Genomic DNA, 113,252 nt, shown 5'->3' with positions numbered 1-113,252 from the left:
GCTGACGCCGGACGAGTGGGGCTCCCTCGTCGCCGAGTTGCCGCACCTGCGCAAGCTGACGCTCTCCCCGCAGCAGCTGAGCATGCTGCTGTTCGCCCCTCGCACCGAGATTCCCCAGGTCACCCATCTGGACGTGTGGGCCAGGGCGGGGGCCGCGGTGCCGCTGCGGCGGATCGCCCGGCGCCTTCCGGGCCTTGAGGAGATCCATCTGTCGCAGGTCGCGGAGCTGGATCTCGCCTCCCTCGCCGGGCTGCGGCAGCTGCGCCGGGTACGGCTCGTCTACCCCGGCGAGATCCGCGGGGCGGACTCGCTACCCGACAGTGTCGAACTGGATGTCTACCCGCGCCCCTGAACATCCGACGCCGCCCCGCATCCGTGTTCGACGCCAGGCCCCCGCTGGTCACTACCCGGTACCGATCCCGCGTTCACCTGGTGTGACGCTTCCGCGACGGGTAAATTCTCTGTTTACAGGCGTAGTTGGTACGGATGTCAGCGGCTGATGTCTCGGGGGAGCGGTGCCGCCCGCCTCCTGAGTCGTTGCCGTCGGCAGCTCGAGCGACGGAGGCGGGACGCAACCAGATGCGCGTATCGGAAGGGTCACCGCTCTACGGCCGGGACCCTCTGCTGCGCTCGCTCGTTCCCCGGCTCACGGGCCTGACCCTCGACGAACGGTCCCGTACGCCCCGGGAACACCAGGGCGATCTGCCCGTGGTGCTGGTCACCGGATACCACGGCATCGGGCGCAGCGCCGTCCTCGGGGAGCTGGCCGCGCGCTACCGGGAGCGGCTGCCGCTCGCCCATGTCCGGGTCGTCGCCACCGAAACCGCGGGCTTCCCGGCCGCCGTCGCCTTCCCGGCTGCCCCGGCCGACGGCGGGACTCCCCTCGCCTCCACCCTGGTCGAGATCCTGGCGGAGCTGGTGTGCGGGCTCGCACCCGGGCTGCGCCGCCGCTTCCCCGTCCTGGCGCCGGGCCTGTTCGCCGTCTCCGGCTGGCACCGGGGGAACGCCGAGCAGCGGGACGCGGCGTGTCTCCGGTTCGCCCGGCTGCTGCTCGCCTGCCGCCTCAGCATCGGGGACGAGAACACGCTGCGGCAGGCGTGGGCCACTGCCGTCGAAGGCCGCCTGGAGGTCACGGACACGGAGGCCACCGGCACGGACGGCGCCCTCGACACGGCCGTGGACCCGGAGTCGGACCGGGACGCGGTCACGGCCGCCGTGGTCGCCGAGTACACCGACCGGTACCACCCCGACGCGGCCCAGGAGTGGTACCGGCGGCGCTTTCCCCGGGGCGCGGAGGGCCAGGATCCGCTGGTGCTGCTCGGGCAGTGGTTCCACCAGGGCGGCGACTACCGCCACGCGGCGGAGCAGAGCCTGATGGCGGCCTTCCTGCACGATGTGGCCGCCTCCTACGGCAGGCTCCAGCGGTGGAACCGGGAGCCGTGGCCACTCATCCTGCTCGACGACGCACACCACGCGCCCGGGCAGGACTTCCTCGATCTGCTCCTCGAACACCGGGCCATGCCCGAGAGACCCGATCACGAGGAGCTGGTCGTCGTGGCCACCCGGCTCGGCGGTCTGCCGGAGGACGCCACCGCCGCGGTCCGCCGCAACCTCCCCGACCTGGTGAAGTCCTCCGGCTGGGAGCGCAAGGGCCTCAGCCCCTCCGCCGGGCTGCTCGCCGTCCCGCTCACCCCGCTGAGCCGGGACGACATCCTGCCCCTCCTGGTACCGGACCGGCCCGCCCGGCCGCTCCACCCCTATCTGGCCTCCGCCGTGCACTCCCTCACCGGCGGCCATCCCGCGGTGACCACCGTGCTGTGCGCGGCGGTGCTGGACGCCACCGCGCGGGGGCGCACCGTAGGCCCGCGGGACCTGCTCCAGCTGCACGCCGAGGACGGGCGCCCGGTCACCGAAGCGCTCCTGGAGCGGCTGCTGCCGGACCGGCGCCAGCGCGACCGGCTGACGCTCCTCTCGCTCGCCCGCGACAGCACCGCGGCCGAGGCGCTGGCCGACCATCTGCGTCTCCAGGGCCCCGACCAGCTGCCCGCCAACTCCGCCACCGACTACCTCGAAGAGCAGCAGTGGCAGCGGCTCACCCCACCGGACGAGCCGCTGGTCACCGATCCCCTGCTGCGCACCCTGCTGGTGCACGAGGCGCGCCGCACCTCGCGGGCGGGCGACGACGGCCGCGGCTGGCAGGACATCCACCGCTTTCTGCGGATGCACCACGCGCAGCGCGGCGAGAGCGGCGAGCCGGACGCCCTGCGGCACACCCTCGCCTCCGGGAACGCCGAGGCGGTGGTGGCCATGCTGGCGGAGGAGTTCCAGTCGGAGCAGGACGAACACGCCGCCGCGCACTGGCTGCGGTGCCTCCAGTACGCCGCCACCGCGCCGACCCCGCCCGCCGGGGAGTGGACCGACGACCGCATGCAGGTCGCCCTCGGCGTGCACGACAGCCGCCATGCGGGGCTGCACGAGATCGAACGCTGCGTCAACCGGCTGCTGCACGCCCTGTGGCATGTGTCCGAACCGCACGCCGAACCGGACCCCGACATGTGCAAGGCCGTCGGCGAAGAGCTGGCCTATCTCTCACCGCGGCACCCGTCCTGGCACGCCGTCCTGGGCCAGGCCGCCCGCAGCTGGCCCGCGGCCGCGCGGAAGAAGCGCCCCTTGCCCATCACCGGTAGTTGAGTGAGTCAGTGAGGAAACATGCTGCTGCGCCTGTTCCGTCGTCATCCCCGCGAGTGGGGGCCGGTCGAATGGCTGGCCGTCTGCGGACTCGGCGCACTGGCCGCCGCCGCGATCACCGTCATCATCGGCATGGCCCGGGGCCCCGGCAGATGCGGTGACGACCTGCGCGACATCGACGGGGACTGCGTAGGTGTCACCGCGAACGCCTTCGAGGCGGACCCGGGCATCAAGAGCCTCGTCCAGGCGGTGGCCGACGAGAACGCCCGGGTGCGGCGGGACGCGGAGTCCCCGTCGAGCGGACCTGAGATCCCGTACGTGCGCATCGCGCTGATGATGCCCTTCACCGCGGACGACCACAGTGCCATGACCACGGACATGATCCGCCGCGGCCTCGCCGGTGCCCTCGCCGCGCAGCGGCAGGCCAACCGCTACGGCGGCCCGCACTACCAGCTGCTGCTCGCCCCCGACGGCCGCAACCTCGACCAGTGGGAGCCCGTCGTCAGCCGCCTCGCCGAGCTGTCCAAGGACACCCGCGCGCCCCTGGTCGGCGTGACCGGCATCCCCAGCAGCACGCCGGAGACGCGCAGGGCGATAGCCGCGCTGAGCAAGCACAGCATCCCGACGGTCGGCCCCGTCATCACGGCGGCCAACATGAACTCCCCGTACTTCTTCAAGACCTCGGCCAACAACGACCAGTTCGCCCGCGCCCTGGCGCAGTACCTGGCCGAGAAGCCGGGGAAGCACCGGGGCTTCCTGGTCTGGGACAACCGCACCGAGGACGTCTACTCGCAGAACCTGCGCGCCGTCTTCGACAAACACTTCGGCAAGGCGTACGGCCTCTCCCGCCACAACTCCAACTTCACCGGCACCTCCGGAACCGACAAGGGCATCCCCCAGCGGTTCACCGACGCCGTGCAGAAGATCTGCAACGAGAAGTCCGACACCGTCTTCTTCGCCGGACGCGACCAGGACCTGCCCGCGTTCATCGAGCGCCTGGCCCAGGAGGGCGACTGCGGGCGCACCACGAAGCTGCGCATCCTCAAGGTGGGCATCGGCCTGGAACCCACCCTCACCGCCCCCGCGCCCACCCAGCGGCTGGACGACGCCCGCGCCACCATAGTGGACGCGTCCTGCGTCGACCCCGCCTGGTGGAACGGCGAGAACAAGCCCAAGAAGGCACTCGGCCAGTTCCTCGGCTACTTCCACGAGCTGCCGGACCAGCACCGGCTCGGCGCCAAGCCCCTCGACGACGGCTACGCCGTCATGTACCACGACGCCTTCACCCTCCTCGCCAACGCCGTGGACCGCACCTACACCGAGATCAACGAGGGCGGCTCCCAGGTCCCGAAGTCCCCGCGCATCCCCATGAAGGAGGACATCTACAACACCCTCAACCTGACCAGCATCTCCGGAGACTCCTGTACGTCCTGCCTGATCGGCGCGGGAGGCACCTACGGCTTCGAAGGCCCGGGCAAGAACGACCAGTGGGCCGTCTGCAAGCCGGTCCCGGTCGTCGAATACCCACCCCGCCCCACCCCCCAGCCCGCCTCCAGCACGTACCGCACCTACCGCAGCGGCCCGGACAGCGCCTGCCCGTCCTGACGGAATCAGCTTCGGTAATCTCGAGCCATGTCCGAGACATCGGTGACGCACTTCTACGACGAACTGACCGATGACTACCACCTGATCTACGCAGACTGGGACGTGAGCGTCCACCGGCAGGGGCAAGTCCTGGACTCCCTGACCGGCCAGGAGCACGCGGCGGTGCTCGACTGCTCCTGCGGCATCGGAACGCAGGCCATCGGCCTGGCGCAGCACGGGCACCGCGCCACCGGCACCGACCTCAGCCGTCGCGCCCTCGCCCGCGCCGCCGGTGAAGCCGCCGCAAGTCCACCGGGTCGCCGACCGCTCCGACACCGGGGAACGAACGGTCACCTTCCAGCTCTGGCACTGGCACGACGACGGCGAGCACTACGACATGGAGCACTTCCAGCTCCTCCCGGCAGGCGGAGAATGGCGAGTCCGGGTCCGCCGAACCACTTACTGGGCCCTCGGCCGGGCCCGGCTGGCCGACCTTGCGTCCGAGGCCGGGTTCGTGGACCCCACATGGCGGCTGCCGCAGGAGACAGGCTTCTTCCGCCGCTGCTGGTGGCCCGCGGGTGATCAGGCGGGGGCTTCGTGGCCGCCGGCGATCGCCTCACGCAGCCGCTTCGTCAGACGTGGGCCTCGTCCTCGTACAGCGTCGCGTGCCGGTAGTCCGGGTCCCCGGCCAGATACGCGCACACGAAACACGGGCCGTTCCTGGCCCGTTCCGTGTACGCGTCGAGGTCCATCGCCTGCCGTTCCACCCGCGCATCCCCCCCTTCGGGGCGTCCCTCGCGTGCGCGATCAGGCGCAGGACGGGCACAGGCCGCGGTAGGTGACCTGGGCCTCGGAGACCGTGAAGCCGAACCGTTCCTCCGTGGGCAGGGCGGCCAGGGGGTCACCGGTGGGGTGGACGTCGCGGATGGTGCCGCAGCTGGAGCACACCAGGTGCTGATGGGGCTGGTGCGCGTTGGGGTCGTAGCGCTTGGCGCGGCCGTCGGTGGAGACCTCCGTGACCTCACGGAGGGTGACCAGCTCGCCCAGGGTGTTGTAGACGGTCGCCCGGGAGATCTCGGGCAGCCGCTCCGCCGCGCGGGCGTGCACCTCGTCGGCGGTGAGGTGTACATGGTCACCGTCGAGGACCTCCGCGACGACACGCCGCTGGGAAGTCATCCGCCAGCCACGCCCTCGCAGCCGCCGCAGCAGGTCACTCATACAGGCTCACCTATTCACGTTCCGTGGGACACCCCGATGCTGCCCAGGGGCGTCCGGGACTCTGATGGGATCTGGGTTTGGCGTGCTTATTGACTTAGATTGTGTCCATCGTAGGATCGGTTCCGGCGATAGCCAAGGGACAGGCAGACTCCAATTCGGCAGAGACGGAGACGCGGGGCCCGCCCCGACTGTTCCACCGCCCGCAGTTCCTGGGGCACCTGATCCGCCCGTCCGGAAGGATTCCCATGTCTGAGAACCATGAAGCAATCGTCGTAGACGACAAGACGGAGGGCGAGGGCGCAGGTGGCTGCCCGGTGGCGCACGAGCGCGCCCCGCATCCGACGCAGGGCGGCGGAAACCGCCAGTGGTGGCCCGAGCGGCTCAATCTGAAGATCCTTGCCAAGAACCCCGCGGTGGCCGACCCCCTGGGCGAGGACTTCGACTACGCCGAGGCGTTCAACGGCCTCGACCTCGCGGCCGTGAAGCAGGACATCGCCGAGGTGCTGACCACCTCGCAGGACTGGTGGCCGGCCGACTTCGGCCACTACGGCCCGTTCATGATCCGGATGGCCTGGCACAGCGCGGGCACCTACCGGATCAGCGACGGCCGCGGCGGTGGCGGCACCGGCCAGCAGCGCTTCGCGCCGCTGAACAGCTGGCCGGACAACGGGAACCTGGACAAGGCCCGCCGTCTGCTGTGGCCGGTCAAGAAGAAGTACGGCCAGAGCCTCTCCTGGGCCGACCTCATGATCCTCACCGGCAACGTCGCGCTGGAGCAGATGGGCTTCGAGACCTTCGGCTTCGGCGGCGGCCGCAAGGACGTCTGGGAGCCCGAGGACGACGTGTACTGGGGCCCCGAGACCACCTGGCTCGACGACCAGCGCTACTCCGGTGACCGGGAGCTGGAGAACCCGCTCGGCGCGGTGCAGATGGGCCTGATCTACGTCAACCCGGAGGGCCCCAACGGCAACCCGGACCCGATCGCCGCGGCCCGCGACATCCGTGAGACGTTCCGCCGGATGGCGATGAACGACGAGGAGACGGTCGCCCTGATCGCGGGCGGTCACACCTTCGGCAAGACCCATGGCGCGGGCCCGGCGGACGCCGTCGGCGCCGACCCCGAGGCCGCCACCATGGAGGAGCAGGGCCTGGGCTGGAAGAGCACCTACCGCACCGGCAAGGGCGGGGACGCGATCACCTCCGGCCTGGAGGTCACCTGGACCACCACGCCCACCCAGTGGAGCAACGGGTTCTTCAAGAACCTCTTCGAGTACGAGTACGAGCTCACCCAGAGCCCGGCCGGCGCCAACCAGTGGGTGGCCAAGGACGCCCCGGAGATCGTCCCGGACGCGCACGACTCGTCGAAGAAGCACCGTCCGCAGATGCTCACCACCGACCTGGCGCTGCGCTTCGACCCGATCTACGAGCCGATCTCGCGCCGCTTCTACGAGAACCCCCAGGAGTTCGCGGACGCGTTCGCCCGGGCCTGGTACAAGCTGACCCACCGCGACATGGGCCCGAAGTCGCTCTTCCTCGGCCCGGAGGTCCCGGAGGAGACCCTGCTGTGGCAGGACCCGCTGCCGGAGGCCGAGGGCGAGGTCATCGGCGCCGATGACGTCGCGGCCCTCAAGGCCAAGCTCCTCGACTCGGGCCTGACCGTCTCGCAGCTCGTCGGCACGGCGTGGGCGTCCGCCTCGACGTACCGCGGCAGCGACAAGCGCGGCGGTGCCAACGGCGCGCGCATCCGCCTGGAGCCGCAGCGCGGGTGGGAGGTCAACAACCCCGACGAGCTCGCGACGGTGCTGAGCACCCTGGAGAGCATCCAGCGGGAGTTCAACGCCGGTGGCAAGAAGGTGTCCCTGGCCGACCTGATCGTGCTGGGCGGCTCCGCGGCCGTGGAGAAGGCGGCCAAGGACGCGGGCCACGCCGTCGAGGTGCCGTTCGCCCCGGGCCGGGTCGACGCGACCGACGAGCACACCGACGCCGAGTCGTTCGCCGCGCTGGAGCCGACCTCGGACGGGTTCCGCAACTACGTCGGCAAGGGCAACCGGCTCCCGGCCGAGTACCTGCTGATCGACCGGGCGAACCTGCTCACCCTGAGCGCCCCGGAGCTGACGGTCCTCGTCGGTGGCCTGCGCGTGCTGGGCGCCAACCACGCCCAGTCCTCGCACGGCGTCCTCACCGACAAGCCGGGCACGCTGACCAACGACTTCTTCGTCAACCTGCTCGACCTGGGCACGGAGTGGAAGTCGACGTCCGAGGCCCAGGACACGTTCGAGGGCCGCGACCGGGCCACGGGCGCGGTCAAGTGGACGGGCACCCGCGCCGACCTCGTCTTCGGGTCGAACTCCGAGCTGCGCGCGCTCGCGGAGGTCTACGCGAGCGATGACGCCAAGGAGAAGTTCGTGAAGGACTTCGTCGAGGCGTGGACCAAGGTGATGAACCTGGACCGGATCGACCTCGTCTGATCCTCTCCTCAGCAGTGGCGTCCAGGCCGGCCCGCACGGGTCGGCCTGGACGTTTCTCACGGCATGTCGGCACCTCTCATGGCATGTTGTAGGGCGTGACCACCTGGATCGCCGAGGGCAGGGCGGGCCCGTCGTCGGGCAGGGCCTTGTGGGCGCGCATGACGGTCTGGCACGCGCGGCGCATGTCCTGGCGCAGATCGTGGTGGAGGACGGCGGAGAGGCGGCGTTCGCGCAGGAGCCGGGTGTTGTCGTGGTCCAGGTCGTGGGCGATGAACACCGCGCACTCGCGTCCGAGGGTGTCGAAGGCGTCGAGGGTGGCGGCGTTGCCGCCGCCGATGGAGTAGACGCCGATGATGTCCTGATCGCGCTCCAGCGCCGCAAGGACGAGGTCGCGCTGCGTGGCGTCGAGGCCGTCGCTGTCGGTGACCTCCACCAGGGACCGCCCGGGGCGGGCGTTCCGCATCGCACCGCGGAAGCCCATCTCGCGCTCCTCCTCGCCCCGGAAGGAGCCCCGGCTGATGGTGACGAGCACATGGCCGGGACGGCCGCCGAGCCACTGCCCGACCAGATAGGCGGCGGTGGCCCCGGCGGCGCGGTTGTCGATGCCGACATACGCCCTGCGCGCGCTGCCGGGCAGGTCGGTCACCAGGGTGACGACGGGGATGCCCGCGGCGGCCAGCCTGCCGACGGCGGCCCCGACCTCGGGCAGGTCCGGGGCCTTGAGGAGCACACCCTGGGAACCGCGCTTGGCGATCTTGTCCAGGGTGGCGATCAGTTCCGAGGCGGGGCCGGTCTCCCGGAAGTGGAAGCGGGAGCGCACCACGGCGGGGTGGAGGGACGGCAGCTCGGCTTCGAGCGCGTCGCGTACGGCGGTGGAGAACCGGTCCGGCGCCTGCATCACGATATCGATCATGAAGGTGCGTCCCCCGATACGGACCTGGGTCCGCTGCCGGTCCAGGTCCTTGACCGCCTGGTGCACCTCCATGACGGTGCTCTCCCGCACGCCGCCCCGGTCGTTGAGGACCCGGTCGACTGTGGCCTCGCTGAGCCCGGCCTGCCGGGCGATCTCCTTGATCGTGAAGGGGTGCGGCATGACTCGTTTCCCGGGATGTCGATGATGGGTTTTTGATGGGCTGCTGCGGATTGATTGATGGGAGGGGGTTCATAAGACTGGCAGAAACGCAGGCACGGCGAAAGGACTTAAGGATGTCCCCCACCGACGCGGCCACCGCCCCCGCCGACGCGGCCACTCGGACGTGGCTGACCGAGGACGACTGCGACCTCGGCGCGTTCCGCGCGCTGGTCGAGCAGGGCACCGAGCCGCGGCACCACCCCTCGGCCGAGTGCGTCGAGCAGGGTGTCCCGCTGTACGACAGCGACCGGCTCCGCGGCCTCGCGGCCACCGGGGACGGGCGCCGGGCCATCCTGGACGAGTTGGTGCGGGCCCTGCTGGACGGGCCCGGCGTGGTGGTGCTGCGGCGCGCCTACCCGGACCCCGCCGTCGTGGACCGCGCGTCCGGCGCGTTCAACGACCTGATCGAGGAGGAGCGCGCGCAGGGCGGCGCCCGCGGCGACCACTTCGCCAAGCCGGGCGCCAACGACCGGGTGTGGAGCGCGCTGGACAAGATGGCCGTGCGCGCCCCGGAGGCGTTCGCCGACTACTACGCCAACGACATGCTGGCGCTGGTGTCCGAGGCGTGGCTCGGCCCCGCGTACCAGGTCACCTCGCAGGTCAACGTGGTCAACCCGGGCGGCGCAGCGCAGCGTGTGCACCGCGACTACCACCTGGGCTTCCTCCCCCAGGAGCGGGCGGCCGCTTACCCGGCGCACGTCCACCGGCTGTCGCCCGTCCTCACCCTTCAGGGCGCGGTGGCGCACTGCGACATGCCGGTCGAGTCGGGGCCGACGCTGTACCTGCCGCATTCGCAGAAGTACGAGCCCGGCTATCTGGCCTGGCGGCTGCCGGAGTTCATCGACTACTTCGAGAGCCACCACGTCCAGCTCCCGCTGGAGAAGGGCGACGCGGTGTTCTTCAACCCCGCGCTGTTCCACGCCGCCGGGCACAACCGCTCGGCCGACATCAAGCGCATGGCCAATCTGCTCCAGATCTCCTCCGCCTTCGGACGCGCGATGGAGAGCGTGGACCGCCGGGCGATGGCGAACGCGGTCTTCCCGGTGCTGCTGCGCCGCAAGGCCGAGGGCATGTCCGAGGAGTGGCTGCACCGGGTGGTCGCCGCCACGGCCGAGGGCTACGCCTTCCCCACCAACCTGGACCTCGATCCCCCGGTCGACGGGCTCGCGCCGCCCTCCCAGGCGGACACCCTCCGGCGGGCCGTGGCCGAGGGCTGGGACCCGGAGCGGCTGGATCAGGAACTGCACGCGGGCGCGCTGCGCCGCCAGAGCTGAAGGAAGGCACAGCACCTCATGGGACTCCTCGACGACAAGGTCGTCCTTGTCAACGGCGGCAGCCAGGGCGTGGGCGCGGGGATCGTGCGGGCGGCCGTGCGCGAGGGCGCGGCCGTGGTCCTCACCGGCCGCCGGGCCGAGGTCGGCGAGAAGGTGGCCACGGATACCGGCGCCCGCTTCGTCGCTGCGGACCTGGCGGACCCGGAGCAGGCGCGCGCGAGCGTCGTACGGACCGTGGAGGCGTACGGGCGCGTCGACTGCCTGGTCAACGCGGCCGGGTTGACCTCGCGCGGCTCGCTGCTGGACACCACGCCCGAGTTGTTCGACGCGCATGTGGCGATCAACCTGCGGGCGCCGTTCTTCGCGATGCAGGCCGCGGTGGCCGACATGACGGCCCGCGAGGCGGCGGGCACCATCGTCAACATCGGCTCCAACTGCGCGCACGGCGGCCCGCCCCATCTGGCGCCGTACTCCGCCGCGAAGGCGGGTCTCGCGGGGCTGACCCGCAACGCGGCCTACGCCCACCGCTGGGACCGCGTCCGCGTCAACACCCTCAACATCGGCTGGACGGACACCGAGGGCGAGGACGCGACACAGCGCGCCTTCCACGGCGCGGGCGACGACTGGCGGGAGAAGGCCGCCGCGGCACAGCCGATGGGAAAGCTGGGCCAGGCCGACGAGATCGCGGACTTCGTGGTCTTCCTGCTCTCCGACCGCAGCGGTGTGGTCACGGGGTCGGTCATCGACTGGGATCAGAACGTCATCGGCGGATTCGAGTGAACTGCCCACCCCTGACGCCGACCCCGGGGGTCGGCGTCAGGGGTGGTGACCGCCGTGGCATCGTGAGGCCCATGGCAACCGTCGAAACCTCGGTGCGCGAGGGAGTGGCCCATCTGGTCCTCGACCGCGCGTCCGCGCTCAACGCACTCGACACCGACACCGTGCTGGCCATGCGCAGCGCACTGGACCGGTGGCGCGGCGATCCCGGTGTCCGCGCGGTCGTCGTCCGCAGCGGCACCCCACGGGCGTTCTGCGCGGGCGGCGACATCCGGGCGATCCGGGAGGCGGCGCTGCGTGGCGACGTCGCCGCCACGGCGCGCTTCTTCCGCGAGGAGTACGCCCTGAACCAGGAGATCGCCGAGTACCCCAAGCCGTACATCGCCCTCATCGACGGGGTCGCCATGGGCGGCGGCCTCGGCATCTCGGTGCACGGCGCGGTGCGCGTGGCCACCGAGCGGTCGGTGTTCGCGATGCCGGAAACCCTCATCGGTTTCTTTCCCGATGTCGGCGCCTCTTCCTTCCTGCCCCCGCTCGGCGGTGCGCTCGGCCGCTACCTCGCGCTGACCGGCGCGCGGCTGAGCGGGGCCGACGCGGTCAAGGCCGGGCTGGCGACCCACTTCGTGTCCTCCGCCGAGCTGCCCGAGTTCATCGCCGCGCTGGACACGGCCGAACCGGCCGACGCGCTCGCCAAGTACGCCCGTACCGCGCCACCGTCCGATCTGGACGACACCGGCGACCGCATCGCCGCGGCGTTCGCGCCCGGCACCCTGTCCGATGTGGTCGGCCACCTCCGGGCGGACGGTTCGGCGTGGGCACGGACGGCGCTCGACTCGCTCGCGGCCGCGTCACCGCTGAGCCTCCGGCTGACCGACGAGATGCTGCGGCTGGGCGAACGCGACACCCTCGCCGGATGCCTCCGGCGGGACCTGGTGGTGGCGTCCCGGCTGGTCCGTGAGCCCGACTTCGCCGAGGGGGTCCGCGCGAAGCTGGTGGACAAGACCGGGGACGCACGCTGGTCGTTCGACGCGGTCGAGGCCGTTCCCGAGGAGCGGATCACCGAACTGCTCGGCGGCTAGCGCCATGACACGCTGAGCACCTACCACCGTAGAGGGAGTGATGTGCCGTGCCGGGTCCTCAGGGCAGGGGCGTACTGGTCACCGGGGCGTCCCGGGGCATCGGACGGGCGGTCGCGCGGGCGTTCGCGGAGCGGGGCGACCGGGTGGCCGTGCACTACGGGGCGCGGGCGGCGGACGCCGAGGAGACCCTTGCGGCGCTGCCGGGTGAGGGGCATGTGGTCCTCGGTGGCGACCTCGGTGATCCGGCCGTGGCGCAGCGGATCGCGGACACCGCCGAGGAGGCGCTGGGCGGGGTCGATGTGCTGGTCAACAACGCCGCCGTGGCCACGTCGAAGGACAACGCGCACCGAGTGGCCGAGGTGTCGTACGAGGAGTGGCAGCGGGTCTGGCAGCAGATGGTGGAGGTGAATCTGCTCGGCGCGGCGAACCTGAGCTACTGCGTGGCGCGGCACCTCATCGACCGCGGTGCGCCCGGCCGGATCGTGCACATCGGCTCGCGCGGGGCGTTCCGTGGCGAGCCGGACCATCCTGCCTACGGGGCGAGCAAGGCGGCGCTGCACGCGCTCGGCCAGTCGCTGGCGGTGGCGCTGGCGCCGCATGGGATCGCGGTCACCTCGGTGGCGCCGGGGTTCACCGCCACCGAGCGGGTGGCGGGGCGGCTGACCGGGGAGTCGGGGGACGCGCTGCGGGGGCAGAGTCCGTTCGGCAGGGTCGGCACGCCGGAGGAAGTGGCGGCCGCGGTGGTGTATCTGGCGTCGGCGGAGGCCACGTGGGCGTCGGGGACGGTCCTGGACCTCAACGGGGCGTCGCATCTGCGGCTGTGAGCTGTGAAGGGAAGCGGGTGCACGATGGACGAGGGCGAGCTGCGCCGGGCCGTGGAGGTGGCCGGTGAACTCGCGCGGTGGGCGGCGGAGGCCATGCGCCGTCCCCGTACCGGCGAGGTGCGCACCAAGGCGAACGCGGCCGATCTGGTCACCGACACCGACGAGCTGATCGAGCGCCACGTCCGCTCCGTGCTGCTGCGCGCGTTCCCCGGCCACCGGGTGGAGGGCGAGGAGTACGGGGTGCGCGAGGGCGCGGCGGGGGCGCCGAGCTGGGTGGTCGACCCGGTCGACGGCACGACCAACTACGCGCACGGGGTGGGCTGGAGTTCGTTCTCCCTCGGGCTGTCCGACGCGTCCGGGCCGCTGCTGGGCCTGGTGGCGGATCCCTGGCGGGGCGAGGTCTTCACGGCGGTACGGGGCGAGGGCGCCCGCCTGGACGGGGAGCCGATCCGGGTCACCGGAGCCATGGGGGTGCGGGGGCAGGTGGTGATGACGGAGTGGGCCGCCCACGCCCCGTGGCGCGGCATGGACCGGGTGCTCGCTGAGTTGTCCGGCCGGCTGTGCACCGTACGGATCATGGGTTCGACGGCGCTGTCGCTGGCCCAGGTGGCGGCGGGCCGGGCCGCCGCGGGCGCGATCGGCAGGTTCCAGGCGGTGGACGGCGTGCCCGCGCTGCTGATCTGCCGGGAGGCGGGCGCGCTCGCGTTCGACGACACCGGGCCGACCGCGGGCACGCCCTCGGGCGGGCTGCTGGTCGCGGCGCCCGGGGCGGCGGACGAGATGCACGGGATCTGGCGCGCCGCCCGGGCGGATGACGGCCGCTAGCGGCCACCGTCCAGATGGGCGAGGAAGTCCCGCAGGGCGGCGTTGACTTCGTCGGGCCGCTCCTGCTGGGTCCAGTGGCCGCAGCCGTGCAGGGTCACCTCGTCGTGCAGCCGGGGCACGATCCGGCGCAGCGAGGCGCGCAGGGTGTCCACGCCGCGGAACGAGGTGACCAGGTCGCGGTCGCCCACCATGTACAGCGCGGGCACCTCGATGCCACGGCCCCGGAAGGCGGCCAGCAGCTCCTGGTTGCGTTCGATGTTGCGGTACCAGTTGAGGGGGCCGGTGAAGGCCCGGGTGCCGTGTTCGGCGTAGTCCCGGGCGAACACCTCGATGTCCGCTTCGGTCAGCCACCCGGGCAGCTGCTCCGGTTCGGGCACGGTGTCCAGCAGGGCCTTGCCCTCGGGGACGACCCAGGGCCGGGGCCGCTCGTTCTTCGGGTTGTCCCCGGAGCCGCTGTACAGGATGCGGCGCAGGGACGAGGCGATATCCTCCCCCAACTCGGCGTCGGCGACGCCCGGTTGCTGGAAGTAGTTCTGGTAGAAGCCCTCGCCGTAGTACCTCCGGGTGGCCGACGGCGGGGCCATTCCGGCGGGCAGCGCCGGCGGAACGCTCAGCCCGGCCACGGCCCGTACGACGTCGGGGCGCAGCATCGCCGTGGTCCAGGCGACCGGCGCGCCCCAGTCGTGCCCGACGACCACCGCCTGCTCCTCGCCGAGCGCGCGGATCAGCCCGATCACATCACCGGCCAGATGGAGCAGGGTGTAGGAGGCGATGTCCTCGGGCTGCTCACTGCGGGCGTAGCCGCGCTGGTCGGGAGCGACGACGCGGTATCCGGCCTCGGCCAGCGGCCCGAACTGGTGGCGCCAGGAGTACCAGCTCTCCGGAAACCCGTGCAGCAGCAGGACCAGCGGCCCCTCCCCCTGCTCCGCGATGTGCAGACGGACTCCGTTCACCTCGACGACGTCATGCTTGACCGGGCTGTGCACTGTGTTTCCTCTTCCGCGTGGGGCGCTCTACTGCTCAGTAACGATGCTATATGCAGGTGTCCGCCGGGCCGTTGAAGAGGGGGTCGACGCCGGTCAGGGTGCGGCTGATGTCCCACAGCCGCGCGGCGACGGCGGTGTCCGAGAGGTTGGTCCACACCGGTTCGGGCCGGGGTCTGCCGCGGAGGCCGAAGACGCGCGGTCCCCACAGCTGCCCGCCGCGTACGGCGGGGTCGAGCACCGCTCGCACCGCGGGCCACGCACCGGCGTGTTTGCCCTGGAGGACCACCCCCGCGGGGGCCGTGCCCAACCGGGTGGCGGTGGTGCGCAGGTGTACGGGCGGCCGGGCGGGGGTGAGGGAGTCGAGGGCCCCGCCGGGGTGCACCACCACGCTTGCCACCGGGCTCCCGGCGGCGCGCAGGCGGCGGTCGAGTTCGAGGCCGAAGTGCATCTGTGCCAGCTTGGACCGGCCGTAGGTGCGCTTGGCCCGATAGTCCTGCCGGGACTGCGGGTCGTCCAGGTCGAGCCGTTCGGTCTTCGCCGCGAAGCTGCCCATGGTCACGACGCGGCCCGCCGGTGCGGCCGACAGCAGCGGCATCAGCCAGCGGGTCAGCGCGAAGTGCCCGAGGTGGTTCGTGCCGAACATCAGCTCGTGGCCGTCCACGGTCGTACGGCGCGGCGGGTCGTCGAGGGCGACCCCGGCGTTGTGGACCACCGCGTCGAGGTGCGCCGACTCCAGCGCGTCCACCGCGGTTTCGAGCGATCCGAGGTCGGCGACGTCCAGCCGCAGGACGCGCAGCCGCGCGCCGGGGACACGCTCGCGGATGGCGGCCATCGCCGCTTCGGCCCTCACCGGACTGCGGCTGCCCAGCACGACGGTGGCCCCGGTCGCTGACAGCTGCTCAGCGATGAAGTACCCGATCCCCGCGTTGCCGCCGGTGACCAGGAAGACCCGGTCATCGGCGCGCGGCAGCCGGTGGACATCCCAGGGCGGGGTGGACGGCACGGACGGCATGGTGGCAAGCTCCCTTGCGGCAGAAGGCCCGTACGGCCCGGCGGCCGTACGGGTGGAACGCCCGGAGTGGGCGCCCTGCCGTCGAAGATCCCAGCGGCCACCGACACATCGGCGACGAACCGGCGGCGGATCGCCGACAGCCCGCTCAGTCGAGGACCGCGGTGGCTTCGATCTCGACCAGGTGGTCGGGTACGTCCAGTGCCACGACACCCAGCAACGAGGCCGGTGGGACGGGGGTGACCCCGAGCTTCGCGGCCGCCCGGGACATCCCCTCCAGGAGGGTGGGCATCTTGTCGGGGGTCCAGTCGACGACGTAGACGGTCAGTTTCGCCACGTTGTCGAAGGAACCGCCGGCCGCGGCGAGGGCAGTGGCGACGTTGACGTAGCACTGCTCGACCTGCGCGGCGAGGTCACCCTCGCCGACCGTCTTCCCCTCGGCGTCCCAGGCGACCTGCCCGGCGATGAAGACCAGCTTCGACCCGGATGCGATCGACACCTGCCGGTAGACGTCGATGACGGGCAATCCGGTGGGGTTCACCAGGGTGATGGGCATGCTGCCGACTCTCCTTGCCATGGGACTGTGCGGTCTCTGCTGGTTACTCGGGAACCGTAGGAGAGTGGCCGCTGACATGGAAGAACGCACTTTTTAGTGACTCAGGAACCTTTTGGTGACCCAGTGCCCAGCGTGTCCGCCGCGGCCTGAACGACGTGGGGCTGGTAGAGCAGGTCGGTGCTGTCCGCCCACTGGTCCACGCTTCCCACCAGCGGCAATGTGCGCAGGTCCGGGTCCGTGACGGTTCGCGCGAGCGCCTGTGCGAAGCGCTCGGCGTGCAGGACCAGGAAGGGACGCCCATGGTAGGGACGAGGTTTGGGGTCCACCGGTGAGATGAGTCCGGACGCGTTCTGCCGGGCGGCGACGGCTTCGTAGGCATCGCACAGGTGCGCCTCCCGGGACGGATGGTCCGTCGCCGTCAGTACGCCGCGCAGCACCGGGCTGAGCGTTTCGGCCATCGGCAGTCGGCCGAACGCGCTGCCGAGCCACTTGCTGTAGGGGGCGTACCGGCGCTCCAGCAGCAGGCACAGACGCATCAGGTCGCGCACCAGACGGGCGGCCACGACGGCCGAGCCGATGTCGTCGCCGACTTCCGCGCAGCGCCCCACGAACGCCTCTTCCCGGGAGATGCGCTGCCACTGGCACGCCAGCAGGTACCGCCACACCTCCTCCGGGTACCGCTCCAGCCCGCGCCGCACATCGGTGAGCGTGCCCGGGCCGTCGTGGAACACCGCGCCACCGGTGATCTCGGCAAGCCGCTGCTGCGGCATGGCCAGCCAGTCACGAGCGGTGAGCCGCATGTCGGCCGCGGCTGGTCCGAGCTGTTCGGTCAGCCATCCGTGCACGTCGTGGACGTCGACGCGGTGGTTGACCGGCCCGTCCGTCAGCTTCATACGGCCGACCGGATCGAGCGGATCGTCGCTCTCCTGGAAGTGGGTGGGCCAGCCCCGCACCTCCTTGGGCAGCCGCTCGGCCAGGGTCCGGGAGATGTCCGCACCGTGCCGGGCCCGGTCCTCGGCGGTCAGGAAGATCTCCAGCCGCGGACCCCACTCGTGATCCGCCGACCGCGCTGTGTCGAAGCCCAGTACCTCGGAGCCGGAACCGACCCGGGCAGCCGCGTACCGCAGCCCGGGGAAGGCCTCTTCGAGGAGCGGTCGCACCGCCTCCTGGTACAAGATCTCGGACAGCTCGATGCCGGGCATGAAACCGGCGCCAGAATTCGTCATGGCCCAAGTGTCGGCGCTCTGTGTCATTATTCGGACGCGTGTCCAGGGGAGTGGGCAGCGGTCTGCTGATTGCCAGGGGGTTGGGGATGGGTGCGGGTACGGAGCCGAACGGCTCGTCCAGATCCGATGAGGAGTGGGAGCGGTTTCTGCGCGACTCGGTGGCGGGTGCCGCCGACGCGCCCAAGGAGCCGTCGGCGCGGGCCCGCGACGTGGCGAAGCGGCTGCGCGCGGAGCCCGACCGCGCCCCGGAGGGCTGGCGCGGCTATACGCCCGCGCGGCCCAAGCGGCGCACCGGCTGGTACGTGGTCGGGCTGCTGGCCTCGCTGGTGTTGCTGGTGGTGGCGCTCGCGCCGGGGTGGGTGGTGGACCTGTTCGCCGGCTCCGACTCCCAGCCGCTGGCGGCCGAGACCGCCCGCCCGACCCAGGCACCCCCGGCGGAGGCGGCTCAACGCCCCACCATGAAGGAGCCGTTCCGCGGCTCGCCGGCGGCGAACTGGGCGAGCGGAGCGGCGGGGATCACGGTGCCGAAGGCCAGTGCGGTCGGCTGGATGAGCTCGGCCGAGGTCGAGCGGGCCCTCACCCGCAGCCGGGATTTCCTCGTCGCGTCCGGCCTGGACCGCGGGGTACTGCGGGGCGAGCGCCCCGAGAAGGCGATCGCGCTGATCAACCCGCACCAGAAGGACGTCCAGGACCTGCTGAAAACCGCCTTCCGAACCCCGGGCGAGAAGAGCGATCCGCTCCTCCTCTTCAGCCGCTTCCAGCCCTCCCGCACCCAACTGGTCGGCGACGTCGTGAAGACCCGGGGCCGCCTCACCTACCGGGAGGGCGAGCGCGGCGCGCTCCAGGTGACCGCCGACGTCACCTTCGTCTACCCGGTCACCCGCGCGGACGCGGGCGGCGACGACGAGATCGTGCGCACGATAGTCCGGCGCGAGCTGGTCCTGAGCTGGGACGACCCCGACAAGGTGATCACCGAGCCGGGCACGTTCTCGATCGTCTCGTACAAGTACGACATGACCAACGGCGGCTGCGGCGCCCCCACGGGCTACTTCGTCCCGCCCTTCGGCACGGACCGCCGGGCGGACGGGGACGGTACGGAGGTCGACCCGTACGACCGCAGCACGCCGGTCGGGCGCGGCGAGTCCTCCGGGGACGAGTGCCAGAGGGCGACGCGGTCCTAGCGGGCGTTACTGGCGACGTGGACGAAACCGCGCACCAGTGGGCCGCAGGCCGTCCTCGGCCAGGCCACGACGAGATCACTGGGCGGGCGGTCGCTCAGCGGGACGACGACCAGTCCCGCGGGCAACGGCTGATCGACGGGGGCGAGGGCCGATGTGCCGTTCCACAGGACCGCTTGCAGGCACTCCTGGATCGTTCGCATGACCGGCGACGCGCCGTCGTCCCCACCGCCGGTCCAGTACGCCGTCCACGCCGGATCGGCGCCGTCCGGCAGCCGGACCCAGCGGCGGCCGACGAGGTCGGTCGACGCGACCGAGGCGTGACCGGCGAGCGGATCGTCCTCGCGCATCACCACGCCGACGGGTACGGAGCGCAGGACGCGCGTGCTGATGCCGGTGTCGTCGAAGGGAGTGCGGGTGATCGCCACGTCGACCAGCCCGGCGCGGAGTCCGGCCGTCGGGTCGCCGAGGTCGGATTCGTGGAGGGTGACGTGGACGTGCGGATGGCGGGCCCGGAAGAGCGGGACCAGTCGGCCGCCGACGTGTTCGGCCGCGTCCGCCAGGGTCCCGACGACGAGGGGCGCCGTACCCGCCGCTGCGGCCACGCGCCTGCGGATCCGGTCGGCCCGCCCCAGCAGCGCGCCCGTTTCCTCGTACAGCACCTGTCCGGCGGGCGTGAGGGTGACGCCCTTGGGGGTGCGTTCGAACAGGAGGGCTCCGAGGTCGCCCTCGAGCTGCCGGATCGCGCGGCTCAGCGGCGGCTGCGTCATGTGAAGGCGGTTCGCCGCCCGGCCGATGTGGCGCTCCTCGGCGACGGCGAGGAAATACCGGAGCGAGCGAAGGTCCACCTCACGCACGATACTCGCGCGGTATCGGAGGTTCCCAACAGGTCTTGGACGGCGGACACCGCGACGGCCAACGATGGGAACAGCAGAGCCGACGAGGAGGAGTATTCATGGCCGCCCCTGCTCTCACGGTCGGGTGCTTCCCGTACGACACGACGCGGGCGCTGTTCGACGGGACCGTGAGCACCGACGGTATCGACGTCACGATGAAGACCGCGGCGACCCTGCCGGAACTCTTCGACCGGCTGATCCGCGGGACCGAGTTCGACGTCGCCGAGCTCGGTCTCACCTTCTACCTGCGGTTGCTGAAGACCGGACTGCCGTACGTGGCGTTGCCGGTCTTCCCGAACCGCGTGTTCCGCCACTCCTGCGTCTTCGTGAACGTCCACAGCGGGATCACGGAACCGGGCGATCTCGCGGGCAGGACCATCGGCGAATTCGGCGTCTACGGTCAGGACTCCGGTGTGTGGGCCAAGGGCATCCTGATGGACGAGTACGGATTCAGGCCCGAGGAGAGCCGTTGGGTGATCGGCGGCCTCGAGCGCCCCGCACCGCCCTTCGACTTCATCCCCCATCCGCACCCGGCCGACGTCGACGTGCGCGTCGCGCCCGAGGGAAAGACCCTGAACGCGATGCTCGACGCCGGTGAGATCGACGCGCTGTTCTCGGCGAACGTCCCGCAGTGCGTGCTCGACGGATCCCCGGACGTCACCCGGCTGTTCTCCGACTTCGAGCCGCTGGAACGCGACTACTACCGGCGCACCGGCATCTTCCCGATGATGCACACCATCGTCATCCGGCGGGAACTGCTACGGGACCGTCCCGGACTCGCGCACGGCGTCTACCGTGCCTTCTCCCGGGCGAAGGACACCGCCGCCGAGAGCTACCGCGAAAGCCGCAGGCTCTACCAGGTCCAGACCATGATTCCGTGGATGAACGCCCTGGTGGACCGCAACGGTGAAGAGTTCCCCGAGGACTGGTGGCCCTACGGCATCGCGGCCAACCGCACCGCCCTCGACACCTGCCTGCGCTATCACCACGAGCAGGGCCTGACGAGCGAGCAGTGGAGGATCGAAGACGTCTTCGCCACGGAACTGCTCGACACATAGCCGCCGTCCGCAGGAGATCGACACTCGTCAGAAGTCCATTTCCACGTAGTCGATGTCGGTGAACTCCACCAGGAGGCCATCGGCGCGGCGGCCGCTGTCCTTGAAGTAGATCTCCTGGAGCCCTTCGGCGGCGATGTCCCGGAGCTGCTGTTCGGTGGCGCCGGTGGACTGGGCATCGAAGAGGCGGGCCGCGTAGGCCGGGCATCTTGCGGTGCATGTTCACCCGGGCGGTGGCGATGACGGCGGCGCGGATGTCGGGGCGCCACGTGGGGCGTTCCAGGGCGGGCCAGCGTTCGCCGGGGCGGTAGCGGACGCCCTGGGGCCGTTCGCGCAGCTTGCCGATGCCGCCCTTGACGGTGGCCTTGACGGCGGACAGGACGGCGGCCTGCCCGGGGTCGGCCTCCTTGTGCCGCTCCATGGCGGCGAGGAAGTCCGGCGGGCTCATCCCGGACACCACGCCGAGCCGCTCCATGGTGGCCATGTAGGCGTCGCGCAGCCGGGTGTACCAGGCGTCCAGATACGGGCCGGTCTCGGGGCGGACCCACGCCTCGGCGGGCCGTACCTCGTGGCCGAGTTCCACGGCGTACGCGACGGTCGGCGTGGCGTACCAGGCGAGGCCCTCGGGGCGGTTGCCGTGCGGGGTGAAGGGGTTCGGGAGGCGCGGGTCGAGGTCGATGTGGGACAGGTCGACCAGCCAGCTGCCGGGCAGCGCCTTGTCGAAGGCGGGCGCCGTGCGGTGCTCCGCCGCCCCGCGGGTGGCGCGACCACCAGTGGCGCGGGGGGCGTGGGAGGCGTGGGCTCCGGCACCTCGGGGGCGGGAGCGGGAGCCGGGTCCGGGTAGAGCTTGGCCAGTTCGCTCAGGAAGTGGGCGTACGCCTCGCGTTGCGGCGGCCTGGGGTCGGTCTTCCCGTTCTCCCAGTTGACCACCGTCGCACGGCGCACCTTCAGCGCCTTGGCGACCTACTCCTGACTCAGGCCGTGTGCCTTGCGCAGCCGCTCCCGCTCGGCCGGTGACGGCAGCGGTGACTGGCCCGCGATCAGTGCGTCGATCGCGTCGAACAACTCGGACATGGAACGCCTCCCGCCCCCGTTATACACAGGGGCGGACTTCCGGCGCACATATCGCGGACAGACCGGCGGTGGTGTGCGTGGTCTACCGCTCGGGGACGTAGAAAGCCGTGGTGGCACGGGCAGCGGCGGCCGCCAGGTCGGCCGGTGCGCCGGACGCCTCGTACGCCGCGCCCCACGCCTCGCTGCTGCGGGTCGAGTACTCCCGCGCCTCGTCCGACCCCTCCCACGCGGCCGGGTCGTCGATCGACTCGCCGCGCAGGTGCAGGCCGAGGCCGAGGAGGGCCAGGTCCCAGCCGACTCCGGTGGCGCCGGGGCCGAACCGGTCCCAGAACTCGGCGGGCACGACCGCGACGTGCTCCAGCTCGAACACGGTGCGCTCGGCGCCGTCGGCGGTCAGCCGCAGCTCGACCTGGCTGAAGCCGGGGTTCTCGCCGAACAGCCAGCTGACCGTGAGCAGTCGCGGGGGTTCGCAGCGCAGGATCTCGCCGCCCGCGTTGCCCTTCAGCTGGTAGTGGCCGCCGAGCCGCAGGTCGCCGCTGACCGGCAGGAACCAGCGGGCGATCCGCTCGCGGTCGGTGCACGCCTCCCAGACGTCCTCGATCGCGGCGTCGTAGGTGCGGCGCAGCAGTACGGTGCGGGCGTCGCCTTCGGGGACGGCGCGGCTGCCGACCGCGCGGTGGACGTGGTTGATCTGGTCGACGATGTCACTCATGGCTGCTCATCCCTGTTGGTGCGACTTTCAGTGCGGCTTGTCGGTGCCGCGGTCGGCGTCGGCGTCGCCGCCGCGCTCTTCACGCAGCCGCCGCTCCCGCTTCCCGCGTGCCAGCTCGGTGCCGAGGGCGTCCAGCCGCTGTTCCCAGAAGCCGCGGAACCGGTCCAGCCAGGCGTCGGCCTCGCGCAGGGGCTCGGCCTCGACGGCGTACAGCCGCCGGGTGCCCTCGGCCCGCACCGAGGCGAAGCCGGAATCCCGCAGCACGCGCAGATGCTGTGATACCGCGGGCTGCGAGATGCCGAACTCGGCGCGGATGGTGGAGCTGACGGCGCCCGATGTCTGTTCGCCTTCGGCGAGCAGTTCGAGTATCCGGCGCCGTACGGGATCTCCCAGTACGTCGAATGCGTGCACAGCCAGGACTATTTCAGTCGCGGCTTATATAAGTCAATACTTAAGAAACGGGAGGCTATGTCGAGACGTCGTCCAGGTCGTCCCACTGGGCGAGCAGGTCCTCCTCGGTGGGCTCGGGGCCGGGGACGTCGGCGGTGAGGGGCTGTTCGGCCCAGATGATCTTGCCGGTGAGGGTGTAGCGGGTGCCCCAGCGCTGGGCGAACTGGGCCACCAGGAACAGGCCCCGGCCGCCCTCGTCCGTGGAGGCGGCCCGGCGCAGATGGGGTGAGGTGCTGCTGCCGTCGGAGACCTCGCAGATGAGGCTGCGGTCGCGGACGAGACGGACCTTGATGGGCCCGGAGCCGTAGCGGATGGCGTTGGTGATCAGCTCGCTGAGGATGAGTTCGGTGGTGAAGCCGCTCTCCTCCAGGCCCCATCCGGCCAGCCGCCGGGCAGCCTGGGAGCGGACTCCGGCGACGGCGGCGGGGTCGGAGGGGACCTCCCACTCGGCGACGGAGTCGGGGTCCAGGAGATGGGTGCGGGCGACGAGGAGGGCGACGTCGTCCCGAGGCTGCGCGGAGGTCATCGCCCCGAAGACGGCCCGGCAGATCTCCTCGGGGCCGCGTCCGGGATTGCCCTCGAGGGTGCTGCGCAGAAGCCGGAGACCGGTGTCCCGGTCGCGATCGCGGTCCTCGACCAGACCGTCGGTGTACAGGGCCAGCCGGCTGCCCTCGGGCAGCAGCAGCTCGGTCGTCTCCACGGGCTCGCCGCCGAGGCCGAGCGGCGGGGCGAGCGGGACCTCGGGGAAGGTGACGGTGCCGTCGGGGTAGGTCAGGGCGGGGCCCGGGTGGCCCGCCCGGGCCATGGTGCAGCGGCCGGTGACCGGGTCGTAGATCGCGTACAGACAGGTGGCCCCGCTGATCGGCGCGGCGTCGGTGTCCGCGGCGACCTGGTCCTGGTCGAAGCGGGTGACCAGCTCGTCGAGGTGGGTGAGGATCTCGTCCGGCGGCAGGTCGAGCGCGGAGAAGTTGTGCACGGCGGTGCGCAGCCGCCCCATGGTGGCGGCGGCGTGCAGCCCGTGGCCGACGACGTCGCCGACGACGAGGGCGACCCGGGCGCCGGGCAGCGGGATGACGTCGAACCAGTCGCCGCCGACCCCCGCCTGGGCGGGCAGATAGCGGTGCGCCACCTCCAGGGCGTCCTGTTCGGGCAGCCCCTGCGGCAGCAGGCTGCGCTGGAGGGTGACGGCCATGGAGTGCTCGCGGGTGTAGCGGCGGGCGTTGTCGATGGCGACGGCGGCGCGGGCGACCAACTCCTCGGTGAGGGCCACGTCCTCCTGGTCGAACGGCTCGGACTTCTCCGAGCGCCAGAAGGTGGCGATGCCGAGGGTGACGTCCCGGGCGCGCAGCGGAATGGTGATCATCGAGTGGATGCCGTACTCGACGATCCGCACGGCCTGCTCGGGGTCCTGCTCCTGCCATCCCGCGAAGTCCCGGATGTCGGCGTCGAGCACCGGCCGCCCGGCGCCGAAGCCGAGCGCCTGCGGCGCGCCGCGCACGTACGTCGTCCGCTTGCCGACCCGCCACAGCGGATGGTCGTCGCGGATGCCGAAGGTGGCCGTACGGCACATGGCGTCGCCCACCGGCTCGTCGCCGCGCAGCACCGGGTCCACCAGGTCGACGGTGGCGAAGTCGGCGAACCACGGCACCGCGAACCGGGTCAGTTCCTCGGTGGTGCGGGCGATGTCGAGGGTGGTGCCGATCTTCGCGCCCGAGTCGTACAGCAGCCGCAGCCGCTTCTCCGCCACCTCGGCCTGGCCGGACAGCGCGCGCAGTTCGGTGGTGTCACGGAGGGTGGCGACGCTGCCGGGGAGACCGCCGTTCCACTGGGTGGAGCGCTGGTTGACGGCCAGCAGCCGGTCCCCCGCGAGATGCACCTCGTCGGTGGCCACGCGGCCGGAGGCCAGCAGCTCGGCGGTGCGCGGTTCGAGCCCCAGGGCGCGGACGTGGCGGCCCTCGGCGTCCGGGGGCAGGTCGAGCAGGCGGCTCGCCTCGTCGTTGACGAGGACGAGGCAGCCGTGGCCGTCGACGATGAGCACGCCCTCGCGGACGGAGTGCAGCACCGCGTCGTGATGCTCGTACATGCGGGTCATCTGGGCCGGGCCCAGGCCATGGGTCTGGCGCCGCAGCCGGCGGCCCACCAGGGCGGTACCGGCGGTGGCCAGGGCGAGCGCGCCCCCGGCCGCGCCGAGGACCAGCGGCAGCTGGCGGGTGACCCGGCCGCTGACGTCGTGGGCGGTCATCCCGGCGCAGATCACACCGACGACCTTCCCGTCGGCCCGCCGGATCGGAACCGTGGCCTGCACTTCCTTGCCCAGGGGGCCTTGCACGGTCTCGGTGACGACCTTGCCGCGCAGCGCGGGCTTGTAGTCGGCGACGAGCTGCTTGCCGATCTGCTGCGGCAGCGGATGGGTATAGCGGACGCCCCTGGGGTTCGCCGCGACGACGAAGTCCAGGCCCGCCCGCTTACGGACCTGCTCGGCCCGCGGCTGGAGCACGGTGGTCGGATGGCGGGACGTCATGGCCTCCGCGGTGCCCGGAGACCCGGCGAACGCCTGGGCCACGGCGGTGGACCGGTTGATCGCCTCCTGCTCGCTGTCGTTCCGTGCCTGGAGGACGAGGGCCAGCGTCGCCACGGCGATGAGCATGACGACGACGACCGCCTGTACGGCAAACACCTGCCCGGCGATGCTGCGCACGCCGAGCAGGGCGCGCAGGCGCCCCCGCGACCGGACTGGCGGGGAAGGCTTCGATCGACCGAAAAATCCGATCACCCCCTATTCCTAACACCTCACAGCGCCAGGACGTGAGCGGCTGCGGTGAGACAGTACCCGCCACCGGACGGTTGATACGTTCCAGTCACCTACCGGTGGCCTTCGGTGGCGTTGCGTAGGGGTTCGGAGGGCCGAGTTCAGGAGGCGGGAGAGAGGGGAAGGACCCTGCCGCCGGGCCGTGGTTCCCGTGTCCGTCCGGCATCCGCACCACGTGTTGTCCGATCATGGCCGCCGCCTCCGGGGCGGGGCCCGGTGAGCATGGAGGCGAGTGCCGTTGTCGACACGTCGATACTTACGGGACATACGGACGCACCACCACGGACGGGCGCGGCGTCACAGATCCTCGGCCCGGATGAGGGGAACGGTCGGGGCGGTCGTCCTGGCGGTGCTGGCCCTGCTCGTACCGGCCGCCGCCTCCGGCCCGGCGATGGCCGCCGGGCGCGCCGCGGCCGCTCCCGCCGTGATCCCGGCGCCGGTGCGGTGGACCGGTCAGGAGGGCACGCTGCGGCTGGCCGCCGCGGCGGCGGTCGTCGCGCGGACGCCGGAGCTGCGCGGTGACGCGGCGACGTTCGCCGACGACGTGGCCGACGCGACGGGGCTGCGGCTGTCCGTGGTGACCGGCGGGGACGGCAAGGCGGGCGATGTGGTGCTGGGTGTGGACGCGTCCCGGAAGGATCTGGGCGCCGAGGGGTACGAACTGGTCGTCGGCGACACCGTGCGGATCACCGGGGCCACGGCCGCCGGGGCGTTCCTCGGGACCCGGACCGTCCTCCAGATGCTCGGCGGCGGGCGCGAGCTGCCGCACGGCAGGACCATCGACGTGCCGCGGTACGCCGAGCGCGGGGTGGGGGTGTGCGCCTGCTACATCCACATCTCGCTGGACTGGTTCGAGCGGCTGATGCGCGAGATGGCGTATCTGAAGCTGAACCAGCTGTGGATCGAGGCGAAGGTGGCCAGCGACGACTACCCGAAGACGAAGTTCTGGGGCTACTACACCAAGGACGAGGTACGGCGGCTGTCGGCGATGGCCCGGAAGTACCACATCACCGTCGTACCGGAGATCAACTCCCCCGGGCACATCGACCCGTATCTCCAGAACCACCCCGAACTCCAGCTCACGGACACCAAGGGCACCCGGTCGCCGTCGCGGCTGGACATCACCCGTCCCGAGGCGTTCGCCTTCTACACCGGGCTGCTGGACGAGGCGCTGACCGTGTGGGACACCCCGTACTGGCACATGGGCGCGGACGAGTACATGCTGGGCTCCGACTACGCCGCGTATCCGCAGATCGCCGCGTACGCCAAGGCCAAGTACGGCGCCCGGGCCACCCCGCAGGACGCGTTCGTGGACTTCGTCAACCGGGTCGACGACCATGTGCGCGCCGGAGGGCGGACCCTGCGGATCTGGAACGACGGGCTGACCGGCGACAACACCGTCCCCGTGAACAAGGACATCCGGGTCGAGCACTGGACCGCCGAACCCGAGCAGCCGCCCTCGGCCCTGCTCGCCCAGGGCCATCAGGTGATGAACTCGGCCTACGCGCTCTATCTCATCCGCGGCGGCTCCCCCATGAAGACGCGGGAGCTGTACGAGAGCGACTGGACGCCGCTGCGCTTCGAGGGCGAGACGCTGAGCGGCCCCCAGCCGGGCATCACCGGGGCGAAGATCACCATGTGGCCGGACTCGGCGGCGGCCCAGACCGAGAACGAGGTCGAGTCGGAGGCGTATCTGCCACTGCGCTTCCTCGCCCAGGCCACCTGGGGCAGCCCGAAACCGGCCGCCACGTACGACGCGTTCAGCACGCTCGCCCGCGGCATCGGCCACGCGCCCGGCTGGGAGAACACCGTGCGGCTTCCGGTGAAGGACGGCACGTACGCCCTGACCCAGCCCGGCTCCGCCACCCGGCTGACCACGGTGGGCGGCGGCGAGGGCGCCACCGTACGGTTCGGGGACGACAGCGGCGCCACGTGGCGGCTGTCGGCCACCGCGGACGGCTACTACACGCTCCGCGCCGTGCGCGGGGGTGCGGCCACCGACTACTGCCTGGACATGGTGAAGGGCGCCCGCTACCTCGGCGCCCCGCTGGAGGCGGGCGCCACGGTCACCACGCAGACGTGTTCCGCCACGGCCCGCACCCAGCGGTGGCAGCTGACCGGCACCGGGACGCGGGTGCGGCTGGTCAACGCCATCTCCCAGCTCGGCCTCGCGCAGCGCGCCGCCGACGGCGTGGCGGTGCAGCAGCCACCGGACCAGCAGGCGGCGGCCGAACTGCGCCCGGTGGCCGTCATCTGAGGCGACGTGTCCGAGCGCATGGTGTCGGACCCGTGGTGGTGGGCAGGGGGTCAGTCATATCCTGCGGGCGCGTTGATCGACTTCCTATGGAGGACGCATGACCGTCGGCAGCAGTCCCTCCCGGGCCGTGGTGGTGGGCACCGGATCCCGTGCGCAGATGTTCACCACGGCGCTGGCCCGGCGCCCCGGGCTGCGGGTCGCCGCGCTGTGCGACCCCAACCCGGTGCGCATCGCCCACCACCAGCGGCTGCTGAAGGAGGCGGGCGAGCCGGAGGCGGCCGCGTGGGGGCCGGAGGACTTCGAGCGGCGGCTGCGGGCGGACGACATTCAGGAAGTGGTCGTGACCTGCGTGGACGCGCTGCACGACGCCTACATCGTGCCCGCGCTGCGGGCCGGGTGCCGGGTGGTCACCGAGAAGCCGATGACCACCGACGCCGCCAAAGGCCGCCGCATCCTCGAAACCGTCGAGGAGACCGGCAACCACCTGTCGGTGGCCTTCAACTACCGCTTCAACCCGGTGCACGAGGAAGTCCACCGGCAGCTGTCCGGGGGCGCCATCGGCGAGGTGCTGTCGGTGCACTTCGAATGGCTGCTGGACACCCGGCACGGCGCGGACTACTTCCGCCGCTGGCACCGCGAGAAGCAGCACAGCGGCGGGCTGATGGTCCACAAGTCCAGCCACCACTTCGACCTGGTCAACTGGTGGCTGGGGGCCAGGCCGCAGGAGGTGTTCGGCTACGGCAGGCTCGGCTTCTACGGCCGCGCGGCGGGCGAACGCAGCGGCTACCGCCGCGAGTACGAGCGGGCCCACGGCGCGTCCGCCGCTAGGGACGACCCGTTCGCACTGGAGCTGGCCGACAACGACGCGCTGCGCTCGCTGTACCTCGACGCCGAGGGGGCGGACGGCTACCACCGGGACCGCAATGTGTTCGGCGACGGCATCTCCATCGAGGACGACATGTCGCTGCTGGTGCGCTACGACACCGGCGCCACCATGACGTACCACCTCACCGCGTACTCCCCGTGGGAGGGCTACCGCGTGATGTTCAACGGCACCCGCGGCCGCCTCGAGCTGGAGGTGGAGGAGAGCCGGTGGCAGCCGCCCGTGCTGAACACCGCCTCGGGCCGGGGCACCATCCACGGCGACGAGGCGCTCGCCAACGCGGGCGGGCCGCGGGTGGTACTGCGCCCGCTGTGGGAGCCGCCGCGGGAGGTGGCGCTTCCGGCGTTCGACCACGCGGGACACGGTGGCGGGGACGAGCGCATGCTGACGGCGCTGTACGGCCCTGACCCGGCAAACGCCACCGCGGGGCCCGCCACCGCCGACGCGTCCGACGCGTCGAGGCAGCGGGCCACCGAGGCGGACGGGGCGCTGGCCCTGGTCACCGGTCTGGCGGCGAATGAATCGTTTGTCTCCGGAAAGCCCGTGGCCACGGCGGAGGTGGTGCCGGTATGACCCCGGGCGCACGGCTGGACGGGCGGGTGGCGCTGGTGACCGGGGCGACCGGTGGCATCGGCGACGCCGTCTCGCGACGGCTCGCCGCCGAGGGGGCGCCGGTGGTGGTGACGGACGTGGACCAGCAGCGGTGCGACGCGCTCGCGGCCGAGCTGGCCACTGGCCGGGGCACCGCGCTCGGCCTGGCCCTGCACGTCAGCGACGAGGACGCGTGGCAGGCCGCCGCCGAGCGGGTGGCCGAGGCGCTGGGCGGTCTGTCGGTGCTGGTGAACAACGCGGGCATCGCCGAGCCCCGATGGGGCGGCTGGGCAGGACCGAGGAGGTGGCGGGGGCGGTGGCGTTCCTGGCGTCGGACGACGCGAGCTTCGTCACCGGCTCGGAGCTGTACGTGGACGGCGGCTGGACGGCTCGCTGACCCGCGTGAAGGGCCGCCGTGCCACGGGGCGGCCCTTCACGCAGGCCGGGAACCTAGGCGCTGAGCCGTTCCTGCTGTGCCGTCAGTTCCAGGCCCATGTGCTGGGCGAGGCCGACGGCGAGGGCCGCCACGGTCGGGTGCTGCCAGACGAAGTTCGCGGCGAGCTTGATGTGCAGGCCGGTCTCCAGGCGTACCCGCAGCTCCATGGCGAGCAGCGAGTCGAAGCCCAGGGACCTCAGCGGGGTCTGGGGGTCGAGGGTGGTGCTGCTCAGCCGCAGGACGACCCGGATGTGCTCGGTCAGATACGCCTCCAGGGCGGCGCGGCGGGCGAGTCCGGGCGGGACGGCGGTCAGCCGGGCCCGGATGTCGTCGGTGTCCTCCCGGGCGTCGGCCGGGTGGTCCTCGCCGGGGAGGAGCTGTCCGAACAGGGACGAGTGGCGTCCGGTGGCCGGGATCCAGCTGGTGGGCTCGCCGGGGATGACACCGGTGTGCACCCGCCCGTACGCGAGAAGCGTGCCGAGCGCGCGGAGGCCCTGGTCGGTGGGGATGGTCTGGTAGCCGCGCTCGGCGAAGCCGGTGGCGACGCCGGTCTCGCCCCACGGGCCCCAGCCCACGGCCAGGGTCCGCAGCCCCTGGGCGGAGCGCCAGGCGGCGAAGCCGTCCAGCCAGGCGTTGGCGGCGGCGTAGGCGCCCTGCCCGGGGTTGCCCAGCAGCGAGGCCATGGAGGAGAACACCGCGAACCAGTCGGGCCGCGCCCCGGCGGTGGCCCGGTGCAGCCGCCACGCCCCGGTGACCTTCGGCGTCCACACCCGGTGCAGCTGGTCGTCGCGGATGTTGGTGACCGCCGCGTCGTCGAGGACCATGGCGCAGTGGACGACGCCGTCGAGCCGTGCCCCGTCCGCGGTGGCGGCGGCCACCAGCCGGTCGGCGGTGCCGGGGCGGCCGATGTCGCCGAGGATGACGGTGACCCGGGTGCCATCGGCCGACAGCTCGGCGAGGGTCTGCGCGTCGGTGGCCAGGGGCGCGGTACGTCCGTTGAGCACGAGGTGGCCCGCGCCCTGGGCGGCCAGCCAGCGGGCGGTGGCCAGGCCGAGGCCGCGCAGGCCACCGGTGATCAGATAGGTGCCGCCCTCGCGCACCGGGACGGGCCCGTCGGGCAGCACGGCGCTGATCTCGCCCCGCTGAGGGAGGGTCAGCACCAGTTTGCCGAGGTGGCGGGCGCCCGCCATCTGCCGGAACGCCTCGGTGACATCGGCCAGCGGATAGGTGGTGCAGCGCAGGGGCTTGAGGCGTCCGGCGGCGAACTCGTCCAGCACCTCGTGCAGCATGGCGGCGAACACCCGGGGCCGGGAGGTCTGGAGTTCCACCAGGTCGACCGTGCTGAAGGTGATGTTGTGACGCAGGGGTGAGAGCCCGAGCGGGGCGTCGGAGAGGATGTCGCGGACGCCGAGTTCGATGAAGCGGCCGAAGGGGCGCAGCGACTCCAGACCGGCCCGGATGGCCGCGCCGGACAGGGAGTTGAGGACGACGTCGACGCCCTCGCCGCCGGTGGCTTCCATGATCTCGTCGCGGAAGTCGAGCGAGCGGGAGTCCATGACCTGGGCGATGCCCATGGAGTGCAGATAGCGGCGCTTTTCCTCGCTGCCCGCGGTGGCCAGCACCTCGGCGCCCAGCAGCCGGGCGACGGCGATGGCCGCCAGTCCGGTGCCGCCGGTGGCGGAGTGGATCAGCACCCGCTCGCCTTCGGTGACCCGGGCGATGTGGCGCAGCGCGTACCAGGCGGTGAGGAAGGCGAGCGGCAGTCCGGCGGCGGTGGCCGGGTCGAGGCCATCCGGGATGGGGGCGGTGCAGTCGGCGGGTACGACGGTGAAGGACCCGAAGGCGCCGCCGCGCGCGTCGGCCGCGACGACCCGGTCCCCGACCCGGACGTGGTCGACGCCGGGGCCGACGGCGGTCACCTCACCGGCGCATTCGAAGCCGAGCCGGTAACGCACGTCGCTGTCGCCGGGGAGCAGGCCCATGGCGGTGAGGACGTCGCGGAAGTTCATGCCCGCGGCCAGGACGCGCAGTTCGGCCTCGCCGGGGCCGGGCGGGCGCCGCCCGGCGGTGGCGAGTTCCAGGGTGCCGAGGTCGCCGAGGCGTCCGGCCCGCAGCCGGAAGCCGTCGGTGCCGCAGCGTACGGTGCGGGCGGCGGCCGTGGTGCGTTCGGTGTCGGTCAGGGGCGCGTAGCCGAGCCGGGCGGTGTGGCGTGTTCCGGCGCGCAGCGCGATCTCGTCCTCGGCGGCGTCGGCGAGGAGTTCGGGGACGAGGCCGAGCGACGGTGCGGCCGGGTCGGTGTCGACCAGGGTGGCGCGCAGTTCGGGGTGTTCGAAACCGAGTACCCGCACCAGTCCGCGCAGGGCGCTCTGCGCCGGATCGGGCACGTCCTCGGGCACCACGGCCCGGGCGCCGCGGGTGACGGCGTACAGGCGCGGCCGGTCGGCGGGCCCGGCGGAGCGGGTGGCGAGGGCCTGGGCGGTGGCGAGCAGCCGCCGGGTGCGGCGCAGCGCGTCGGCGGTACGAGCGTCGTCGGTACGGCCGTCCTCGGTGCGGCCGTCCTCGGCGCCCGGCGGGGTGCCGCACAGCAGGACCACGCCGCGCGGCAGGGCGCCGGGGCCGGTGAGCCCGGCGATCAGGTCGTCGCGGAGGTCTTCGAGCGGTGTGTCGTCCAGGGGCGGGTCCCAGACCCGGGCGGTGGCTCCGGCGGCGCGCAGCGCGTCGGCGGTGATGTGCTCGGTGCCGTCGCCCTCGCCGACGACGAGCCAGTGGCCGGGCGGGCGTCCGCCGTCCGGGGCGGGCAGCTCGGCGCGCTTCCAGCCGACCTCCAGGAACCACTGGTCGACTCCGGTGGTCTGCTGGGCGGCGCTGCGGGCGATGCGCAGGCCGTCGATGGCGAGGACCGGGCGGCCGTCGCCGTCGAGCAGCCGGATGTGGCCGACGAGGGCCCCGGCGGTGCTCTCGGCCGTCAGCCGGGCGTGGCAGTAGACGGCGGTGGCGGGGTCGCCGAGGATGCGGGCGGTCTGCATCCGGACGGGCAGCACCAGCCCCTGGTCGGCGTCCTCCAGGAGCCCGGCCGCCACGAGCTGGGCGCACAGGTCGACCAGGACGGGGTGGACGCGCAGGGCGTGTCCGGGGGTGCGGGCGGCGTCGGGGACGCGTACCCGGGCCCAGAAGCTGTTGCCGTGGCGGGAGGTGTGCACCTCGGTGATCCCGACGAACGCCGTGCCGTGTTCGATGCCCCGGGCCCGCAGGTTTGCGTACAGGGCGGCAGGTTCGAGGGGGACGGGGTGGCGCAGGGCCAGGGTGCGTACGGAGGCGGGGCGGGGCCGGGCGGGCGCGGCGAGGCGGCGCAGGACCGCCCCCGCCTGCCTGATCCAGGTGCCGTCGTCGTCACGTCCGAAGATCTCGCAGGTGGCGCGGTCGGGCGCGGCCACGGTGACCGTCGTGCTGAGGTCGGTGTGCTCGGCGACGGTCAGCAGTTCGTGGAAGCGCAGATCGGTGACCTCGACCTCGGTGGGGTCGGCGTCGAAGACCTGGCAGGCGGTGGTGAGCGCCAGCGCGTAGTAGACGGCGCCGGGCAGGACGGGGGTGCCGTGCACCCGGTGGTCGTCCAGCCAGGGCAGGGTGGCGGTGCCGGTGCTGGCGCGCCAGGAGTGGCGGACGGATTCGCCGGGCACTTCGGTGTGGCTGCCGGGCAGTTCACCGGCGGACCGGCCGGTGTCGGCAACGGGGGCGGGGAGGGCGGGGGTGGCCCAGTGGGGGGTGCGGTCGAAGGTGATCGCGGGGACGTCGGCGAGGTCGCCGTCCCCGTACAGGCGGGCCCAGTCGACGGGGACACCCGCACAGTGGAGGGCGGCGAGCTGGGTGCGGAAGGTGGTGGTCTCGTCCTCGCCGCGGCGCAGGGTGGGCAGGACGACCGGGTCCCGGGTCAGGTCGGCGAGAGTACGGGCGACGGGGTGGGTGACCACGGGGTGCGGGGAGATCTCGACGTACACCACGTGGCGGTCGGCCGCGGCGGCGGTGAGGGCGGCGGAGAAGCGCACCGGGCGGCGCAGGTTGGCGCACCAGTAGTCGGCGTCGAAGGCGGGCAGGTCGTGCGGGTCGTCGAGGACGGTGGTGTAGAAGGGGACGTCCGGCCGCCGGGGGGTCAGATCGGCGAGGACGGCGCGCAGTTCGGGGAGCAGCGGGTCGACCTGCGGGGAGTGCGAGGCGACGTCGACGGCGACCAGGGCGGCGGGGACGCCGCGGGCCTCCCAGTCGGCGACGAGGCGTTCCACGCGGGCGGTGTCCCCGGCCACGACGGTGGAGCCAGGCGCGGCCATGACGGCGACGGTGACGGCGCCGGAGGCAGCGCTGTCGAGTGCGGCCTGGACCTCGTCGGCGGGCAGGCCCACGGTGGCCATGGCGCCGCTTCCGGCGATGCGGGTGAGCAGCGCGGAGCGGCGGCAGATGACCCTGACGCCGTCGGCCAGGGAGAGCGCCCCCGCCACCACGGCGGCCGCCACCTCGCCCATGGAGTGGCCGACGACCCCGGCCGGTTCGACGCCGTGGGCGCGCCAGGTGGCGGCGAGGGCGGTCTGGAGGGCGAACAGCACGGGCTGGACGCGGGCGCAGCCGGTCACCGGCTCGCCCGCGCGGACGATGTCGAGCACCGAGAACCCGGCCTCGGCGGCGATGAGTTCGTCGGCCTCGGCGAGGGCCGCGGCGAAGGCGGGTTCGCGCTCCAGCAGTCCGCGTCCCATGCCGGGCCACTGCGAGCCCTGTCCGGAGAACACCCACACCGGCCGCCGGGACACCTCGGCGCCCACGGCGCCGGTCACCACGGCCGGGTGGGCCTGACCGGTGGCGAACACGCGCAGGGCCTCGACGAGTTCGCCGTGGGTGGTGGCGGTGACACCGAGACGGCCGCGGCCCGCGGCACGGCGCAGGGCCAGGGTGTGGGAAATGTCGCGCAGCGGTACGGCCGCGCCGTCGCCCTCCAGCCAGTCGGCCATGCGCCGCGCCGCGACCGGCAGCGCGGCGGGTGACCCGGCGGGGAGGAGGACGATGTGCGGGTCGGGGGCGCCGGTGGTGTGACGTGGCCGCCGCGTGCGGGAGCGGACCGGGGTGGCGGGCGGCTGTTCCAGCACCACATGGGCGTTGGTCCCGGAGAACCCGAAGGAGGAGACGGCCGCGAGGCGGGGCCCGGTGCGCACGGGCCAGGGGGTGAGTTCCCGGGGGATGAAGAAGCGGGTGGCGTTGGCGTCGATGGCCGGGTTCCAGCGGGTGAAGTGCAGATTGGGCGGGATGCGGCCCTCGTTCAGGCAGAGAATCGCCTTGATGAGCCCGGTGACCCCGGCGGCAGGTTCGAGGTGGCCGAGGTTGGTCTTCACGGACGCCAGGGCGCAGCGGTCGCGGCCGGTGCCGTACACCTGGGCGAGGCTGGTGAATTCGACGGGGTCGCCGACCGGGGTGCCGGTGCCATGGGTTTCGATCATTCCGATGTCGCGGGCGTCGATCCCGGCGCGGGCGAGCGCCTCCTCGTACAGGGCGCGCTGCGCGGTGGGCGAGGGTGCGGCGAGCCCGTCGGAGTGGCCGTCCTGGTTGACGGCGGAGCCGCGCAGGACGGCGAGGACGCGGTCGCGGTCGCGGAGGGCGTCGGAGAGGCGCTTGAGGACGACGATGCCGCAGCCCTCGCCGCGTACGAAGCCGTCGGCGGAGGCGTCGAAGGCGTGGCAGTGGCCGGTGTGGGAGAGCATGCCCATCCGGTCGAAGGAGCGGGTGACTCTGGGGTCGAACATCAGGGTGACGCCACCGGCGAGGGCCAGATCGCATTCGCCCGCGCGCAGTGCCTGGGCCGCGAGGTGCACGGCGACCAGGGAGGAGGAGCAGGCGGTGTCCAGGGCGAGGCAGGGTCCGTGGAGGCCGAGGAGGTAGGAGATCCGGCCGGCGGCGACGCAGTGCGCGTTGGACAGGGACGAGCCCTGCTGCTCCGGGGCGTGCCGCTCGAGGCGGTCCGCGTAGTCGTTGTAGCTGAGGCCGGTGAAGACGCCGGTGGCGGTGCCGGTGAGCCGGTCGGGCGATGTTCCGGCGTGTTCCAGGGCCTCCCAGGCCACTTCCAGCAGCAGCCGGTGCTGCGGGTCGAGGACGTCGGCCTCGCGGCCGGAGACGCCGAAGAAGTCGGCGTCGAAGCCGGACACGTCGCGCAGATAGCCGCCGACGGCGGGCAGCCCGGAGCCGTCCGCCGGGCCGGTGGCGGAGGCCGGGCCGGTGGCGGACGGTGGCCCCCACAGGGCGGTGCGCTCGGCGGGGGGCGCGGCGACCGCGTCCCGCCCCTCGGCGAGCAGCTGCCACAGGGCGGCGGGCGAGTCGATGTCACCGGGGAGTCGGCAGCCCATGCCGACCACGGCTATGCGGGCGGGCGGGCGGCCGGAGGCAGGGGTGTTCTGACGCATCGGGGTCTCCGTTGGGGGGTTCGGCCTGTGGGGTGGAGGCCGTGAGGGGGGTGCGGAGTCGCGGACTTACGTGGCGTCCGGACTGCCCAGCAGCATCGCGTGCTTCACTCCACCGATCTGGTAGTTGAAGCTCAGCGCGTAGTCGAAGTCGAGGGGACGGGTGCGGGTGCCGGGGACCGGGTCGAAGGGCAGCCCGTCGGCGGGTTCCTCGCAGTTGGCGGTGGGGCACACCGCGCCCTGTTCCATCATCATCAGGGTCAGGGCGGCGCCGACGCAGCCGATGGGCGAGCCGTGGTGGCCGAAGCAGGCTTCCTGGGTGCTCACCAGGACGGAGCTGTCCGGTCCGTACAGCTCCCGGATGGCCCCCGCCTCGAGGGCGGTGACGGCCGCGCCGCCGTCGCAGGCGCCGTTGATGTACGGGATCTGCTCGATCCGCCACCGGTCGCCGAGGCAGGCGCGGACGGCCCGGACGAGCTGTGCGCCACTGGGGTCGGTGGCGAGGGGGTTGTCGAGGCCGTCGCGGGTCATGGCGGTGGCGAGCACCTGGCCGTAGAGGTGTGCGCCGCGGCGCAGGGCGTGTTCGCGGCTCTCCAGGATCACGGTCGCGGATCCTTCGCCGTGGTTGATGCACTCGGCACGCCGGTCGTAGGGGCGCATGAGGGAGTCGAACGAGGCGACGAGGTCGGGCATGGCGGCGGCGTCCATCGCCTCGTGGGCGCGCTGCGCGCCCACTTGCACCCGCTGGCCGTGCTGGATCAGCCCGACGTCGAAGACGTCGACTCCGGTCACGACGGCCATCTCGATCTCGCCGGTGGCGATCATCCGGCGGGCGTTGCCGATCTGTACGGCGGCGGACGAGCAGCCGCAGGCCACCGTGAAGCAGGGTCCTGTGGAGCGGGCGGCCGCGGCCTGGACGACCACGACGTCGGCGGGTGTCGCGCCCAGTGCCGCCGTGACGAACATCTCCACGCCGTCCAGCGCCGCGGCGTTCTCGGACTGGGTGTTGAGCAGCGAGAGGTACACACCGACGTTGGTGTCCACTCCGCCGCGGCCGACCAGGATCGCCGCCTCGCTCAGATCCCCGGCCCGGAGGTCGAGTTCGGCGTCGGCGCACGCCTCCACCAGGGACACCAGCCCGAAGCGGTGGGCGTCGGTGAAGTGGCCGGAGAAGAACTCGGGGATTTCGGGCAGCCGTTCCCCGAAATGCTCTGGGGTGAGGTTCACCGCACCGTAGGCGATGTCCCGTTGCAGGAGGGCGGAGCGGCCGTGGGAGGCCATATCCCATAGCTGACCCGGAGTGAATACGGGACCGGCGTCGCCCGGCAGGCAGAAACCCAGACCGGTGACGACCGCGTCCCGCGGTCTTTTCATCGGGCTCTCCTGAAGCTGATAATAGTTGTCATGACGACCACCTGACTATCGCTCGGAAACGATATACGGACTAGAAGACGTTACGCCGCGCCAAGGACCCCCGGAAGGTTGTGCCGTATCACCTAGGTGGATACGGCAACGAGGGCGCTCTGATACGTACCCCCGGCGCCCGGGGCACACCACCACTCCGCCATCGGGCCCCGTGTTCCCGCGCACGCCCCCTCTTGCGGAAACTTCCTGAAAACGAACGGAAAACACTGTCATTCGCGGGCGTCTCAGTGGGCATCTCATCGGTACGTCATTTCGACCGTTCATCACCGGCCGCCGAAAGGACCCCACATGGCCAACCAGTCCGCACCGTTCGACGACCTGGACCGCAAGATCGTCGCCGCTCTGGTGACGAATGCCAGGGCGAGCTTCACGGAGATCGGCGCCGCGATCGGGCTGTCGGCGTCCGCGGTCAAGCGGCGGGTCGACCGGATGCGGGAGAACGACGTGATCACCGGCTTCACCACGACCGTGCGCCCGGCCGCCCTGGGCTGGCGGACCGAGGCGTACGTGGAGGTGTACTGCGACAGCGCGGCCCCGCCGCGGCGCCTCGCGGAGGTGGTGCGCAGCTATCCGGAGATCACCGCGGCCATGACGGTGACCGGGGGCGCCGACGCCCTGCTGCACGTCATGGCGATCGACGTGGAGCACTTCGAGGAGGTGCTGGAGCGCATCCGGACCAAGCCCTTCATCCGGAAGACCATCAGCTACATGGTGCTGTCGCACCTGATCGCGGGCAGCCCCGAGGCCGGTGCCAGCCCTGCCGCCGCACCGCCCGGCGTGCTGGACGCAATGAACGATCGCTGAACCGCCTCAATGCGCAACATCACTGCACCATCGCGCAATTTTCCTTTCTTGTGTCCCCTCTCGTCCGCTTTCTACCGTTGAATCATTCCCCGGCCCGCGGAAGCGAGAGGACTGCTCCGTGCCCCAGACCCGTGTGCCGCGCCCCCGGCGCTATCTGACCTGTCCCCCCAGATACTTCGACGTCCGGTATGCCATCAACCCCTGGATGCGCGAGGACACGGTGGTCGACACCGCGCTCGCGCAGCGCCAGTGGGACACGCTGATCCGCACCTATCGCGACCACGGCCACCGGGTGGAGACCATCGAGCCGGTGACGGGCCTCCCGGACATGGTGTTCGCGGCGAATTCGGCCCTGGTCATGGCGGGCCGGGTCTTCGGCTCCCGGTTCCACGCGCCCCAGCGCAGGCCGGAACAGCTCGCCTACACCTCCTGGTTCAAGGCTGCCGGGTTCGAGGTGCATCCGCCGGAGGCGGTGTGCGAGGGCGAGGGCGACCTCGTCCCCGCGGGCCGGTTCGTCCTGGCGGGGACCGGGTTCCGTACGACGCGCGCCGCCCACCAAGAGGTGCAGGAGTTCTTCGGGGTGCCGGTGATCAGCCTGCTGCTGGTGGACCCGTACTTCTACCACCTGGACACCGCGCTGTTCACGCTCGACGACGAGAACATCGCCTACTTCCCGGGGGCGTTCTCCCCCGGCAGCCGTGAGGTGCTGGAGCGCCTGTTCCCGGAGGCGCTGATCGCCACCCGGGACGACGCGATGGCGTTCGGGCTCAACTCCGTCTCCGACGGCCGCCACGTTTTCGTCGCCCCGCGCGCCACCGGCCTCATCGGTCAGCTCACCGACCGCGGTTACGTCCCCGTCCCCGTCGACCTGTCGGAGCTGCACAAGTCCGGCGGGGGCATCAAGTGCTGCACTCAGGAGATCCGCTGATGACCGCACCCGCACGCACCGCCCCGGCCGCCGACGCCTCTCCCGCGCGCTCCTCGGAGGAGCTGATCCACGCCGAGGAGTCCTCGCTCGCCCACAACTACCACCCGCTGCCCGTGGTCGTGTCCCGCGCCGAGGGCGTGTGGGTGTGGGACGTCGAGGGCCGCCGCTACCTCGACATGCTGGCCGGGTACTCGGCCCTCAACTTCGGCCACCGCCACCCGGCGCTCATCGAGGCCGCCCACCGCCAGCTCGACCAGCTCACCCTCACCTCGCGCGCCTTCCACAACGACCGGCTCGCCGGATTCGCCGAGGGCCTCGCCCGGCTCACCGGCCTGGAGATGGTGCTGCCGATGAACACCGGCGCGGAGGCGGTGGAGAGCGGCATCAAGCTGGCCCGTAAATGGGCGTACGAGGTCAAGGGCGTCGCCCCGGACCAGGCGACGATCGTGGTGGCCGACGGCAACTTCCACGGCCGCACGACGACCATCGTGGGATTCTCCAGCGACCCGGTGGCCCGCGAGGGGTTCGGTCCGTTCGCCCCGGGCTTCCGCGTCGTCCCGTACAACGACCTCGCCGCGCTGGAGGCGGCGGTCGACGAGACCACGGCCGCCGTGCTGATCGAGCCCATCCAGGGCGAAGCGGGCGTGCTGATTCCGGACAACGGCTACCTGCGCGGGGTCCGCGACCTCACCCGGCGGGCCGGGGCGCTGTTCATCGCCGACGAGATCCAGTCCGGTCTGGGCCGCACCGGCACCACCCTCGCGGTCGACCACGAGGGAGTGCGGCCGGATGTGCTACTGCTCGGCAAGGCGCTGGGCGGCGGCATCGTGCCCGTGTCCGCCGTGGTCGCCGACCGCGCGGTGATGGGCGTGCTGCGCCCCGGTGAGCACGGCTCCACCTTCGGCGGCAATCCGCTGGCCGCCGCCGTCGGCTCGGCGGTGGTCGAGCTGCTGCGCACCGGGGAGTTCCAGGAGCGCGCCGCGGAGCTGGGCCGGGTGCTGGACGCCAGGCTGAGCGCGCTGCACGGCAAGGGCGTGGCGGGCCACCGCTGCCGCGGTCTGTGGGCCGGGGTCGACGTGGACCCCGCGCTGGGCACCGGCCGCGAGATCGGTGAACGCCTGCTGCGCGAGGGCATCCTGGTCAAGGACACCCACGGTTCGACGATCCGCCTCGCACCGCCGCTGACGATCACCCGCGAGGAACTGGAGGCGTCGCTGGCGTCGCTGGAGAAGGTACTCGCCTGACACACGCCGAAGATTGAAGCGCCGGGCCGCATTACGTTCCATACGGCCCGGCGCTTCGTCTTGTTCAATGCATCTCCGAGATTCTTTTTCGAGGGCCTGAACCAGCGCGCGAACCGCAGATAACGCGCAGGTCACGGCCCTTTTATGTACGTTGTTGAGCATTCGACTGTTGCGGATCTCCCGATGTGGAACACTTCCTGTCAACTCGCTGGGAAGACCCGGCGAAGAGCGTGAAGTCCTTGCAGGTCAGCATGGGTTGAGAAGGCGAGCGTGCAGGGTGCGGGAAGGAGTTGCGGCTGGAGTGGACACGGAGCCGGTCACGGTGACGGCCGCATACCGGGTGGACCCCGGCCGCGAAACCGAGTTCTACGGCTGGGCGATTGAGATGCTCAATGCCGCGGCGAGTCTTCCGGGTTACCTGGGGGGCGGGGTGATGGGCTCCGGTCAGCTCTCCTCGGAGTGGCATGTCATCTACCGATTCGACAGGGAAGTATCCGCACAGGCTTGGGAAACCTCGCTCGAGCGCGCCAGGCTGGCGACTCGGGCCGGGCCCTTCGTACAAGAAAAGGGAACTCAGCGCACCTCAGGACTGCAGAACTGGTTGAAGGGTCCGGTGCGGCCGCTGCCGCCGCCCCCCAAATGGAAACTCTGGCTGGTGAACCTGAGCGCCGTGTTCCCCCCGGTCCTCATGTTCAACCTGCTGGTGATCCCGTTCCTCGACGGCACCAATTTCCTGCTGCGGACCCTGGCTCTGTGTCTTGCCGTGACCGCGATGGTGACCTGGCTCGTCATGCCGCGCCTACAGCGTCTCCTCAAGAAGTGGCTCTACCCGCCGCTCCAGTCGATCCGAGGACGTCACAGGCGCATGGCGATGGACGGCCCGAAGCAAGGAGGCAAATCCGGATGGAATCGCTGAGGACGCTCCTCGTCGATAATTACGACTCGTACACGTACAACCTCTTCCATCTGCTCACCGAGGTCAACGGTGAGGAACCGGAGGTGCTTCTCAACGACGCGCCCGAATGCGCGGACATCGACCTCTCCGAGTTCGACAACATCGTGGTCTCGCCCGGCCCCGGACACCCGGCCGACCATCGCGACTTCGCCGGTGCCGCCCGGCTCATCGAGCGGGCCACGATTCCCGTGCTCGGCGTGTGCCTGGGCCATCAGGGCATCGCGCTCGGCGCCCAGGCGCGGGTGGTGCCCGCCCCCGAGCCGCGGCACGGCCATCTGTCCCGCATCAAACACGGAGGGAAGGGCATCTTCCGCGGCATACCCCAGGACTTCACGGCCGTCCGCTACCACTCGCTGTGCGTGGCCGAGCCGCTGCCGCTCGGCCTCCAGGGCATCGCCTGGTCCGAGGACGGCGTCCTGATGGGGCTGCGGCACCGGGCCCGCCCGCTGTGGGGCGTGCAGTTCCACCCGGAGTCGGTGCTCACCGGATACGGCCACCGGATGTTCACCAACTTCCGCGATCTGACGATCGAGCACGCCAACGGCGATTCCGTGACGTCCACCGCCTCCCCCGGCGAGCCCCGCAGGCCCCGCGCCCCGCGCCCGAAGAAGCAGCCGGCGGCGAGCGCCCCGGTCACGGACGGCGCGAAGGCCCGCTCCTACCGGCTGCACGCCCGCTGGCTGGCCGACGCGACCGACACCGAGGCGGCGTTCACCCGGCTGTACGCGGACGCGCCGCGCGCCTTCTGGCTGGACAGTTCGCGCACCCAGTCCGGCGAGGCCCGCTTCTCCTTCCTCGGCGACGGACAGGGCCCGCTGGCCGAGTTCGTGTCGTACGACACCGCCACGAAGGTATGTGAGATCGAGCGGCCCGGGCAGCCCGCCACCACCTACGAAGGCAGCGTCTTCGACTATCTGAAGACCGAGCTGGCCGCCCGCCCGGTCCACGCGCCGGACCTGCCCTTCGACTTCACCGGCGGCTACGTGGGCTACTTCGGCTACGAGATGAAGGCCGACTGCGGAGCCCCCGGCCGCCACGAGGCCACCACCCCGGACGCCTGCTGGCTGTTCGCCGACCGCTTCGTCGCGGTCGACCACCAGGAGGGCGTCACCTACATCTGCTGCCTGACCGAGGACACCCCCGACGGACACCGCGACGCCAAGGAGTGGCTGGACGCGACCGTGACGGTGCTCAGCGGCGTACCCGCGCAGACCGAGCCGCTGCCCGCGCCGCCGCCGCTGACCACCACGGCCGCCGTGGAACCCTGGCTGGTCAGGGACCGGGAGAAGTACCTGGCCTCGATCGAGGCGAGCCTGCGCGAGCTGCGGGCCGGGGTGAGCTACGAGGTGTGCCTCACCAACTCCGCGTGGCTGCCCGCCCCCAGCGACTCGTACACCTTCTACCGGACGCTGCGCCGCTGCAACCCGGCCCCGTACTCCGCCTATCTGCGGTTCGGCGGCACCGACGTGGCGTGCGCCTCCCCCGAGCGCTTCCTGCGCGTCACCCCGGACGGCATCGCCGAGGCCAAGCCGATCAAGGGCACCGCGCCGCGCTCCGGGGACACCGACAAGGACGCCCGGGCGCTGGCCGCCCTGGCCACCAGCGCCAAGCCCCGGGCCGAGAACCTGATGATCGTGGACCTGCTCCGCAACGACCTGGGGCGGGTGTGCAAGCCGGGCAGCGTGTACGTGCCGCGGCTGATGAACACCGAGTCGTACGCCACCGTGCACCAGCTGGTGTCCACCGTGCGCGGTCGGCTGCGCCAGGACACCACCACCGTCGACTGCGTACGGGCCTGCTTCCCGGGCGGCTCGATGACCGGCGCGCCCAAGCTGCGCACCATGGAGATCATCGACGCGCTGGAGACCGAGGCCCGCGGCGTGTACTCGGGCGCCCTCGGCTTCCTCAGCTGCAACGGCGCGGCCGACCTCAGCGTCGTCATCCGCACCGCGGTGTTCACCGGCGGCCGGATGCACATCGGGGCGGGCGGCGCCATCGTCCTCGACTCCGATCCGGCGGATGAGTACGAGGAGATGCTGCTGAAGACCGCGGCGACGATGCGCGCCTACGACGCCTCGGAGCAGCGGCCCGCCGGTGAGCTGGACGACCTGCTGGTGGCAGCGGCCCCGTCGCTGCCGGACTCCCCCGCGAAGGAGCTGGAACGGTGACCACACTCCCGGATTCCGCCCTCTCCGACCCCTCCCTGCTGGACCCGTCCCTCGCGGTTCCGCTGTCCGGCCCGTCGGTCTTCGTCCCGTCGGTGTCGGCCAACGTGGCCGCGCACCTGGCGGCGCTCGCCGACCGGTGCGGCTGGTCGGCCCGGCCCGCGTTCCTGGAGGCGCACCGGATCTGGACCCACGGCGAGGTCCACGACCGCGCCGCCCGCGCCGCCACCGTGCTGGCGGGGCGCGGGGTGGGGGCCGGGGACCGGGTGCTGATGGCGCTGCCCGACGGCATCATGTGGGTGGCCACGTTCCTGGCCGCCGCCCGGCTGGGCGCGACGGCGGTGCTGGTCAACCCCGGGCTCACCGCCGACGACCACCAGTTCATGGCCGAGGACTCGCGGGCCGCGCTGTGTGTGTCGGGGCCCGACCTCCAGGAGCACTTCGACACGTCGCGCTGGCTCGGCGCCGACCAGCTGTCGGCGCTGACCCACCCGGACGGCATCGACGCGGCGGCCCCGGCGCGGGAGGCCGAACCGGTGACGGCCGACGCCCCGCTGTACATCCAGTACACCTCGGGGACCACCGGCCGCCCGAAGGCGGTGACCCACACCCATGGCCATGTGGCCGCGTACCACGACCTGGTGGGGCGGGACGTGCTGGACATCGGTCCGGAGGACGTGACGTTCTCGGTGTCCAAGCTGTTCTACGCCTACGGGTTCGGCAACGCCTTCGTCTTCCCGCTGTTCTCCGGCTCGTCCGCGGTGCTGAGCGCGCAGCGGCCGGGGCCCGGCCTCACCGACGATCTGGTGGCCCGCCACCGGGTGACCCTGCTGTACTCGGTGCCGTCCGCGTACGCCGCCCTGGTGGACGAGCGCGGCACCGGCCACACGCCCTGTTTCGCCTCGGTGCGGGCCGCCGTCAGCGCGGGCGAGAGCCTGCCGCACGGTCTCGGGGAACGGGTCGCCGAAATGCTGGGCGCGCCGGTGCTGGAGCAGATCGGCTCCACCGAGGCGGGCCACGCGTTCTGCGCGAACACCGTCTGGGAGAACGCCCCCGGCACCCTGGGCCGCCCGGTGCCGCGCTTCGAACTGGAGCTGCGGGACGGCAAGGGCGCCGTGGTGGCGGCCGCCGACGGCGAGGCGGCCGAGGGCGAACTGTGGGTGCGCGGGCCGACGGTGGCCTCCGTACGGCCGGCCGACGACAGCTGGCTCGCCACCCGGGACCGGGCGCGGCGCAACCCGGACGGCACGTACCGGCACCTGGGCCGGGTCGACGACCTGGAGATGGTCGGCGGGATCACCGTGTCCCCGCTGGAGGTCGAGGAGGTGCTGCGGCACCACCCGGCCGTACGGGAGGTGGCGGTGGCCGCCGTCCCCGACAGCCGGGGCGCGACGCGGCTGCACGCCTTCGTGGTGCCGACCGCGCCGGCGGCCGGTGGCCGGACGGTGGACGAGCGGGCACTGTCGGCCGATCTGATCGCGCTGGCCCGCAAGCGGCTCGCCGCGTTCAAGGCGCCGCGCACGGTGCGGGTGGTGGCCTCCCTGCCCCGGACGCAGACCGGCAAGCTGCGCCGCCATGTCGTACGGACGGGCGCCTGGTGACCGGCCCTCGCCCCGCCCGCCGGGCCGCCGCCGCGGGCCCCCTCGTGAACGATTCCGAACGGTAGGTACTGCATATGTTGGAGCGGCTACTCCCCGAGCGCGGGTTCTACCTCGGGCTGATGTTCCAGGAGGCCGCGGCCCGCCACGGCAGGGTCCGGGTGACGCTCGACCGGCCGCTGGACGTCGCGCCCGACGCCGGTACGGACCTCGGGTACACCGATCTGGCCGACCTGGTCGACGATCTGGCCGCCCGGCTGTGGTCGGCGGGGGTGCGGCCGAGCGAGCACGTGGCGATCCACAAGAGCGACAACGTCGACATCGTGCTGCTGGCCTGTGCCGTCTCCCGCATCGGCGCGGTGCCCGCGCTGCTGTCGCCCTCGCTGGACGGCGGGGTGGCCGCGGTGCTCCTGGACCGGCTGCACGCGCCCTGGCTGATCACCGACCGGGCCGCGCTGGAGTCCACCCTGAGCCGTCTGGACACCGGGCTCGCCCGGGGTGTGCTCACCGTGGACGAGGTGCCGGGGAACGGACACGCGGTCCCGCTCGCCAAGTACGCCGGGGTGCCGCGCCGCGCGCCCATCCGGCTCCACCCCCGCGAGCCCTCGCTGATCACGCACAGCTCGGGCACCACCGGCGTCCCCAAGCTGGCGGTGCACTGCGCGCACACCATGTGGAACCGGCTCGTGCCGCAGCAGGCGATGGGGCGGGTCACCCGCGGCGAGTCCGCCGCGCTGCACATGTCGTTCGTGCACTCGCGCTTCTACCATCTGCTGGGCGTGCTGCTGCACTTCGGCAGCCCGCTGCTGCTGCTCCTGGACCCCGATCCGGCCCATGCGGGCCCGCTGCTGGCCGAGCACCGGCCGGGCATCGTGGAGACCCACCCCAACACCTTCGTGCTGTGGGAGGACCTGGCCGACGCGCCCGGGGCGCCGCTGGCCAACGTACGGGCGTACGGCGCCACCTTCGACGCCATCCATCCGCGCACCGTGCAGCGGCTGCTCGGCGCGTCCCGCCGCCGCGACCCGCGGCTGGTGCAGCTGTACGGGCAGAGCGAGACCGGGCCGATCGCCTTCGGCTGGTACACCCGGCGCGGCGCGGACCGGGTGCAGGGGCGGCGCGTGGGCACCAACATCCCCGGGTTCACCCGGATCCGGGTGGTGGACGAGCGCGGCCGGACGTGTCCGCCGGGCAAGCCCGGGGCCATCGAGGCCCGTACCCGCGGCCGGATCCTCACCTATCTCGGCGCCCCCGACCAGTACGCCCGCCAAGTGGACCGCGGCTGGTGGCGGATGGGCGACATGGGTTACCGGGACCGCTGGGGCGCGCTGTATCTGCTGGACCGCGAGGTCGACCAGCACGCCACGGTGGACTCCAATCTGGAGATCGAGGACGAGCTGCTGTCCCGGGTCGCCGAACTCCGCGAGGTGATCATCGTCCACGGTCCCGCCCTGGAGCCGGTGCCGGTGGTGTGCACCCGCGGGAACGAACCGCTGGACGCCGGCCGCTGGCGGCTGGCCACCTCGGATCTGCCGACGCTGGCCGAGCCGGTGCAGTGCCGCTTCGAGGACCTGCCCCGCACGAGCACCTGGAAGATCAAGCGGCTGGAGATCAGCCGGCTGCTGGCCGAGGGCGAACTGCCCACGCTGTCCACGGCCCGGGCCCATGGCTGACCCCGCGGCGATCGCGCGGCCGGTCCTGGTGGTGGGCGCCGGGCCGGTCGGGATGACGGCGGCGCTCGGCTTACGCGCCCGCGGACTGCCGGTCACCGTGCTGGAGTCGGGACCGAAGGACCGGGTGCGGCCCGGCAGCCGCGCGCTGTTCGTGCACCGGCAGTCGCTGCGGCTGCTGGAGCGGGCCCGCCCAGGGCTCGGGCAGCGCGTCGCGGCGTACGGCACGACCTGGCGGACCCGGCGCACCCTCTACCGGGGGCGCCAGGTGTTCGCGCGGACCTATCCGGAGACCTCCGGTCCCGGTGGCGGCGAGAAGCTGCCCGCCTTCGCGAGCCTGCGCCAGGTCGACACCGAGCGGTTCCTGTACGAGGCGTGCCGGGACGCGGGCGTGGACTTCTGCTTCGACGCCGAGGTGACCGGGGTCGAGGCCACCGGCACCGGGGTGACGGTGACCGCGGCGAGCGGCGACAGCTGGACGGCCGGTCATGTGATCGCCGCCGACGGGGCCCGCTCCGGGGTGCGCAAGGCGCTGGACATTCCGCTGGAGGGCACCCGTTCCGAGGGCTATCACGTGGTGGTGGACGTGGCGGATCCGGCGGGCGCGGAGATGTCGGCCGAACGGGTCTTCCACTACGAGCACCCCGCCGCCGGCGGCCGCACCGTGCTGCGGGTGCCGTTCACCGGCGGCTTCCAGATCGACCTCCAGTGCCGGGCGGACGACCCGCCGGGCACGTACGACACCGAGCAGGCGGTGCGCCGCTGGCTGCCCCGGCTGGTGGGCGCGGACTGCGCGCACCATGTGCTGTGGGTGTCCCGGTACCACTTCCTGCGCAAGGTGGCCGCGGCGTTCACCGATCCGAGCGGCCGGGTGCTGCTGGCGGGCGAGGCGGCCCATCTGTTCCCGCCGTTCGGGGCGCGCGGGATGAACAGCGGGATCGCGGACGCGGTCGCGGCGGCCGACGCGATTTCGACGGCATGCTCCGACCCGTCGCGGGCACCCGTGGCCATCGGCGAGTTCGCTTCCACCCGCCGCCGTGCCGCGTTGTTCAACAGCGTGGCCGCGGGGGCGGCCCTGGACCATATGCGGCCCCGCCGCTGGGGGCGGATGACCCAGCGCGCGGCGGCCACGCTGGCCCCGGTGGTCCCCCGGTGCGGTGCGTGGCTGGAGCACGCCCCGTACGGCCCCCGCGGCGGCCCGATGGCCGATGCGGCGCGGAAGTACTGACGGTGGAGGGGAACGAACGCGTGAACACGGACACGGACCAGGACCGGAAAGCCCGGAACACCGGCCCCGGGCAGTCCTCCGAGCAGCACCAGTGGACGCTGATGTGGCGCGAGGACGGCGGTCTGATGCCCTCCCGCCCGGTGCCCGACAGTGCGCTGCTGGCCGCCGACTCCTGGCTGGTCGACGAGGGCCGGGCACGGGCGCTGGACCACCACCACCGGCGGTTCTCCGCCGCGTGCGCCGAGGCGACGGGCGACTCCCCGGCCAGGATCGAGAGCTTCTGGCAGGACGCGGTGGCGGCGCTGCCGCGCACCGGCCGCTGGTTCCCGCGGGTCGAACTGGCCGGTCCCGAACCCGCCCGGCTCTATCTGCGGATACGGCCCGCGCCGCCCCGGACGGCCAACGTGGCGGTCTGTCTGACCGAGGAGTTCGACCCGCGCATCCATCCGCGCCGCAAGGGACCGGATCTGTCCCTGCTGGCGCACCTGCGCCACCGGGCCGCCCAGCGCGGCGCGCAGGAGCTGATGCTGACCACCCCCTCGGGTCTGGTGCTGGAGGGGACGACGTCGAACGTCCTGTGGTGGGAGGACGACGTCCTGTGCCTGCCGCCGCCGGAGCTGCCGCTGCTGGCGGGCGTCACCACGGCGCTGATCCAGGAGCGCGCGGCGGAGCTGGGCGTCCGTACCGAACACCGCCGGTGTCCCGTCCAGGAGCTGGACGGGCGCGAGGTGTGGCTGGTCAACGCGTTGCACGGGATCCGTCCCGTGACCGCGTGGCTCGGCCGTCCGCTGCGCGCGGGACCGGCCCTGCGCGCCGCTTCCTGGCAGAGCTGGCTCGACAGCGCTGCCGATGTCCTCATGCCGACGAACGGAGTTCACCGATGAGCGCGACCGCCCCCGGCCCCCAGGCCACCACCGCCCGGCTGGAGCTGAAGAAACTGGCCCCCAAGGTGTCGGCCGCGATGGGCGCCCTGCACGCGGCGGCCGTCGACGCGGCACAGGACGCGAAGGTCGAGCCCGAGCTGCTCGAACTGGTCAGAATCCGCGCCTCCCAGCTCAACGGCTGCGCCTTCTGCCTGGACATGCACACCAAGGACGCCCGCGCCCAGGGCGAGACCGAGCAGCGGATCTACGCCCTGAGCGCCTGGCGGGAGACCCCGTTCTTCACCGAGCGCGAGCGGGCCGCGCTCGCCCTGACCGAGGCGGTGACCGATGTCCAGGACGGTCACGTTCCGGACGAGGTCTACCGGGCCGCCACCGAGGTGTTCGACGAATCGCAGGTGGCGGCGCTGATCTGGGCCGCCGTCGTGATCAACGCGTACAACCGCACGGCGATCAGCGCCCGGATGGTGCCCGGCGCGTATCAGCCCGCCCCTCGCACCTGACCCACTGCCCGTCGCGTGGCGCGCCGAGCGGCACCCCCGACCCCCGGCGCCCGGCCGCGCCCCGCGACGTTCGTCAGCACTCGCTGGAGGCCACAGACCCATGAACACCCACGGACCGCGGGGCGCTTCCGGGCCCCATCCGCCCCTGCTGGGCCGTCCGGCCCGGGGGCGCAATCCGCTGCGCAGGCGGACCGATCGGGCCCAGTCCTGGTTCACCGCGCTCTTCCTGCTGGTTCTCGTGCTCGGCCTGCCGATGGCCGCGGTCGGCGCGGGGAACGCCGCGTACGCGTCGCAGATGCGCGTCGTGCACCTCCAGGCCGCGGAGCGGCACCAGGTCACCGCGCGGCTCGCCGAGCCCTCCCCCGGCGGACCGGGCCAGTCGGAGGCCACCGAGCTGAGGATGGCGAAGGTCAGCTGGACCGGCGACGACGGCGCCCGGCACACCGGTGTGGCCACGGTGCCCAGCCGCGCGGACGCGGGCACCGAGGTACGGGTGTGGGTGGGCCCGGACGGGGACCTCGCCCAGGAGCCCACCTCCGCCTCGACCGCGCGGACCATGGGCTGGTTCGCGGGCATGCTGACCGCGGCGGCCGCGGCCGGGGCGGCGTTCGCGGGCCGGGCGCGGGTCCGGCAGGTGCTGGACCGCCGCCGGTACGCGCAATGGGAGGCAGAGTGGAAGGTAGTGGAACCCGCGTGGTCCGGCAGGAACCGCCGCTGACCGCTCTCCGGTCGCACCGGTGGCTCCGGTAGCTCCGCCCGCTCCGCCGCGGGTCCGCAGGCGAGGTGATCGGAGCAGACGATGCCGCACACAGTGGAGTGGAAGGTCCACCTCTACCTCTTCGAGGACGAGGGCGAGGGCAGGACGAAGGCACGTGTCGAGCTGGACACCGGTGCCGCGGCGCTGACCGGGCGCGGCACGGCGCGGCGCAACCCGGAGGACCGGGACATCCCGGTGATCGGCGACGAGCTGGCCGCGGGCCGGGCCCTCAGCGATCTCGGGCAGCAGCTGATGCGGGCCGCCGAACACGACATCGAGAGCGAGGAGCCACCCGCGCCGCGCAGGCCCCGGCCGGGATACGGCTGGGTGGTCTGACCCCGGGGAGCGGCCCCGGTCAGCCGGACGGCCGGTGCGCGGCCGCGCCGACGTCCTCGGCCGCCTTGGCGAGCAGGTCGAGCATGGCCAGCTCCGCGCGCGCGGCGTCCCGGTCGCGTACGGCGTCCAGCACCCGGCGGTGGCTGGGCACCGGGTCGTCGGCGTCGCCGCGCGCGTGCACCAGCCGGTCGCGTTCGCGCAGCCCGGGCTCCAGGACCAGATCGAACCGGGCGAGGAGTTCATTGCCGGTGGCGGCGAGCAGCGCCCGGTGGAAGGCGGCGTCGGCGTCCGCCTCGGCGGCCAGGTCGCCCCGGGCGCGTTCCATCGCGGCGAGCGCCGCGTCCAGCGCGGCCAGGTCGGCGTCGGTGCGGCGCAGCGCGGCCCGGTGGGCCGCGGCGGGTTCCACGACGGAGCGCACATCGGTGAGGTCGCGCATCAGCCGCTCGCCGTCGCCGCCCGCCATGCGCCAGCGGATCACATCGGCGTCCAGCAGGTTCCACGCGGAGCGGGGGCGGACGTAGGTGCCGCGCTTCTGCCGGGCGTCGATGAGCCCCTTTCCGGCCAGCACCTTGAGGGATTCGCGCATCACGGTGAGGCTGACGTCCAGTTCGTCGCCGAGGGCCCGTACGTCCAGCACGTCGCCCTCGGCCCAGTGGCCGCCGACGATCCGGGCGCCCAGCCGCTGGACGACCTGGCCGTGCACGCCGCGGCCGGAATAGGACGCCATGGAGTTCTCCTCGTGGGGCAGGGATCGGGGCAGGTCAGACCCGGGCATTATTTATGAATACATCTTGACACCCCCCAGGCCCGCCCGGACGATGAACCGACCTCACCGACGAGCACGCCGACCGCGGGGAGCCCCCTGTGACGCAGTCGCCGCACGCCCATCTCCCGGCCACCCTGACCATCTCCCTGTGGGACTTCAGCTGGTACACCCGTACCGGTCCGGGCGAGCCGTTCGCCGATCTGGACCGCGCCTTCGAGGACGCCGTCGCCCGCGGCTACAACACGGTACGCATCTGCGCGATGCCGTATCTGCTCTTCGGCTCGGGACTCGACACCAGCCGGCTGCGACTGCGCCCGCTGGGCGGCGACTACGGGCAGCGGATGCGCTGGTACGACGTGGGCGCGGTCGCCGAGATCGACGGACGCGCCCATCTGCGGGCGCTGTTCGAGGCGGCCCTGCAGCACGACTGCTACGTCATCCTCTCCAGCTGGGAGTACCAGCAGAGCCCGTCGTTCGCCGAGGACCGCGCCTGGTTCGACGCCCTGATGGCGATCGACCCCGAGCAGCGCGCCGAAGCGCTCGCGGACGCGCTGGCCGATCTGATCGACTTCCTCGTCGTCCACGGGCTCGACGACCGGATCGCCTTCACCGAACTGCACAACGAGGTGCAGGGCACCCGGCTCACCGACGGCCTGCGGGGCGAGGACCGGATCGTCGCGCTGCGCCCGCGTCTCGAACGCGGCCTCGCCCGGTTCAGGGAGCGCCACCCCAACCGGCCGGTCACCGTCAACTACGCGATGGTGCCGGTCGGTTCGCTGCGCGGAGTGCCCCGCGACCTCGATGTCGCCGTGTTCCATCCGTACGTCTACGGGGTGCTCGGCGAGCTGATCGACACCTTCGCGATACGGGACCGCACCCGGCCCTTCCCCCAGCCGCGGGCCCGCAGGGAACTGCTGCGCCCCGGCGCGCCCGATCTGGCGGACTGGGTGCCGCCGGAGCGCGACCGGTGGCGGCTGGCGGCCACCACGGTCGGGCCGCGGGAGATCTACGTCCACGATTGGTGCGATCCGGTCAAGTGGGACGCCTGGCTGTACGAGCGCTACGCCATCCACCGGCTGGCGATGGAGCAGAAGCTGGTCACCTGGATCGAGGCCGCCGCGGACTGGGCGGCGGACACGGGTGTGCCGCTGGTCTTCGGCGAGGGCTGGATCGGCTACACGCCGCTGCACGGCACGTTCGAGGAGGGCCCGGTGGGGGCCGCGTTCTGCCGCCGCGCCGTGGCCGAGGCGGCACGGGTCGGGGCGTGGGGCTCGGTGGTGTGCTCCAACGCCGCGCCGCAGCACCCGATGTGGCAGGACATCGCGCTCCAGCGGGAGTGCAACGCCGTCCTGCGCGGCTGAGTAGTCACCGGATCAGTGCGGGGCGGCGGGGAGGAGCGAGAGCCGGTAAGCGCTCTCATGGGTGACGACGCGACCGGCGGTCGGCGGTGCGAAGTGGGTGCCCAGGACGAGGGTGTCCGTGTCGGCGAGTGAGTCGAACAGGGTGCGGCGCGACGCCTCGGACTGTTCGGGGTCGATGTCGACGCAGGCGCCGATGGCCGGATGGGCGAGCTGGACGGGGTGGTGGACGCAGTCCCCGGTGATCAGGGCCGTCCGGCCGCGGCTGGTCAGCTCGACGGCGACGTGGCCGGGGGTGTGCCCGGGCGTGGAGACCAGACGCAGGCCCGGCACGACCTCGGCGCCCTCGGCGGGGACGTCGACGAGGTCGAGAAGTCCGGCCTGTTCGACCGGGATCACGGAGTCCTGGAACATCTGCCGCCGCGCCTCGTCCATGTCGTACCCGGCCCAGAACTCCCGCTCGGTGCGGGAGGTCAGATAGCGGGCGCGGGGGAAGGTGGGAACCCATTCACCGTCCACCTCCCGCGTGTTCCAGCCGACGTGGTCGGCGTGCAGATGGGTGAGGATCACCAGGTCGACCGAGTCCGGGGGGAATCCGGCGGCGGTGAGGCGCTGGAGGTAGTCGGTGTCCAGGCCGTGCCAGGCGGGGTTGGCCCGTTCCTTGCCGTTGCCGATGCCGGTGTCGACCAGGACGCGCAGGCCGCCGAGGGTGAACGCGAAGCTGTGGCTGTCGAGGTGCAGGGTGCCCTCGTCGTCGGCGAAGTGGGGGTGCAGCCAGTCCTGCGCGGTGACGAGTTCCGGGGTGGCGCCGGGCAGCAGCCACGGTCCGGTGGCGGGCGGCAGGAGGATTTCGTCGATGCGGTGGACGGTGACGTCGCCCACGGCCCAGGAGGGGGTGGCGGTCGGGTCGGTGGCCGGTGCGGTGCTCATGATCGGTCGGTCCTCTGGGTCTCGTGACGGTGGTGTGGCGGTGGACACCGGACTCCCCGGAGCCCTAAACGCAACGGATTGGCTTTAAGTCACCGTAGGCCCTACAGTGCACTAACGCAATTCTTTAGCTTTTGAGCTGAAGGGCGCGCTCCGCCACTCCGTTCCGAAGAGGGAAAAGCCCATGTCCACCGAAGAACTCACCCCGCTGGAAGCAGCCCGGTGGGCCGCCCGCGCCGGGCTCCCGCTGCCTGCCGACCGCCACGCCGCGGTCGCGGCCACCGCCCATCACATCCACTCCGTCGTCGCGGTCCTGCGGGAGCTGGACTTCGGGGACACCCCGCCCGCCCCCGCCTACCGTGCAGGACAGGAGGAGCACGATGCAGCCGTATGAGCTCTCCCTGACCGCGGCCGCCGACGCGATCCGGACGCGGCAGCTGTCCCCCGTCGAGCTGGCGGACTCCGCCCTGGAACGCATCTCGCAGGTGGAGCCGCACCTTCGGGCTTACGTCGCCGTCGCCGCCGAACAGACCCGCCGGGCCGCGCGTGCGGCCGAACACGACATCGCGGCCGGCCGCCACCGCGGTCCGCTGCACGGCATCCCCATGGGCCTGAAGGACCTGATCGACGTCGCCGGTACGGCGACATCAGCCAGCTCCCGGGTCCGGGCCGACCACCGCGCGCAGGCCGACAGCACCGTCGCCGCCCGCCTGGCGGAGGCCGGAGCCATCCTGATCGGCAAGACCCACACCCATGAGTTCGCCTACGGGCTGACCACGCCGCAGACCCACAACGCCTGGGACCGCGGCCGGGTCGCCGGAGGCTCCAGTGGCGGATCCGCCGTCGCCGTCGCTTCGGGCATGGCGACCTTCGCCCTGGGCACCGACACCGGCGGGTCGATCCGGGTGCCCTCCGCACTCAATGGCGTGGTCGGCCTCAAGCCGACCTACGGCCTCGTCCCCCGCCACGGCGTCACATCCCTGTCCTGGTCGCTGGACCACGTCGGCCCGGTCGCCCGCACCGTCGAGGACGCGGCCCTGGTCCTGACCGCCCTAGCCGGACACGACCCCCGCGACCCCGCCTCCCTGACCACACCCGCCACGGACTACCGGCCGGCCGCGGGCACGGACCTGACGGGGCTGCGGGTCGGTGTGCCGCGCACCTACTACTTCGACCACGTCGACCCGGAGATCGAAGCCGCCGTCCGGCATGCCATCGACCAACTGCGGGCCCTCGGCGCGCGCCTCGTCGAGGTCGAGATCCCCATGACCCGCTACATCCAGGCGACCCAGTGGGGCCTGATGGTGCCCGAGGCCACCGCCTACCACGAGGCCACCCTGCGTACGGCCCCCGAGCTCTACCAGGCCGACGTCCGCATCCTCCTCGAGGCCGGGCAGCTCATGCCCGCCGGGGACTACCTTCGCGCCCAGCGCTCCCGGACCCTGATGCGGCAGGAATGGGCCCGCCTGCTGCGGGACGTCGACGTGATCGCCGCCCCCACCGTCCCGGCGACGGCCGTCGAGGCCGGCCAGGAAACGATCACCTGGGCCGATGGCACCGTCGAGGGCGTCTCCGACGCCTACGTGCGCCTGTCGTCCCCCGCCAACATCACCGGCGTGCCGTCGCTCTCCGTACCGGTCGGCCACGACACCGCGGGCCTGCCGATCGGCATGCAGCTCCTCGGACGGCCCCTCGGCGAGAACGTGCTCCTCCGGGTCGGCCACGCCTACGAGCAGTCCCAGCCCGCCCGCGAGCTCGCGCACGCGGCCTGAACGCATGCCCGGGCCCGGCCGCGTCACTCCGGCCGGGCGACGGATCACTTGACGCAATGATGTTGCTTTAAGGTGGTTCTATGAGCAGGCAGATGGTGCGCCCCGGTGGGCGCAGCGCCCGGGTCCAGGCATCGGTGCACGCCGCCGTACGCGAACTCACCTCGGAGGTGGGCCGGGACGCCCTGACGGTGCCGATGGTCGCCCAGCGTGCGGGCGTGACACCGTCGACGATCTACCGCCGCTGGGGGGACCTGACGGAGCTGTTGTCGGACGTGGCGGTCGAGCGTCTGCGGCCCGACACCGCGCCCAGGGACCACGGCGCCCTGCCGTCCGACCTGACGGCTTGGGCCGAGCAGTTCCTCGACGAGATGTCCTCCCCCGTCGGCCGCACCTACATACGCGACGCCCTGCTCGGCGACCCGGACGGCAGCAACGCCGGTCAGTGCTCCGCCTACGCCGCCGAACAGATCGACGTCATCCTCACCCACGCGACCGAGCGCGGGGAGGAGACGCCCGACGTCGAGACGGTCATGGACCGCGTCGTCGCTCCCCTGATGTACCGCATCCTCTTCCGCCCGGACGGGCTCGACGCCGCGTACGCCCGCCGGCTCGTGACCGGAGTCCTCGGCCCGACCGGCCGATGAGCTGATGCCGCGACGAAGCTCAGGGTGATCACGGCGGACCACTCTCCGCTCGGTGCCTCCCCTCACCCGCCCCAGATGGCCCAGCACGCCCACATGAGCGTGCGCACCTTCCAAGGGACCTGAGCGCGCCTCACCACTCGGCGAACGAGCCGTCCGGGTGGCGCCAGATCGGGCCGCGCCAGTCGGGGGTGGATCCGTCGGCGGCGCGTACGGCCCGCTCGTCGACCTCGATGCCGAGGCCTGGGGCGGTCGGCCGGTTGATGTGGCCCTCGTGGAAGCGGAACACCTCGGGGTCGACCACGTAGTCGAGGACTTCGGCGCCGTCGTTGTAGTGGATGCCGATGCTCTGTTCCTGGATCAGGAAGTTGGGGGTCGCGAAGGCGATCTGGAGGCTCGCGGCGAGCGAGACCGGGCCGAGCGGGCAGTGCGGGGCGAGGGGGATGTCGAAGGTCTCGGCGAGCGCGCCGATGCGTCGCACCTCGGAAATGCCCCCGGCGTGCGAAAGGTCGGGCTGGAGCACCGCGACCCCGGCTTGGAGCGCGGGCAGCACATCGGTGCGCGAGTAGAGCCGTTCCCCGGTGGCGATGGGGACGGGCGAGGAGGCGACGAGATCGCCGAGGAGATGGGTGTACTCGGGAAGGACCGGCTCCTCGGCGAACAGCGGGGCGTACGGGGCCAGATGGGGCAGCGTCTTCCGCGCGCCCGCGGCGGTGAAGCGGCCGTGGAAGTCGACCGCGAAGTCCCGGTCAGGCCCCAGGGCCTCGCGCGCGGCGGCGGCGCGTGCCACGACGGCGTCGATGTCGGAGACGGTGGGCAGCCGGTTCATCCGCCCGGAGGCGTTCATCTTCACGGCGGTGAACCCCGCCTCGACCTGGGCGGCGACCGCCTCGCCGATCGCGCCGGGCTCGTCGCCGCCGACCCAGCAGTAGGCGCGGACCCGGTCCCGCACCGGACCGCCGAGCAGAACGTGGACGGGCACGCCGAGGGTCTTGCCCGCGATGTCCCACAGCGCCTGGTCGAGCCCTGCGACCGCGCTGGAGAGCACCGGGCCGCCCCGGTAGAAGGAGCCCTTGGTCATCAGCTGCCAGTGGTCCTCGATCCGCGCGGGGTCCTTGCCGACGAGCAGTTCGGACAGCTCGTGGACGGCGGTGCGGACGGTGGCGGCACGGCCCTCGACCACCGGCTCGCCCCAGCCGACGACGCCCTCGTCGGTCTCCACGCGGCACAGCAGCCAGCGCGGCGGGACGGCGAAGGTCTCCACACGGGTGATGATCACGGGTTCTCCTCAGGAACTGGTTTTCAGCACGCTCCACCCGCCGTCGACCACCAGCGAGGCGCCGGTGACGAACGAGGCGTCGCCGCCGAGCAGGAAGGCGATGGTCCCGGCCACCTCCTCCGGGCGTCCGAGGCGGCGGGCGGCGGTCTGCTCGGCGCTCTTGCGCCGGTCCTCCTCGCCGATGCCGGACCAGGCGCGGGTGAGGATCGGGCCGGGCAGCACGGCGTTGACCCGCACCGCGGGGCCGTACTCGACCGCCAGCTGGCGGGTCAGCCCGGTGAGCCCGGCCTTGCCCGCCGCGTAGGCGGGGCGGCCGGGGAGCCCGACGAGGGCGTGTACGGACGACACCAGGACCGCGCTCCCCCGGGTGGCCCGCAGGCCGGGGAGGCAGGCGCGGAAGCCGAGGAAGGCGGCGGTGAGGCCGACCGACAGCTGCCGGTTCCACTCGTCGAGGCCGATCGCGTCGGCGGGCCCGATCCGTACCGCGCTGGCGTTGCTGACCAGCCCGGACACCGGCCCGTGAGCGTCGGTCGCGGTACGCACCGCCGCGTCCCAGGACGCCTCGTCGGCCACGTCGCAGTGCTGGAAGACGGCCCTGCCGCCGTCGGCGCGGATGTCCCGGGCGGTCTCCTCGCCCTCCTCGCGCAGCACATCGGCGATCAGCACCCCGGCGCCGTCCGCGGCCAGTCGGCGGGCGGTGGCCGCGCCGATGCCGCCTGCGGCGCCGGTGACGATCACGGAAGAAGGACTCACGGCCGATATTAAATATGAATTATTGCGGGAAGCCAAGGGGTCGTGCGGGCCGGGCGGAGTAAAATTCGCTGCACGTGCTGGAACGAGGCGAGAGCGCATGCGATGGGCGACGGCACCTTCCGCGGATGGCCCCACCACCTCCCCGATCTGATCTCGGAGGCCACGTGGGTGGTGGACGAGCGGGGCGTGCTGACCGGCTGGAGCCTCGGCGCGCGGGACCTCCTCGGACACCGGGCGGAGGACGTGGTGGGACGCCCGGTGGCCGAGCTGTTCGCCCCCGGCGGCCCGGGGCCGCCCCGCTTCGACACGGACACCGCCCCGATGAGCGCGTACACCGCGCCCGGAGGCGGCCCCGCGGTGCTGCGCCACCGCGAAGGCCACGACGTACGCACCGTGCTGTGGGCCCAGTCGTGGTCCCCGGGCGACGGACGCTCCCAGTGGCTGCTCCAGGCCACCCGCGAGGAGGCGGTGCGGCGCCAGGACATCGGCCGCGCGCTGCTCGACGGCCTGGGCCTGGCCGCGCCCGTCGCCATGAGCGTCTACGACGCCCAGTGCCGCTGCCTGATGCAGAACGCCGCGCTGCGCCGCCTCAGCGGCGTCCAGGACGAGGACCGCCTAGGGCGCACCCTGGGCGAGACGGTCTCGCAGGTGGACACCTCCGGGATCGAGGCGATGCAGAACCGGGTGCTCCGCCAGGGCGTCGCTGTCGCCGACATCGAGATCCAGGGCCGGGTGCCCTCCGACCCGGGCCGGGAGCGCGTCTGGTCCAACTCGGTCTTTCCGCTCAAGGACCGCTCCGGCGAGGTGTTCGCCGTCTGCCACGCGGTGCTCGACATCACCGAGCGGCACCGCGCCCGGGAGCGGCTCGCGGTGCTGAACGACGCCAGCGCCCGCATCGGCTCCACCCTCGACCTGCTGCACACCGCCCAGGAGCTGGCCGACGTGGCGGTGCCCCGGCTCGCCGACTTCGCCTGCATCGACCTGATCGACTCGGTCTTCGAGGGCGAGGAGCCGCCCATCGGGTCGGTGGTGAGCGAGAGCGTGTTCCGGCGCGCCGCGCACCAGTCCATCGTGCCCGGCACCCCGGAGGCGGTGACCGACGTGGAGGACGTGGACGTCCACGCCTCCGCCCCGGACTCCCCCTTCGTCCGCGCCCTGACCACGGGCACCTCCGTGCTGGAGACGGTGAACGGCCCGGGCCCTGACCCCGGCTGGCTCGCCGACGACCCCAAGCGGGCCGAGGGCATCCGGCGATGGGGCATCCACTCCTGGATGGTGGTGCCGGTGCGGGCGCGCGGCAGCACCCTCGGAGTGGCGGTGTTCCTGCGGCGGCAGCGCCCCGAACCGTTCGAGGAGGACGATCTGCTGCTGGCCGACGAGATCGTGGCCCGCGCCGCCGTGTGCATCGACAACGCCCGCCGTTACACCCGCGAGCGCGGCACCGCCCTCGCCCTCCAGCGCAGCCTGCTCCCCCAGCGGCTGCCCGCCCAGGCGGCAGTGGAGGCCCGGTCGCGCTACCTCCCGGCGGAAAGCAGGCTGGGGGTGGGCGGCGACTGGTTCGATGTGATCCCGCTGTCCGGGGCCCGGGTGGCGCTCGTCGTCGGGGACGTGGTCGGCCACGGGATGAAGGCCGCCGTCGCCATGGGGCGGCTGCGCACCGCCGTCCGCACCCTGGCCGACCTCGACCTTCCTCCCGACGAGCTGCTGGCCCATGTCGACGACCAGGTGCGGCGGCTGGTCGACGAACAGGCGTCCGAGGGCCAGGAGCCCGGCAATGGCACCGGCGCCGGCGCCGGCGCCGCGCCCGAACCGGCCATCGACGCGTGGGCCTTCGGCGCCACCTGCGTGTACGCGGTCTACGACCCCATCACCCGTCGTCTCACCTTCGCCCGGGCCGGACATCCCCCGCCCGCCGTCATCACCCCGGGTGGCCGGGCCGCTTTCCTGGACTCCCCGAACGGGCCGCCACTGGGCGTGGGCGGGCTGCCCTTCGAGGCCACCGAGGTCGAACTGCCCGACCACAGCCTGATCGTGCTCTACACCGACGGCCTGGTGGAGTCGCGCGACCACGACATCGACGCCGGGCTCGACCGGCTGCGCCGCGCCCTGGACGACGGCTGCCGCGATCTGTCGCTGGACGCGGTGTGCGACTCCGTCGTCTCCCGGCTGATCCCGGGCCATCCGGCGGACGACGTGGCGCTGCTGGTGGCGCGTACCCGGGCGCTGAGCGACGACCGCTGTGCCGCCTGGGACCTGCCCGCCGAGCCCGCGGTCGTCTCCCGGGCCCGGGCCCAGGTGGCGCGCCAGCTGTCCCGGTGGCAGCTGGGCCATCTCGTGGACACCACCCAGGTCGTGGTCACCGAGCTGCTCACCAACGCGATCGTGCACGCCCGCAGCCCGATCCAGCTGCGGCTGGTCAGAAACCAGTCGCTGATCTGCGAGGTGTCCGACAGCAGCGCGGCCGCCCCGCACATGCGCCGGGCCGGGCGGATGGACGAGGGCGGCCGCGGCCTGTTCCTCATCGCCCAGCTCAGCGAGCGCTGGGGCACCCGCTACGCCGGTGACCGCAAGACCGTCTGGGCCGAACAGCCGCTGAACGGCCCGCCTCGCTAGCCGTTTTCGGTACGTGTCCGCCCCGCGCGGGTACGGGATGCGGGTGAGCGATTCTCTCCCCGGTCCGGCCGGGCGCCGCGCTCTGCTGGCGGGTTCGGTCGGCAACTTCATCGAGTGGTACGAGTTCGGTGTCTACGGCTTCTTCGCCACGGTCATCGCCGCGAACTTCTTCACCCCCGAGGGCGGCAGCGCGATCGAGGGCCTGGTCAAGACCTATGCCTCGTTCGGGCTCGCGTTCTTCTTCCGGCCCATCGGCGCCGCCGTCTTCGGCCGCGTCGGCGACCGGATCGGACGGCGTCCGACCCTGATCCTGGTGCTGCTGCTGATGACCGGCGCCACCACGCTCATCGGCGTGCTGCCCACGTACGACACGGTCGGCGCCGCCGCCCCGTGGCTGCTCACCCTGCTGCGCGTCCTCCAGGGGCTGTCCGCGGGCGGGGAGTTCGGCGGCGCGGTGTCGGTCATGACGGAGTTCGCTCCGCCGGGGCGACGCGGGCTGTACGGGGCGTGGCAGTCGTTCACCGTCGCGCTGGGGCTGCTCGCCGGGGCCGGGACGGCCGCCGTCCTGGCCACCGCGCTGGGCGAGGAGGCGTTAGGCGACTGGGGCTGGCGGCTGCCGTTCCTGCTGGCCCTGCCGATCGGGCTGACCGCGCTGTGGCTGCGGCTGAGACTGGAGGAGACCCCGTCGTTCCGGGAGCGGGGGACGAGCCCGGCAACCCGCCCGGTGGCCTCGCGGCGCGAGGTGGCACGGGCGGTCGTCCTGGGCGCCGGGCGCATCATGGGCTGGGCCGCGGCCGGATACACCTTCCTGGTCGTCATGCCCTCGTATCTGCAAGCCACTCTGGACGCCACGTTCCAGCAGGCGCTGATCGCCACGGTGGTGGCCAACGCGGGGTTCGCGGCCGCTATCCTCCCGGCGGGGCTGCTCAGCGACCGGATCGGACGGCGGCCGGTCATGCTGACCGGCGCCGCGCTGGTGACCGTGCTCGCCTTTCCGCTTCTCAATCTCCTCCAGGACTCCGGGAGTTCGGCCCTCGTCCGGGGAGTGGCCGTGTTCGTGGCGGGCGCGGTGGTCGGGCTGATGGCGGGCCCCGGACCGGCGATGCTCGCCGAGATGTTCCCGACCCGGGTCCGGTACACGGGACTCGGGCTGGCGTACGCGCTGTCGAACGCCGTGTTCTCGGGCTGTGCCGGGCTGATCATCACCGAGGCGATCAAGCGCACCGGCGACGCCGACATCCCCGCGTACTACGTGGCCGCGACCGGCGCCCTCAGCCTGTTCGCCCTCGCCACCCTGCGCGGCGACACCCACCGGGGCACGCTGCGGGAGGAGGAGCGGCACCCGCCCCGGGACGAGACCGAGGAGGAGACCCCATGCGCGTGATCGGACTGATGTCGGGCACATCCCATGACGCGGTGGACGCGGCGGCCGCCGATCTGGCCCTCGACGGCGACACCCTGGTGCTCGCCCCGCTGGGCCTGCTCAGCGCCGCCTATCCCGACGAGCTGCGCGCGGGCTTGAGCGCCGCGCTGCCACCGGCGGCGACCACCCTGGCCGATGTGTGCGCGCTCGACACCCGTATCGGCCAGGCGTTCGCCCGGCTCGCCGTCCGCGCCGACCGGGAGCTGTGCGACGGACGGGCCGAGCTGATCAGCTCGCACGGCCAGACCGTGTACCACTGGGCCGAGGACGGCCGGGTGCACGGCACGCTCCAGCTCGGGCAGCCCGCGTGGATCGCCGAGGCCACCGGCGTCCCGGTCGTCTCCGGTCTGCGCGGCCGGGACGTGGCCGCGGGCGGCCAGGGCGCCCCGCTGGTCAGCCTGGTGGACACGCTGTGGCTGCGCGGACGGCCCGGGGTGTGCGCCGCGCTGAACCTGGGCGGCATCGCCAACCTCACCGTGGTCCCCCGGGCCGGTGAGCCGCTGGCCTTTGACACCGGCCCCGCGAACGCCCTCATCGACGCGGCGGTCCGGGATCTGACCGGCGGACGGCTCGACCACGACGCGGACGGCGCCCTCGCCGCCCGCGGCACCGTCCACCCCGGGCTGCTGGAGCGGCTGCTGGCCGAGCCGTACTACGCGCTGCCGCCACCCAAGACGACCGGCAAGGAACTGTTCCATCTCCCCTATCTGCGGGCCGCGTCGGCGGTCGTCGGACCGGTGGCGGACCACGATGTGGTCGCCACCGTCACCGAGCTGACCGCCCGTACCGTGGCCGATGCGGCGCGCTCGGTGCACACCACCGAGGTGATCGCCTCCGGCGGCGGCATCCGCAACCCGAGCCTGATGGCCGCGCTCCGCCGCGCGCTCGGCGCCATCGCCCTGCGGATCTCCGACGACCTCGGGCTCCCGGCGGCGGCCAAGGAGGCGCACGCCTTCGCCGTCCTGGGCTTCCTGACCGCCCACGGCCTGGCGGGCACGGTGCCGAGCTGCACCGGCGCCCGGCATCCCAGCATGCTGGGGTCGATCACCCCGGGGCGGCGACCGCTCGTGCTGCCGGCGCCGGGCCGCCCGGCGCCGTCGCGGCTGGAGATCTTCCGCCGTTGAGGAAGGCTGATGAGAACTGGCCGTCAGTCCTCCGGGATCTCCATCCGGAGGTCCCGGGGCAGCTGCTGCTCGAACCACACCAGCTTGCCGGTGCTCAGCCGGGTCGCACCCCAGCGCCGGGCGAGCTGGTTGACCAGGAACAGCCCGCGGCCGCCCTCGTCGGCCGGGCGGGCGTGCAGCATCCTGGGCACGAACGGCGAGTCGTCGCCCACCTCGCAGCGCAGCACATCGGTGCGCAGCAGCCGCAGCGTCACCGGCCGGGACGCATAGCGGACGGCGTTGGTGACCACCACTCCACGAGACCGTCGGTGTACAGCAGCAGGGTGGCCCCGGTGGGCGCCAGCATCTCGACCGTCTCGTAGGCGACGCCGCCGACGGCCGACCGGCGGTCCGGGCGGGATCCGCAGCACCTGGCCGTGGCCTCCCGGCTGGAGCAGCACCGGGGGCGGATGGCCCGCGTTGGCCATCAGCAGCCGGTGCGCTGGGTTGGCAGCTGCTCGCAGGAGGCTGTGTGCGAGGGAGGATGGCTCGGGGCCTCCCCGCCACCTCTGGCCGTACCACCTGGCCAGGTCGCGCAGGGAACCGGCCTCCCGGGCCCGGACCACGCACAGGATGCGTGTCGCCGCCCCGGGGCTGAGTACGCCGGGGACCAGTGCGCCCACAACCGTTCGGGGCGCGCGGCTGAACAGGCTCGATCCTGCTCAGTCTTCAGGAACGGTCGTAGATCCCGTAGAGACGGGTCGCCATGTGCCGACTGCCCAGCCGCTGGGCTTGCTCGTCGGGGTGGTGCAGACCCTCGTCCGGCGACAGGTCGAGACCGGCGAGGGTCTGCACCATGGTGCGCAGCGGGGCGATGATCAGCCGTCGCCCGGGCGGCACCGGGCCGGGGCCGCTCACCGCGGGGCTCAGCAGCTCGGCGACCGCGGCGGCGATGCCGGGCACGTCCCCGAACGCGGGGCGCCCGGCGGCCAGCAGATCGGCGAGGCGCCCGGTGACGGTGAGCCGGGCGAGCCCGGGCGGCACGGGATGCAGCGGAGGCACGGCCGTCCGGGGCCCGCTGGCGTCGGGGCCGCGGTGGTCGTCGGGATCGGCGGGCAGCCCTCCCGACCCGGGTCCCGGGTCCGTTTCCGGTCCGGCGGCGAGCGGGCGCAGGACGAGCGGGCCGGGCGGCTCCTCGTCACCCGCGGGCAGCGGGTCGCGCAGATGCACCACGGCCGCGTCGGCGAAGGCGGGCACGGCGGCCTGGCACAGCTCGTGCAGCGTCTCGGCGAGGTCCATGCCACGGGCGATCTGCCGGGTGGCGATGTCGAGGTAGCGCAGCCGGTCGGTCTGCGGTCCGATGCCGTACGCCGCTTCCTCCCGCAGAGGTTCCACGCCGGGCCCCGCGCTCCGGCCGCCCGGCCGGGGGTCCGGGCCTTCCTGGGGGGGGTGGGCCATCGGCCGTACCGTTCGTCGCGGACGCGGTTCCCTCAGCCGCCTCGTCGGCACCGGAGGAAGATCTGCTCCTCGGGCGGGATGTCCGAGGAGGCCGGTGCGTAGCTGTAGGACGATTCGCCGATGACCTCGAAGCGGGCCGCTTCGACGACCTCGCGCAGATCGTCCCGCAGATAGCCGGTGACCCTGATCGTGGAGCGGAGGAACGGGATCGAGTAGTCGTCCACGTCGGCCTCCACCATCGACAGGGCGAACAGCCCGCCGGGCGGTAGCAGGCGGTGGATGGTGCCCAGCGCGAGCGGGATCTCGGCGCGGGGCAGCATCAGCAGCGAGAAGAACGCCGTGACCGCGTCGAACCGGCCGAGATCGGCCGGGCCTCCGCGGCGCAGATCGGCGATGTCCAGCTGCTGGAAGTCGGCGCCGGGGACGTAGGAGCGGGCGAGCCGCACCATTCCGGCGGACAAGTCGACACCGGTGACCCGGAGCCCCGCGCCGGTCAGCTGGCGCGCGGTGGGCAGCCCGGTGCCGCAGCCCAGGTCGAGCACCCGGGAGCCGGGCGGGAGCACCCCGATCAGCCACGCGCCCGCCTCGAGCTGGCCCTCCTTGTGCGGAAACGCCTCGTCGTAGCGGTCGCCGATGGCGTCGAACGCCTCGGCCTGGCCGGTGCGGTCGAGCCGTATGTTCCCGTAGCCGGTGTCGCCGGTCCCGTTGTCCACGGACACATCCCCGGGGGTTGAGACATCACCCCCATTGTCCCCGCATTCCGGTCCCGCGCGCCATGGCCGGAGCGCACCTTCCGGGGTGGTCAGCCGGTGCTCCCCTTCGGCTTCTCGTCATCCACGATCTCCGCGTCCACGACCTCGTCGGCGTCCCCGTGCGGCTGGTCCTGGCCTCCGTCGCCGCTGCCGCTGCCGCCGTCCGGCCTCCCGGACTGCTGCTGCGCCTGGGCGTAGAGGGCGGTGCCGATCTTCTGTCCGACGGCGGCGGCCTTGTCGGTGGCGTCCCGGATCGCGGCGGTGTCCTCGCCCTTCAGCGTCTCCTTCAGCTCCGCGATCGCCGTCTCGGCCTCCTCCCGGACGTCCCCGGGCACCTTCCCGGCCTGGTCGCGCAGCAGCTTCTCGGTCTGGTAGACGAGCGCTTCGGCCTGGTTGCGGGTCTCGGCGGCCTCGCGGCGCTTGTGGTCCTCCTCCGCGTAGCTCTCGGCCTCGCGCATCATGCGGTCGATGTCGTCCTTCGGCAGCGCGGAGCCGCCGGTGACGGTCATCCGCTGCTCCTTGCCGGTGCCCAGATCCTTGGCGGAGACGTGCATGATGCCGTTGGCGTCGATGTCGAAGGCCACCTCGATCTGCGGCACCCCGCGCGGCGCCGGCGGCAGCCCCGTCAGCTCGAACATCCCGAGCTTCTTGTTGTACGCGGCGATCTCGCGCTCCCCCTGGAACACCTGGATCTGCACCGAGGGCTGGTTGTCCTCGGCGGTGGTGAAAACCTCCGAGCGCTTGGTCGGAATGGTCGTGTTGCGCTCGATCAGCTTGGTCATGATGCCGCCCTTGGTCTCGATACCGAGGGACAGCGGGGTGACGTCCAGCAGCAGGACGTCCTTGACCTCACCCTTGAGCACACCGGCCTGGAGGGACGCACCGATGGCGACGACCTCGTCCGGGTTGACGCCCTTGTGCGGCTCCTTGCCGGTCAGCTCCTTGACCAGGCCGGTCACCGCGGGCATCCGGGTCGAACCGCCGACCATGATCACATGGTCGATGTCGGAGGTCTTGACCCCGGCGTCCTTGATCGCCTGGTGGAACGGCTCCTTGCAGCGCTCCAGCAGGTCCTCGGTCAGCTGCTGGAACTGCGAGCGGGTGAGCTTCTCGTCCAGGTGCAGCGGACCCTCGGCGGACGCGGTGATGTAGGGCAGGTTGATCGCGGTCTCGGTCGCGGCGGACAGCTCGATCTTGGCCTTCTCCGCGGCCTCGCGCAGCCGCTGCACGGCCATCTTGTCCTTGGACAGATCGACCCCGTAGTGGTTCTTGAACTGCGTCACCAGGTGGTCGACGACGCGCTGGTCCCAGTCGTCGCCGCCCAGATGGGTGTCGCCGTTGGTGGCCTTGACCTCCACCACGCCGTCGCCGATCTCCAGCAGCGAGACGTCGAAGGTGCCGCCGCCGAGGTCGAAGACCAGGATCCGCTGGTCGTTCTCCCGGTCCAGCCCGTAGGCGAGGGCGGCCGCCGTGGGCTCGTTGATGATCCGCAGCACCTTCAGCCCGGCGATCTCGCCCGCCTCCTTGGTGGCGGTGCGCTGGCTGTCGTTGAAGTACGCGGGGACGGTGACGACGGCGTCCGTGACGTCCTCGCCGAGGTACGCCTCGGCGTCGCGCTTGAGCTTCTGGAGCACCCGCGCGGAGATCTCCTGGGCGGTGTAGCGCTTGCCGTCCACGTCGCCCGTGGCGGGGAAGTGCCAGCCCTCCTCCCCCATGTGGCGCTTGACCGACCGCGCCGTGCGGTCCACGTTGGTCACCGCCTGGCGCTTGGCCACCTCGCCGACCAGCACCTCACCGTTCTTCGCGAAGGCGACCACCGAGGGGGTGGTCCGGGCGCCTTCGGTGTTGGTGATGACGGTGGGCTCACCGCCTTCGAGGACCGAGACCACGGAGTTCGTCGTCCCCAGGTCGATACCGACTGCGCGGGTCATCTCGCACCACCTCCCGATACGCCTCCAAGTATCCCAAAAGATGCTTTCAGGGTGCGGTGGGCCGCAGGACGCACCCCACTTGAGGAGCGAAGGACACCAGCAGGACGAGCGCGACCAGCACCGTGGGCAGGGCGGGCGCGGCCGGGGTCGCGTGCGTGACCAGCAGCCCGCCGAGCGCCGCTCCCACCACGAGGGAGACGAGCAGCGCGGCGCTGACCCAGTGCACCCGGCCGTCGCGGGCCACGTCGACCAGCAGCCCGGTCAGGGTGCCGGTGAGGTAGGTGGTGGACATCCCGGGCGGTCCGACGGCGCGCACCAGACCGCTCTGGCCGCCCATGGCGAGCGAGGCCACCGCGAGCAGTCCCAGCCGTACACCCTCGCCCGGATGGCCGCCCGCCGTGGCCCACACCGCCCACAGCCCGCCGAGCGCGAGCACTTCCACGCCGAGGGCCGAGCGGATCCGCCGTACGGGCCGTTCGCCCCGGACGATACGGGCGCTGAGCAGGGCGCCCGCGATGAAACCGGCCACTGCCACGGCGGCGTCCCGGGCCCGGTCGGCGTCCTGGGCGCCCGCCGAGATGCCGAGGAGCGAGAGGTTGGCCGTCATGACGCTGGTGAAGACGCCGCCGAGGGCGAGGTAGCTGATCGCGTCCATGGCGCCGGTGGCCACGGTGAGCGCGACGGCGGCCGCCACCAGGCCGCCGTCACGGGCGCCGCGCGCCCGGCCCGCGCGGCGTCCGCCCGCCGGGGCCGCGGTCTCGTCGCCGTCCGCCATCGGCCACCTCCGGACGCGCCGCCATATGATGCTCGGTTCGCCTCCGGGGCGCAGAAGCCCTCCCCCAGCTACCGCTGGGAGGTGCCCCCGGTCGACGGTCGACCGTGCTCGGCCCTTCGTTCCTCAGGGCCTCCGCGCGCTCTCCCTTCCGACAGCGGCGCGCCCCTTCGGCTCACTCGCGGGTCCCCCGCCCGGGGCGGGGGAAACAGGCGGCCGGAACTCCGGCTGCAATCCGCTTCCCGTACCGCCACGGCCCCGTTAGGTTCGGGGTGCGCCACCCCGTAACGCCCCCTGGAACATGGAGGAATGCCGCACGTGTCCCGCGAACTCCATCACCGCGCGGTCGTCGCCGACGCCCACAACGATCTGCTGATCGCCGTCGCCGCCCGCCCGCCGCGGCGCTGGGCGGCCTTCTTCCGGGAGCAGTGGCTGCCCCAGCTGCGCGACGGCGGCGTGGACCTCCAGGTGCTGCCGGTCTTCATCGATGACCAGTTCCGGCCCGAGGGCGCGCTGCGGGAGACGCTGCGCATGATCGAGTGCGCCCACACCCTGGCCGAGGGCAATCCGGACGAGGTCCGGCTGTGCCTGGACGGGTCCGACATCGACGCCGCGCTGGCGGAGGGCAGGATCGCGCTGGTGCTGGCGTTGGAGAGCGCCCCCGGCATCGACGCCGACGTGGAGCTGATCCCGACCGTCCACCGCCTCGGGGTGCGGGTCGCGTCCATCGCCCACTGGGGGCGCACCGCGCTGGCCGACGGCAGCGGTGAGGACGCCACCGGCAGCCGGCTGACGGCGGCCGGGGTCGAGGCGCTGCGGGAGATGGAGCGCCTGGGCATCCTCTTCGACGTCTCGCACCTCAGCGCCTCGGGCGTCGCCCATGTGCTGGAACTGGCCACCCGCCCGGTGATGGCCACCCACTCGTCGGCGCGTGCGCTGCTGGACCACCACCGCAATCTCACCGACGAGCAGATCCGCGGCATCGTGGCCACCGGTGGCATGGTGTGCGTGAACTTCCTCGGCGAGTTCCTGGCCACCGATCCGGCCGAGCGCACGGTGGACCGGCTGGCCGACCACATCGCCCATGTCGCGGAGGTGGCCGGGCCGGACCGGGTGGGTCTGGGGCCGGACTTCATCAAGGAGGTCAGCGCGGACGTCAACCCGCCGTGCTGCGAGGGCCTGGAGTACGCGGAGCTGCTCGTCCCCGGCCTCGAAGGGCCCCGCGGCCTCCCCCTGGTCACCGATGCGCTGATCGACCGGGGCTTCTCCGAGGCCGCCGTGCACCAGATCCTCGGCGGCAATGTGCTGGACCTGTTCCGCAAGGAGCTGGGCCGCCCCGCATAGGCCGAAGACCACGCAGGCAGATACGGCGCGGCGGGCGGCACCGCCGTCGCGATGCCGCCCGCCGCCGAAGGGAACCGGTCAGTGCCTGGCCGCCGCCGCGGGTTCCGCGGGCGGCCCGGCCGGGGTGTCCGCACCGGCGCGCACCCACAGCGGCTTCAGCCGGTACGTCAGCAGGTACAGCACCGCGGCAGCGCCGGCGGCGACGTACATGCTCAGGTCACCGGCGCCCGGGTACGCCGAGGCGAACGCCCCGGTGTACAGCTTGGACTCCCAGAAGGGGACGGACGCCACCACGCCGCCCGCCCAGGCGACGAAGCCCCAGGAGAGCATCCGCCCGCGGTCGTACAGTTCGGCGATCCGTGCCGGGTCCGAGCGGCCGCCCAGCCAGTAGTCCAGGAGCAGCACGACGGCGAAGGGCGCGATGAAGTACGCGGTGAGGTTGAGGAAGACGTTGAACTTCTCCTCGATCCCCGACTCGCCCCACAGGCTGATCACATACGCCAGCAGACAGATGACGGTGACCGCCTGAGTCCGGGAGACGGGCACCTTCAGGGTCTGGACGGAGATCGCGCCGCCGTAGACGTTGAGGAAGTTCTGGGCGAGCGCCGAGAGGCCGACCGCGATGAGCGCGGGTATGGCGAACGGCCCGGCCAGTTCGTGGAGGGCGGTGATGGAGTCGGTGCTGTTGGCGTTCGAGCCGACCAGGACGCCCAGGATGCCGAGCCAGCAGATGGTGACGAAGTTCCCGAACCCGGTGTACCAGGCGGTGCGGCTCACCACCTTCGGGGTGTCCGGCAGATAGCGCGAGTAGTCGGAGGCGAACGGCGCCCAGGCGACCAGGAAGGAGAGGAACCAGCCGCAGAAGGTGATCCAGCCGCCGGTGTCACCGATGTAGCCGGACGCCTTCGGGTTGGCCTCGAAGGTGCCCGCGCCCCGCACCAGGGCCACGACCGTGATCATCGCGAACAGCGGTGTCAGCACATAAGTGAGCACCCGCTGAAGGAAATTAATCATGTTGTAGCCGAAGATGGACACGACCAGTTCGATCGCGGTGAGCAGCAACCCGCAGAGCCAGTACGGCAGATGGGTCAGCTCCGAGATCGCCTTGCCACCGAGGATCACGGTGACCGAGGCCCAGCCGACCCCGGCGAACACGTTGATGTACGCCACCGGCAGGAAGTTGCCGAAGAAGCCCAGCGGCCCGCGCGCCTGGATCTGCTGGGGCACCCCGAGGCGTACGCCCATCTTGGACATCACGGCCATCAGCACCGAGCCGACCCCGGCCCCCACGACGATCGCGGCGACCGCTCCGGCGAAGCTGAGGCCCAGGCTGATCGCGCTGAATCCGAGCAGGATGATGGGAAAGTTGAGACCGGCGGCGAACCAGACGAAGAACTGTGAGCTGGGTTTGCCGTGCCGCTCGTTGTCGGGGATGTGATCGACCCCGAAGGGTTCGACTTTGGTGACCGCGCTGCCGTAGACCGGCGCCACATCGTTGTGGGTCATGGGCGTGCTCCTGGGGACAGGGAGGAGATCTGGGCGTCAGGGGGCATCTGGGCGTGAGGGGGTGGCGGTGTGCGGGGGAAAGGGAGGGTCCAGGCGCGGCCGGGGGCGTCTCACCACGGCAAAGGCGCTGTGTTCGAGATATCGAAAAACCCACCGCCACTGTAGACCAGAGGCGCCAGCTCCTCGTGACGGGCAGAGACGACCCGGCCGGTGAAGACGGTGTGGCTGCCCGCTTCCAGCCGCTCGCCGATCTCCACCTCCAGCTGGGCACAGGACCCGTCGATCAGCGGTGCGCCGAAGGCACCGGCGGTCCAGGACAGATCGGCGAACTTGTCGTCCGACTTGGACGCGAAGACCTTGGCGACATCGAGCTGGCCCGCGGCCAGGATGTTGATGCCCAGGTGGGTGGCCCGGTGCAGCGCCGGGTGGGTGGTGGAGCTGTGCTGCACGCACACCAGCACCATGGGCGGATCCAGCGAGATGCTGGAGAAGGCGTTGACGGCCAGGCCCCTGGGCGTACCGGCGTCGTCGGTGGTCACCACGGTCACACCGGTGATGAACTTGCGGTGCACCCCGCGCACCACATCGGCATCGACGGCGGCTTCCTTGGTGGTGGTGATGATCCCCAGCGCCTCCAGCAGCTGGCGGGGGTCCCAGGTCACCCATTCCTCGGCGATCACACCGCCGTCGAAGTGGGTGAAGGTGGCGCCGGAGACCTCGACCGGGCGGCCGGTGGGCGGCACACCCAGGAAGTCTCCGGTGTGGCTGCCGGTGCTGCGCCAGCGGATCGCCAGCTCCTCGCCGTCCTCCACGATCTCCTCGATCTCGGTGTGCAGATCGGGGAACGCCTCGCGGATGGCGCGTACGGAGTCCTTGAACTGCTCCCGGCCCTGGGGTGCCGCGGCGGGGCCGCGACGCCGTACGTAGCCGGGGCTGAGCAGTTCGTCGAGCGCCTCCACCTGGCCCTGATCCCAGGCTGCCTGCCAGGCGGAGCGGATGCGGGCGGTGCGGTCAAGAGTGTGCGTCATGACAGATCCCTCATTCAGCTCTTGTATGGCAGAGGACGCTAAGAACGCCATCAGCCTCTGTCAACACCCTGGGGCAAATGAGCCGGGAAAGAACCGGTCTCGCACGAAATACACAGGTCAAACTTGTTGCCTGGACGTTAACCCTTGACGGGCCTCAACCGGACTCCTAGCCTCCCTGCCATGGCACAGCGTGACCCGAAAGAACAGGACGGACGCTGCATGCGCTTCTCGATATTCCACAACCTCGGGGCACCGGGCCGACTCGGCTCCTACGCCGAAGTCATGGACGAGGCCCGGGAGTTCGCGGTCGCCGCAGACCACGCGGGCTTCTGGTCCACCTGGTACACCGAGCACCACTTCGGGCACGAGGCGATCGAGATCACCCCGAACCCGGTTCTGATGGGCGCCGACATCGCCGCCCGCACCGAGAACATCAGGATCGGCCAGGCGGCGAACATCGCCACCTTCTGGCATCCGCTGCGGCTGGCCGAGGACATCGCGATGCTCGACCAGCTCTCCGGCGGCCGGGTCGAGGTGGGCCTGGGCCGCGGGCTGTACGGGCGCGAGGCGCTCAATCTCAACGCGCTCGCCGATCCGCGCGACCAGGAGCAGAACCGCGCGCTGTACGACGAGACGGTGGAGATCCTGCGCAAGGCGTGGAGCGGCGAGTTCTTCTCGCACCACGGCCGGTTCTACGAGTTCCCCGCCCCCGGGGTGAAGTGGAACCACCCCCTCTCCCCCGCCACCCCGGACTACATGGAGGACGGGGTCATCACCAAGATGCAGGTCACCCCGTATCCGTTGCAGCGGCCGCATCCGCCGCTGTGGCAGGTCATCGACAGCCCGCGGTCGATCAAGGCCGCCGCGGCCGACGGGGTCCAGGGCATGTTCTGGCTGCCGCCGGTCTCGGCGCTCAAGGAGCGCTTCGACCTGTACCGCGACACCGCGAGCCAGGCATCGGGCCGCGAGTACGCGCTCGGCGAGGGCATCGGCCTGGTACGGGACGTGTACGTGGCCGACACCATGGAGCAGGCGCGGGCCGACTTCGAGGAGGCGCTGATGACCACCTACCAGTGGATCATGCACTTCCGGGGCCTGGGCAACCTGATGGAGGCGGGCGAGGAGCTGACCGACGCCCACGAGCTGTCCTTCGACTTCCTGGCGGAGCGCAATCTGCTGGTCGGCACGCCCGAGTACGTCTCGGAGAAGATCGCCGAGCTGCGGGACGAGGTGGGCCTGGAGCATCTGCTGCTGTGGACCACCCACCCGGGTCTGGAGCACCGCAAGGCGATGCGCAGCCTGGAGCTGTTCGCGGAGAAGGTCATGCCGCGGTTCACCGGTGGCGGCGGCCATGAGTGACCTGGGCCTGCGCAAGGTCGTCAGCGTCACCGACGAGGTGCTGCTGGAGCTGGGGCGGCCGGTGGCCGTGCCGGTGCGCCGGGTCGCGGCCGCCGCGGTGATCCGTAACCCGTGGGCGGGCCAGGGCCTGGTCGCCGACCTCCAGCCCGAGGTCGAGCGGATCGCCCCGGGTCTCGCACGGCTGCTCACCGACCGGGTGAGCGAGGCGCTGGGCGGCGTGGAGCGCGTCGAGTCGTTCGGCAAGGCCGCCATCGTCGGCCTCAACGGCGAGATCGAACACGGCGGGGCGCTGATCCACACCCCGTTCTTCGGCAACGTCCTGCGGGAGCTGACCGAGGGCACCTCGATCATCGTGTTCAGCGACGACCGGCTTCCGGCGGGTGAGCCGCTGACCGTGCCGCTGTGGCACAAGACGGCGGCCGCGACCCGCTCGCACTACCAGACGTGCCAGATCCGCATCCCCGACGCGCCCCGGCCCGATGAGGTCGTCGTCATCGCGGCCGGTGCCTCGGGACCCCGTCCCAACGCGCGGATCGGGGACCGGGCCACCGATCCCGTCATCCGCCTCGCCGACCTGGAAAACCCGGAAGACAGCGAGAACCGGGCAGACCCGAACACCATGGAGACCGTGCAGTGAACGTCCGCAAGATCATCACCTACACCGAGGACATCCACAGCGAGGGCGGCCGTCCGGTGGACCCGCCCGCCCGGACCGCGGTGGTGCTCGCCATCATCGAGAACCCCTGGGCCGGACAGGGCTATGTGACGGATCTGCTGCCGGGCATCGACGAGGTGGCGCCGAAGCTCGGCGAGCTGCTGGCGCCGCGGGTGGTCGAGGCGCTGGGCGCGCCGGTCGAGGCGTACGGCAAGGCCGCCATCGTGGGCCTGGACGGCGAGATCGAGCACGGCTCCGGGCTGATCCACACGCTCAAGTTCGGCGACCACTTCCGCAAGGCGGCGAAGGCGACGACCCTGCTGCCCGCCGTGGAGAAGCGCGCGGCAGCGGGCGCGGTCTTCGACATCCCGCTCAAGCACATCACCGATGCCACGATCCGCTCGCACCACCAGAGCATCGAGGTGCGGGTGGCGGACGGGCCGCGCGCCGACGAGATCGTCGTCGGCCTCGCGGCCGCAGCCCAGGGCCGCCCCCAGGCGCGGCTGGCCCCGCTCGCCACGGAGCAGTGAGCGGGATGGGCACGGGCAGCGGTACGCACGCGCCCCGGACGGGCGGATCCGCCCGTCCGTCCGGGGCGCGCTCCACCACCCCGGCGGTGGCGCTGGGGCACGAGACGCACGGCGCCGGGCCCGGCCTCGTCCTGCTGCACGGGGTCGGTCTCGACCGGACGATGTGGGAGCGGTGTCTGCCCGCGCTCACGGCCCGGCACCGGGTGACGCTGGTCGATCTGCGCGGCCACGGCGCCTCCCCGGCCGCCGCCTCCGGGGTGTCGCTCGCCGAGCTGGCCGCGGATGTCGCGGCCCTGCTGGACGGGCCCGCGCACCTCGTCGGCTTCTCGCTCGGCGCCCTGGTCGCCCAGCAACTCGGCCTGGACCGGCCGGACCTCACCGCCTCGCTGACGCTGGTCAGCTCGGTGGCGGGGCGGTCGGAGGACGAGCGCGCGGCGGTGGCGCGGCGCCGGGAGGTGGCGGCCCGGGACTTCGGGGCGTCCGCGTGGGCAGCGGTCGACCGCTGGTTCTCGCCCGGCTGGCGGGCGCAGGAGCCCCTGCTGGCACGGCGGGTACTGGACACGCTGCTGGCCAACGACCCCGTCTCGTACCTCGCCTGTTACGACGTCTTCGCGACCGCCGACGCCGGACTGTGGCCGCTGCTGCCCCGGATCACCGCGCCCACCCTCGCGGTGACCGGGGAGGACGACCCCGGCTCGACCCCGGCCATGTCGCGCCGGCTCGCGCAGCGGATCCCCGGCGGCCGGGCGGTGATCGTGCCCGGGGCCCGTCATCTGCTGCCGCTGGAGTGCCCGGAGCAACTGTCCGAAGCGATCCTCACCCACACCGGACATCAGGAGTGCCACAGCTCATGAACAGCCTGCCGCGCCATGACCACTACATCGCGGGCGAGTGGACCGCCCCCGCCGACGGCGGCTACTTCGCCAGCGTCAACCCGGCCACCGCCGAGCCCTGGTACGAGGCGGCGGACGGCACCGCCGCCGATGTGGAACGCGCGGTGGGCGCCGCCCGCGCCGCGTTCGAGGATCCGCGCTGGCGCGATCTGAGCCAGACCCGGCGCGGCCGGCTGCTGCGCGATCTCGGCGATCTGATCGGTGAGCACGCCGAGGAGCTGGCCCGCACCGAGTCCCTGGACAACGGCAAGCTGCTGCGCGAGATGCGGGCCCAACTCGCGGGACTGCCCGAGTACTTCTATTACTACGCGGGGCTCGCCGACAAGATCCAGGGCGACGTCATCCCGGGCGCCAGCCGCGAACTGCTCAACTACACCCTGCGCGAACCGGTGGGCGTGGTGGGCGCCATCACCCCGTGGAACTCCCCGCTGCTGCTCACCGCCACCAAGCTCGCCCCGGCGCTGGCCGCGGGCAACACGATGGTCATCAAGCCGTCGGAGCACACCTCGGCCTCGCTGCTGGCCCTCGCCCCGCTCTTCGAGAAGGCGGGCTTCCCGCCGGGCGTGGTCAACGTGGTCACCGGGTTCGGTGCCACCGCCGGCGGCCCGCTGACCGAGCACCGGGACGTGGCCAAGGTGAGCTTCACCGGCTCCACCGACACCGGCCGCCGGATCGCCCGTACCTGCGCCGACCGGCTGATCCGCTGCACCCTGGAGCTGGGCGGCAAGTCGCCCAACATCATCTTCCCGGACGCCGATCTGGGCTCGGCCGCCATGGGCGTGATCGCCGGGGTGTTCGCCGCCGCGGGCCAGACCTGTGTGGCGGGCAGCCGGGTGCTGGTGCACCGCGAGGTGTACGACCAGATCCTGGAGCGGGTGGCGGCGCGGGCCGCCACCATCGCCATCGGCGACCCCCTCGACGACGCCACCGAGCTGGGCCCGCTGGCCATCGCCGACCAGCTGGAGAAGGTCGAGGGTTACGTCGAACTGGGCCGCTCCGAGGGCGGCAAGGTGGTCTGCGGCGGGTCCCGTCCGGACACCGGGCTGAACGGATACTTCTACTCCCCCACCGTCTTCACCGGCGTCGACAACACCCTGCGGATCTGCCAGGAGGAGATCTTCGGTCCGGTGGCCACCGTCATGGCCTTCGACTCCGAGGAGGAGGCCCTTTCGATCGCCAACAACTCGGCGTACGGTCTCGCGGCGGGCCTGTGGACCCGGGACGTGAACCGGGTGCACCGCATGGCCTCCCGGCTGGAGGCGGGCACAGTGTGGGCCAACACCTATCGTTCGATGTCCCCGATGTCGCCCCGGGCGGGCTTCAAGAACAGCGGCATGGGCACCGAGCACGGCACGGAGGTCATCCGGGAGTACACCCGGCTGAAGAGCGTGTGGATCAACACCAGCGAGGAACCTGCGGGGGATCCGTTCATCCTCCGGTCATGACGGCATGAGGTCATGGGACACATCGAGGCGGGAGCGCTCTTGTATGGCAGACCACACCAGCATGTCTGCGGTTGACGGGGAGAGAGCGCCCCGCATACGGTTCCGTGCCATGCAACAACCCACAGGGAAGCGGCTTCAGCAGACCAGCATGCAGGCCAGGGTCGCCGAAGAGCTGCGGCAGATGATCATCAGTGGCGAACTGCCGCCCCGCTCCAGCCTGTCCGAGATGGCGCTGTCCGAGACCTTCGGGGTCAGCCGGACGCCCATCCGCGAGGCCCTCAAGCAGCTCCAGATAGAGGGACTGGTCGAGGTGCGGCCCCGGGTCGGCACGTTCGTCGCCGTACCCTCACGCCGTGAGCTGACCGAGCTGTTCCAGATGAAGGAGCTGTTCGAGGGCGCCGCCGCCCGGCTGCTCGCCTTCCGTGGGAACGTGCCCGAGGTGGAGCAGCTGGAGGCCAGCATGCGGGCCGCCGACCAGGCCGTCCAAGACGGCGACGCCGAACGGTACGCGGCACTGGTCCACGAGTTCCACGATCTGATCGTCAAGGGCGCCGACAACAGCAAGCTGGAGGGGCACTACCGCACCCTGATGAACCAGCTCGCCTACGCGCGGCTGGTGCGCACCTCGCTGTCCCGGCCCGGGCGGCTCATCGAGTCGGACTCCGAGCATCATCGCGTCCTCAGCCTGATCCAGGCCAAGGACGGCGACGGCGCAGAGCGGGTGATGCGCGAGCATGTGCGCGCCAGCCACCAGGCCCTGATGAAGGGCATGGACGAGCGCGGGCACTGAGCGCGCGCCGCAGGGCGGTCAGCTCCCGGCGGTGGCGCGGGCGGCGCGCAGCGCCGAGCGGAGCCGGTTCTTGGCGCCGAGGAGATGTTCCCGCAGGGTGGTGACGGCGGTCTCGGTGTCGCCGCCGCGCACGGTCTTCAGCAGATCGACATGGGCCTCGGCCGAGGGGTGCAGATCGACATCCTGGGCGTTGGTGACGTCGAGGACGACGCCGAAGGTGGGGCGGTACTGCTCCCAGACCGCGACCAGCCGCCGGTGCCCGGAGAGCACATAGAACTGGGAGTGGAACTCCAGGTCGGCGAGGGCGAAGTCGCTGGGCGCCGAGCGGTCGGCGGCATCGCGCATCCGGTCCACGAAGCCCTGGGCGCGGTCCCAGTCGCCGGGTTCGGCCCGGCCGATGGCGAGGGTGAGGGCCAGGGTCTCCAGGGATTCCCGCAGCGTGTACAGCTCGTCCACGTCGTCCTCGGTGAGCCCGGTGACGAAGACCCCGCGGCGACGGGACTCCACCAGCCCCTCGGCCTCCAGCTGCCGGAGCGCGTCACGGACAGGGCCGCGGCTCACGTCGTACTGCTCGGCGAGGGCACCTTCGACGAGATGGGTGCCGGGGCGCTGCCGTCCTGAGATGATGAGGACGCGCAGCTCATGGGCGACCAGATCGCCGAGGGACTGCTGCTGTAGCGAGGTGATGGGCACTGACGGGCTCCTTCTGGGGGGCGGAACGTCCTTCAGTCAACGGTTAACGGTTGACCCATTATTCCTCTCCGAGGGCCGCTTCGGAAACGGTGGCGAAGGCGATGCCGCGCCGCTGCCAGGTGTAGGTGACGGCGACACCGTCCGCCCAGGGCACGACCGCGGGGTAGGAGAACTCAGCTCGGCCGTCGGTCCGTACGCCGGTCTCGTCCGGGACGATGCCGCCCGGGCGGGACACCGGGCGGTCCTCCAGCACCACCGCCCGGCGCCAGGTGATCCCGTCGTCCTCGGAGACGGACAGCACCAGCGGGGTGCGCGCGCCCCACTCGGCGGCCACCGGATTGTGGGCCATGACCACCCGGCCGTCGGCGAGCCGTACGGCGTCCAGCCCGCTGTTGTTGTTCGGGACCTCCAGCGGCCGCGCGGTCGACCAGGTGCGGCCGCCGTCGTGGGAGGCGCTGCGGCAGACCCGGCCGCAGGAGCTGCGCAGCAGCATCCGGACCTCGCCCGGGGCGCTCTCCCACAGCGCGGGCTGGATGACCCCGGCGCCGCGGAACGCCGGGCGGTCCAGCGGTACGGGCGCGGAGCGCCGCCAGGTCGCGCCGCCGTCGTCGGAGCGGTCGGTGAACGCGTCCCAGCGGCCGCCCGCGCTCTGCGGCTCCTCGACGGATGCGGGCGCCAGCCAGCCGCAATCGGCGAGCCGGATCGGCTTGTTCTTCACCGGTCCGCGGCCACCGGCCCCGCCCCCACCCGGTACCAGTTCGGCGGGGGCGGTCCAGCTGAGGCCGCCGTCCCGGGAGCGCAGCACCCGGGTGCGCCAGTCGGGGATGCGGTGGCCGGTCTTGCAGAAGAGCAGCACCTCGCCGTGGCCGGCGGCGAACAGCACGGGGTTCCAGTGCGGCAGCCCCGCCTCGTCCGCCACCTTCACCGGCGCCTGCCACCGGCCGCCGGTCCGCCGCGCCAGCCAGATCGCCACGTCGTCCGCGCCCTCCCGGCTTCCGGCGAACCAGGCGGCCAGCATCCCGCCGTCCGGCAGCGTCAGCAGGGTGGAGGCGTGGCAGTGTCCGAAGCGTGGGTCGTCACGCAGGACGAACTCGCGGTGGACGGTCACGGGTGGCTCCCGGGGGTGGCGGCGTCGAGGGCGGCGGGAGTGGTGCGGCCGCTCAGGGCGCCACCGCACCCGCCTCCGGCGCCTCGGCGGCCTTGGCGCCCGCAGCGGGCGCGGGCTCGGGCCCGGCCGCCATCGCGGAGCTGGTGTCGACCAGGTCGCGACGGGAGGTCTCGGGGGTGAAGAAGTACGCGGCGGCCGCCGAGACCAGGGCGACGGCGCTCGCGTACGCGGCCACCGGGACCCAGTTGTCGCCGCCGCCGGTGAGCGCGGTGGCAATGAACGGGGTGAGGCCACCGGCCACGATCGCGCCGAGCTGGGCGCCGACCGAGGCGCCGCTGTAGCGGACCTTGGAGCCGAACAGCTCGGTGAACAGGGCGGGTTGGACCGCGTTGCAGGCGTTGTGCGCGAGGTTGATGACCAGGCAGTACGCCAGCACGATCAGCACCGCCGAGCCGGACTTCAGCAGCCAGAACGCGGGGAAGGCCAGCGCGGCGGCGGCCAGTCCGCCGTACACGTACACCGGGCGTCGGCCCACCTTGTCGGACAGCGCGCCGAAGAAGCCGTGGGCGGGGAACGCGAGCACCGAGGCGATCATGATGGCGGTGGTCAGCGTGGACTTCGGGATGCCGAGGTGTTCGGGTCCGTAGGACACCGCGAACACGGTCAGCAGGAAGAACGGCACGCTCTCGCTGAACCGCAGCGACATGATCAGCAGCACGCTCCGCCAGTCGTGCCGCAGCACATCGAGCAGCGGCGCCTTGGCCTTGCCCTCCTCGTGCTTGACCTGCTCGAACACCTCGGACTCGCCGAGCCGCCCGCGCATCCACAGCCCTACGCCCACCAGCACCGCGCTGCACAGGAACGGCACCCGCCAGCCCCAGGACTGGAACTGCCCGTCGGGCAGGGCGCCCATCAGCGCGAACATCCCGGTGGCCAGCAGCTGTCCGGAGAAGCCACCGGTGTTGGGCCAGGCGCTGAAGAAGCCACGGCGGTGCGCCGGGGCGTTCTCGACGACCATCAGCATGGCGCCGCCCCATTCGCCGCCGACCATGAAGCCCTGGACGAAGCGCAGCACCACGAGCAGCACCGGTGCCCAGATGCCGATGGTGTCGTACGTTGGCAGAAGACCGACGGCGAAGGTGGCGGCGCCCATCCCGCACAACGTCGTGACCAGCGTGGTCTTCCGGCCGATGGTGTCGCCGAGGTGGCCGAAGACGAAGCCGCCGAGCGGGCGGGCGATGAAGCCGATGCCGAAGGTGGCGAACGAGGCGAGGGTGCCCGCGAACGGGCTCAGACTGGGGAAGAAGAGATCGCCGAACACCAGCGCGCTGGCGAGGCCGTAGAGCAGGAAGTCGTAGAACTCGATGGTGTTACCGATGAAGCTCGACAGCACGGTGCGCCGGAGTTGGACGGATGCGTGGCGTGATGAGGTCATGTGGTTCTCCTGCTCTGGGCCTCATTGCCCGGGACATCAGTTAACCGTTCACGGTTAACCGTGGCGGTGAGTATGTGATCCCGCACCACGCCTGTCAATGGGCGCACCCTTGACGCCCCCGAGGCGACTCCGTACCTTCGGTTCGACTTTTTAAAGATCGAAACGTCGAACACCCTCAGAACTCTTCAAGACTCTTCAAGGGACGAAGAACATGAATGGTGTGCGCAGACGAACGGTGCTCGCCGCGGCCGGTGGCACGGCCATCGCGGGCAAGGCGGCGACCGGCACGGCCCACGCCCGGGAGCGGCCGGGCCCCGGGGAGCGGCCCGCGGCGGCGGAGCCCGCCCCGTACGAGGCCAAGGTCCAGGCCCTGCTGGGGCGGATGACGGTCGAGGAGAAGCTGGGCCAGCTCCAGCAGCTGGCCTGGACCGGCGACACCGGGCCCGGCGGCGGTCAGACCGCCGAGGCGGAGAAGGCGGCCCGGCAGGGACGGCTCGGCTCGGTGCTCAACATCTACGGCGCGAAGAACACCAACGCGCTCCAGCGGCTGGCCGTCGAGGAGTCGCGCCTGGGCATCCCGCTGGTGTTCGGCCTCGATGTCATCCATGGCATGTGGACCACCTTCCCCATCCCGCTGGCCCAGGCCGCGAGCTTCGACCCGGCGGTGGCCGAACGGGACGCCGAGGTGTCGGCGAAGGAGGCCCGCTCCATCGGGGTGCACTGGGCCTTCTCCCCGATGATGGACGTCACCCACGAGCCGCGCTGGGGGCGGATCTCCGAGGGCTGCGGCGAGGACCCGCATCTGACGGCCGCATTCGCCGCCGCCAAGACCCGCGGCTACCAGGGCGGGAACCTGGCGTCGAAGGACCGGCTCGCGGCGTGCGCCAAGCACTTCGTGGCGTACGGCGGCGCCGAGGGCGGGCGCGACTACAACACGGTGGACGTGTCCGAGGCCCGGCTGCGCAACCTCTACCTCGGGCCGTTCCTGGCGGCCGTGGACGCCGGGGTGGCCACCGTCATGGCGAGCTTCAACACCATCAGCGGGGTCCCCGCCCACGGCAACCGGCACACCCTCACCGACATCCTCAAGGACGAGTGGGAGTTCGGCGGCGTCGTCGTCAGCGACTACAACGGCGTTCAGGAAATGACGGTCCACGGCTTCGCCGCCGACCACGCCGACGCCGCACGGCTGGCGTTGAACGCCGGGGTCGACATGGAGATGGCCAGCACCACCCTCGCCGACAACGGCAAGCGGCTGGTGCGCAGCGGCGCGATCCCCACCGCCCGGCTGGACGACGCGGTGGCCCGCGTCCTGCGGCTGAAGTTCCGGCTCGGGCTCTTCGACCACCCCTACGCGGACGAGGACGCCGCGATCGGGAAGCCCACGAAGGCGTCCCGGGCGGCGGCCCGCGAAGCGGCCGCGCGCACCCTGGTGCTGCTCAAGAACGCCCCGGCCGGGAAGGGCAGGAGCGCGCTCCTGCCGCTGAGTCCGTCGGTCTCCTCGATCGCCGTCGTCGGGCCCTTCGCCGACTCCACCGATCTGCGCGGCTCCTGGGCCGGCCCCTGGGCGGACGCGTTCCCGCCGGTCACCGTCCTCGACGCGGTCAAGGACGCCGCGCCGAAGGCCCGCGTCACCCACGCCCCCGGTGTTGACCCGGCAGGCAAGGACACCAGCGACACCGAGGGCATCGCGAAGGCCACCGCGGCCGCCAGGGCGGCCGACGTGGCGGTCGTCGTGGTCGGGGAGGCCTCGGCGCTCAGCGGGGAGGCGGCCGTACGCAGCGACATCAGCCTGCCCGGAGAGCAGGAGCGGCTGATCGCGGCGGTCGCGGACACCGGCACCCCGTTCGTCGTGGTCCAGGTCAGCGGGCGCCCGCTGACGATGGGCGGCTGGCTGGACTCGGCGCCCGCGGTGCTCCAGGCGTGGCATCCGGGCATCGAGGGCGGGAACGCCATCGCGGACGTGCTGTTCGGCACCGTGAACCCGGGCGGCAAGCTGCCGGTGTCCTTCCCCCGCTCGGTCGGGCAGATCCCCATCTACTACAACCACGAGAACACCGGGCGCCCCTACGACCCGGACAACAAGTACACGTCCAAGTACCTCGACCTCGCCGACGGCCCGCAGTTCGCCTTCGGCCACGGCCTCAGCTACACCACCTTCGACATCGGCGAGCCGAAGCTGTCCGTCAGCCGGATCGCGGCCGACGCGCTGCGCAAGGGCGACACCGTGGAGGTGGCGGTGACGGTGCGCAACACCGGGGACCGCGAGGGGGACGAAGTGGTACAGGTGTATCTGCGGGACCCGGTGGCCAGCCTGGTGCAGCCGGTGCGGCGGCTGTGCGGCTTCCGCAGGGTCACCCTCGGCCAGGGGAAATCCACCACCCTCCGCTTCCGGCTGGGCGCCGAGGAGCTGGGCTTCTGGACCCATGACCGGGACGGCACGTTCACGGTGGAGAAGGGCGAGATCCAGATCTGTGCGGGAAACAGCTCACTTGCGAGGAGTGAACGCACCCTGACGATCACATAGTGGGACGGCGTCCGGTCTTCTGCACAGCACACCCCGGTTACTTGTAGGGTGCATGCTGACAACTCCAGCCCGGGAAGACACCGCCGATGACCGCCGCGCCCTGCCCCTCGCCCAGCGTCCCGAGAAGCCACCCCGTCCCGCGACACCTCGCGGCCCCCCGGAACCCCGGCCGGGCGGAGGTCCCGTGGGCGGGGTGATCACCGGCTTCGGCGTCATCGCGAGCATCATCGTCACCGGCTATGTGCTCGGCAGCCGCGGAGCGCTGGGCGGGCAGGGCCGGGAGGTCCTGACCAAGCTCTCCTTCAACGTCGCCTCCCCCGCGCTGCTGTTCACCACGCTCGCCCACGCCGACCTCGCCGTCGTCGTCTCGACACCGCTGCTGGTCACGGCCCTGAGCACCTTCGTGGTGGCGGGCGCGTTCGTCGCGGTCGGCGCGGTACGCAAGTGGGACGTGGGCCGCACCACGATCGGCGCGCTGTGCGCGAGCTATGTGAACGCGGGCAACCTCGGCATCCCGATCGCCACGTACGTCCTCGGAGACGCGACCCTCATCGCGCCGGTGCTGCTGTTCCAGCAGCTGGTCATGACGCCGATCGCGCTCACCGTCATCGACCTCAGCCGCCCCTCGGAACAGCCTCCGTCGGTGCTGCGCCGGATCACCGCTCCGTTCCGCAACCCCATCGTCATCGGCTCGCTGTCCGGGGTCGCGGTGGCCGCCGCGGGGTGGCGGGTGCCCGGGCCCGTCATGGAACCGTTCTCGCTGGTGGGCAGCATGGCCGTACCCGCCGTGCTGCTGGCCTTCGGGATCTCGCTGCCGGGCAGTGAGCTGCCAGGGCGCGGTGAGGAGCGCGGCCCGGTGCTGCTGTCGGTGGCGCTGAAGTCCTTCGGCCAGCCGGTGGCGGCCTGGGCCATCGCCGCCGGTGTCTTCGGCCTCGGCGGCCCCGCCCTGTTCGCGGCCGTGGTCACCTCCGCGCTCCCCGCGGCGCAGAACCTGTTCACGTACGCCGTGCGCTACGACACCAGCACCATCCTGGCCCGCGAATCCATCCTGCTGTCCACGGTGCTGGCCGTGCCGGTGCTCTTCACGGTGGCGGCGCTGCTCGGCTGACGCCCCGGGCCCGCGGTGTCCGGCCCGGAAACGGGTTGGGTTTACCCCTTCGGGCCCCGGGCAGGCGATTATTCGTGCTTCGGACCGGAGGCACACACCGCGGGAGCAGTCCGACCGCTCCAGGGTGCGGCCACCGGTCCGTGTTCTGCGCGCTCCCGCATGGCAACGACCCGGTCCCAGGCGACCCGTCAGCCCATCGCAGGAGGTGTGTGACATGACGACCGCAGCGCAGCACGTGGCGCGTCCCCGGTCCGGTTCCTCGAAGCACCCGCACGACGACGCCCCCGACACCAGCGCCGAGTTCCACGAGATGGCCCGCCTCCCCGACGGCCCCGCCAAGGAGGCCCTGCGGCAGCGGGTGGTGGAGGCGTGGATGCCGATGGCGCAGCGGCTGGCCCGCCAGTACCGCAACCGGGGCGAATCCCTTGAGGACCTGGAGCAGGTGGCCGCGCTCGGCCTGGTGAAGGCCGTCAAGCGGTACGACCCCGAACACGGCACGGCGTTCGCGGGTTTCGCGGTGCCCACCATCGTCGGCGAGATCAAGCGCCACTTCCGGGACCACCTGTGGGTGCTGCACGTCCCGCGCCGGGTCCAGGAGCTGCGCAACCGGGTGCGGACCGCGCACCGGGAGCTGTCCCGCTCCCTCGACGACGCCAGCGTGCCCACCGAGGCCATCGCCGAGAGCACCGGTCTCACCGAGAAGGAGGTGCGCATCGGCATGGAGGCCATGGGCAGCTTCACCCCGCTGTCCCTGGACGCCCAGCTGACCGGCGCGGACGACGGCTACTCGCTGGCGGACACGCTCGGCGGCCCGGAGCCCGCGTACGACCGGGTGGTGGACCGCGAGGCGGTGCGCCCCGGGCTCGGACGGCTGCCCGACCGCGAGCGGCAGATCCTCTACATGCGGTTCTTCTGCGACATGACGCAGAGCCGCATCGCCGAACAGCTCGGCATCTCCCAGATGCATGTCTCCCGGCTCATCAACCGCACCTGCTCGACCCTGCGCGCCCAGGCCCTGGCCGAGGCGAGCGCCAACTGAACGGCGCGCCGCCCGCCACTCCCCCGCGTTGCGCCGCTGGAACGATGTGCATCGCCTCAGCGGGTGACCGCGGCACCGTGGAGAGCGACGGGACCGGCTCGGAGCTGCGAGGGTCGGGGCGCGGCTCACCGTTGCCCAGCGAAGGAGAACGCCCGTGTCCACTCCCCCAGGCCTGCCCGCGGTGTCCGGCCTCAAGCTCCTCCCGGGCCAGAAGGCCCTGGTGACCGGGGCCAACTCGGGCATCGGCAAGGCGACCGCGATTGCCCTGGGGCGGGCCGGTGCGGATGTCGTCGTCAACTATGTCTCCGACCGGCCGTCCGCCGAGGCCGTCGTGAAGGAGGTCGAGGGCCACGGGGTGCGGGCCTACGCCCACCAGGCGGATGTGTCGCAGGAGGACCAGGTGGTGGCCATGGTGTCCACCATGGTCGACCGGTTCGGCACGATCGACATCCTGGTCGCCAACGCGGGCCTCCAGCGTGACGCCCCCACGGTGGAGATGACGCTGGCGGACTGGGACAAGGTGCTCTCCGTCAACCTGACCGGTCAGTTCCTGTGCGCCAGGGAGGCGGTCAAGGAGTTCCGGCAGCGCGGTGTCGTCCCGGAGGTGTCACGGGCGGCCGGGAAGGTCATCTGCGTCAGCTCGGTCCATCAGATCATCCCCTGGGCCGGTCATGTGAACTACGCGTCGTCGAAGGGCGGCGTGGCGATGATGATGCAGACCATGGCGCAGGAGCTGGCGCCGGAGAAGATCAGGGTGAACGCGATCGCGCCGGGCGCCATCCGGACTCCGATCAACCGCGACGCGTGGGACACCGAGGACGCCCGGACCTCCCTGCTGAAGCTGATCCCGTACGGCCGGATCGGCGACCCGCAGGACATCGCGCACGCCGCCGTCGTCCTCGCGTCCGACCTGTGCGACTACGTGGTGGGCACCACGCTGTACGTGGACGGCGGGATGACCCTCTTCCCCGGCTTCGCGACGGGCGGCTGACCAGGCCGGCCGCGACGGCCCCTGACCTGGTGCGGTCCGCCGCCACCAGGCGATACGACGCGAGCGGAGTAACGATGGGGGTGTCACTGTTCCCTCGAGGAGGTGGACGACGATGACGTTCCCCTCGGACAATTCGCGCGACGCCGGTCAGCGGAACGAGCGCTCCACGGACGAGCCCTTCCCCGGCGTTCTGGGCACCCTGTCCGACGCCGCCTGGCAGGTGCTGCTGACCGCGGGCCTGGTCGCGATCGTGCTGGGGCTGCTGGTGCTGGTGTGGCCCGCGGCCACGCTGGCCGTGGTCGGCGCCCTGTTCGGTGTCTATCTGCTGGTCAGCGGCATATTTCAGCTGGTCGCGGCCTTCGGGGCGCATATCCCGCGGTCGATGCGCGCGCTCAGTTTCATCAGCGGCGCGGTGAGCGTGTTCCTCGGTCTGCTCTGCTTCCGGGGTCCGGCCCAGTCGGTCCTGCTGCTCGCCCTGTGGATCGGTTTCGCCTGGCTGCTGCGGGGTGTCATGCACACCGTCACGGCCGTCCAGGACGAGGGAATCCCCGCCCGCGGCTGGCAGATCTTCTTCGGTGTCATCAGCGCCCTGGCCGGAATCGTGCTGATCGTGGCGCCCTTCGGCTCCATCGCCGCGCTCACCCTGGTGACCGGCGTGTGGCTGCTGATCCTGGGCATCATCGAGGTCGTCCACGGCCTCCAGCTGCGGGCCCGGCTCGGAGGCCACGCCCCCGGCAAGAAGGCGCATCACGGCTTCCGGTTCCGTCAGCAGCCCCATCCGCAGCCGTAGAACGCAGCCGTAAAGAAACGCCGCGACAGCCGCCCCGAGCGGCTGTCGCGACAGCCAGGGGGGGTCAGTGAGTCTGCACCCACCACGCCATCAGGCCGATGGCCGCGGTGCCGCTTGCATAGGACGCGCCGCGCACGAAATTGGCGGCGGCGAGTCGACCGTATCGACGCCATCTACTACTCGAACGACTCTGTACGGGTGGGCGGACCTCCATCGTCTGCATATATGGAACCCCTTTCGTGACCGTACGGACAGTGACTGTCCGACAGGGGGAATGACACGCTGAAGAAAGCATACAAAAGTGTGAACTTCCCTCATGTGTCTGACTCGCCGGGAAAATAACTTTCGACATGCTTTCAGGGCGCTTACACCCAGGGGCTTCTGACGCCGTTCAGCCCCGTCCGTGCCACCGCAGCACCGCGCCCAGTCCCCCGGCCGGTCCCGGCACGCCCTCGGGGACGAGCAGCACCTCGGTGTCGGCCACCGCCGCCGACCGCATCAGCGCGTCGTCCGCGCGCGCCGGTTCGGGCGCGCTCACCCCCAGCGCCCGCACCTGGGCCCGCTGCACCGCCACCTGATCGGCGCCGGGGCCGATCCACACCTCGTGGCGCATGTCGCCGCCCACCTGCCCCAGCAGCAGGGTGGCCGCCTGATGGCTGCGCAGCGCCTCCACCACCGCGGGCACCCCCTCCGCCGCCCCGCTCGGCGCGGAGCCGTCGTGGCCGCTCACGGCGTGCCCGCCGGGGCGGCCGCGCCCGGCGCGGAAGAGATCGAGCACGGCTTCCAGATGGGCCCGGGCGTGGTCGGCGCGGGCGTGGTCGATCTCCGCCTCCAGCAGCTCCCGGGCGGATCCCGGCGTCCGGCTGCCGTGCCGCGCCTCCACCGCCCGGTCCCGCAGGGGCTCGGGCAGCCGGTCGCGTACGGCCCTGCGCTCGCGCGGATCGCCCGCCAGGACCAGCAGCGGCGCCCCGCTGTCCGGCCACTGCCGTACCAGCTCCTCGGCGACGAGGTCCGCGGTGTGCTCCCAGCCGTTCTCGACCCGGTTGCGGTAGTGCCACTCGTACCGGTCGGCCGGCATCGAGCGGTGGCGGCGGCCCCGCTCCGTCCCGCCCGTGGCGCGGCACACCCGGCGGGCGCCGTCCTCGTCGCGCAGCTCCAGGTCGGCGCCTGTCCGGTCGACGTACGCCACCAGGCAGGACGGCCACTCGCCGCGCAGCGACGCCAGCGGCGCCACCCGCGGCAGCGGCGACCACGACGTCACGACGTCGCCCGGGGAAGCGGCCAGCGGCAGGTCGAGCACCACCTCGCCGTCCGCCGCGAACAGCGCCCGTCCGGCGGACGCGGTGGCCGCCCGCTCACCGGCCAGTCTGCTCACCACCGCCTCACGGGTGCGGGCGTCGGCACCCTGGGCGGTCAGCTGACCGGCCACGAACCGCTCCCGCAGCCGGCGCCGTGTGGGGGCGTCCTCCGTCGCACGCGAGGTGTCGAGGTAGACGCACGCCCACGGACCGGGACGATCGAACAACGGCTTCAGGAATCCAACGTCCATGACCTCCCCCAAAAAACCGGGGAAACACACGACCCGGACGGGCGTCCGGATCGCCGCGCCACTTCGGCCGAGTGGGGCGCTTGCCTGTGGGGCGCTTCACGAACCAAGCATCCCTCCAGCGCCTCGGGATCGCCAGGGCGGTCGGGCCGTGCCGCGACTAGAATCTGTCTCATGGCTCGCTCCAACGAGGAGGTCGAAGCCCTCCTGCGCGAGTACGCCGATCTCCTCCTGATCACGGGCGGGGACGCGTTCCGGGCGCGCGCCTACGAGAAGGCCGCACGGTCGATCGGCGGACATCCCGCCGATGTGGCGGGGCTCGACGTGAAGGGCCTGCGGGAGATCCCCAACGTCGGCAAGTCGATCGCCGAGAAGGTCGTCGAGTATCTGCGCACCGGGCATGTGCCCGCCGTCGAGGAGGCGCGCGCCGCGATCCCGGCCGGGGTGCGGGAGCTGACCGCGATCCCGGCGCTGGGGCCGAAGAAGGCCATGCTGCTGTACGAGGAGCTGGACATCGCCTCCGTCGAGCAGCTGGCCACCGCGATCGAGGAACACCGGCTGCGCGACCTGAAGGGCTTCGGGCCGAAGTCCGAGGAGAACATCCTGCACGGCATCGGGCTGCTGCGGGCCGCCGGCGGCCGGGTCCCGCTCGATACGGCCATGGACGTCGCCGACGACATCGTGGCCGCGCTGTCCCGGGTGCCGGGCTGTGAGCGGGTGACGTACGCGGGGTCGCTGCGCCGGATGAGGGAAACCGTGGGCGATGTGGACATCCTGGTGGCGGCGGCCGAATCGGGCCCGTTCATGGAGGCGTTCACCGCGCTCCCGTACACCGCCGAGATCATCGCGCACGGCGAGAAGAAGACCTCCATCCGCACCACCAAGGGGCTCCAGGTGGATCTGCGGGTGCTGCCGCTCGACTCCTGGGGCGCGGGGCTGCTGTACTTCACCGGCTCCAAGGCCCACAACATCCGCGTCCGCGCGATCGCGGTGCGCCACGGCCTCAAGCTCTCCGAATACGGGCTCTTCGAGACCAAGAGCGGAAAGAAGATCGCCTCCCGCAGCGAGGAGGACGTGTACGCGCGGCTCGGCATGGACTGGATCCCGCCGACCCTGCGCGAGGACCGCGGCGAGGTGAAGGCCGCGCTGGAGGGACGGCTGCCCCCGCTGGTGAGCGAGTCCGATCTACGCGGCGATCTGCACACCCACACCGATCTCACCGACGGCCTCGAACCGCTGGAGAACATGATCGCCACGGCCGAGCGGCGCGGCTACGCGTACTACGCCGTCACCGACCACGCGCCGAAGCTGTACATGCAGCAGATGACCAAGGAGAAGATCCTCGCCCAGCGGGAGCGGCTGCGCGCCATGGACCGCGGGCGCGGCCGCCGCGACATGCGGCTGCTGCACGGTGTGGAGCTGAACATCGACGCCGACGGGGAGGTCGACTGGCCCGACGACTTCCTGGAGGGCTTCGATCTGTGCGTGGCCTCGGTGCACACGCAGTTCGGCCAGGACCGGGACACCATGACCCGGCGGTTCCTGCGGGCCTGCGAGAACCCGCACGTCAACGTCATCGGCCATCCGACGACCCGCATCCTGGGCAAGCGGCCCGGGGTCGACGCCGACCTCGACGCGGTGTTCGCCGCGTGTGCCCGTACCGGTACCGCGCTGGAGATCAACGCGCATCCGGACCGGCTGGACCTGTCGGACGAGCACATCCTGCGGGCGAAGGAGCACGGCGTGGTGTTCGCCATCGACAGCGACGCGCACTCCACGCTGGACCTCGCCAATCCGCGGTACGGGGTGGGCATGGCCCAGCGCGCCTGGCTGACCACCGACGATGTCATCAACACCTGGCCGCTGACCCGGCTGCGGCGTTTCCTGCGCAAGGGATCGGGGCACCCGCGCGGCTGATGAGCGCTACGGATTCCCTTGCAGAGCCCGCCCGGCGGGCGCCCGGCGCCCGTACCCTCGCCGAACTGGACGAGCGGATCTGCCGGTGCCGGGCCTGCCCTCGGCTGGTCGCGTGGCGGGAGGAGGTGGGCCGTTCCAAACGGGCCGCCTTCGCCGACTGGGACTACTGGGCCCGTCCGGTGCCCGGATTCGGCCCGGCGGACGCGGCGCTCGCCCTCGTGGGTCTCGCCCCGGCCGCGCACGGCGCCAACCGCACCGGCCGGATGTTCACCGGCGACCGCTCGGGCGACTTCCTGTACGCGGCGCTGCACACGGTCGGCCTGGCCAACCAGCCCACCGCCACCCACCGCGGCGACGGTCTCGCGCTGCGCGGCGTACGGATCACCGCGCCGGTGCACTGTGCCCCGCCCGCCAACCGCCCCACGCCCGGGGAGCGGGACACCTGTCGTCCGTGGCTGGAGCGGGAACTGCGGCTGCTGCGGCCGACCCTGCGGTCGGTGGTGGTCCTCGGGGCGTTCGGCTGGCAGGCCGCCCTGCCCGCGCTGGCCGCCGCCGGATGGACCGTGCCCCGGCCGCGGCCCGCCTTCGGCCACGGCGCGCGGATCACGCTGGAGGCCGCCGACGGGGGCGCCCCGCTGCGGGTGTTCGGCTGCTATCACGTGAGCCAGCAGAACACCTTCACCGGCCGCCTCACCCCGGCCATGCTGCACGATGTGCTCGGCGCGGCGGCGGAGGCGGCCGGACTGCTGCCCCCGCCCGCCACTCCGCTGGACCCCGCCACCGGGGGTGGCTGAGCGGCGCGGCGTGCGGGAGGGGGCGGTTAAGAAGGTGAGGCCCCGGGCACTGGGGCAGGAGGGCGCCCGGGGCCTCGTTCAGGGGGTGGCCCGGGTCAGTTGACCCCGGTACCACCGGCGGCGGCGCCGTTCTGGTCGGCGTTGCCCGTACCGGCATTGGCGCCCGCGTTCGCACCGGCGTCGGCGCCTGCGTTGGCGGCACCCGCATCGCCCGCACCGGCGTTGGCGGCACCCTCGCCACCGGCACCGGCGTTCGCGGCGCCTTCGTCACCGGCACCGGCACCGGCAGCACCTGCATCGCCCGCACCGGCATTCGCGGCGCCTGCATCGCCCGCACCCGCGTTCGCGGCACCCTCGCCACCGGCACCGGCGTTCGCGGCACCCGCGTCGCCCGCGCCAGCGTCACCGGCGCCGATCACCGCGCCCGTGGCCTCCAGGGCTCCGGTCACCGGCTGGAAGAACGTCTCACCGCCCTGGGTACAGTCGCCGCTGCCGCCCGAGGTGAGGCCGACCGCCGCGTCCCCGGCGAACATCGCGCCACCGCTGTCGCCCGGCTCCGCGCACACGTTCGTCTGGATGAGGCCGTTGACGATGTCGCCACCGCCGTAGTTCACCGTGGCGTTGAGGCCCGTGACCTCGCCGTCGCTGACGCCCGTCGTGCTGCCGGAGCGCTGCACCTTGAGGCCCACACTGGCCTCGACGGCCCGGCCGATCGCCTGGTTCGTGCCGTCGGCGAGCTTGACCGCGCTCTCCGGCTGGGTGGTCGCGTCGTCGTACATCACCAGCGCGAAGTCGGTCTCGGGGAACTTGGTGTCCTGGACCGTGCCCAGCGCCTGCGCGCCCGCCTGGTCCGCGGTCCAGGTCTCGGACTCGTTGCCGCAGTGGCCCGCGGTCAGGAAGCCGGGAGCGCCGTCGACGCTGACGTTGAAGCCGAGGGAACAGCGGGCGCCACCGCCGAAGATGGCATCACCACCGACGACACCGCCGGTCGCCGCGTCGCCACCACCGGCCGCGCCACCGGCACCGCCCGCGGCGTCCCCGGCCCCACCGGCCGCGTCACCCGCGCCACCCGCGCCACCCGCACCCGCGTCCCCGGCGCCACCCGCACCCGCGTCTCCGGCACCACCGGCCGCCGCATCGCCCGCGCCACCGGCACCCGCCTGACCGGCGCCACCGGCACCCGCGGCGTCCCCGGCGCCACCAGCGGCCGCGTCACCCGCGGCGTCGCCCGCCGCCTCACCGGCACCGCCGCCGCCATTGGCGCCCGTCTGGCCGTTGTCACCGCCGTCGAACCGCTTGAACTCACCCTTCGTCCGCTGGACGGTCACCATGCCGTCCATCGCGTCCGTGGCCTTGGTCAGCGTGTCCCACTTGGCGCCGGTCACGGTCTTGTCCGCGGTCACCCGGACCTTGTTGGTCACCGGGTCGATGGACCAGGCCGTACCGGCCACCGAGGCGTCGGTGCTCAGCGTCTTGGTGGCGGCCGTCAGCTCGGACATGCTGTTCTGCACGATCTTGGCGACGGCGCCCTGGGCTTCCACGGTCTTCGCCGCGTCCTCGGTCATGACGTTCATGACCAGTTGGCTCGTGTCGTTGTTGAAGTACCAGCCAGCGCCGTTGTCACCGAGGTCTGAGGCGAGGCTCCTCGCGAGTTTCACTGCCGACGGGGACGAGAAGGTCTTCACGTCCGTCGTCTTGTCCTGGCTCGCATTGGCATTGGGCAGCAGAAGGGCGGCTGCCCCGAGCGCGACGACAGCAGCGCCGGAAACGGCGAGGGTCCGCTTGTTCACACGTCGGTGGTGGCTCAACACTGACCTCCAGTAGGGGGGCGCGGGACGTTGCGGAGCGCCTGTTGCGTTCCGCCGCGCCCTCGCGCAGGGCCACCAACCAGTACGGGGGCGCGTTTACTTCGTTCTCACCATGACTCACAGTGTGATGAATGGCTGCGCCGAACGATCCGGAGCGGTAGGGTCCGCCGGTTCCGCACCCTCAGGCCGTGTTCCCGCTCCCCTGGGCCGCCTGGGCGCGCAGCTCCCACACCTCCCCCAGGGCCATCTGCGCCGATCCCTCGGCCGGGGAGCCCGCCGTGGTCTCGAAGTGATCGACGTAGGCGCCGATGAACTCCTGCCAGCGGTGGTTGACCGGGTCCTCGTCCAGCGCCGCCATCGCCGCGGCGAAGTCCTCGCAGTCCACGAGGTGGAAGAGGTGGCGCCCGCTGCGCCAGATCCGCCAGTTGGTGATCCCGGCCCGCCCCAGCGACTCCAGCAGGTCCGCCGGAACGGTGGCGTGCTCCCGTTCGTAGCCCGATTCCTGGCCCTCCTTGAGGACCGAGTGCAGCGCCACGCGCATCGGTGTCTCCCTTCATCCACTCTCGTCACGGCATATGCCCGCAGCCACTCTGCCCTCTCCGGCCCCCGCCGCCAACGGTCCGGCGTGTTCGTCTCCTGTCCCGTCGTGCGCTGGAAGGGGGCGCCGCGATCTACGATGCCTCGCGGAGCCGTACCCGCCGCCGACCACCACGGAAGGACCCCGACGCCATGGCAGACACCCCCGTGCGCGACCGTTCCACGCTCTTGGTTCTCAACGGGCCGAACCTGAATCTGCTCGGCCGGCGCCAGCCGGAGATCTACGGCACCGACAGCCTGGCCGACATCGAGAAGCTGGTCGCGGAGACGGCCGCCCGGCACGGGCTCACCACCGACTGCCGGCAGAGCAACCACGAGGGTCAGCTGATCGACTGGATCCAGGAGGCCAGGGAGCGGCACGCGGCCGTCATCATCAACCCGGCCGGTTACTCCCACACGTCGGTGGCCCTCCGCGACGCGCTGGCGACCTGCGACGACATGCCGATCCTGGAGGTGCACATCTCCAACATCCACCAGCGCGAGCCGTTCCGGCAGCACTCCTATGTCTCCGCGCTCGCCAGCGGTGTGATCGCCGGTTGCGGCATCCAGGGCTACGCCTTCGCGGTGGAGCGGGCCGCCACGCTGCTCGCGGCCCTGAAGAAGTAGGGCCCGAAGTAAGGCACGAAGACCTGAGGGCCGGGCCCCGGCCCCTCAGGCCCGGATGACGCGGACACCGGCCTCGGTGTACGGGGCGATGGCCTCCTCGGTGGCGCCGGTGTCCGTGACCAGCACCCCGATCTCCTCCAGCGCGCAGATCCGGGCGAACGCCCGGTGGCCCAGCTTGGAACTGTCGGCCGCCACGACCACCCGGGCGGCGCGGCGGGCCATGAGGTGGTTGATGCTGGCCTCGCCCTCGTGGTGGGCGGCGGCGCCCCGCTCGGGGTCCAGCGCGTCCACGCCGATGACGGCCAGATCGAGGGAGACCTCGGCCAGCACCCCGGTGGCCAGCGGCCCCATCAGCTCGAACGACTGGGGGCGGGCCACCCCGCCGGTGAGCACGATCTTGATGTGCGGGCGCACCGCCAGCTCATGGGCGATGTTCAGGGCGTTCGTCACGACGGTGACGGCAGGTCCGCCGCCCTCGGCGGCGGAGGGGCCGGACAGTTCCCCGCGGGTGGCGATGGCCCGGGCGACTTCGGTGGTGGTCGTCCCGCCGTTGAGGCCGACGACCGCACCGGGTTCGACCATGCGGGCGACGGCGGCGGCGATCCGCTGCTTCTCCGAGGCGCGCCGGGCGGTCTTGTAGCGCAGCGGCAGGTCGTACGACATGTGGTGGGCGACCGCGCCGCCGCGGGTGCGGGTGAGCATCTGCTGCTGCGCGAGTTCGTCCAGGTCCCGCCGGATGGTGGCGGCGGACACCGCCAGCTCGGCGGCGGCCTCCTCGACCTCGACCTTGCCGTCCCTGGCCAGCAGTTCCAGCAGGGCGTTCCAGCGCTCGGGCCGTTTCACGCCGTCTCCTCGACCCCCGTCGTACCGTCGCGGCTCACCCTACCCCGGGTGTCCGCACTCTGGACTTCGCTGCAATATCGTGCGCATTATCGGACTGTACGAAGCATCTTCGAGCATCCGCACCCATCGGACTGGGGAGCTCCATGAGCCATACCGAGAGCGAGATCGCGAGCCAGCCCGACTGCTGGCGGCGCGCCATCGAACTGGCCCGGGACCCGGACGGGCCGGTGCGCGAGGCGCTGCCCCGGACGGGTGAGCGGGTCGCCGTCGTCGGCTGCGGCACGTCGTGGTTCATCGCTCAGGCGTACGCGGCGCTGCGCGAGGCCAGGGGGGAGGGCGAGACGGACGCGTTCCCGGCATCGGAGATGCCGACCGGGCGCGCCTACGACCGGGTGCTCGCACTGTCCCGGTCGGGGACCACGACCGAGGTGCTGTCGCTGCTCGGCCGGATATCGGGCGGGGTGCCCACCACCGTCATCACCGCGGTCCCCGACTCCCCGGTCACCGGTCTGGCCGACGCGGCGATCGTGCTCGACTTCGCGGATGAGCGGTCGGTCGTGCAGACCCGCTGGGCGACCAGTGAACTAGCCCTGCTGCGTGCTCACTTGGGCCACAACGTGGACAGCCTCGTCGAGGACGGTGCGGCGGCGCTCGCCGCGCCGCTGCCCGACGGGCTCGCGGAGGCGGGCCAGTTCACGTTCCTGGGGCGCGGCTGGACGTACGGCATCGCGCTGGAGGCCGCGCTCAAGATGCGCGAGGCCGCGGGCGCGTGGACCGAGGCGTATCCGGTGATGGAGTACCGGCACGGGCCGATCAGCGTCACCGGGCCGCGCAGCGTGGTGTGGTGGCTCGGCGAGGGCCCGTCCGGGCTGGCGGAGAAGGAGGTCACCGGGCCTGGTGGCCGTCTCGTCGGGTACGGCCGCGATCCGCTGGCCGAACTGGTGCTGGTGCAGCGGCTCGCGGTGGCGATCGCAGAGGCTCGCGGCCTCGACCCCGACCGGCCCCGGAACCTCACCCGCTCGGTGATCCTCGGTTGAGCGCGCGGGGCGAGGGAAGGGAGGCGGGCCATGCCACTGGTGGCCACCGCTGAGATCGTCGGGCCCGCCGTACGGGGCGGGCTCGGCGCGGGTGCGTTCAATGTGATCCAGATCGAGCACGCCCAGGCGATCGTGGCCGGGGCGGAGGCGGCCGGGGCTCCGGTGATCCTCCAGATCAGCGAGAACGCGGTGCGGTATCACGGCGCCCTGACCGCGATCGGCCGGGCCACCGTCGAGGTCGCCCGTGGCGCGCGGGTCCCGGTCGCGGTGCATCTGGACCATGCCACCGGACCCGGGCTGGTGCGGGAGGCGCTCGGGCTCGGCTTCGGGTCCGTGATGTTCGACGCCTCGGCACGCGACTACGACGGCAATGTGGCCGCCACCGCGGCGGTGGCCGCGGACTGCCACGCCGCCGGGGTGTGGGTCGAGGCGGAACTGGGCGAGGTCGGCGGCAAGGACGGGGTGCACGCGCCCGGCGCCCGGACCGATCCGGCCGAGGCCGCCGCCTATGTCGCGGCGACGGGCGTGGACGCGCTCGCGGTCGCGGTGGGCACCTCGCACGCCATGGTGGTCAAGGAGGCGGTGGTGGACCTGGAGTTGATCGCGGCGCTGCGCGCGGCCGTGCCCGTGCCGCTGGTGCTGCACGGCTCCTCCGGGGTGCCCGAGGCGGATCTGACCCGGGCGGTCGCGGCGGGCCTGACGAAGGTGAACATCGCCACGCACCTGAACGTGGCCTACACCCGGGCGATCCGCGACCATCTCGCCGACCATCCCGAGGTGGTCGACCCGCGCCGCTATGTCGCGGCGGCGCGGGACGCGGTGGCGCGCGAGGTGACCCGGCTGCTGGCCCTGGTGCGCGCCGTGCCGCGCTGAGCCCGCCCGCCGCACTGAGCCCGTACGCCCGCATCGGCACCGTGCGTCCGCGCCGGGACCACGTGCGCCCACTGTTGACATGCTCCCCTCAGCTCGCCACCATGCGGTGGAGGTTAGGAAAGGTTCCTAACAGAGGGGTGTCCCATGCGCACACGACTCGCGTTCGTACTGGCCGGCGCCGGGCTGCTGGCCGGTTCCCTCACCGCGGGCGCCCAGGCCACCACCCGGGGCCCCGCACCCGCCCCCGGGGCCGCTTCGGTCAAGGAAGGCTCCGTCACGGCGGCGCAGTTACTCGACAAGGTCAAGAACTGTTCGCAGATATCCAGCGGCAAGTACCGCACCGACGACGAGACGTCGGCCACCGTGCCGGTCTGTGACGCGGGCGGCGCGGTGTTCTGGAAGGCGGACATGGACGTCGACTGCGACGGCCAGGTGACCTCCAAGTGCAACGAGGACACCGACCCGTGGTTCCAGGACGACACGGCCTTCCACCAGTCGAACGGAAAGCCCCTGATCGCCGACAAGCTGCCCTATGTGGTGGTGCCCAGCAAGAGCTCCACCTGGGACTACTCCAAGTCCGGCATCAAGGGCGGCGGCGTGGTCGCCGTCATCTACAACAACAAGGTCGAGTACGCGGTGGTCGGCGACACCGGCCCGACCAAGATCATCGGCGAGGCGTCCTACGCCACGGCCAACGCGCTCGGCATCGACCCCGACCCGGAGACGGGCGGCGCGGAGTCGGGCGTGACGTACATCCTGTTCAAGAACTCCTCCGTGTCCCCCATCGAGAACCACGACAAGGCGGTCTCGGTCGGCGACGGCCTCGCCAAGCAGTTCGTCCAGGGCAACTGACGCCCCGTCCCGGCCCGCAGTGCCCGCGGCCGCCGGACCCGCTCCCGGGCCCGGCGGCCGCGGGCGTCACGGAATGGCCTCCAGCAGCGGCAGCATCCGGCCCGGGATGGAGCCCGAGGGGGCGGCGCCGATGCGCCGCGCGCCCATGGCCAGGTAGAACGGCTCGGCATACGGATCGGCGTCGATGGTGAGCCGGGTGAAGCCGAGGCGGCCCGCCGTCCGCAGCACATGCCCGTACAGCAGCCGCCCCACACCGAGGCCGATCGCGGGCGGGTCGACGAACAGCATGCCCACCCACCCCTGCGGGGCGGTGCCCTCCAGGGTGGCGAACCCCAGCACCCGCCCGTCCTCCTCGGCGACCGTGGTCCGGCGCGCCGTCAGCTCGCCCTCGCGCATCGTCAGTTCCGCCCGGCAAGCGGTCAGGAACTCCTCGTCGTACCCCCAGTGGCCCTTCGACCGCAGCGCCAGCTCGGTCAGCGCCCCGGCCTCCTCCTCTCGCCCGGCTCTCAGCCGTCGTGTCGTCATGCGCCGATCGTGGCACCGGCTCCCCCACGGGGTCATCGCCCGGTGGGGCGATGACTTTCCCCGGCGCCGACGGTCCTTATCTGTTGAGCGCGCGTGCCCCGCGCGGCCCACAACTGGAGGTGGACGTTGGCCGGTCCCGAGCCCGAGAGCCCGCCCGCGCTTCCCCCGGCCGTCCTGGTCCTCGACCGGCCGCCGGAGACCCGCGCCGAGGTGGAGCGGCTGTGCGAATGGCTGCGCGAGCTGGCGCTCCACAGCGCGCCCGGCCCCGTCACCGTCGACGTGGGCGCGGCGCGCCGGCCGGGCCTGGCCATGGTCGAGGCCCTGGCCAGGCTGCGGCTGACCGCCCGCCGCCTGGGACGGGAGATGAAGCTGGCGAACACCGGCGGCGAGCTGGCCGCGATACTCGCCCGGGCGGGGCTGGAGGAGGTGCTGACCGCGCCCGCGACGTTACGGATCGAGCCGGGCTGGGAGGCCGAACAGGGGGAACAGCCGCTCGGTGTCCAGGAAGGAGTTGAGCCCGGTGATCCGCCCGGCTGATATCTCCAGGACCTGGAGCGCCCAGGGCTCATGGGCGCCGCCCGACTCGCCCGGCCGGTACTGGCCGAAGGCGGGCGCCCCGTTCGCCACGGTAGGGACCAGCCGGGAGCCGCGGCAGCCGATGCCGTGCCCCAGCAGCCAGGTGCGGATGTCGTCGTGGCCGCGCAGCCACAGCTCGTACGGCGGCATGGACAAGGTGGCGTCCTCGTGGAGGAGCGAGGTGAGGGAGTCCAGGTCGTAGCGCTCGAAGGCGTCCACGTAGCGGGCGAGCAGCGCGCGCTGCTCCTCATCCAGCGGCTTGACCGGGTCGGTGTCGCTGATGTCGCTCGCGGCCAGGGTGGCCCGGGCACGCTGGAGCGCGCTGTTGACCGAAGCGACCGTGGTGTCCAGCAGCTCGGCGACCTCGGCGGCCTTCCAGGCCAGCACCTCCCGCAGGATGAGCACCGCGCGCTGGCGCGGGGCCAGGTGCTGGAGGGCGGCCACGAACGCCAGCCGCACCGCGTCCCGCTGGGCGGCGACCTCGGCGGGGTCGCCGCCGTCGGCCAGCACCTGCCCGTCGGGCACGGGGCCGACCCAGGTGACCTCGGGCTGCATGGTGAGGGTGGCGGGGGTCGCCGAGGAGGCGGCGGTGAGGTCCATCGGGCGGGCCCGGCGCTTGCTCCCGTTCAGCATGTCCAGACAGACGTTGGTGGCGATGCGGTACAGCCACGAGCGCAGCGCCGACCGGCCCTCGAAGCGGTCCAGGCCCCGCCAGGCGCGGACCATCGTCTCCTGCACGGCGTCCTCCGCCTCGAACGCCGAGCCCAGCATCCGGTAGCAGTAGCCGGTGAGCTGGACCCGGTACGGCTCCAGCTGGAGCTCGACACCGGCCGTGCCGTCCACTGCCGCGACATCACTCATCGACGCACCTCGATCGTTCTGCTTCTGCGGACTCCCATGGGAGGAAAGCTAGCGCGCGGCACCGACAAAGTCCCTGACCTGCGCAATCCGGCGAAATCGGGTCAGCCGACCGGCCGGGCGCGGACCATCGAGGCATGCACCTGGTGCCCGCCGCTGGCGATCATCCGCACCTCGGCGCGGTCGCTGATCTCGGCGCGCACGATGCCGGTGTCGTCCGCGTAGACGGGGTGTCCGCCGGGGCCGCTGGAGTCCGTGCGGTGCACCATCACGACGTCCTCGGCCTCCGACTCCGGGGCGACCGGATCGGCGAATATCAGCTCATACCTGTCTCGTCGCGACATCATGCCCTCCTCCCGCACGACTCCACCCCCTCGCCTCAAACCTGGACAATCAACACTATCGAACAGACGCGTCACCGCAAGGGGGTGCTCTTCAAGACTCCGGGGCGACCGCGCCGCGCGCCAGCGGCGTCATGGCCGACCCGATGACGGTGGCCGCGGCGATGGAGCCGAGGGTGATCCCCCAGGCGAGCGGGCCGAGCGGGGTGCAGTCGAAGAACTGGCTGACGCCCGGCGTCTGGATGATGCCCGCGAGCACCGCGGCCGAGCCGAGCCCGGCGACCAGCACGTGCCGGTCCAGGCCCCCGGTGGCCAGGGTCTGCGCCAGCTGCGTACCGACCAGGGCGACGAGCGCCACCGTGCCGGCCCGGCGTTTGCGGCCGGTGAGCCGCGCGCCCGTCCACGCGACGCCCGCACCGGCGGCCGTGATGATGCCGCGCAGCATCATCTCCCGGTTCAGCGCGGTGCCCAGGGAGCGGCTGGGGCCCTCCTTGAGCAGCCGCTCGCCGGTGTGCCCGGTCGGTTCGCGCACCGCGATGGCGAGCGCGGGCGCGAGGTCGGTCAGCAGGTTGACGAGCATGATCTGCCGGGCGGTGAGCGGGGTGCTGCCCGCGATCGCGGAGGCGAGCACGCTGAAGGTGACCTCGCCGAGGTTGCCGCCGATGAGGATGGCGAGCGCGGCCCGGACCGAGGCCCACATCGCCCGCCCCTCCATCAGGGCCGACACGATCGTCTCCAGCCGGTCGTCGCCGACGACGAGATCAGCGGCGGCGGTCGCGGCGGGGGTGCCGCGCCGTCCCAGGGCGATCCCGATGTCCGCGAGCCGGATCGCGGGGGCGTCGTTGGCGCCGTCGCCGGTCATCGCCACCACCCGGCCCAGGCGCTGGTACGCCTGCACGATGCGGACCTTGTGGTGCGGGCTGCACCGGGCGATGACGTCCACGGTGGGCAGCAGCTCGTCCAGCTCGGCGTCGTCCATCTCGTCCAGCTCCGGCCCGGTGCGCACCTTCAGCTCGGTGGCCGCGATGACGGTGGCCGCGATGGACTCGGCGGTGGCCGGGTGGTCGCCGGTGAGCATCACGGTGTGCACGCCCGCCTCCCGCAGCCGCGCGGTGGCGGGAGCGGCGCTGGTGCGCACCGGGTCGGCCAGCGCGACGAACCCGCGGAAGACCAGGTCCCGTACGGAGTCGTCGGTGAGCTGCTCCCCGGCCCGCATGGAACGTTCGGCCACGGCCAGGACCCGGCGCCCGGCCCCGGCCAGTTCCTCGGCGGCCGCGGTCAGTTCGGCGATCTCGCCGTCGTCCAGGGCGGTGCTCGCCGCCGCGCCGGGCGGCTGCCTGCGGACGCAGCGCTCCAGCACGCTCTCCGGGGCGCCCTTCACGCTCAGCAGGGTGCCGCGCGCGGTGGCCCCGGCGGTGGCGTGATAGGCACGGGAGGGCTCGAAGGGCAGCGCGTCGGTGCGCCGCCAGCGCGGTGCCCCGCGGCGCACCGCGACCCCGGCGCGGCGCGCCCCGGCCATGACCGCGCGGTCGGTCTGGTGCGCCATGGGCTCGGCCTGACGGGCGGGCGGGGTGGCCCGCAGGGCCGCCGCGAGCACGTCCTTGCGCGGGGTGTCGAGCCGGTCGACGAGCTGCGGGCCGCCGCCGTCGCTGACCGCCGCGAGCTGGAGGGTGCCCTCGGTGAGGGTGCCGGTCTTGTCGAAGCACAGCACGTCGGCGCGGCCGAGCGCCTCGATGGTGCGCGGGTTGCGAACCAGGGCGCCGAGATCGGCCAGCCGCCGGGCGGCGGCGAGTTGTGCCGCGTTGACGAGGAACGGCAGCCCTTCGGGTACGGAGGCGACGGCGAGGTTGACCGCCGAGGCCAGGTTCTCGCTGAGCGGGAGGCCGTGCAACAGCCCGGCCGCGGACACGGCGGCGGCCGAGCCCAGCGCGATGGGGACGCTGGAGCGGGTGAGCGAGGTGAGCCGCGCCTCGACACCGGTCACGGGTGCGGCGCGGCGGGCGGTGGCCAGGCTGCGGCCCACCTCGGTGGACGGCCCGGTGGCGACGACGACGGCCTGGGCGCGCCCGGCGGAGACGGTGGTGCCCTCGTAGAGCATCGAGCGGCGCTGGGTGAGGTGCGCGGCGACCACGGGCGCCGGGTTCTTGGCCACCGGCAGGGACTCGCCGGTCAGCGAGGACTCGTCGACCTCCAGCCCGTCGGCCTCCAGCACCCGGCAGTCGGCCGGGACCACGTCCTCCGGGCCCAGCGCGATGATGTCCCCGAGGACCAGGTCCCCGGCGGTGACCAGGCGTTCCGTACCGCCGCGGCGTACCCGGGCGCCGACCGCGGACCGGGCGAACAGCTCGGCGAGCGCCCGCTCGGTCCTGACCCGCTGGAAGCCGCCGACGAGCGCCGAGGTGGCGGTGATGGCCGCGACCAGCGCGGCGTCGGTGCGCGACCCCACGGCGGCGGCGAGCGCGGCCCCGGCGGCGAGGACCGGGGTGAGCGGGTTGGCCAGCTCCTCGATGAACGCCGCCGGGAGGCTGGTGCCGGTCGGCTCTCCGGTGCGGGTGGGTGCCTTGCCCGCCCGGGTGGCGGCCTGCTCCGGGGTCAGCCCCTGTTCGGCGTCGGCCGACAGGCGCTCCAGCACCCGGGGTACGGGCATCAGATGCCAGGGGGTGGTGGTCACCGGGGGCACCAGCGGACGGGACAGCAGCTGCCGGGCGCGCCAGTTGCCGAGGCCGAACGCCATGGCCCCGGCGGTGGTTCCGGCCGCCGCGCCGCGCGCGGTGGCCTGCGCCCGGGGGGCCTTGAGTGCGGCGACCGCGCCGATGCCGCTGCCACCGGCCGACAGCAGGGCGCTCTCCCGGTCCACCTGGGCGGCCACGCCGACCGCGTCCACGATGATCCCGGCCGAGTCCAGGTCGGCGCCGACGAGCAGATGGGCGCCCCAGGCGGGGGGCTCGCCCTCGCGGTGGATGCCGACTCCGCAGTCGGAGGCGCCCAGGGCCCGGCGGTTCCCGGACAGCAGCATGACGACCGCGCCGTCGGCCTGGAGGGCGCGTACGGAGGCCACCAGGCGGCGGCCCGCCGGTACCACCGCGTCGGCGAAGGTGAAGGCCGTCGGGGGCGGGCGGTCGATGGCCAGGACGATGCGGGCGCCCGCCCGGCGGGCGGCCGCCGCCACCGCCTCGGCGCCGGGGACGGCCTGGGCGGCGAGCCCGGCGACCGCCTGGAGCCGGTGTCCCCTGGCCAGGCCGAGGGTCCGCTCGCTGCCCTTGCGGCGCAGCCTGGCCGCGGTGTGGCGGCCGGTGCGGCCGGTCAGCTCCAGCTGGTCCAGCGGCCCCAGCACCCATCCGTCGTCGCGCCGGACCGCCAAGGGCTCGTCCGGGTCGAAGAGGTCGAAGAGGCGTTCCGCGACCTGCTCGGGGTCGGCGCCGCCGAGGAGTTCCAGGTCGACGGGTTCGTAGCGGTCGCCGCGCAGCGCCGCCTCGTCGAGCACCACGGTGTCGACCTGGCCCAGCCGCCGCAGGGCGCTGCGGTCCATGGCCAGGACGCCGCGCACGGCCAGGAACCGGCCGAGGCTGGTGGCGAATCCCTCCCGCCCGGCGCCGGGCGCCTTCGGTATGGACGAGAACGCGACGGCCAGCCCGCGGCGCGGTCCGGCGAACGGGGCGGCGAGGACACCGGCGACCGCTCCGGCGGCCATGGACCGCTCCGCGAACCGCTCCATGCTGTCCCTGGGGGTGGGTCCTGGCCGCTCCACCACGATGGGCTCCGCGGCCACGTCCTGGGGTCCGTGCACCAGATGCGGCTCCATCGCCGCCCATGCCTCGCCCTCGGCACCGGCCTCCCGCCACAGGGCCACGCGCTGGGCGAGGTCGAGGACGAGCCCGCCGCCGCGCGTGGCCACGCCCTGGGTCAGCGCGCTCAGCACGGGCAAGGTCGCCTCGGTGGACTCCCCGCGGGTGACGGCCAGGGCCAGCCTGCGCAGCCGGGGGTGGTTCTGGATCGCGGACAGGGCCGCGCTCGCCTCGGTCGGGAGCCTGAGCCACGGGACCAGCCGCAGCGCGGTGGCGACGCTCAGGCCCAGGACGTCCGCGGCGACCACGGCCAGCGACTGGGCCTCCCGCGGCCCGCCCGAGGGGTGGCGTGGTTCCGGGGCCCATTCGTCGAACTCCTCGGTGGGCACGGCGGGACCGCGGGTCTCCGCGCGCTCGATCAGGGCGACCAGTTCCACCAGGCGCGGGGGCGGTTTCGTGACGGCGACGACGACCCGCTCGGAGGGCGCGTTGACCCGGGCCCACAGCACGCCCCGATGTCCTTCGAGGGCCTGTTCCACCCGGGCCGCCACCTGCTCCCCGCCGATGCCGTGCACGCCGTGCACCTCGATGTAGTAGCGGCCCGGGTACGACCACACCCCGCGGCGGGGCGGGTGGACCAGCCGGTTGACCGCGCCGACGGCGTCCCGTACCCGGGTGGCCACGGTGTGGGTGAGCGGTTCCAGCCCCGGGGGGCTCAACAGGTGCAGCCCAGGCAGCGTCGTCATCGGTGAGACCTCCGTGGTTCCCGCGGTTTTCGCGTGGAGCGGCCCGTCCGGTTGATTCCGATTACCCTGAAATAGGAAGAAGATTCCGAAACATCAATCATGGGTGGACGTGAGACCAGTGACCACTCCCACCAGCTCGCGCAAGCGCGGCACCTCCACGACGGCACGGTCGTCGGCACGAAGCACCGGCAAGTCGGCCCGGGGCCAGGCCACATCGAAGGCCCGGGCTCCGTCGAAGACCGCGGCGAAGACCACGGCCGCGTCCAAGTCCGCGCCATCGGGGAAGACGAAGACGGCCAAGAGCACACAGAGGTCGAAGACGGCCAAGGCGGCGAAGTCGGCGAAGCCCGCCTCCCAGAAGGGTGACCACCGGATCACCGTCACGGTCCCCAGCCTCGGCCACATGGCACAGGCGACGGGGCTGGACCGCGCCGCGAGCGCGACCCATCTCGACCGCATGAACGGCGACCGCATCGGCCGCGCGGCGAAGAGCGCCGCGAACATGGCGCTGATGCCGATCGCGGCGGCCCGCCGGGTGCTGCCCGCCAAGGGCGGACTCCCGCTGTACGCGGGGCTCGGAGTACTGGGCGCCGCCGAGGTCATCGAGTGGCCGGTGGCCGTGGGCGTCGGCGTCGGCTACGCGGTGCTGCGGCGCGGCGGGGTCATGACGCCGCCGGCCAAGACCCGCCGGGTCTGAAACAGATCCCGAACACCGCCTGAACGGACGCGGCCGACCGGCCCCCCGGACGGTGACCTCACGCAGGCCACCCCGGGGCGGCCGGTGGCGCGCGGACGCGACGCGCCCCCGCGGCGCGTGCCCGGGGACGGGGCATGGGAGAGACTGGGGAATCACCCAGACGTCATGATGCGCGCCCGATGCCCGCTTTTCGCGATCAGCAGCCCCTTTGACCGCTTCTTCAGGTCAGACGGGCAAGAAACGGGCAGAAGTTGGCCACAAACGGGCTGCGGCAAGCAGTCGAAACGTTGGTATATACCATGAAGCGCATCTAACACCCGTCACTGGAGCCGTCGGACGACACGGTTCCGGCGCCGGTCCGGTGGCTGGTGGCAGGGCCGCGACCTCAGCTTTTGCCGGATCACGCACGACCATGCCGTTGTTGAGACAACAGAAAGCGGTGCTCTCCATGGCTCACCCCCACACCACTCAAGCCGCCCGCCGCGTGCCCGGACAGACATCATCGGGCTTACCGCATGACCGGAACCGGGCCCGCGCCGTGACCGGACGCCACGCCACCGGCATGGCCACCCTCGCCCCGGACCTCCAAGTCCTCGCCGGGGACGAGGACTTCTTCCGGCACTTCGGCGGAACCTCGGCCGAGCTGTGCGGCCGCAACCTCTTCGAACTGCTCGACCCCAGCGCCCCCGCCGTCCTGCGGGAGCACTTCCTGCGGCTGCACGACGGCCGCCGCACCCGCTTCACCGAGCGTGTGGTCGGCTACCGCTCGGGAGGCCGGGTGTTCTCGGGCGAGTTGACCGGTACGGCCATCCAGGGCGCGTCCGACGGGCTGTCGGCCATCGTCGTCCTGGTCAAGCCCGACGACGAGAAGGCCGAGGACGACGCGAGCGCGCAGCGCAGAAACCTGTTGTCGCCGCTGGAGGCTCAGATACTCGAGGGGGTGGCCACGGGCGCCTCGACCGTGCAGATGGCCGCCAAGCTCTATCTCAGCCGCCAGGGCGTCGAATACCACGTGGGATCGATGCTGCGGAAGATGAAGGCGCCCAACCGTGCGGCGCTGGTCTCGCGCGCGTACGCGGCGGGCATGCTGACCGTCGGCACCTGGCCCGCCCGGGTCCGCCCGGACTTCGTCAAATGACCCCTCTCGAAATGGCCCCTCTCATCAAGGAACCGCCGGATCAGGAGCGTTCCGGCTGACAGTGCGGGCACCAGGTGCTGGTCCGCCCGGCGATCTTCCCGCGGCGCAACGGGCGGCCGCAGCGCGGGCAGTGCGGGTCGGGGTCGTCGCGGTGGCCGGTCAGCCAGGACGGCCGCGGCGGCACCTGGCCCGCCCGCACCGAGGTGCGCAGCACCCCGCGCAGTGCGGTGTGCAGCCGCCGCCGCTCGTCGGGGCCCAGGTCGCTCGTCCGGCTCTTCGGATGGACCCGGGCCCGCCACAGGATCTCGTCGCCGAGCAGATTGCCGAGCCCGGCCACGACGGACTGGTCGGTCAGCGTGGCCTTGACCCGGCCGCGCCGCCCCTCCAGCGCGCTGTCCAGCTCGGCCCGGCCCAGCGACAGCGCGTCCGGGCCCTGCTCGCCGAGGATGCGGTCGACGTCGGCGTCGGTGGCGGCGAGCCACAGCCCCCGCAGCTTGCGCTGGTCGTGGTAGCGGAGCTGATGGCCGTCGTCGAGGGTGAGGAAGACACGGCCGAACCGCTCGGGCGGGTCGTCCTCCGAGCGGCACACCAGTCCCCCGGTCATGCCGAAGTGCAGGATCAGTGTCGGGCCCCCGGCCGGGGCGAGCAGCCACTTGCCGTGGCGGCGCGGGGCGCCGAACCGGCGGCCCTCAAGATCGCGCTTCAGCCGCTGCGCGGTGACCCCGCGCAGCACCCCCGGATCGGCCACCTCGACGCGCTCGATACGGCGCCCCCGCGCGCAGGAGGCCAGCGTGCGGCGGAAGCCCTCGACGTCCGGCAGCTCGGGCATGTCGCCAGATTACGCCGGGCCGTGGCGGACGGCCCGGGGAGAAGAAAAGCCGCGGTAGACCAAAATTTTGCATGAGTCGGATAAAGTACCTGGTTATGCGATTCATCCGCTCCGGACCGGGGGCGAGCGGTCGCAACCAGACGCTTTTCGCGATCGCGCGGTGCCTGCCGTTCCTGGTCATGGCGGCGGTCGTCACCATCGAGCTGACGCCCGCGCATGTGCTCTACACCGGCCCCCTGCTCACCCCGGCCCCTGCGCTGGCCGCGGTGACGATGGGACCGGTCGGCACCGGGGGCGTGGTGGCGCTCGCCGCGGGGATCAGCGCGCTCACCGCCACCCACAACCACGCGTGGGGCACCCAGCAGGTGTACGCGAATCTGCTGGCGCTGCTCGTGGTGTCCGTGGCGAGCGTGGCGAGCAGCGCGATCCGGGAGCGCAGGGACCGGGAGCTGAGCCAGGTCCGCAAGATCGCCGAAGTCTCGCAGAACGTGGTGCTGCGGCCGCTGCCCGCCCGCATGGGCGGGGTGCGCACCGCCAGCGTGTACATGGCGGCCGAGCGCGGGGCGCAGATCGGCGGCGATCTGTACGAGGCGGTGGGCACCCGCTACGGAGTGCGGCTGATCGTCGGGGACGTGCGCGGCAAGGGGCTGGCCGCGGTGCGGTCCGCCGCGGCGATCCTGGGCGCCTTCCGGGAGGCGGTGCACTACGAACACGATCTGATCGAGGTGATGCAGCGGTGTTCGGCGGCGCTGGGCCGCGAATACGAGTTGCTGGACCGGTCCCGGCTCCAGGACTGGGACGAGCGGGCCGAGCAGTTCGTCACCGTCCTGCTGGCCCAGGTGGTGCCCGACACCTCCATGATCCAGCTGATCAACCGGGGCCACCCTCCGCCGCTGGTGCTGCACGACCGCAAGGCGCGCACGCTGGGCCCGGAGCGGCCGCTGCCGCCGCTCGGCCTGGACGAGTTCCTGACCCCGCCCCCGATCGGCGTCGAGACCTTCCCGTTCGTCGTCGGCGACCGGCTGCTGCTGCACACCGACGGGGTGCTGGAGGCGCGTAACCACTGCAATGAGTTCTTCCCGCTGCCGCGGACCATGGAGACCGTGGAGGGCGCCACCCCGACCGAATACCTGGACCGGCTGCGCCACGCCCTGATCCACCACGCCGAGGGGCGGCTGGCCGACGACGCGGCGATGATCCTCGTCGAGCGGGCGACGGGCGCCGAGCCGGGGTGGCGCTCCACGCCCCCCTGAGGGGCCGCCCCCGTAGGAGGCCGACGGCGGCCGCGTACGCCCCTGTGGCGCCCTCGGGGCCCGCTACGGCACCGGGGCGCCGAACTCCTCCAGCGCGGCCGACACGATCGCCTCCAGCCGCGCGTGGTGGGCGCCGCGCCAGTAGACGCGCTCGCAGGCGGCGCAGCGGGCGAACACCTCGTACGTGCTCCGCGTCCCCTGCTCCAGCCGCGCGCGGACCGTGTCCTTGTCGGCGTCCTCCAGCGGGCCGTTGCATGCCGTGCAACGGGTCCACGGGGCGAGGGACGGGGTGAAACGGCCCAGGACGTCCCGCAGTTGCTCGTCCGGCCGGTCGCTGTAGACATACGCCCCGGCCCACAGCTCGCGCCGCCGCAGCAGGCCCCGGTCGCGGGAGAGGAGCACCCGGCGCTGGGCCGCAGAGCGGGCGGCGAGCGCGGGGTCGCCGATGTCCTCGCTCTCGTACGCCGCGTCGACGCCGAGCAGCCGGAGGCGGCGCGCGAGGGTGCCCAGATGGACGTCGAGCAGGAAGCGCAGCGGCGCGCCGGGAACCCGCTGGGGACGCGCGACCGGGCGCACCTCGACGGACTCCCCCGGCCCCGGCACATGCGAGACCGCGGCCTCCCGGCCGTCGACGAGCAGACGGCCGACCTCGGTGAGCGGGACGCCGAACGACTCCACCACATGGCCGAGGGTGGACGCGCCGTCGGTGATGACGGCCGTGCTGCCCAGGCGCCGCTCGGGCGAGGCGAAAAGGCGCAGTTCGGGGGCGAGGCTCAGCTGGATCTCCGGTCCGTTCACACCGCCAGCATGCCAGGGGTGACCGGCCCCGGGCGACGAGGTTTCGCGGAGGGGCCGGTCGCTTCACGGGAGGGCCGGGCCAGGAGTCAGCCGCCGCCGGAACGCTCCAGGTGGCGTCGCCTGCGGCGCCACGTCACCAGCCGCAGATACTCCTCGTGCAGCAACCGGCCGACGAGCGCGCCGCCGAACACCACGAAGCCGACGCCGACCAGCCAGGACTGGACGACCAGCACGGTGCCGATCGCGCCGTAGGACACCGCGCTGGAGGCGATCAGCGGCGAGAACACCAGCCGCGAGAAGATCCGCAGCCCCCACAGCCCGACCCCGGTGGCCAGGGCGCCCGGCAGCAGGGCGCCCCAGCTGATCCGCCCGCCGAGCAGCACCCGCTGCGACCACCAGAAGAACAGCACCGTGCCCACGACGGCGACGACCAGCCGGGTGGGGCCGGGGCCGAGGTGGGACGAGAGCAGGAGGTAGCCGATGAGCACGACGAGCCACACCAGATGGCGCCACACGGTGTGCCAGCGGCCCGGGGGCAGCTCCCACACCTTCTCGTAGCCGGTCTGCACCGCCCCGCCGAAGGTCAGACCGAAGAGGGCCAGCGTGGCCAGACCGAACGCGGTGGTGGTCTCCAGCGACCGCCTCGGCGGGGCGAACAGCCTCAGGACCTCGTCCCGTGAGGTGGCGGACACCCCGAGCGCCTCGGTCAGCCACTGGGCGAAGCCGTGCCGGTTCACCGGATCGGCCGCCGCGACCACGATCAGCAACGGCACCAGCGTGAGAAAACCGAGCGCGGCGAACCCCAAGGCCCGGTGCATCAGCTCGAATTCGCTGCCCCGGCGCCATCCCCGCCCGGCCGGGGACCGGTGGAACGTGCGGTGCAGCCGCCGGAACCGCGAGCGGTGGTGGGGGGAGTCGGGGGACTGCTCGGACATGCCACTCCCACTCCCCCCGCCGCCGGTTCATGCGATATGCCCCAGTAAGTCGCGCATCGTCCAGCGTACCCGCGTCAGCTCCGCAGCGCCTCGCCGGTGTCGGCGTCGAGGACGCTCACCCGCACCGCGGGCTCCGCCGCGGCGTCGCGGCTCGCCGCCGCGTCCAGCGCGAAGAGCACCACCACCGGTCGGGCGGTGCCGCCGCGGGCGTGAACCCCGGCGTACTGGAGGATGCGCCAGCCGCCCTCGTCCCAGTGGTCCAGCAGCGCCGACCGCACCAGGGGCGCGGTGGTCTGCCAGGCGAGTGAGCGTTCCAGCAGTTCGACGGTCGCGGCCACCGGGACCCGCGCCACGGCTCCGGCGCTGTTTCCGGCCAGTGGGTGTCCGGTGAGGCGGAGGCGGAGCCCGCGCCACGCCGTACGCCACCGACGGTCGAGGGACCACAGTCCGGCCACCGCCGCGAGGGCGCAGCACCCGGCGGCGGCCGGGTGGCGCGGCGCCGTGACCCACCAGGGGTGCCCGGCCAGCGCCACGGCCACACCGCCCGCCGCCACCACGGCGGCCCGGGCGAAGGCCCCGGCCCCCACCGGCCCGTCCTCCCGCGCCGTACAGCCGCACGACGCCCCGGGCGCGGACGCCCGGGCGTACCCGAGATAGCCGAGGAAGCCCGCGCCGAGCGCGGCGGCCGCCCCGCCCGCCGCCACCGACGGCGGCAGCGCCAACAGCGCCGCGCACAGGAGGAGTTCGAGGGCGCCGAGGGCGCGCAGGGCGAGCGCCGCGCGGCCGCCGCCGCGCAGCAGCCGGGCCAGCGCGGTCCGGTGCGCCAGCCGGGCCGTGCCACGGCCGAAGAGCTTGCCCGCACCGGCCGCGCCCAGCACCCCGGCGAGCGCCGGCGCGGCGAGATCGAGGGCGGTGGCGACGAGGGCGGCGGCGCTCATCGGCGGTGTCCCGCACCCGGCCCGACCGCCACCCGGACGATGTCCACCGAGTCGTCGGACGGCCGCCACGCGCCCAGGACTTGGGCGCCCTGCCCGATGCGCAGCCCGGAGAGGTCGGCGGTGGGCGCGCCGCCGGAGTACGAGGCGCTGGAGGTCTCCGGGAGGAGGTTGCCGACGATCTCGTGGTGTCCGTGCGCGAGGTGCAGCCGGGTCTTCTCGATGCCGCGGATGGTGGTGTGGAGGTTCACGATGTTCACCCACACCGCGTCGGCGGCGACCGTGCCGTCGGGCATCGGGACGCCGCGCGCGTAGAGCCCGTCGCCGGTCTCGATCGACGCGGCGGTGGTGGCCCGTACCTTCCAGACGCTGGTGGCGCCTGTGACCCGGACCCGGGTGTGGTCGCCGTAGGAGCCCGCCACGTCCAGCACTCCGCCGTCGACGGAGGTGATCCGCCCCTCCACGAAGGCGGCGGCGGGCACCGCGGGGTCCAGCGGACGGCGCAGCGGCGCGGCGAACACGGCGTCGGCGTCCACGGCGCCCAGCGCGGTCGCACCGATGACGCCCGTCCCGACGACGGTGGCGCCGCGCAGCGCGGCGGCGGTGAGGAAGCGGCGGCGGTCGAGGGGGCCGGACGTCCGGTACGCGCTCATGTCCCGGCCTCACTCGTAGAGGGAGACCGGCAGGATGCCGGAGCTGAGGCTGCCGATGGCGGAGAACGCGGCAGGGGTCAGGTCGATGACGCGGTTGCTGCGGCAGACGCCGTCGCAGCAGGCGGACTCGCCGCAGAAACTGCGGGTGCGGGGGCCGCAGTCGCTGACGGTGACGCAGACGGACGCGCCGGAGCACAGGTGGCGCACCTTGATGGCCGAGCCGCAGCCGCGCCGCGGCAGCTTCTCGCCGCACAGGTCGGGCCGGGTGATGTCCCAGCACGCCTTGGACGCGTGGGGCCAGGCGGCCTGGAGGGCGCTGGACCTGCACGTACCGCAGGCGCCGCCGCCCGCGGCGGCACACGGGCCCCAGGCGTTGCCACAGCAGAACCAGGTGGCTTCGCCGTTCCCGAGGCTGGTCGATCCGCACGCCATGCGGCCATTTTGCGGGTGCCCTGCGGGGCCCACCAGCCGACAGGGTCCGATCCGGCGGCGCCGCGTGCCCGTCAGAGCCGCTCGACGATCGTCACGTTGGCCTGCCCACCGCCCTCGCACATGGTCTGGAGGCCGTACCGCCCGCCCGTGCGCTCCAGTTCGTGCAGCAGCGTCGTC

General features: G+C 72.5%; 97 protein-coding genes and 4 pseudogenes (2 of these 101 only partly in view). 56 read left to right on the top strand and 45 right to left on the bottom strand.

From position 1 onward, the window contains the following. From ACH4TL_RS20345 to ACH4TL_RS20330, 4 genes are all read left to right on the top strand, one after another. Positions 1 to 352 carry the final stretch of an NACHT domain-containing protein gene (locus ACH4TL_RS20345; protein WP_398315971.1) on the top strand. It extends 2,867 nt beyond the left edge of the window, so the window shows 352 of its 3,219 coding nt (coding positions 2,868-3,219); its start codon lies beyond the left edge, outside the window; the stop codon is at positions 350 to 352. A 227-nt stretch (positions 353 to 579) separates the two neighbouring features. After that, positions 580 to 2,691, top strand: coding sequence for an ATP-binding protein (locus ACH4TL_RS20340; RefSeq protein WP_398315969.1), 2,112 nt, complete (start codon positions 580 to 582; stop codon positions 2,689 to 2,691). Between the two features lie 18 nt (positions 2,692 to 2,709). After that, positions 2,710 to 4,293: an ABC transporter substrate-binding protein gene (locus ACH4TL_RS20335; protein ID WP_398315967.1), complete on the top strand. Its 1,584-nt coding sequence runs from the start codon at positions 2,710 to 2,712 to the stop codon at positions 4,291 to 4,293. 27 nt (positions 4,294 to 4,320) lie between these two features. Next, complete coding sequence (locus tag ACH4TL_RS20330) at positions 4,321 to 4,854, top strand: methyltransferase domain-containing protein (protein ID WP_398315965.1); 534 nt, start codon at positions 4,321 to 4,323, stop codon at positions 4,852 to 4,854. 50 nt (positions 4,855 to 4,904) lie between these two features. On the opposite strand, the gene ACH4TL_RS20325 is transcribed toward ACH4TL_RS20330, so the two are convergent. After that, entirely contained in the window at positions 4,905 to 5,039 is a 135-nt protein-coding gene (locus ACH4TL_RS20325; protein ID WP_398315963.1) for a hypothetical protein, read from the bottom strand. A 40-nt stretch (positions 5,040 to 5,079) separates the two neighbouring features. After that, the gene (locus tag ACH4TL_RS20320) at positions 5,080 to 5,490 is read right to left on the bottom strand and encodes a Fur family transcriptional regulator (RefSeq protein ID WP_398315961.1); all 411 of its coding nucleotides are present in this window, start codon (positions 5,488 to 5,490) and stop codon (positions 5,080 to 5,082) included. Positions 5,491 to 5,735: 245 nt separating this feature from the next. On the opposite strand from ACH4TL_RS20320, the gene katG reads away from it, so the two are divergent. Next, positions 5,736 to 7,958 carry a catalase/peroxidase HPI gene (gene katG, locus ACH4TL_RS20315; protein ID WP_398315959.1) on the top strand — a complete coding sequence of 741 codons (2,223 nt, stop codon included), beginning with the start codon at positions 5,736 to 5,738 and terminating at the stop codon, positions 7,956 to 7,958. Positions 7,959 to 8,034: 76 nt separating this feature from the next. On the opposite strand, the gene ACH4TL_RS20310 is transcribed toward katG, so the two are convergent. Beyond that, positions 8,035 to 9,051, bottom strand: a complete 1,017-nt coding sequence (locus tag ACH4TL_RS20310; protein ID WP_398315957.1) for a LacI family DNA-binding transcriptional regulator — start codon at positions 9,049 to 9,051, stop codon at positions 8,035 to 8,037. 113 nt (positions 9,052 to 9,164) lie between these two features. On the opposite strand from ACH4TL_RS20310, the gene ACH4TL_RS20305 reads away from it, so the two are divergent. From ACH4TL_RS20305 to ACH4TL_RS20285, 5 genes are all read left to right on the top strand, one after another. Next, positions 9,165 to 10,364 carry a phytanoyl-CoA dioxygenase family protein gene (locus tag ACH4TL_RS20305; protein WP_398315955.1) on the top strand — a complete coding sequence of 400 codons (1,200 nt, stop codon included), beginning with the start codon at positions 9,165 to 9,167 and terminating at the stop codon, positions 10,362 to 10,364. An 18-nt stretch (positions 10,365 to 10,382) separates the two neighbouring features. Beyond that, on the top strand, positions 10,383 to 11,144 hold the full coding sequence (locus tag ACH4TL_RS20300) for an SDR family oxidoreductase (RefSeq protein WP_398315953.1): 762 nt from the start codon (positions 10,383 to 10,385) through the stop codon (positions 11,142 to 11,144). A gap of 71 nt (positions 11,145 to 11,215) precedes the next feature. Next, the gene (locus tag ACH4TL_RS20295; protein ID WP_398315951.1) at positions 11,216 to 12,220 is read left to right on the top strand and encodes an enoyl-CoA hydratase/isomerase family protein; all 1,005 of its coding nucleotides are present in this window, start codon (positions 11,216 to 11,218) and stop codon (positions 12,218 to 12,220) included. Positions 12,221 to 12,267: 47 nt separating this feature from the next. Then, complete coding sequence (locus ACH4TL_RS20290; protein ID WP_398315949.1) at positions 12,268 to 13,044, top strand: SDR family NAD(P)-dependent oxidoreductase; 777 nt, start codon at positions 12,268 to 12,270, stop codon at positions 13,042 to 13,044. A 24-nt stretch (positions 13,045 to 13,068) separates the two neighbouring features. Continuing rightward, positions 13,069 to 13,869 (top strand): inositol monophosphatase family protein, encoded by an 801-nt coding sequence (locus ACH4TL_RS20285; RefSeq protein ID WP_398315947.1) that lies wholly within the window; start codon positions 13,069 to 13,071, stop codon positions 13,867 to 13,869. On the opposite strand, the gene ACH4TL_RS20280 is transcribed toward ACH4TL_RS20285, so the two are convergent. The 4 genes from ACH4TL_RS20280 to ACH4TL_RS20265 form a co-directional block, all read right to left on the bottom strand. Then, positions 13,866 to 14,855, bottom strand: a complete 990-nt coding sequence (locus tag ACH4TL_RS20280) for an alpha/beta fold hydrolase (protein ID WP_398315945.1) — start codon at positions 14,853 to 14,855, stop codon at positions 13,866 to 13,868. The two genes, ACH4TL_RS20285 and ACH4TL_RS20280, sit on opposite strands and share 4 nt — an antisense overlap. A gap of 46 nt (positions 14,856 to 14,901) precedes the next feature. After that, positions 14,902 to 15,867 carry an SDR family NAD(P)-dependent oxidoreductase gene (locus ACH4TL_RS20275; protein WP_398315943.1) on the bottom strand — a complete coding sequence of 322 codons (966 nt, stop codon included), beginning with the start codon at positions 15,865 to 15,867 and terminating at the stop codon, positions 14,902 to 14,904. 145 nt (positions 15,868 to 16,012) lie between these two features. Next, a complete protein-coding gene (locus tag ACH4TL_RS20270; protein ID WP_398315941.1) occupies positions 16,013 to 16,420 on the bottom strand; it encodes a RidA family protein in 408 nt (135 codons plus the stop codon). A 101-nt stretch (positions 16,421 to 16,521) separates the two neighbouring features. Then, positions 16,522 to 17,646, bottom strand: a complete 1,125-nt coding sequence (locus ACH4TL_RS20265; protein WP_398315939.1) for a DUF4037 domain-containing protein — start codon at positions 17,644 to 17,646, stop codon at positions 16,522 to 16,524. An 86-nt stretch (positions 17,647 to 17,732) separates the two neighbouring features. Here ACH4TL_RS20265 and ACH4TL_RS20260 point away from each other — a divergent pair, with 86 nt between their 5' ends. Beyond that, entirely contained in the window at positions 17,733 to 18,827 is a 1,095-nt protein-coding gene (locus ACH4TL_RS20260; RefSeq protein ID WP_398315937.1) for a hypothetical protein, read from the top strand. Here the strand turns inward: ACH4TL_RS20260 and ACH4TL_RS20255 are convergent. Next, on the bottom strand, positions 18,824 to 19,672 hold the full coding sequence (locus ACH4TL_RS20255) for a LysR family transcriptional regulator (protein WP_398315936.1): 849 nt from the start codon (positions 19,670 to 19,672) through the stop codon (positions 18,824 to 18,826). The genes ACH4TL_RS20260 and ACH4TL_RS20255 overlap by 4 nt on opposite strands. 107 nt (positions 19,673 to 19,779) lie before the next feature. On the opposite strand from ACH4TL_RS20255, the gene ACH4TL_RS20250 reads away from it, so the two are divergent. Next, positions 19,780 to 20,778, top strand: a complete 999-nt coding sequence (locus ACH4TL_RS20250) for a 4,5-dihydroxyphthalate decarboxylase (protein WP_398315934.1) — start codon at positions 19,780 to 19,782, stop codon at positions 20,776 to 20,778. A 27-nt stretch (positions 20,779 to 20,805) separates the two neighbouring features. Here the strand turns inward: ACH4TL_RS20250 and ACH4TL_RS20245 are convergent. From ACH4TL_RS20245 to ACH4TL_RS20225, 5 genes and pseudogenes are all read right to left on the bottom strand, one after another. Continuing rightward, positions 20,806 to 20,979 (bottom strand): annotated as a pseudogene (locus ACH4TL_RS20245) (XRE family transcriptional regulator); the annotation flags it as partial. Position 20,980: 1 nt separating this feature from the next. Further along, positions 20,981 to 21,586 (bottom strand): annotated as a pseudogene (locus ACH4TL_RS20240) (transcriptional regulator); the annotation flags it as partial. Positions 21,587 to 21,931: 345 nt separating this feature from the next. Then, positions 21,932 to 22,561 (bottom strand): SRPBCC family protein, encoded by a 630-nt coding sequence (locus ACH4TL_RS20235; RefSeq protein WP_398315932.1) that lies wholly within the window; start codon positions 22,559 to 22,561, stop codon positions 21,932 to 21,934. A 27-nt stretch (positions 22,562 to 22,588) separates the two neighbouring features. After that, the gene (locus ACH4TL_RS20230) at positions 22,589 to 22,972 is read right to left on the bottom strand and encodes an ArsR/SmtB family transcription factor (protein ID WP_398315930.1); all 384 of its coding nucleotides are present in this window, start codon (positions 22,970 to 22,972) and stop codon (positions 22,589 to 22,591) included. Between the two features lie 55 nt (positions 22,973 to 23,027). After that, complete coding sequence (locus tag ACH4TL_RS20225) at positions 23,028 to 25,718, bottom strand: SpoIIE family protein phosphatase (protein WP_398316070.1); 2,691 nt, start codon at positions 25,716 to 25,718, stop codon at positions 23,028 to 23,030. Between the two features lie 418 nt (positions 25,719 to 26,136). Here ACH4TL_RS20225 and ACH4TL_RS20220 point away from each other — a divergent pair, with 418 nt between their 5' ends. From ACH4TL_RS20220 to ACH4TL_RS20210, 3 genes and pseudogenes are all read left to right on the top strand, one after another. After that, the gene (locus ACH4TL_RS20220) at positions 26,137 to 28,077 is read left to right on the top strand and encodes a family 20 glycosylhydrolase (RefSeq protein WP_398315928.1); all 1,941 of its coding nucleotides are present in this window, start codon (positions 26,137 to 26,139) and stop codon (positions 28,075 to 28,077) included. 97 nt (positions 28,078 to 28,174) lie between these two features. Beyond that, positions 28,175 to 29,533, top strand: a complete 1,359-nt coding sequence (locus ACH4TL_RS20215) for a Gfo/Idh/MocA family protein (RefSeq protein WP_398315926.1) — start codon at positions 28,175 to 28,177, stop codon at positions 29,531 to 29,533. Continuing rightward, positions 29,530 to 29,948 (top strand): annotated as a pseudogene (locus tag ACH4TL_RS20210) (SDR family NAD(P)-dependent oxidoreductase). The gene ACH4TL_RS20215 and the pseudogene ACH4TL_RS20210 overlap by 4 nt, the downstream one beginning before the upstream one ends. A 53-nt stretch (positions 29,949 to 30,001) precedes the next feature. On the opposite strand, the gene ACH4TL_RS20205 reads toward ACH4TL_RS20210, so the two are convergent. Together ACH4TL_RS20205 and ACH4TL_RS20200 are read right to left on the bottom strand one after the other, a co-directional pair. Next, a complete protein-coding gene (locus tag ACH4TL_RS20205; protein WP_398315924.1) occupies positions 30,002 to 36,421 on the bottom strand; it encodes an SDR family NAD(P)-dependent oxidoreductase in 6,420 nt (2,139 codons plus the stop codon). 66 nt (positions 36,422 to 36,487) lie between these two features. Next, positions 36,488 to 37,792, bottom strand: a complete 1,305-nt coding sequence (locus tag ACH4TL_RS20200) for a beta-ketoacyl synthase N-terminal-like domain-containing protein (protein WP_398315922.1) — start codon at positions 37,790 to 37,792, stop codon at positions 36,488 to 36,490. Between the two features lie 339 nt (positions 37,793 to 38,131). Between ACH4TL_RS20200 and ACH4TL_RS20195 the strand changes: the two genes are divergently transcribed. The 12 genes from ACH4TL_RS20195 to ACH4TL_RS20140 all read left to right on the top strand — a co-directional run bounded on the left by ACH4TL_RS20195 (position 38,132) and on the right by ACH4TL_RS20140 (position 50,912). Next, a complete protein-coding gene (locus tag ACH4TL_RS20195) occupies positions 38,132 to 38,647 on the top strand; it encodes an Lrp/AsnC family transcriptional regulator (RefSeq protein ID WP_398315920.1) in 516 nt (171 codons plus the stop codon). 118 nt (positions 38,648 to 38,765) lie between these two features. After that, complete coding sequence (gene ddaH, locus ACH4TL_RS20190; RefSeq protein WP_398315918.1) at positions 38,766 to 39,575, top strand: dimethylargininase; 810 nt, start codon at positions 38,766 to 38,768, stop codon at positions 39,573 to 39,575. Further along, a complete protein-coding gene (gene rocD, locus ACH4TL_RS20185) occupies positions 39,575 to 40,819 on the top strand; it encodes an ornithine--oxo-acid transaminase (protein ID WP_398315916.1) in 1,245 nt (414 codons plus the stop codon). Before ddaH ends, rocD begins: the two co-directional genes overlap by 1 nt. 301 nt (positions 40,820 to 41,120) lie before the next feature. Then, entirely contained in the window at positions 41,121 to 41,735 is a 615-nt protein-coding gene (locus ACH4TL_RS20180) for a hypothetical protein (RefSeq protein WP_398315914.1), read from the top strand. Continuing rightward, positions 41,723 to 43,942 carry an aminodeoxychorismate synthase component I gene (pabB, locus tag ACH4TL_RS20175; RefSeq protein WP_398315912.1) on the top strand — a complete coding sequence of 740 codons (2,220 nt, stop codon included), beginning with the start codon at positions 41,723 to 41,725 and terminating at the stop codon, positions 43,940 to 43,942. Before ACH4TL_RS20180 ends, pabB begins: the two co-directional genes overlap by 13 nt. 92 nt (positions 43,943 to 44,034) lie before the next feature. Continuing rightward, complete coding sequence (locus ACH4TL_RS20170) at positions 44,035 to 45,540, top strand: AMP-binding protein (RefSeq protein WP_398316068.1); 1,506 nt, start codon at positions 44,035 to 44,037, stop codon at positions 45,538 to 45,540. Between the two features lie 74 nt (positions 45,541 to 45,614). Continuing rightward, complete coding sequence (locus tag ACH4TL_RS20165; RefSeq protein WP_398315910.1) at positions 45,615 to 47,210, top strand: class I adenylate-forming enzyme family protein; 1,596 nt, start codon at positions 45,615 to 45,617, stop codon at positions 47,208 to 47,210. Further along, on the top strand, positions 47,203 to 48,435 hold the full coding sequence (locus ACH4TL_RS20160) for an FAD-dependent oxidoreductase (protein ID WP_398315908.1): 1,233 nt from the start codon (positions 47,203 to 47,205) through the stop codon (positions 48,433 to 48,435). The genes ACH4TL_RS20165 and ACH4TL_RS20160 overlap by 8 nt, the downstream gene beginning before the upstream one ends. Before the next feature lie 101 nt (positions 48,436 to 48,536). Further along, positions 48,537 to 49,319, top strand: a complete 783-nt coding sequence (locus tag ACH4TL_RS20155; RefSeq protein ID WP_398316066.1) for an aminotransferase class IV — start codon at positions 48,537 to 48,539, stop codon at positions 49,317 to 49,319. Continuing rightward, positions 49,316 to 49,819 (top strand): carboxymuconolactone decarboxylase family protein, encoded by a 504-nt coding sequence (locus tag ACH4TL_RS20150; RefSeq protein WP_398315906.1) that lies wholly within the window; start codon positions 49,316 to 49,318, stop codon positions 49,817 to 49,819. The genes ACH4TL_RS20155 and ACH4TL_RS20150 overlap by 4 nt, the downstream gene beginning before the upstream one ends. A 100-nt stretch (positions 49,820 to 49,919) precedes the next feature. Then, entirely contained in the window at positions 49,920 to 50,537 is a 618-nt protein-coding gene (locus ACH4TL_RS20145; RefSeq protein ID WP_398315904.1) for a hypothetical protein, read from the top strand. Between the two features lie 81 nt (positions 50,538 to 50,618). Next, the gene (locus tag ACH4TL_RS20140) at positions 50,619 to 50,912 is read left to right on the top strand and encodes a DUF1876 domain-containing protein (protein WP_398315902.1); all 294 of its coding nucleotides are present in this window, start codon (positions 50,619 to 50,621) and stop codon (positions 50,910 to 50,912) included. A gap of 19 nt (positions 50,913 to 50,931) precedes the next feature. Here the strand turns inward: ACH4TL_RS20140 and ACH4TL_RS20135 are convergent, their stop codons facing one another. Then, positions 50,932 to 51,639: a FadR/GntR family transcriptional regulator gene (locus ACH4TL_RS20135; RefSeq protein WP_398315900.1), complete on the bottom strand. Its 708-nt coding sequence runs from the start codon at positions 51,637 to 51,639 to the stop codon at positions 50,932 to 50,934. 137 nt (positions 51,640 to 51,776) lie between these two features. On the opposite strand from ACH4TL_RS20135, the gene ACH4TL_RS20130 reads away from it, so the two are divergent. Beyond that, positions 51,777 to 53,039 carry a cellulase-like family protein gene (locus ACH4TL_RS20130; protein ID WP_398315898.1) on the top strand — a complete coding sequence of 421 codons (1,263 nt, stop codon included), beginning with the start codon at positions 51,777 to 51,779 and terminating at the stop codon, positions 53,037 to 53,039. Positions 53,040 to 53,051: 12 nt separating this feature from the next. Here ACH4TL_RS20130 and ACH4TL_RS20125 read toward each other — a convergent pair whose 3' ends face one another. Beyond that, positions 53,052 to 53,966 carry an MBL fold metallo-hydrolase gene (locus ACH4TL_RS20125; protein WP_398315896.1) on the bottom strand — a complete coding sequence of 305 codons (915 nt, stop codon included), beginning with the start codon at positions 53,964 to 53,966 and terminating at the stop codon, positions 53,052 to 53,054. A gap of 181 nt (positions 53,967 to 54,147) precedes the next feature. Between ACH4TL_RS20125 and ACH4TL_RS20120 the strand changes: the two genes are divergently transcribed. From ACH4TL_RS20120 to ACH4TL_RS20110, 3 genes are all read left to right on the top strand, one after another. Next, positions 54,148 to 54,357 (top strand): hypothetical protein, encoded by a 210-nt coding sequence (locus ACH4TL_RS20120; protein WP_398315894.1) that lies wholly within the window; start codon positions 54,148 to 54,150, stop codon positions 54,355 to 54,357. Further along, positions 54,344 to 55,735 carry an amidase gene (locus tag ACH4TL_RS20115; protein WP_398315892.1) on the top strand — a complete coding sequence of 464 codons (1,392 nt, stop codon included), beginning with the start codon at positions 54,344 to 54,346 and terminating at the stop codon, positions 55,733 to 55,735. Before ACH4TL_RS20120 ends, ACH4TL_RS20115 begins: the two co-directional genes overlap by 14 nt. Before the next feature lie 80 nt (positions 55,736 to 55,815). Beyond that, on the top strand, positions 55,816 to 56,379 hold the full coding sequence (locus tag ACH4TL_RS20110; RefSeq protein ID WP_398315890.1) for a TetR/AcrR family transcriptional regulator: 564 nt from the start codon (positions 55,816 to 55,818) through the stop codon (positions 56,377 to 56,379). Between the two features lie 130 nt (positions 56,380 to 56,509). Here the strand turns inward: ACH4TL_RS20110 and dgoD are convergent, their stop codons facing one another. Further along, a complete protein-coding gene (gene dgoD / locus ACH4TL_RS20105; RefSeq protein ID WP_398315888.1) occupies positions 56,510 to 57,655 on the bottom strand; it encodes a galactonate dehydratase in 1,146 nt (381 codons plus the stop codon). Positions 57,656 to 57,664: 9 nt separating this feature from the next. Further along, the gene (locus tag ACH4TL_RS20100; protein ID WP_398315886.1) at positions 57,665 to 58,408 is read right to left on the bottom strand and encodes an SDR family NAD(P)-dependent oxidoreductase; all 744 of its coding nucleotides are present in this window, start codon (positions 58,406 to 58,408) and stop codon (positions 57,665 to 57,667) included. Between the two features lie 102 nt (positions 58,409 to 58,510). Here ACH4TL_RS20100 and ACH4TL_RS20095 point away from each other — a divergent pair, with 102 nt between their 5' ends. The 3 genes from ACH4TL_RS20095 to ACH4TL_RS20085 are packed head-to-tail and all read left to right on the top strand — an operon-like array spanning position 58,511 to position 63,568. Continuing rightward, entirely contained in the window at positions 58,511 to 61,021 is a 2,511-nt protein-coding gene (locus tag ACH4TL_RS20095) for a SpoIIE family protein phosphatase (protein WP_398315884.1), read from the top strand. Between the two features lie 37 nt (positions 61,022 to 61,058). Further along, positions 61,059 to 62,405, top strand: coding sequence for an MFS transporter (locus ACH4TL_RS20090; RefSeq protein WP_398316063.1), 1,347 nt, complete (start codon positions 61,059 to 61,061; stop codon positions 62,403 to 62,405). After that, the gene (locus ACH4TL_RS20085) at positions 62,396 to 63,568 is read left to right on the top strand and encodes an anhydro-N-acetylmuramic acid kinase (RefSeq protein ID WP_398315882.1); all 1,173 of its coding nucleotides are present in this window, start codon (positions 62,396 to 62,398) and stop codon (positions 63,566 to 63,568) included. The genes ACH4TL_RS20090 and ACH4TL_RS20085 overlap by 10 nt, the downstream gene beginning before the upstream one ends. Before the next feature lie 23 nt (positions 63,569 to 63,591). On the opposite strand, the pseudogene ACH4TL_RS20080 reads toward ACH4TL_RS20085, so the two are convergent. The 5 genes and pseudogenes from ACH4TL_RS20080 to ACH4TL_RS20060 form a co-directional block, all read right to left on the bottom strand. Beyond that, positions 63,592 to 64,050, bottom strand: a pseudogene (locus tag ACH4TL_RS20080) (SpoIIE family protein phosphatase); the annotation flags it as partial. Between the two features lie 226 nt (positions 64,051 to 64,276). Further along, positions 64,277 to 65,005 carry a hypothetical protein gene (locus ACH4TL_RS20075; RefSeq protein ID WP_398315880.1) on the bottom strand — a complete coding sequence of 243 codons (729 nt, stop codon included), beginning with the start codon at positions 65,003 to 65,005 and terminating at the stop codon, positions 64,277 to 64,279. A gap of 32 nt (positions 65,006 to 65,037) precedes the next feature. Next, the gene (locus tag ACH4TL_RS20070) at positions 65,038 to 65,724 is read right to left on the bottom strand and encodes a class I SAM-dependent DNA methyltransferase (RefSeq protein ID WP_398315878.1); all 687 of its coding nucleotides are present in this window, start codon (positions 65,722 to 65,724) and stop codon (positions 65,038 to 65,040) included. An 83-nt stretch (positions 65,725 to 65,807) separates the two neighbouring features. Continuing rightward, positions 65,808 to 67,688, bottom strand: a complete 1,881-nt coding sequence (gene dnaK, locus ACH4TL_RS20065) for a molecular chaperone DnaK (protein WP_398315876.1) — start codon at positions 67,686 to 67,688, stop codon at positions 65,808 to 65,810. Positions 67,689 to 67,734: 46 nt separating this feature from the next. Further along, entirely contained in the window at positions 67,735 to 68,463 is a 729-nt protein-coding gene (locus ACH4TL_RS20060; protein WP_398315874.1) for a YoaK family protein, read from the bottom strand. Positions 68,464 to 68,769: 306 nt separating this feature from the next. On the opposite strand from ACH4TL_RS20060, the gene ACH4TL_RS20055 reads away from it, so the two are divergent. Beyond that, on the top strand, positions 68,770 to 69,804 hold the full coding sequence (locus ACH4TL_RS20055) for a dipeptidase (protein WP_398315872.1): 1,035 nt from the start codon (positions 68,770 to 68,772) through the stop codon (positions 69,802 to 69,804). Positions 69,805 to 69,882: 78 nt separating this feature from the next. Here the strand turns inward: ACH4TL_RS20055 and ACH4TL_RS20050 are convergent, their stop codons facing one another. Next, positions 69,883 to 71,310, bottom strand: a complete 1,428-nt coding sequence (locus ACH4TL_RS20050) for a purine-cytosine permease family protein (RefSeq protein ID WP_398315870.1) — start codon at positions 71,308 to 71,310, stop codon at positions 69,883 to 69,885. A 110-nt stretch (positions 71,311 to 71,420) separates the two neighbouring features. Further along, the gene (locus tag ACH4TL_RS20045) at positions 71,421 to 72,338 is read right to left on the bottom strand and encodes a flavin reductase (protein WP_398315868.1); all 918 of its coding nucleotides are present in this window, start codon (positions 72,336 to 72,338) and stop codon (positions 71,421 to 71,423) included. A 180-nt stretch (positions 72,339 to 72,518) separates the two neighbouring features. Between ACH4TL_RS20045 and ACH4TL_RS20040 the strand changes: the two genes are divergently transcribed. The 6 genes from ACH4TL_RS20040 to ACH4TL_RS20015 all read left to right on the top strand — a co-directional run bounded on the left by ACH4TL_RS20040 (position 72,519) and on the right by ACH4TL_RS20015 (position 78,010). Then, the gene (locus tag ACH4TL_RS20040; RefSeq protein WP_398315866.1) at positions 72,519 to 73,697 is read left to right on the top strand and encodes an LLM class flavin-dependent oxidoreductase; all 1,179 of its coding nucleotides are present in this window, start codon (positions 72,519 to 72,521) and stop codon (positions 73,695 to 73,697) included. Continuing rightward, complete coding sequence (locus ACH4TL_RS20035; protein WP_398315864.1) at positions 73,690 to 74,334, top strand: amino acid synthesis family protein; 645 nt, start codon at positions 73,690 to 73,692, stop codon at positions 74,332 to 74,334. Before ACH4TL_RS20040 ends, ACH4TL_RS20035 begins: the two co-directional genes overlap by 8 nt. Further along, positions 74,331 to 74,882, top strand: coding sequence for an amino acid synthesis family protein (locus ACH4TL_RS20030; RefSeq protein WP_398315862.1), 552 nt, complete (start codon positions 74,331 to 74,333; stop codon positions 74,880 to 74,882). Before ACH4TL_RS20035 ends, ACH4TL_RS20030 begins: the two co-directional genes overlap by 4 nt. Positions 74,883 to 74,887: 5 nt before the next feature. Beyond that, positions 74,888 to 75,736: an alpha/beta fold hydrolase gene (locus ACH4TL_RS20025; RefSeq protein WP_398315860.1), complete on the top strand. Its 849-nt coding sequence runs from the start codon at positions 74,888 to 74,890 to the stop codon at positions 75,734 to 75,736. Then, a complete protein-coding gene (locus ACH4TL_RS20020; protein ID WP_398315858.1) occupies positions 75,733 to 77,220 on the top strand; it encodes an aldehyde dehydrogenase in 1,488 nt (495 codons plus the stop codon). The genes ACH4TL_RS20025 and ACH4TL_RS20020 overlap by 4 nt, the downstream gene beginning before the upstream one ends. A 109-nt stretch (positions 77,221 to 77,329) precedes the next feature. After that, entirely contained in the window at positions 77,330 to 78,010 is a 681-nt protein-coding gene (locus tag ACH4TL_RS20015; RefSeq protein WP_398315856.1) for a GntR family transcriptional regulator, read from the top strand. A gap of 18 nt (positions 78,011 to 78,028) precedes the next feature. On the opposite strand, the gene ACH4TL_RS20010 is transcribed toward ACH4TL_RS20015, so the two are convergent. The 3 genes from ACH4TL_RS20010 to ACH4TL_RS20000 are packed head-to-tail and all read right to left on the bottom strand — an operon-like array spanning position 78,029 to position 81,246. Further along, positions 78,029 to 78,703 (bottom strand): GntR family transcriptional regulator, encoded by a 675-nt coding sequence (locus ACH4TL_RS20010; protein ID WP_398315854.1) that lies wholly within the window; start codon positions 78,701 to 78,703, stop codon positions 78,029 to 78,031. A 58-nt stretch (positions 78,704 to 78,761) separates the two neighbouring features. After that, complete coding sequence (locus tag ACH4TL_RS20005) at positions 78,762 to 79,811, bottom strand: exo-alpha-sialidase (RefSeq protein ID WP_398315852.1); 1,050 nt, start codon at positions 79,809 to 79,811, stop codon at positions 78,762 to 78,764. Between the two features lie 52 nt (positions 79,812 to 79,863). Beyond that, positions 79,864 to 81,246 carry an MFS transporter gene (locus tag ACH4TL_RS20000; RefSeq protein WP_398315850.1) on the bottom strand — a complete coding sequence of 461 codons (1,383 nt, stop codon included), beginning with the start codon at positions 81,244 to 81,246 and terminating at the stop codon, positions 79,864 to 79,866. 211 nt (positions 81,247 to 81,457) lie between these two features. Between ACH4TL_RS20000 and bglX the strand changes: the two genes are divergently transcribed. From bglX to ACH4TL_RS19975, 5 genes are all read left to right on the top strand, one after another. Beyond that, on the top strand, positions 81,458 to 83,773 hold the full coding sequence (gene bglX / locus ACH4TL_RS19995) for a beta-glucosidase BglX (RefSeq protein WP_398315848.1): 2,316 nt from the start codon (positions 81,458 to 81,460) through the stop codon (positions 83,771 to 83,773). Between the two features lie 184 nt (positions 83,774 to 83,957). Then, positions 83,958 to 84,881, top strand: a complete 924-nt coding sequence (locus ACH4TL_RS19990; protein ID WP_398315846.1) for an AEC family transporter — start codon at positions 83,958 to 83,960, stop codon at positions 84,879 to 84,881. A gap of 214 nt (positions 84,882 to 85,095) precedes the next feature. Beyond that, on the top strand, positions 85,096 to 85,920 hold the full coding sequence (locus ACH4TL_RS19985) for a SigB/SigF/SigG family RNA polymerase sigma factor (protein ID WP_398315844.1): 825 nt from the start codon (positions 85,096 to 85,098) through the stop codon (positions 85,918 to 85,920). A 154-nt stretch (positions 85,921 to 86,074) separates the two neighbouring features. Beyond that, positions 86,075 to 86,911, top strand: a complete 837-nt coding sequence (locus ACH4TL_RS19980) for an SDR family oxidoreductase (protein WP_398315842.1) — start codon at positions 86,075 to 86,077, stop codon at positions 86,909 to 86,911. 112 nt (positions 86,912 to 87,023) lie between these two features. Beyond that, the gene (locus tag ACH4TL_RS19975; protein WP_398315840.1) at positions 87,024 to 87,701 is read left to right on the top strand and encodes an HdeD family acid-resistance protein; all 678 of its coding nucleotides are present in this window, start codon (positions 87,024 to 87,026) and stop codon (positions 87,699 to 87,701) included. 391 nt (positions 87,702 to 88,092) lie between these two features. Here ACH4TL_RS19975 and ACH4TL_RS19970 read toward each other — a convergent pair whose 3' ends face one another. Further along, a complete protein-coding gene (locus ACH4TL_RS19970) occupies positions 88,093 to 89,250 on the bottom strand; it encodes a hypothetical protein (protein ID WP_398315839.1) in 1,158 nt (385 codons plus the stop codon). Between the two features lie 171 nt (positions 89,251 to 89,421). Here ACH4TL_RS19970 and polX point away from each other — a divergent pair, with 171 nt between their 5' ends. After that, complete coding sequence (gene polX, locus ACH4TL_RS19965; protein WP_398315837.1) at positions 89,422 to 91,164, top strand: DNA polymerase/3'-5' exonuclease PolX; 1,743 nt, start codon at positions 89,422 to 89,424, stop codon at positions 91,162 to 91,164. After that, positions 91,164 to 91,958 (top strand): uracil-DNA glycosylase, encoded by a 795-nt coding sequence (locus ACH4TL_RS19960; protein ID WP_398315835.1) that lies wholly within the window; start codon positions 91,164 to 91,166, stop codon positions 91,956 to 91,958. Before polX ends, ACH4TL_RS19960 begins: the two co-directional genes overlap by 1 nt. Before the next feature lie 95 nt (positions 91,959 to 92,053). On the opposite strand, the gene ACH4TL_RS19955 is transcribed toward ACH4TL_RS19960, so the two are convergent. After that, entirely contained in the window at positions 92,054 to 93,748 is a 1,695-nt protein-coding gene (locus tag ACH4TL_RS19955) for a S1 family peptidase (RefSeq protein WP_398315833.1), read from the bottom strand. Between the two features lie 199 nt (positions 93,749 to 93,947). After that, a complete protein-coding gene (locus ACH4TL_RS19950) occupies positions 93,948 to 94,307 on the bottom strand; it encodes an L-rhamnose mutarotase (protein ID WP_398315831.1) in 360 nt (119 codons plus the stop codon). Between the two features lie 188 nt (positions 94,308 to 94,495). On the opposite strand from ACH4TL_RS19950, the gene aroQ reads away from it, so the two are divergent. Continuing rightward, entirely contained in the window at positions 94,496 to 94,969 is a 474-nt protein-coding gene (gene aroQ, locus ACH4TL_RS19945; protein ID WP_398315829.1) for a type II 3-dehydroquinate dehydratase, read from the top strand. Between the two features lie 45 nt (positions 94,970 to 95,014). Here aroQ and ACH4TL_RS19940 read toward each other — a convergent pair whose 3' ends face one another. Then, the gene (locus tag ACH4TL_RS19940) at positions 95,015 to 95,812 is read right to left on the bottom strand and encodes a DeoR/GlpR family DNA-binding transcription regulator (protein ID WP_398315827.1); all 798 of its coding nucleotides are present in this window, start codon (positions 95,810 to 95,812) and stop codon (positions 95,015 to 95,017) included. A gap of 143 nt (positions 95,813 to 95,955) precedes the next feature. Here ACH4TL_RS19940 and ACH4TL_RS19935 point away from each other — a divergent pair, with 143 nt between their 5' ends. The 3 genes from ACH4TL_RS19935 to ACH4TL_RS19925 all read left to right on the top strand — a co-directional run bounded on the left by ACH4TL_RS19935 (position 95,956) and on the right by ACH4TL_RS19925 (position 98,574). Further along, on the top strand, positions 95,956 to 96,849 hold the full coding sequence (locus ACH4TL_RS19935) for an SIS domain-containing protein (protein WP_398315825.1): 894 nt from the start codon (positions 95,956 to 95,958) through the stop codon (positions 96,847 to 96,849). A gap of 30 nt (positions 96,850 to 96,879) precedes the next feature. Next, positions 96,880 to 97,722: a ketose-bisphosphate aldolase gene (locus tag ACH4TL_RS19930; protein ID WP_398315823.1), complete on the top strand. Its 843-nt coding sequence runs from the start codon at positions 96,880 to 96,882 to the stop codon at positions 97,720 to 97,722. 144 nt (positions 97,723 to 97,866) lie between these two features. After that, positions 97,867 to 98,574, top strand: coding sequence for a glycoside hydrolase family 75 protein (locus ACH4TL_RS19925; protein WP_398315821.1), 708 nt, complete (start codon positions 97,867 to 97,869; stop codon positions 98,572 to 98,574). A gap of 66 nt (positions 98,575 to 98,640) precedes the next feature. Here ACH4TL_RS19925 and ACH4TL_RS19920 read toward each other — a convergent pair whose 3' ends face one another. After that, positions 98,641 to 99,099 carry a GNAT family N-acetyltransferase gene (locus ACH4TL_RS19920; protein ID WP_398315819.1) on the bottom strand — a complete coding sequence of 153 codons (459 nt, stop codon included), beginning with the start codon at positions 99,097 to 99,099 and terminating at the stop codon, positions 98,641 to 98,643. Positions 99,100 to 99,225: 126 nt separating this feature from the next. Here ACH4TL_RS19920 and ACH4TL_RS19915 point away from each other — a divergent pair, with 126 nt between their 5' ends. Continuing rightward, the gene (locus tag ACH4TL_RS19915; protein ID WP_398315817.1) at positions 99,226 to 99,636 is read left to right on the top strand and encodes an STAS domain-containing protein; all 411 of its coding nucleotides are present in this window, start codon (positions 99,226 to 99,228) and stop codon (positions 99,634 to 99,636) included. Here the strand turns inward: ACH4TL_RS19915 and ACH4TL_RS19910 are convergent. From ACH4TL_RS19910 to ACH4TL_RS19895, 4 genes are all read right to left on the bottom strand, one after another. Beyond that, positions 99,547 to 100,536 carry a sigma-70 family RNA polymerase sigma factor gene (locus ACH4TL_RS19910; RefSeq protein WP_398315815.1) on the bottom strand — a complete coding sequence of 330 codons (990 nt, stop codon included), beginning with the start codon at positions 100,534 to 100,536 and terminating at the stop codon, positions 99,547 to 99,549. The genes ACH4TL_RS19915 and ACH4TL_RS19910 overlap by 90 nt on opposite strands. A gap of 101 nt (positions 100,537 to 100,637) precedes the next feature. Continuing rightward, entirely contained in the window at positions 100,638 to 100,877 is a 240-nt protein-coding gene (locus ACH4TL_RS19905; protein WP_398316061.1) for a DUF6296 family protein, read from the bottom strand. Between the two features lie 91 nt (positions 100,878 to 100,968). After that, positions 100,969 to 105,405 carry an HAD-IC family P-type ATPase gene (locus tag ACH4TL_RS19900; protein ID WP_398315813.1) on the bottom strand — a complete coding sequence of 1,479 codons (4,437 nt, stop codon included), beginning with the start codon at positions 105,403 to 105,405 and terminating at the stop codon, positions 100,969 to 100,971. 93 nt (positions 105,406 to 105,498) lie between these two features. Next, complete coding sequence (locus tag ACH4TL_RS19895) at positions 105,499 to 105,789, bottom strand: hypothetical protein (RefSeq protein WP_398315811.1); 291 nt, start codon at positions 105,787 to 105,789, stop codon at positions 105,499 to 105,501. Between the two features lie 19 nt (positions 105,790 to 105,808). On the opposite strand from ACH4TL_RS19895, the gene ACH4TL_RS19890 reads away from it, so the two are divergent. Beyond that, positions 105,809 to 106,102: a hypothetical protein gene (locus ACH4TL_RS19890; RefSeq protein ID WP_398315809.1), complete on the top strand. Its 294-nt coding sequence runs from the start codon at positions 105,809 to 105,811 to the stop codon at positions 106,100 to 106,102. A 538-nt stretch (positions 106,103 to 106,640) separates the two neighbouring features. Continuing rightward, positions 106,641 to 107,240: a LuxR C-terminal-related transcriptional regulator gene (locus ACH4TL_RS19885; RefSeq protein ID WP_398315807.1), complete on the top strand. Its 600-nt coding sequence runs from the start codon at positions 106,641 to 106,643 to the stop codon at positions 107,238 to 107,240. Positions 107,241 to 107,280: 40 nt separating this feature from the next. Here ACH4TL_RS19885 and ACH4TL_RS19880 read toward each other — a convergent pair whose 3' ends face one another. Next, positions 107,281 to 108,069 carry an Fpg/Nei family DNA glycosylase gene (locus ACH4TL_RS19880; protein ID WP_398315805.1) on the bottom strand — a complete coding sequence of 263 codons (789 nt, stop codon included), beginning with the start codon at positions 108,067 to 108,069 and terminating at the stop codon, positions 107,281 to 107,283. A 95-nt stretch (positions 108,070 to 108,164) separates the two neighbouring features. Between ACH4TL_RS19880 and ACH4TL_RS19875 the strand changes: the two genes are divergently transcribed. After that, the gene (locus ACH4TL_RS19875) at positions 108,165 to 109,322 is read left to right on the top strand and encodes a PP2C family protein-serine/threonine phosphatase (RefSeq protein WP_398315803.1); all 1,158 of its coding nucleotides are present in this window, start codon (positions 108,165 to 108,167) and stop codon (positions 109,320 to 109,322) included. Between the two features lie 63 nt (positions 109,323 to 109,385). Here the strand turns inward: ACH4TL_RS19875 and ACH4TL_RS19870 are convergent, their stop codons facing one another. The 6 genes from ACH4TL_RS19870 to ACH4TL_RS19845 all read right to left on the bottom strand — a co-directional run. Further along, positions 109,386 to 110,120: a Mut7-C RNAse domain-containing protein gene (locus ACH4TL_RS19870; RefSeq protein WP_398315801.1), complete on the bottom strand. Its 735-nt coding sequence runs from the start codon at positions 110,118 to 110,120 to the stop codon at positions 109,386 to 109,388. A gap of 86 nt (positions 110,121 to 110,206) precedes the next feature. After that, positions 110,207 to 111,055, bottom strand: coding sequence for a ribonuclease BN (locus ACH4TL_RS19865; RefSeq protein ID WP_398315799.1), 849 nt, complete (start codon positions 111,053 to 111,055; stop codon positions 110,207 to 110,209). Between the two features lie 74 nt (positions 111,056 to 111,129). Further along, entirely contained in the window at positions 111,130 to 111,993 is an 864-nt protein-coding gene (locus ACH4TL_RS19860; RefSeq protein WP_398315797.1) for a MauE/DoxX family redox-associated membrane protein, read from the bottom strand. Further along, positions 111,990 to 112,643: a cell wall protein gene (locus tag ACH4TL_RS19855; RefSeq protein WP_398315795.1), complete on the bottom strand. Its 654-nt coding sequence runs from the start codon at positions 112,641 to 112,643 to the stop codon at positions 111,990 to 111,992. The genes ACH4TL_RS19860 and ACH4TL_RS19855 overlap by 4 nt, the downstream gene beginning before the upstream one ends. Positions 112,644 to 112,652: 9 nt before the next feature. Continuing rightward, on the bottom strand, positions 112,653 to 113,075 hold the full coding sequence (locus ACH4TL_RS19850; RefSeq protein ID WP_398315793.1) for a septal ring lytic transglycosylase RlpA family protein: 423 nt from the start codon (positions 113,073 to 113,075) through the stop codon (positions 112,653 to 112,655). Positions 113,076 to 113,146: 71 nt separating this feature from the next. Next, a protein-coding gene (locus ACH4TL_RS19845) for an acetyl-CoA C-acetyltransferase (RefSeq protein WP_398315791.1) crosses the window boundary here: on the bottom strand, positions 113,147 to 113,252 show its final stretch. The gene runs 1,052 nt beyond the window's last position; the window shows 106 of its 1,158 coding nt (coding positions 1,053-1,158); its start codon lies off the right edge, out of view; it ends in the stop codon at positions 113,147 to 113,149.

This window comes from Streptomyces sp. NPDC021115 (genome assembly GCF_044333065.1).
In the GTDB taxonomy this organism is placed as follows: Bacteria; Actinomycetota; Actinomycetes; order Streptomycetales; family Streptomycetaceae; genus Streptomyces.
Note: the sequence above shows the minus strand (reverse complement) of the source record. Positions and strands in the feature narration are given on the sequence as shown.

Excerpts from the sequence above, each read along its gene's own strand:
- ACH4TL_RS20340 (WP_398315969.1), top strand. The coding sequence starts at position 580 with ATGCGCGTATCGGAAGGGTCACCGCTCTACGGCCGGGACCCTCTGCTG.
- ACH4TL_RS20335 (WP_398315967.1), top strand. The coding sequence starts at position 2,710 with ATGCTGCTGCGCCTGTTCCGTCGTCATCCCCGCGAGTGGGGGCCGGTC.
- ACH4TL_RS20330 (WP_398315965.1), top strand. The coding sequence starts at position 4,321 with ATGTCCGAGACATCGGTGACGCACTTCTACGACGAACTGACCGATGAC.
- ACH4TL_RS20320 (WP_398315961.1), bottom strand. The coding sequence starts at position 5,490 with ATGAGTGACCTGCTGCGGCGGCTGCGAGGGCGTGGCTGGCGGATGACT.
- katG (WP_398315959.1), top strand. The coding sequence starts at position 5,736 with ATGTCTGAGAACCATGAAGCAATCGTCGTAGACGACAAGACGGAGGGC.
- ACH4TL_RS20310 (WP_398315957.1), bottom strand. The coding sequence starts at position 9,051 with ATGCCGCACCCCTTCACGATCAAGGAGATCGCCCGGCAGGCCGGGCTC.
- ACH4TL_RS20305 (WP_398315955.1), top strand. The coding sequence starts at position 9,165 with ATGTCCCCCACCGACGCGGCCACCGCCCCCGCCGACGCGGCCACTCGG.
- ACH4TL_RS20300 (WP_398315953.1), top strand. The coding sequence starts at position 10,383 with ATGGGACTCCTCGACGACAAGGTCGTCCTTGTCAACGGCGGCAGCCAG.
- ACH4TL_RS20295 (WP_398315951.1), top strand. The coding sequence starts at position 11,216 with ATGGCAACCGTCGAAACCTCGGTGCGCGAGGGAGTGGCCCATCTGGTC.
- ACH4TL_RS20285 (WP_398315947.1), top strand. The coding sequence starts at position 13,069 with ATGGACGAGGGCGAGCTGCGCCGGGCCGTGGAGGTGGCCGGTGAACTC.
- ACH4TL_RS20275 (WP_398315943.1), bottom strand. The coding sequence starts at position 15,867 with ATGCCGTCCGTGCCGTCCACCCCGCCCTGGGATGTCCACCGGCTGCCG.
- ACH4TL_RS20270 (WP_398315941.1), bottom strand. The coding sequence starts at position 16,420 with ATGCCCATCACCCTGGTGAACCCCACCGGATTGCCCGTCATCGACGTC.
- ACH4TL_RS20265 (WP_398315939.1), bottom strand. The coding sequence starts at position 17,646 with ATGACGAATTCTGGCGCCGGTTTCATGCCCGGCATCGAGCTGTCCGAG.
- ACH4TL_RS20260 (WP_398315937.1), top strand. The coding sequence starts at position 17,733 with ATGGGTGCGGGTACGGAGCCGAACGGCTCGTCCAGATCCGATGAGGAG.
- ACH4TL_RS20250 (WP_398315934.1), top strand. The coding sequence starts at position 19,780 with ATGGCCGCCCCTGCTCTCACGGTCGGGTGCTTCCCGTACGACACGACG.
- ACH4TL_RS20235 (WP_398315932.1), bottom strand. The coding sequence starts at position 22,561 with ATGAGTGACATCGTCGACCAGATCAACCACGTCCACCGCGCGGTCGGC.
- ACH4TL_RS20220 (WP_398315928.1), top strand. The coding sequence starts at position 26,137 with ATGAGGGGAACGGTCGGGGCGGTCGTCCTGGCGGTGCTGGCCCTGCTC.
- ACH4TL_RS20215 (WP_398315926.1), top strand. The coding sequence starts at position 28,175 with ATGACCGTCGGCAGCAGTCCCTCCCGGGCCGTGGTGGTGGGCACCGGA.
- ACH4TL_RS20205 (WP_398315924.1), bottom strand. The coding sequence starts at position 36,421 with ATGCGTCAGAACACCCCTGCCTCCGGCCGCCCGCCCGCCCGCATAGCC.
- ACH4TL_RS20200 (WP_398315922.1), bottom strand. The coding sequence starts at position 37,792 with ATGAAAAGACCGCGGGACGCGGTCGTCACCGGTCTGGGTTTCTGCCTG.
- ACH4TL_RS20195 (WP_398315920.1), top strand. The coding sequence starts at position 38,132 with ATGGCCAACCAGTCCGCACCGTTCGACGACCTGGACCGCAAGATCGTC.
- rocD (WP_398315916.1), top strand. The coding sequence starts at position 39,575 with ATGACCGCACCCGCACGCACCGCCCCGGCCGCCGACGCCTCTCCCGCG.
- pabB (WP_398315912.1), top strand. The coding sequence starts at position 41,723 with ATGGAATCGCTGAGGACGCTCCTCGTCGATAATTACGACTCGTACACG.
- ACH4TL_RS20165 (WP_398315910.1), top strand. The coding sequence starts at position 45,615 with ATGTTGGAGCGGCTACTCCCCGAGCGCGGGTTCTACCTCGGGCTGATG.
- ACH4TL_RS20160 (WP_398315908.1), top strand. The coding sequence starts at position 47,203 with ATGGCTGACCCCGCGGCGATCGCGCGGCCGGTCCTGGTGGTGGGCGCC.
- ACH4TL_RS20155 (WP_398316066.1), top strand. The coding sequence starts at position 48,537 with ATGTGGCGCGAGGACGGCGGTCTGATGCCCTCCCGCCCGGTGCCCGAC.
- ACH4TL_RS20150 (WP_398315906.1), top strand. The coding sequence starts at position 49,316 with ATGAGCGCGACCGCCCCCGGCCCCCAGGCCACCACCGCCCGGCTGGAG.
- ACH4TL_RS20145 (WP_398315904.1), top strand. The coding sequence starts at position 49,920 with ATGAACACCCACGGACCGCGGGGCGCTTCCGGGCCCCATCCGCCCCTG.
- ACH4TL_RS20140 (WP_398315902.1), top strand. The coding sequence starts at position 50,619 with ATGCCGCACACAGTGGAGTGGAAGGTCCACCTCTACCTCTTCGAGGAC.
- ACH4TL_RS20135 (WP_398315900.1), bottom strand. The coding sequence starts at position 51,639 with ATGGCGTCCTATTCCGGCCGCGGCGTGCACGGCCAGGTCGTCCAGCGG.
- ACH4TL_RS20125 (WP_398315896.1), bottom strand. The coding sequence starts at position 53,966 with ATGAGCACCGCACCGGCCACCGACCCGACCGCCACCCCCTCCTGGGCC.
- ACH4TL_RS20120 (WP_398315894.1), top strand. The coding sequence starts at position 54,148 with ATGTCCACCGAAGAACTCACCCCGCTGGAAGCAGCCCGGTGGGCCGCC.
- ACH4TL_RS20115 (WP_398315892.1), top strand. The coding sequence starts at position 54,344 with ATGCAGCCGTATGAGCTCTCCCTGACCGCGGCCGCCGACGCGATCCGG.
- ACH4TL_RS20110 (WP_398315890.1), top strand. The coding sequence starts at position 55,816 with ATGAGCAGGCAGATGGTGCGCCCCGGTGGGCGCAGCGCCCGGGTCCAG.
- ACH4TL_RS20095 (WP_398315884.1), top strand. The coding sequence starts at position 58,511 with ATGGGCGACGGCACCTTCCGCGGATGGCCCCACCACCTCCCCGATCTG.
- ACH4TL_RS20090 (WP_398316063.1), top strand. The coding sequence starts at position 61,059 with ATGCGGGTGAGCGATTCTCTCCCCGGTCCGGCCGGGCGCCGCGCTCTG.
- ACH4TL_RS20085 (WP_398315882.1), top strand. The coding sequence starts at position 62,396 with ATGCGCGTGATCGGACTGATGTCGGGCACATCCCATGACGCGGTGGAC.
- ACH4TL_RS20075 (WP_398315880.1), bottom strand. The coding sequence starts at position 65,005 with ATGGCCCACCCCCCCCAGGAAGGCCCGGACCCCCGGCCGGGCGGCCGG.
- dnaK (WP_398315876.1), bottom strand. The coding sequence starts at position 67,688 with ATGACCCGCGCAGTCGGTATCGACCTGGGGACGACGAACTCCGTGGTC.
- ACH4TL_RS20060 (WP_398315874.1), bottom strand. The coding sequence starts at position 68,463 with ATGGCGGACGGCGACGAGACCGCGGCCCCGGCGGGCGGACGCCGCGCG.
- ACH4TL_RS20055 (WP_398315872.1), top strand. The coding sequence starts at position 68,770 with ATGCCGCACGTGTCCCGCGAACTCCATCACCGCGCGGTCGTCGCCGAC.
- ACH4TL_RS20050 (WP_398315870.1), bottom strand. The coding sequence starts at position 71,310 with ATGACCCACAACGATGTGGCGCCGGTCTACGGCAGCGCGGTCACCAAA.
- ACH4TL_RS20045 (WP_398315868.1), bottom strand. The coding sequence starts at position 72,338 with ATGACGCACACTCTTGACCGCACCGCCCGCATCCGCTCCGCCTGGCAG.
- ACH4TL_RS20040 (WP_398315866.1), top strand. The coding sequence starts at position 72,519 with ATGGCACAGCGTGACCCGAAAGAACAGGACGGACGCTGCATGCGCTTC.
- ACH4TL_RS20035 (WP_398315864.1), top strand. The coding sequence starts at position 73,690 with ATGAGTGACCTGGGCCTGCGCAAGGTCGTCAGCGTCACCGACGAGGTG.
- ACH4TL_RS20025 (WP_398315860.1), top strand. The coding sequence starts at position 74,888 with ATGGGCACGGGCAGCGGTACGCACGCGCCCCGGACGGGCGGATCCGCC.
- ACH4TL_RS20020 (WP_398315858.1), top strand. The coding sequence starts at position 75,733 with ATGAACAGCCTGCCGCGCCATGACCACTACATCGCGGGCGAGTGGACC.
- ACH4TL_RS20015 (WP_398315856.1), top strand. The coding sequence starts at position 77,330 with ATGCAACAACCCACAGGGAAGCGGCTTCAGCAGACCAGCATGCAGGCC.
- ACH4TL_RS20000 (WP_398315850.1), bottom strand. The coding sequence starts at position 81,246 with ATGACCTCATCACGCCACGCATCCGTCCAACTCCGGCGCACCGTGCTG.
- bglX (WP_398315848.1), top strand. The coding sequence starts at position 81,458 with ATGAATGGTGTGCGCAGACGAACGGTGCTCGCCGCGGCCGGTGGCACG.
- ACH4TL_RS19985 (WP_398315844.1), top strand. The coding sequence starts at position 85,096 with ATGACGACCGCAGCGCAGCACGTGGCGCGTCCCCGGTCCGGTTCCTCG.
- ACH4TL_RS19975 (WP_398315840.1), top strand. The coding sequence starts at position 87,024 with ATGACGTTCCCCTCGGACAATTCGCGCGACGCCGGTCAGCGGAACGAG.
- ACH4TL_RS19970 (WP_398315839.1), bottom strand. The coding sequence starts at position 89,250 with ATGGACGTTGGATTCCTGAAGCCGTTGTTCGATCGTCCCGGTCCGTGG.
- polX (WP_398315837.1), top strand. The coding sequence starts at position 89,422 with ATGGCTCGCTCCAACGAGGAGGTCGAAGCCCTCCTGCGCGAGTACGCC.
- ACH4TL_RS19960 (WP_398315835.1), top strand. The coding sequence starts at position 91,164 with ATGAGCGCTACGGATTCCCTTGCAGAGCCCGCCCGGCGGGCGCCCGGC.
- ACH4TL_RS19950 (WP_398315831.1), bottom strand. The coding sequence starts at position 94,307 with ATGCGCGTGGCGCTGCACTCGGTCCTCAAGGAGGGCCAGGAATCGGGC.
- aroQ (WP_398315829.1), top strand. The coding sequence starts at position 94,496 with ATGGCAGACACCCCCGTGCGCGACCGTTCCACGCTCTTGGTTCTCAAC.
- ACH4TL_RS19935 (WP_398315825.1), top strand. The coding sequence starts at position 95,956 with ATGAGCCATACCGAGAGCGAGATCGCGAGCCAGCCCGACTGCTGGCGG.
- ACH4TL_RS19930 (WP_398315823.1), top strand. The coding sequence starts at position 96,880 with ATGCCACTGGTGGCCACCGCTGAGATCGTCGGGCCCGCCGTACGGGGC.
- ACH4TL_RS19925 (WP_398315821.1), top strand. The coding sequence starts at position 97,867 with ATGCGCACACGACTCGCGTTCGTACTGGCCGGCGCCGGGCTGCTGGCC.
- ACH4TL_RS19920 (WP_398315819.1), bottom strand. The coding sequence starts at position 99,099 with ATGACGACACGACGGCTGAGAGCCGGGCGAGAGGAGGAGGCCGGGGCG.
- ACH4TL_RS19910 (WP_398315815.1), bottom strand. The coding sequence starts at position 100,536 with ATGAGTGATGTCGCGGCAGTGGACGGCACGGCCGGTGTCGAGCTCCAG.
- ACH4TL_RS19905 (WP_398316061.1), bottom strand. The coding sequence starts at position 100,877 with ATGTCGCGACGAGACAGGTATGAGCTGATATTCGCCGATCCGGTCGCC.
- ACH4TL_RS19900 (WP_398315813.1), bottom strand. The coding sequence starts at position 105,405 with ATGACGACGCTGCCTGGGCTGCACCTGTTGAGCCCCCCGGGGCTGGAA.
- ACH4TL_RS19890 (WP_398315809.1), top strand. The coding sequence starts at position 105,809 with ATGGCACAGGCGACGGGGCTGGACCGCGCCGCGAGCGCGACCCATCTC.
- ACH4TL_RS19880 (WP_398315805.1), bottom strand. The coding sequence starts at position 108,069 with ATGCCCGAGCTGCCGGACGTCGAGGGCTTCCGCCGCACGCTGGCCTCC.
- ACH4TL_RS19875 (WP_398315803.1), top strand. The coding sequence starts at position 108,165 with ATGCGATTCATCCGCTCCGGACCGGGGGCGAGCGGTCGCAACCAGACG.
- ACH4TL_RS19865 (WP_398315799.1), bottom strand. The coding sequence starts at position 111,055 with ATGTCCGAGCAGTCCCCCGACTCCCCCCACCACCGCTCGCGGTTCCGG.
- ACH4TL_RS19860 (WP_398315797.1), bottom strand. The coding sequence starts at position 111,993 with ATGAGCGCCGCCGCCCTCGTCGCCACCGCCCTCGATCTCGCCGCGCCG.
- ACH4TL_RS19855 (WP_398315795.1), bottom strand. The coding sequence starts at position 112,643 with ATGAGCGCGTACCGGACGTCCGGCCCCCTCGACCGCCGCCGCTTCCTC.
- ACH4TL_RS19850 (WP_398315793.1), bottom strand. The coding sequence starts at position 113,075 with ATGGCGTGCGGATCGACCAGCCTCGGGAACGGCGAAGCCACCTGGTTC.